We start from the raw sequence: 114,259 nt of genomic DNA, 5'->3' as shown, positions 1-114,259 counted from the left end.
TCGATGAGCACGTGCCTGCCGGCCTGCAGTGCCTGCCGGGCCAGCTCGAAGTGCGTACCGTTGGGCGTGTTCACCACCACCAGCTCGATTTCCGGGTCGGCCAGCAGCTCGGCCACGCTGCCGTAGCTCCGGATAGCAGGATAGAAGTCGGCGGCCTGCTTGCGGCTGCGTTCCACCACGGCCCGCAGCTGAAAATGAGGGCTGGTGGCTAGGAAGGGTGCATGAAAAATACGTCCCGACATGCCGTAGGCGAGCAGGCCGGTCTGGATTGGATGAGACATGGGCAGGTGGTGTAAGAAGCTCGATTGCTAGGGACAATACGCCGTATAGCCGGCGAAGGTGTGCTACCATACGGGCAGTTGCCCGGTGCCGGCCGCCGCCCGGTGCTACAATCCACCCCCGATACCCTGCCCATGCTCGACCGATTCTCTGCCCAGGCCGACCTCTACGCCCGCTACCGCATCGACTACCCACCGGAACTGTATGCCTGGCTGCTGCCCCATGTGCCGGGCCGGGAGCGGGCCTGGGACTGCGCCACCGGCAACGGGCAGGTGGCCGCCGAACTGGCCCGGCACTTTGCCCACGTGGCGGCCACCGACATCAGTGCAGCGCAGCTGGCGCAGGCCCCGCCGCTGCCCAACGTCACGTACCAGAAGTCGGCCGCGGAGCATACGCCGTTTGCGCCGGCTTCCTTTGATCTTGTTACCGTAGGGCAGGCCGTGCACTGGTTTGATCCGGAGGCCTTCAACCAGGAAGTGCGCCGCGTGCTGCGGCCCGGCGGCGTGGTGGCCGAGTGGGGCTACGGCCTTGTGCAGTTGCACCATGATCCACTGGATGCCGTTGTCCGCACCTTCTACGCCGACACTATGCGCCCTTACTGGGACGAAAACCGCTGGCACATCGACGACGAATATGCCCGCCTGCCGTTTCCGTTCGGGGCCGTGGCCCAGGCCCGCTTTCCGGTGCTGCGGCAGTGGTCGGCGGTCTGGTTCCTGAACTACCTACGCACCTGGTCGAGCGTGGTGAAGTATGAAAAGCAGCATGGCCACGACCCGGTGCTCAGCATCGCCGGGGAGCTGACGCGCCTCTGGGGCCCTGGTGAGCGGCAGGTGGTGTTTCCGGTGTTTGCGCGGCTGGGAACCGCATAGCCGCGCATGATGCTCCCAGGTGGCCGGGTGAAAATCACGCGTGCTACCGTGAATTTCAGGCGAGGCCGGTTGATTTTTACTGGCTGTCAGGTAAAAATCATTCGAGGTCGGGTAAATTTTACTGGGCTTCCCATGAATTTCATGCGCGGTCGGATAAAATTCACGCGTGTTCGGATGATTTTTACTCGACCTCCCGTGAATTTTACCCAAGCGCCTGTGCCATAGACAGGCTGGCGCGTGAAACTCACTCGACCACGCATGAAATTCACCCGGCGCCAGGTGCATTTCATGCAATGCCGGGCTTGGCTTGCGGCGCAGAGGCCGGTGCCACTGGTTCGGCGGGTTTGCCTTTCTTGCGCGTCTATGGCTGCTACTTTCTTTGATTTGCCGTTTCAGGGCCTCCGTGTGCTGGAGCTGGCTTCCGTGCTGGCCGGCCCACAGGTGGGGCAGTTTTTTGCCGAGCTGGGGGCCGAAGTTCTCAAAATTGAAGCCCCGGCCGGCGACGTGACCCGCACCTGGCGTACGGCCGCCGAAGCGCCCGATACCACCGTCACGGCGTATTTTTCCTGTGCCAACTGGGGCAAGCAAAGCCGGATGCTGGACCTGACAACCGCCGCGGGCCGCGCCGAACTGCACCGCCTGGCCCTCGAAACCGACATCGTGCTGGCTAGCTACAAGCCCGGCGACGCCGAGAAGCTGGGCGTCGACTACGCAACGCTGTCGGCCCACAATCCGCGGCTGCTCTATGGGCATATCACGGGCTATGGCCCACACACGGCCCGCGCCGGCTATGATGCCGTGCTGCAGGCCCAAACCGGGTTCATGCACCTGAATGCCGCCGGCCCGGCCGCTGAGCCCCAAAAAATGCCGGTGGCTCTCATGGATTTGCTCACCGCGCATCAGCTCAAGGAAGGCCTGCTGACGGCGTTGTACCGGCGCGAGCGAACCGGCCAAGGTGCGCTGGTGGAAGTAAGTTTGCTGGATAGTGCGCTGGCCTCTCTGGCCAACCAGGCCGCTACCTTCCTCGTCACGGGCCACGACCCGCAGCCGCTGGGCTCCGGCCACCCCAGCATTGTGCCCTATGGTACGGTGTATGAGGCTGCCGATGGCGTGCGCCTGCTGTTGGCCGTGGGCGCCGACCGGCAGTTTCAGCACCTGTGCGACGTGCTAGAGCGCCCCACTTGGGCCGCAGATGCCCGCTTCCGGACCAACCCCGCCCGCGTGACACACCGCACCACGCTGGAACAGCTCCTGCGCGAACGGATAGCCGAAATAAGTGGCACCGACCTGCTGGCTGAGCTGGAACGGCGGGCCGTGCCGGCAGGGGCCGTGCGCACTGTTGGGGAGGCCCTGCGGCAGGAGTCGGCGCAAGCCATGTTGCTGCCAGCGCAGCCGGAATTTCCGCATCCGGGGTTGCGTACCGTGGCCTTCCGTAGCTCGGGTTGGCCCGTGGCGGCGGTGGTGGCGGCACCTCCGCTGCTGGCCCGGTAGAGCCTTCTGGCTTCGGTCTTCGGCAGCGGTAAAGTTTTGGCCAATCCCAGACTACCGAAACTCCGCTGCCGTTACCTTGCGTAGATACCAGCACTATCCTGGCCGCTTCCGAGCGGCTATTCACCCGGCGCGCAGCCTGCCTGCCCGCCCCCGTACTTGCCCTCCCGATGGCCGACACCCAGCCTACCTCTGCCGCTTCTGCCGTCACCTCTGCGGCGCATACTGCCCACTCGCGCTCCGCGCCATCGGCTGCCGCGGCCAGTTCGGGGAGCGGGGCGCCCAACACGAAGAACACGGCAACCAACGCACCCGGCACGCCCGGCGCCAACCCCACCGACCGCCTCGACCTGATTTTTGAAGGCCTCAAGCAGAAGTCGTCGGCCAAACAGGCCATCTACCGGAATACCCTGGCTACATTCGATATGCTCCGTAGCGTGTCGCAGGAGCTGGTAGTGGAATTGAGCCGGCGCATCACCCCCGTCGATTCGACCGTAATTATCGAGTACCGGCCCGTAAACGAAATGGAGTTTCACATCCGTTTCTCCGGCGACCTGCTCGTGTTTGTGATGCACTCCAACATCGTCACCTTTCCCGACGACTACGGGCCCATGGACACGAAGTATGTGGAAGAGGACTTTCGTCGTCGCTTCTTCGGCCACATCATGGCCTACAATTTCATGGCCGACAGCATCAAATACCAGCGTCTCAACGACCCCGGCTATCTGGTGGGCCGCCTGCTCATCAACATCGACAACCACTACTTTCTGGAAGGTGTGCAGCAGCTGGAGCTGCCCGATAACGACATGTCGGACAATGCCGTGACACCCGACGGGCTCAAGCTGTTCGTGGAAAGCGCCATGGTGGCCGCCGTCAATAACGACCTGATAGCCCCGCCGCTCAATGACATCCAGAAAATATCGGTGAAGCAGAAGCTGGAAAACCAGCAGGTAAGCCGCGGCAGCAAGGTCGGCTTCAGCTTCTCCAATGAGCAGCGCCACACCAGCGTCGACGGCCTCGTTTACTAACTGCTAAACATTCTAAACGGCTGTCATCCTGCGCAGAGCGAAGGACCCTGGCACGGTGAACGTAGTTGTTCTGGCGTAATAAGGTCCTTCGCTCTGCGCAGGATGACAGTCGTTTGTTGCGTTACGGCTTACCGCCGCAGGTAGCCTACTTTTTCGCGCACGTTATTCAGCACTTCGGAGCCGTAGGCCTGGGCTTTGCGGGCACCTTCGGCCAGCTTGCGGTCTACTTCGGGCAGATTCTGGCTGTAGAAGTTGTACTGTTCCCGCTCCGTGGCGAAACGCTCCCGGATCAGCTCGAAGAGGGCCGTTTTGGCGTGGCCGTAGCCATAGTTGCCGTTCAGGTAGTTCTGGCGCATCTCGGCGGTTTGCGCGGGCGTGGCCAGCAGCGAAAACAGCTTGAAGGTGGTGTCGGTATCGGGGTTTTTGGGCGCCTCCAGCGGCGTGCTGTCCGACACGATGCTGCGGATGGTTTTGAGCAGGGCTTTGTCGTCCTGGAAAATGTCGATGATGTTGCCGTAGCTCTTGCTCATCTTCTGCCCGTCGAGGCCGGGAATGGTCATCAGCTGCTCGTCCACGCGGGCCTGGGGCAGCACGAAGGTTTCGCCGTAGCGGTTGTTGAAGGCCGACGCAATGTCGCGCGTGATTTCCAGGTGCTGAATCTGGTCTTTGCCCACGGGCACGATGTCCGCGTCGTAGAGCAGAATGTCGGCCGCCATCAGCACCGGATACGTGAACAGGCCGGCATTCACGTCGGAAAGCCGGTCACTCTTGTCCTTGAACGAGTGGGCGTTGGCCAGCATTGGGTAGGGCGCAAAGCAGCTCAGGTACCAGGTCAGCTCCGTCACCTGCGGCACGTCCGACTGGCGGTAGAACAGGTTTTTGTCGGTATCGAAGCCGCAGGCCAGCCACGCGGCCGCTACGGCGTAGGTGTTCTGGCGCAGCGTTTCGGCGTCGCGCACGGTGGTGAGAGAGTGTAGGTCGGCAATGAAGTACAACGACTCGTTGGCCGTGTTCTTCGACAGCTCAACGGCCGGAAGGATGGCGCCAAGCAGGTTGCCCAAATGAGGGCGGCCCGTGCTTTGGATGCCGGTCAGGATGCGGGACATGGATTGTTAAGCTATTGGCTATTAGCTGATGGCTGATAGCTTTTGTTGAAAGGAGAGAACGTCAGCCAACAGCTAATAGCCATCAGCTAAAAAACTACACCGCCACATCGGCCGCAGCTTCTTGCTGCAACTCGTTTGTGGCTTCGTCGCCCAGGTACCGGTCGATGAGGAAGTGGGCGAGGTAGAGCACGGGCGTGAGCAGAATAGCGGCCGCGAATTTATACCAGTAGTTGGTATTGGCCACGCTCAGCACCTGGTCCAGGGTCCAGTTGCCGAACAGGTAAAACGCCACGAACAGCACCACAAACGAATCGACGAGCTGCGAAATGAGCGTGGAGCCCGTGGCGCGCAGCCACACATAGCGGCCCCCGGTAGCGCGCCGCAACGCCTGAAACACGGTAGCATCGAGTACCTGTCCAATGCCAAATGCCGTGATGGAGCCTACGATAATGCCCAGGCCCTGCCGGAAAATGCTCTGGTAGGCGAAGTCAATGTTGAAAGGCCGCCCTTCGGCATCGGTCTTGTTAACATCAAGCCAGAAAGCGGCCGGTGGCAGTTTGGTGGTGGCGTATATCACCACAAAGGCAAACAGAATGAGCGCCACCGTGAGGTAGCTGATGCGCAGTACGCCCTGCTTGCCAAAATACTCATTGATAATGTCGGTGGTAACGAACACCACGGGCCAGATGAGCACGCCGGCCGTCAGGTTGCCGGGCAGGCCCATCAGCGCATCCACCGAGAATATCTTCACCCCAATAATCTCTGCCAGCAGCGCATTCACGATGAAAATGCCGCTGAGCACGAGGTAAAGCTGCTGTTTCTTATGAGACATAGCGTCTGTTTAAACCGATACCGATAGGCCTTCCACGGCCAGCTCCGTCCACTCGAACACCTCCTTGGCCTCGGCCAGCAGCGGCTGCAGATCGGGGTAGCGGCTGGAGAAATGTCCGATGAGCAGGCGCTGCACCTGTGCCCGGCGAGCCAGCAGCCCGGCCTGCCGGGCGGTGGAATGGTGGGTGGTGGCGGCCCGTTCGCGCATGTCGTTCAGGAACGTGGCCTCATGATAGAGCAGATCCACGCCGCGCACGAGGTCGGCCAGGCTTTCGGTATAGAGCGTGTCGGAGCAGAAGGCGTAGCTGCGGCTGTGGCGCGGCGCCGTGGTAACGGCCGCGTTGGCGAGCAACAGCTGGCCGTCGTCATCGAGCAGGTCTTCGCCCAGCGTAAGGGCATTGAGCTGCGCGGGCGTGAGGCCAGCTGGCAGCTTCTCCTTTACCAGATGGCGGCGCTTAGGTTTCTCGCGAAACAGGTAGCCACAGCACGGAATGCGGTGGCGCATAGGCAGCGTGTGCACCGTTAGGTACTTGTCCTCAAAAATCTGGGCGTGCTGCGTGGTATCAACAGCCGTGAACTCCAACTCGAAGCTCAGCTGCGTGTAGGAGTGGCGAAACTGCGTGGTCAGCACCTCATCAAGGCCGGGCGGGCCGAACAGCTGCAATGGCTCGGTGCGGCCATTGAGGTGCATGGTGCCCAGCAGCCCAAAGAGCCCGAAAAAATGGTCGCCGTGGAGGTGAGAGATGAACACCGTGCGGATGCGCTGGTGCCGGATCTTGTGCTCCATCAGGCGGCGCTGGGTACCCTCGCCACAATCAATCAGGTATTGCGCGCCGCTCACCGTCAGGACCTGCGCCGTGTGGTGGCGGTCCAGGAAGGGCGTAGCGGAAGCACTACCCAGAATTTTCAGCTCAAACTCCAAGTTGGTGAGTGGTTGGCAGTGGTGGGTTGGCAGGAGAAAACCAGCTGCACGGGCACCGCATAAATGCAAATTGGTTGTCAATTGTCAGCAATTCGCCTCTGACAACTGACAACCAACAACAGGCAACTGAAAAGCTACTCTTTGCTTGTCAGGTCGCGCTCAATGGCGTGCAGAAAAATCCGGTCGATGCCTTCTTCCACCGTGGGCAGAATGTGCAATACCGACTCCAGCTTGCTGATGGTGATAAGCTTCATCACGTGGTCTTGCAGGCCGGTGAGCACCAGCAAACCACCCGTAGAATTGCAGAGACGGTTGGCAATGAGAATAGAGCTCAGCCCCGACGAGTCGGTGTACTTTACGTTGCTGAGGTCGAGGATCAGGTTGTTGATTCCTTCGGCGTTCAGCTTCACGAATTCCGATTTCAGGTCGGGAGCTACGGTAGTATCCAGCTTCTTCTCGTCAATCGTAATTATCGTGTACGTTTCCTTTTTATCAATCGAGTACTTCATACCGTCGGTGGTTCGGGTTGTAAGGGAGTTGCGAAGGTAATAAAAAAAATGTTCGTTGGAAGTGTCCGCAGCCAAGGACACGAATCCCAAAAAAAGTTGCTTTAACGGCCTGAAACAGGGCGAAATCCAAAAGTGAGACTACTCCAGGTGGTTTGCCAATCGGCTTCAGGAAGCCTGGCAGGCACCATGTGCACGGTGCTGAGCAGATACTCGCCCGGTTCCGTTAATCGAAACAGCACCCGCCCGTTTTGGTTACTGTACAACTTAAAAACTCTCCCGGCCTGGCCGGGGCTGCGTTGCCATACCTGCACCAGCTGGCCGGGCCGGGGCTGCCCCTCGGCCAGCACACGCACCGTGAAAGAAGCCCCGGCTTTAAGTGTGTAGGGATTCTGCTCGGGCACCAGCTCCAGCGGCATTCCAGTGGGCCGGCTCCAGGTCCGGGCCGTGTCGGAAGCCGATGGGCTGCCCACTGCCAGCAGCGTTTTCGCGCAGCGTCGGTAAGCCTCGCGGCCCGGCAGCTGCAGGCTGCCCCGGCGTTGCCGTTCCAGCAAAATATAGTCGAGGCCCGCCGCCTTTAGATAGGAGTTGAACCTGTCGGCGTCTAGCGTCAGGAAGGCATTGTTCGTGGTCAGGGCCACTAAGTGCGTGCCCGGCTGCTGCAGGTGTACTACCGGGTGCAGCGTGTCGGGGGCGGTGGCGCCGGGCAAGAGGTTGGTGTAGCCGGCCGGAGCAAAATGAACCAGCTGCGTCACACGACTGCTTTTGCCGGCCCATTGGGTGCCCGCAAAAGCAGTCCCCACCAGTACCCGCAGCGTGAGTGTGGTGCCAGGGGCTGCAAAAAACTGCGAAGGCTGCAGCCAGAACTCACCGGCCAGTGAGGCACCTGCCAGCAGGCAGGCTGCCATAAGCAGACAAACGCGGAAAGGGCCGGGCATACGGCAAAGATGGAAGCCTGTGGGTAGGAATGAGCAGCGCGTGCTTACAAAATTTTGGCTCTCGATAACATCTGGCAGAGATGACGGTACTTATAATGTTGTTTAAGTTTTCACCTTAAAAGGTTCAACAAAATGAATGCATTTTCTCTCCCCAAATCCTGGGCCCTGCTGCGGATGCTGCTGCTAAGCCTGTTTGCTGCTTCCAGCTTTACGCTGGCATCCTGCGATGACGACGACGAAGATGTAACGCCTACTCCGACTTCTCAGAACATTGTGCAGGTAGCGCAGGGCAACGCCTCGTTTAGCACGCTGGTGGCGGCCGTTACGAAAGCTGATCTGGGGGCTACCCTGAGCGGTACCGGGCCTTTCACCGTGTTTGCGCCCACCAATGATGCCTTTGCCAAGCTGTCGGCGCCGTTCAACAACGCCGCCAACATCACGGCCATTACCGACCCCGCCCAGATTGCTACGCTGCGCGGCATCCTGCTTTATCACGTTGTTGCTGCCAACGTGAAGGCCGCTGACATTGCCAACGGCAGCAGCACTGTGGCTACGGCCCGGCCTGCCACCACGGTTGGTGGGGCTACCATCAACGACAACACGCTATACCTGACCAAAAACGCATCGGGCGTTTCCATTAATGGGGGTACCCGCGTCGTGACGGCTGATGTATCGGCCAGCAACGGTACCATTCATGCCATTGATAATGTGCTGATGCCCCCGAGCCAGACCATTGCGGCCATTGTAGTGGCCAGCGCCAGCCGCACCACCAACCCCGAGTTTACGCTGCTGCTGCAGGCCCTGCAGCGCCCGGCTGCCGCCGCCATCCTGACGGCTGCCGGCACGGCCAGTGCCAACGTAACGGTATTTGCGCCTACCGATGCCGCCTTCCGCGCACTGCTGGGCACCGCACCCCTCAGCTCCGTATCCGATGCCGACCTGACGGCTATTCTGTCGCGCCATGTCATCGGTACGGGCCGGGTATTCTCGTCTGATCTGGCGGCTGGCACGGTAACCACGCTGGGTGGCCCCGTCACGGTAGCGGCCGCCAGCAACAGCTTCACGGTACGCGGTGGCACCGGTACCGCCGCCAATATTGCCTCGGCCAACATTCTGGCTACCAACGGTGTCATTCACGTCATCGACCAGGTGCTTCGCCCCTGAGCAGGCCTTGGTTCCTGTCTAACTGCCTGACTCCCGGCTGCATCCTGTGCGGCCGGGAGTTTTTTTTGAGCCGCCCGCCGGTCTGTCCACGCTGCCGCTGCGTGGCTGCTTGCCGTGCTATGGGTGCTGGGGCAAAGGCTGCTGTTTTTTCTGCTGACGTCGCAGATAGCCGCGAACCAGAAAATTGTGCTGCAGCGCTTCCATGGTTTGGCTGAAGTCGGCGGTGCCTTGCTCTACGTGGCGCATACTCTGGCGCAGCTGCTGGCTCAGGGCAGTATCGGCGAGGAGCGTGTGTAGAGGCCCGTTGGGCGTTTGGGTCTGCTTTTGCAGACCGGCCAGCGTGGCCGCCAGCGTATCGGAGGTGGTGGCGAGCTGGCGCGAGGCATGGCGGAGTTGCCCGGCAAATGCCGTATCAGTGAGCAGGTAGCCCGCTGGCCCGCGCCCCGCCCGGATGCCGTGCGTGAGCAGCCGGATATCCGCAGAGGCCTGCCCCAGCTGGCTGGTGGCCGCCTCGGCATGCTGCATGGTGCGGCGGATGCTGGTCGTCAGCTGCGGGTCGTTGAGCAGCTGCCAGAATGCGTCACTGTGGTTGAGCTTGCTCGTTATCTGGCGCAGATCCTGCGTGATGCCCACCAGGTTTCGGTTCGACACGTCGAAGGTGCTGAGCATATCGTTGAGGGCCAGCGGGGTGGTGGTGCGCAGAACGTCGCCGGGCTCTACGGGCGGGGCAGGCGCGGGCGTGCCGGTCAGGTTGACAATGGTGTTGCCCACCAGCCCGTCGGTGCCGATAGAGGCCACTGTGTTTTTTCGCAGGAAGGGTTGCACGTCGCGGTTCAGGTCCATCGTTACACGCACGGTGCTGTCGTTCAGGATGCGGATGCGACGCACCGTTCCCACGTCGATGCCAGCCAGCCGGACGTTGTTGCCGGTGAGTAGTCCCGAGACGTTGCGGAAATCGGCCTGCAACTGCAGCCTGTCGCCGAACATATTCTGCTTGCGCCCGAGTAGGAACAGGGTCACCAGCAGGAACCCCAGACCGGCCAGCACGAACAGGCCCAGGCGAATATGATTACTGGCGGTACGTTCGGCAGGCATGGGGAGGGGGAGTGCAACAGCGGTGAGAGGTGTGGCGGAAGCCGGTGCGGGCCGGAAATGCGTGCGGCTTCAGGAGAAAAACGCGTGAACGATGGGATCGGGGCGGTGGAGCAGGTCGGTGTAGGTGCCCTCGGCGTAGCAGTGACCATCTACCAGCAGGGCCACGCGGTTGGCGGTCAGGCGCACGCAGTTCATGTCGTGCGAGATAATCAGGGATGAGGTGGTGTATTTCTGCTGCACCTCCCGGATCAGCTCGTCTATTTCGCGGGCCGTAATGGGGTCGAGGCCAGTGGTAGGCTCGTCGTAGAGAATGATTTCGGGCCGCAGAATGAGGGTGCGGGCCAGCGCAATGCGTTTGCGCATCCCACCCGACAGCTCGGCCGGCATCTTACTGGCGGTGTCTTCCAGCCCCACATCGGCGAGGGCCTGCCGCACCAGCTCGGCTTCCTCGCTGCGGCGGTGCGCCAGCCAGTGCCGCCGCAGCGGAAACAGCAGATTTTCGCGCACGGTCATCGAGTCGTAAAGCGCATTGCTCTGGAACAGAAAGCCTACACGGGCCCGCAACTGGTCCATAGCCGCGTGGTTGAGGGTCGCCACATCCTGGCCTAGTACTCGGATGCGGCCCGCATCTACCGGCAGCAGCCCGATGATGCACTTGATCAGCACCGACTTGCCGGAGCCGGATTTGCCCAGTACCACCACGTTTTCGCCGCGGTACAGCGTAAGCGAGAAGTCCTGCAGCACGTGGTTGCTGCCGAACGATTTGCTGACGTGCTCCACCGTCAGCACGGCCTCGGCCGGAGCCGGAGTCGCGGCGGCAGCGGCGGGCCGCGGTGCTGGTAGGGGCATGGGGGCAGGCATCAGTTCAGGCCTAGCAGGCCGGTAATCTGCACGGCCAGCAAATCGAGAATGAAAATAACCAGCGACGACACCACGACGGCCGAATTGGCCGCCCGGCCCACGCCCTCGGTGCCTTTGTTGGAATAGTAGCCCTTGTAGCAGCCAATAATGCCGACGACGAACCCGAAAAAGAAGGTTTTCAGGACCGCCGGCAGCACGTCGCCGAAGGTGAGCCGCGAGAGAATGTTGTTGACGAACAACGCCAGTGTCGTGACGCCTTTAATGTTGATGCCGAGGTAGGAGGCGTAGAGGGCAATGGCATCGGCCAGCAGCGTGAGCACCGGCAGCATGAGCGTAGTGGCCAGCACCCGGGTAACCACCAGGTACTTAAATGGGTTGGTGCCCGACACTTCCATAGCGTCAATCTGCTCGGTCACGCGCATGGAGCCCAGTTCGGCCCCGATGCTGGAGCCGATTTTGCCGGCAAAAATCAGGGCCGTGATGATGGGACCCATTTCCCGGATGATGGTCAGGCCCACCATAGTCGGAATCCAGGACTCAGCCCCGAACTGGGCCATGGTGGGCCGGCTCTGCAGCGTCAGGACGATGCCCATGATGAAGCCCGTGATGCCCACCAGCGGCAGCGACTGGTAGCCGATGACGTAGCACTGGTAGAGCAGTTCCTGCACCTCGTAGCGGGGCCGGAACCCTTCCCGGAAAAACCGACCGGCGAAGCCCGCAATGGCTCCGGTTTCGGTGAGTAACGTGCTATCCATCAGAAGAAAATAAGACAGAATACCGCTTCCGGTATACTACGGCAGAAAGGCAAAGCCGGATACCGGGACCGGGCAGGCCGGCGCTATCCCGGTCAGGCGGGTACGGCCAGCACGGCTTCGGCGGTGGGGGCCTGGCGGGCCAGGTCCTGCTCGGCCTGCACCATGTTGTCGAGGCCTTTGAGCAGCGCGTCTGGGGTGAAGGAAATGCTGCTGATGCCCTGCTCCACCAGGAACCGGGCAAAGGCGGGGTAGTCGCTCGGGGCCTGCCCGCACAGCCCGATGGGGCGCCCGCAGGCCCGGGCCGTTCGGATGACCTGGGCCAGCATGCGCAGCACGGCTTCGTTGTTCTCATCGAAGAGGTGGCTGACAATAGCCGAATCCCGGTCGATGCCCAGCGTGAGCTGGGTGAGGTCGTTGGAGCCGATGGAAAACCCGTCGAAGACAGCGGCAAACTCCTCCGCCAGAATCACGTTGCTCGGAATTTCGGCCATCACATACACCTGCAGGCCCTGCTCGCCCCGCTTCAGCCCAAACTCTTCCATCAGAGCCACCACCTGCCGGCCCTCGGCCACGGTGCGGCAGAAAGGCACCATCACCTTCACGTTGGTCAGGCCCATGTTCAGGCGCACGCGCCGCAGGGCCTCGCACTCCAGCCGAAACCCTTCGCGGTACTGGGGGCTGTAGTAGCGCGAGGCACCGCGGAAGCCCAGCATCGGGTTTTCTTCGGTGGGCTCAAACTGCCGGCCGCCCAGCAGGTTGGCGTATTCGTTGGTCTTAAAGTCGCTGAGGCGCACAATCACCTCGCGCGGGTAAAAGGCCGCCGCTACAAAGCCAATGGCCTGGGCCAGCTTGTCCACGAAGTACTCGGGCTTGCTGGGGTAGTGGGCCGTGAGCTGCTCGATTTCCTGCCGGGCCGCCGCGTCCTGCAGCGTGTCAAAAGCCACCAGCGCCATCGGGTGCACCCGAATGGTGTTGTTGATGACAAACTCCATGCGCATCAGGCCCACGCCCTGGCTGGGGTAGCGGGCCAGCTGCAGGGCCCGGTCGGGGTCGGCGAGAATGAGCAGCGGGCTGGTGCGGGGCAGGGCCACCTGCGCCAAGTCGAGGTCGGTTTCCTGCCAGGACAGCTCGCCGGCAAATACCTGGCCCTCGTCGCCCTCGGCGCAGGAAACCGTGATGCGCTGGCCGTCCTGAATCCTGTCGGTGGCATTGAGGGTGCCGACCACGGCCGAGAGGCCCAGCTCGCGCGCCACAATGGCGGCGTGGCTGGTGCGGCCGCCTTTGTTCGTGACGATGACGGCCGCTTTCTTCAGCACGGTGTTCCAGTCGGGGCTGGTGATGTCCGTCACGAGGATGTCGCCGGGCTGCAGGCGGTGGCCTTCGGCCGGTGAGGCAATGAGCCGCGCAATGCCGGCGGCAATCTGGCTGCCCACAGCCTTGCCGGTGGCCAGCGCCGGCCCTTTCTGGGTGAGGTGGTACTCGTGCAGGCGCAGGGCTTTGCTGCCGTGGTGGATGGTTTCGGGGCGGGCCTGCACAATGTACAGGGTGTTGGTAAGGCCATCTTTCGCCCACTCAATGTCCATGGGCATGCCGTAGTGGTCCTCAATCTGCACAAACCAGCGGCCCAGCTGCTCCACTTCGGCGTCGGTGAGTACGAAGGTGGCGCGCTTTTCGGCCGGAGTATCTGTGTTTTCGATGCCGCCCGCTTCTGCGCCGGCCGGTTGGGCATAGACCATGGTTTTGGCCTTGTCGCCGAGCTTGCGGCTGACCAGTGCCTGGTTGCCGCTGCGCACGGCCGGCTTGAACAGGTAAAACTCGTCGGGATTTACGGCACCCTGCACCACGTTTTCGCCCAGGCCCCAGCTGCCGGTCAGGTACATCAGGTTTTCGTGGCCGGTTTCGGGTTCGATAGTAAACGCCACGCCGGCCGACGCCAGGTCGGAGCGTACCATCGTCTGCACGCCCACCGACAGGGCCACCCGCAGATGGTCGAAGCCGTGCTGGAGGCGGTACTTGATGGCCCGGTCGTTGAACAGCGACACGAAGCAGCGCTGGCAGGCTTGCAGCAGCTCCTGCTCGCCCCGCACGTTCAGGAACGAGTCGTGCTGGCCGGCAAAGCTGGCCGTGGGCAGGTCTTCGGCGGTGGCGCTGCTGCGCACCGCCACCTGAATTTCGACAGGGTAGCCGGCCCGTAGCTCCTGGTAGGCCTGGCAGATGGCCGTGGCCACCGGCGCGGGCAGCCGGGCCGCCTGCAGCAGCGCCCGTGCCTGGGCTCCCACCTGCTGCAGGTTGCCAAAGTCTCCGGCTTCTACCTGCGCCAGCAGCGCCGCTAGGGGTTCGCGTAGGTGGTTTTCATCCAGAAACAGCCAGTACGCGGCGGCCGTGGTGGCAAAGCCATTCGGCACCTGGATACCCTGCGGGGTCAGCCGGTTGAACATCTCACTCAGCGAGGCATTCTTGCCCCCTACCAGTGCGACTTTATCGTTGGCCAGGTCCCGAAAAAACAGTGCATACGCTTCGTGTGCCATACCAGTAGCAGAACAAAAGGGAGGAAAAAGAAAACGGGCCGCTGGCGCCCTGTTGGCGCTCGAATGCCTGCTTAAATGTGGCCTTTTGCTCCTCCCGGCCCCATGACCAGCCGCACCTGCCCGGCTGATTTTTGTCATCCCGCCGCTCAGAGTGCCGGGCCACGGCGGCAACAAAAAACCTGGCCTCCGCTCCGGAGGCCAGGTTTGGGTGACAGTAGACGGTGCTGCAGCCGCGTGGCTACTGCCGTTCGAGGGCCAGCGCGTAGGCACGGTCGTAGTAGACGCGCAGGTTTTTCCAGTCGAAGATTTCGGCGTTGCTTTCCACGTTGTTGCGCTGCATGATTCGCTCCCGGCGGTTGAGCAGCACAAACTGCCACAGAATTTCAGTCAGCTCCTCAGCCGACTCGTCGAAGCTTTTCTCCTGACGCTGCACCACATAGATGCCCTTGTCTTCGTGGGCCGGCACATTCTGCATCACATAGTCGCCGAAGCCGGAGAGGTCGGAGGTGATGGCCGGTACGCCGCGCGCCACGCACTCCAGCGGCGTGTAGCCCCAGGGCTCGTAGTAGCTCGGAAAAATGCCCAGGTGGCAGCCCCGCACAAACTGCCCGTACTCCATGCCGAACAGCGGCGAGGTCGGCGACACAAAATCGGGGTGGTACACGATTTTCACCCGGTCGTGCTGGTTGTTGACGAGGTTGGCGCGCCGCACGAAGTTGAGGATGTCGTCGTTGGCGTCGTCGACGAGGTTGTGGGTGATGACCGGGGGCAGGTTGGTGGTCTTCCAGCTTTGCAGCGTTCGGCGGTAGCGCAGCTTCCAGTAGTCGTCCACCATGCTGCTCAGGTCGGGCAGGCGATGGTCGGTGCTGGCGGCGGCGGCATAGAAGAGCCGCTCGCCTACCTGCTGCTCAATGGCTTCGCAGGTGGCATGCACCTCATCGAGCACGGCGCGGCTCTGCAGCACCTGCGGATTGATGCTGTGGAAGGGCCGCTTCGTGATGAAAAACATCACCACGTTGCCTTCCAATCCGCTTTGCTGCAGGCGGTAGTTGAGGCGGGCCAAGGCTTCCAGCGTCAGGTCGAACCCCTTGTTGTGGTACTCATAGCGGCCACTCGTGAACAAGTACAGCGTTTTGTCCAAATCAAACGAGTAGCTCTGGAAGAAGTGCGCCATCACAAACTCGTGGATCTTGCCCTTGTACTGCTGGTGCAGGTTCTGGAACTCGTGCAGCGCCACGAACCGCTCGATGTTGAGGCCATTGGGCAGCACCGCATCCGGAATCCGCTCGAGCAGATAAATACATTCACGCACCGTCAGTTCGCTCACAGTAGTGAATACATGGGCACCGTGGGCGGCAGCGCGCTCAATGCGCACGGCCGTCTCGATGTTGAAGTGCCGCGCTTCGGCCTCCCAGTCCACCAGCATCAGGTGCTCGTAGAAATTGGGGTCGTTCATGGCCAGGTAGCGGCCCAGCAGCGTGGCGTGCGTCGTGAAAACGAGGTGCAGCGGCACCTGCTCGCGGCGCAGGGCCGGAATGGCCACGCCCGTCATCCACTCGTGGAAGTGCGCTACCACCCGCTGCGGAGGCACTACTTCGGCGGCCAGAATCTTCAGAAATTCCTTTACCAGATGCCCGAAAGCCTCTACCTGGTGCAGCAAGTCATCGGCTTCCGGGGTCGGGATACCGTGATGGTGCCACAGGTCGGACTTGATCCGGCCCAGCTGCGGGTAGGCCTGGTAGGGGCTGATGAGTACGGCCCGCGGGCGGCCCGTTACGAGCCAGACGCCCAGATGCACTTCGTAGCCAAGCTTGCGCATTTCGCGCACGGCCCCGGCAAACCGGTCGGAAAGCGTGGAGAGCTGATAGTCGTCGAAGGGCTCAAACTCGCTTTGGGCCTGCTGCGGAAAGTAGGGACCTATCAGGCAGTACCGGTCGTCCCAGGCCTGCACCGTGGCCGGCACCTTGGAGCGGATAACGGTGTAGATGCCGCCCACCTGGTTGCAGACTTCCCAGGCCACTTCCACCAGAAGCGCATCAGGAGCAATGGGGGCAGGAGTAGAAGCGGGAACTTGCATTGTAGAAGGAGAAAGTGGGTGGGAGCGGCAAGATATGGGAAGCCGGGGAGTTTCTGCTGCCGCTGCCGGATGAAAAAAAGAGGTTCGGAGCGAACAACCGTCCGCCCCGAACCTCTTTATAATGCAGCCCGGAACCTGCGCTACGACGGCTCCTGCGAAATAATCAGCACCGAGTACGGGCCCAGCCCGAACGAGGCATGGAAGGGCTGGTCGTCGTAGATGCCGGGCTCGGCCAGCGTGTCGAGGCTCTCGAAGTTGCCGAACTCCTGGTCGTAGCCGGCCCAGTCGGAGTTGAAGCGCACGCGCCAATGGCCGCCGCGCGGCAGCCCAATAATGTAGTTTTCGTGCGAGCGGTCGGCGAAGTTGCAGAGCACCACGGTGGTGTCGCCGGGCCCCGACTGGTCGCGGCGGATGAAGGCCAGCGTTTTGTCGTCGTTGTTGAGGTGGTGCACCTCCGTGTACTGCCCCTGCAGGCCGCGGGTGTGGCCGGCCAGGTTGCGGCGCAGCTTGATCAGGTCGCGGTAGAGGTGCACGAGGCCGGCGTGCTGCTCGGCGTGCTCCCACTGCAGCGGCAAGTCGTCGGAGAAGTAGCCATCGGCCAGCATCTCCTGGCCCTGAAACATCATCGGGATGCCGGGGGCCGTGAACACCAGCGCCGCGCCCAGCGTGGCGCGCTTCTTCGGAAACCACGAGTGCGCGCTACCGGGCATGATTTCCTCGGCCACGCGGCTTTTACCGTTGGCTACTTCGTCGTGGCTTTCGGTGTAGATGATGCGCTGGAAGGCGTCGCCGTTGTACACACCGATGATGGTGTCCGCCACGTGGTTCATGTCGCGGTCAGCATCTTCGGGCGTCACCAGCGCGTCGCGGACGATGTTCACGAAAGCCGCATCCCACTGGCTGGAGAAGCCCTGGCCGCCGTCTTCGGGGCGGCGCGTGATGTACTCATTGCCTTGCAGATCCTCGGCAATCATGATTTTCCAGGGCATGTGCCGCTGCACCTCCTCGTTGATCCACTTCATGAGGCTCCAGCCGTCGGGCAGGTCGCGCGAGGGGTCGGAGGCGCCATCCACGTTGCGGATGTGCGAGATGGAGTCGCAGCGCAAGCCGTCCACGCGGTAGTCTTCCAGCCACATCAGGGCATTGTCGCGGATGTAGGCCCGCACCGGGTCACGGCCGTAATCGGGGCGGTTGTGGCCCCAGGGCGTTTCGGCGCGCCAGTCGTTGTAGAAATAGATGCCGCCGCCATCGTTTTCGTGCCAGCCATCAAACTGCCATAAGTCCAGGTCGCCGGGCCCGAAGTGGTTGTAGACCACGTCCAGAATGACGGCAATACCGTGGCGGTGGGCCTGTTTCACCAGCTCCTTGAACGCCTGCGGCCCGCCGTAGTCGGTTTCCAGCGCAAACGGGTGCGAGGGGTTGTAGCCCCAGCTGCGGCCGCCCGGAAACTCGGTGGGCGGCATGATTTCAATGGCATTGATGCCCAGCTCGCGCAGGTAGTCCAGCTTTTCAATCACATCATGAAAAGTGCCGGGCTGCTCGGGGTCTTTCACATTGAAGGTGCCCACGTGCAGCTCATAGATGACCAGCGAGTTCCAAGCCGGCATCTCAAACTGGTCGTCTTCCCAGTCGAAGCTGTGGTCGGGCACGATGGAGTTGCCGGCCGAGTGCGTGACCTGGCGGGCATAGGGGTCGTTTTTGAGAAGCTTGCCGGTGGGCGTAGTCAGCTCGAACTTGTACTCGGTGCCGGCCGGCAGGTCCGAAAAATCGGCGGCCCAGTAGCCGTCGGCTTCGTGCTGCAGCGGGTGCGTAGTGGCGTTCCAGTCGTTGAAAGGCCCTACCACCGAAACGGCAGTAGCGGCCGGGGCCCACACGCGGAAGGTAGTACCGTGGTCGTGCGGAAGGGCACCCATGCCGGCTTGCAGCGTGGGGGTGGAGGTAGGCGGAGAAGAAATGGGAGGCATGGTAAACGGAAAAGAAATCAGCACTGGCAGGGGAGAGTGCGGGGGTTAAACTCGATAAACCGGTACGGGGTTATATTTTGCGTTATAAATATTTGATCCTGAATATGTAAGCTCTGTTGAACAGGTGGCTGCCAGCCGGGCCAGAGGGCGGGGCGGGCATTGCGCCACCTGCTGCCGGAGACGCCTTCCGCCGCCGATTTTCCGGGACGCAATGCCACCTTTTGCGCGGGAGCGGACTCTGCTAATCCAGCGCAGTAGCTTTAGAGCGCAATCCATCCTCCATTCATTTTTCAATATCCTATGAAACAAACGCTTACTACTCGGTTATCGAGCTGGCCTCGTGTGTGGCTGCTGTGCGGGCTGCTGCTGCCTTTCAGCAGGGTCTGTGCCCAAACCCAGGTGGATGCCAGCTACGGGCCCATGCAGATCTACCAGCCCGCTACGGCGCTCCAGGCGCTGCAGCTCAGCACCGGCGAGCGGCTGGTGCTGGGCAACGACCTGGTGCGGGCCGACGGAGTAAAAACCCTGCAGCCGTTGCTGCGCTACTCGGCAACAGGCACCCCCGACGCGACGTTTGCGCTGAACATCGCCGACTATAGCTGGCTGCCGCAGGGCCTCACCGACGCCGGGGCTGGGCGCGTGCTCGTCACGCTGTTTGGGCCAGCCACGCTGAACGGGCAGGTGCACTACGGACTGGTGCGGCTGCTGCCCTCGGGCCTGCCCGACCCGGCGTTTCGGGTGCAGCCCAGCTCCCTGACCCGCGTATCGTCGGTGCTGGTGCAGCCCGATGGGAAGGTGGTGGTGGCCGGCAACTTCACCAACTACGCCGGGCAGGCCGCCGCCGGTATCCTGCGCCTGAACGAAGACGGTACGCTGGACCAGCCGTTTGTGGCCAATACGGCCGGTGGCCTGATTCTGAGCGGCTTTGGGCCGGTAGTGGTGCGCCAGCCCGCCGATGGCAAGCTGGTGGCAGGCGGCTCGTTCCGGACGGCGGGCGGGCGGGCCCGCAGCGGCCTGGCGCGCTTCAACGCCGACGGTACCCTCGACCTGACCTTTGCCCCCATCACTACCGCTACTGCCCTTGTGGGCTCGGTGGCCGTGCAGCCCGACGGCAGGATTCTGGCGGCTACGTTCAACGGCACCTACCTGGTGCCCGGCGTAACCCAGACGCTGGTGCGCTTTAGCGCCACGGGCGCCTTCGACAACACCTTTACTGGGGTGAACTATGGAGTCCGCCCGGCCTTTTCGGGTGGGCCGGCCACGCTGCTGGTACAGCCCGATGGTAAGATCCTGGCGGCTTTTGGGGATGGAGTGCCGCCGCCCGGCCACGTGCTTCGCTTCACGGCCACTGGCGCCCTCGACCCCACCTGGAGCGTGTCCGCCACGCCCGAGAACAGCACGTCGGTGTATTCGCTGCAGCTGCTGGCCGGGGGGCAGGTGCTGGTTGGAAGTACGCCCCAGGTGCTGGGAGGACCGGTGTCGGCGGTGCCGGCCGGCGTAAACCAGCTGCTCTCCACGGGCGCCCTCGATACCACCTTTCCCATCCCGGCCCTGCAGGCAGCCGGGCAGGTGGAGGACTTTGCGCAGCAGCCCGACGGGAAGCTGCTGGTAGTAGGAGCCTTCTCGGAAATCAATGGGAGTGCCGCGCGCGGCCTGGCCCGGCTGCTGGCCAATGGCAGCGTGGATGCCGCCTATACCGCCGCCAGCACTATCACGCAGGGCTACCCGACGGAGGTGGTGCTTCAGCCCGATGGCAAAGCCCTGGTGGCCGGCCGGTTTACCACTTATAATGGCCTGCCGGTTACGTCGCTGGTACGGGTGGAAAGCTCCGGCATGCGCGACGCCAGCTTTATGCCTGCACTGGTGCGTATTGGCACTCTGAATACCAATTCCATAACCAGCCTGGCGCTGCAGCCCGATGGTGGGGTGCTAGTAGCGGGCAATCTGGTGGTGCCGGGCAGCTCCGGCATTACGTTCCGCTCGTTTCAGCGGCTGCTGCCCACTGGCAGTATCGACAATTCGTTTCAGCCCGCGGCCACCCTCAACCCAACCGCCCTGCTGGTGCAGCCCGATGGCCGTATTGTGGTGGGCTCCTACCAGAACCCGGTAGTGCAGCGGCTGCTTCCCAGTGGCAGCACCGATCCATCTTTTGCGGCCGTGACGTCGGGCAGCCAGTCCTTTTCCATCAATGGCCTGCGCCGCTACTCCGATGGCCGGCTGCTGGTGTTCGGCTATTTCGACCAGATGGGCGGGGTATCAACCAGCTCGGTGGCCCGGTTGTCTGCCACCGGCATGCCTGACCCCACCTTCAGCGCCGCCATTGCGGGCAATGTTGTGGTTCTGAACGCGGCCGCCATTCAGCCGAATAACCGCATTCTGGTCGGGGGAACCATCTTCAGCTCCAGCGCGGCGTCTTCGGGCCTGGTGCGCCTGCTGCCCGATGGCAGCGCCGATGCCTCCTTCAACACGCCAATGAGTCCGGATGATATCGTGTTGGCACTGGCCGTGCAGCCCGATGGCGCCCTGCTCGTCGGCGGACAGATTGCTCCGGTGGGCAGCAACCAGCCCAACTACGCCCTGGCCCGTCTGCTCGATGCCAGCGTGCTGCACGCCAGCGCGGCGCGGCAGGCGCCCCGCACCGAGGCGTGGCCAGTCCCGGCCCACGACCAGCTGCACCTGCGCCTCGACGCCGCCAGCCGCCCCGAGCAGGTAGCACTGCACGACGCCCTGGGCCGCGTGGTGATGAGCCGGTTGGTTTCGGCTAATGAGGCTGTAATGACCCTGGACATAGCCACGCTGCCTGCCGGGGCCTACGTGCTGAAAGTGCGCTACGCCGCCGGCAGCACGTTCGTGCGGCGGGTGGTGAAAAACTAGCCCTGGGCAGTAAGGAGCAGCCGGTAACACAAAGCAGGCGGGCAGAAACCAGGGGCGTGGGGGGATTGTCCGGGAGCCTTTACCTTTGGAAGGTCGTTCATTCCGTACCTAATCAGCCTTTCATTCTCTTCAAGTGCCCCGACCCAAACCCGTTATCTACGGCCTGTATCCCTGGACGCCCGACTACGGCTTCCGCTACATTCATCCTGCCAACCGCCGCTCGTTTGAGTGGCTGGAACCGGTGGGCAAGCTGTTCGAGAAAATTGCCGAAGACGAAGACGGCGAGTGGATTACGCTGCGCTACGACGAGCAGCAGTTTCTGGTGCGGCCCGAACTGTTCCGGGAGCTGCACCTGCACCGGCCGGCCTTCAGCTTCGGCGACGCCGTGGAGGAAGTGCAGCCCGAACCCGGCCGCTACCGCCACTTTGGTGTGGTGAGCGACGTGTTCTGGGATGAGCAGTCGGACACGGCCAGCTACCAGATTGTGGAGCGCAAGCGCAAGCTGCCCCGCATCTTCCGCGCCGACGAGCTGCGCCCGGATTAAGCTGGCCACTGTCATTGCGCGGACGAAGGACGACGCAATCCTTTCGCTCGTGGCAGACACTTTCCTTACAGCAAAGCCCTCCGGCAGTAGTGTGGTACACTAACGCCGGAGGGCTTTCTGCTTAGAGTCGTTTTCTGCAGATAGAGCTATCATTGCTTCGCGCTGCTCGCAATGATAGCTCTGCTGCTACAGCCCCACCGCAATGCCCACAACCACCGCCACGGCGCCCAGGGCCAGCAGCAGCAGATAGAGCGGCAGCACGAACTTCCACCACTGATCAAACCGCACACCGCAGGCCGCCACGATGGCCATGAGCGCGCCGTTGGTGGGCGTTATCAGCTCGCAGAGGCCGGCGCCGTACTGGTAGGCCAGCACCGTCACCTGGCGCGAAAGGCCGATAAGGTCGGAGAGGGGCACCAGCAGCGGCATGGTGAGCACAGCCTGACCGCTCACGCTGGGCACCGGCAGGTGCAGGGCGGTGTGCACCCCAATCATGCCCAATGCGGAAAGCGTAACCGGCAGCCCCGCCAGCGGTGCCGACAGCGCATTGACGATGGTATCGACGATCTGTCCCTGCTCCAGCACCACGAAAATGGCGCGCGCAAACCCGATGAGCAGCGCCGAGAAGGCAATGTCGCGGAAGCCGGCCAGGAAGCCTTCGGCGGTGCCCGTAAGGCCCAGGCCGCCGATGAGGCCGGCTACCACGCCGAGCCCGAAAAACAGGGCTGCCATCTGCTCGAAGTCCCAGCCCAGCTTGAGCACGCCGTAGGCGAAGAAGGCAAAAGCCGCGAACAGCAGCAGCAGTACTAGGCCGTGGTTGCGGCCTTCGGTGAGGGCGGCTGGGTCGGCGGCGGCGCTGGCTTCGGGCGGCACGCGGTGGCGCAGGGCGTAGCGCACGGTGCCCGCAATCCAGATGGCCAGAGCCAGCATCAGAAACGCCAGCCGGAAGCCGCCGCCCGACAGCAGCGGCAGCTGCGCCAGCTTCTGGGCAATGCCCACCTGAAACGGATTCAGGGGGCTGAACGCCGCGCCCACCGCCGCCGAGCCAATGCTGACGGCCGCCGCCGTGAGGGCCGGGTAGCCGATGCGCCGCATCAGAATCAGGAGCACCGGAATCAACGGCACTATCTCCTCCTGCATATTCTCCAGGGCGCCCATGGTGGCAAACAGCACCGAAATGATGGGAATGACGACAGCCTCACGTCCCTGAAACCGCCGCAGCAGCCAGTCGACGCCGCTGCGCAGGGCGCCGGTCTGGTCCACTACCGTGAAAGCGCCGCCGGCCAGAAACACCAGAAAAATGACCGAGGCCGCATCGACCATGCCTTTGGGAATATCAACCAGGGCCTGCAGCGGGCTGACGGGCGTGGCCGGCACGCGGTGGTAGGAGCCGGCTACTACTACGTCGCGGCCGGTGGCGGCGTCGGGGTGGCGGCTGAATACACCGGTGGGCAGCACGTAGCTCAGCAGGCAGGCCAGCAGAATAAACCCTACCAGCAACACCAGCGGATGCGGAAATCGAATTGTCTTCATGCCGCGAAGGTAGGAGGTGATTGGTGGAGTAATATGCCACCCTGCCACTGCTATTTCGGAACCAGACCGGTGTATCTTCGGGTTTGCCTGGCTATCAATGAATCTGCGCGTATTCAAAAAGCTCCCGATGGGCCAGCAGGCCGACTGCCTGCGGCGCTATGGCCACTTCCTGGCCGAGCGGCGCGAAGACAGCTTTACGCTGCGCCTCTATGCGCTCAGCGACTTTTATGCGGAGGAATGGCGCGTGCAGGACGAAGAGCACATTCTGTTTATTCATCTGTTTCAGCACCCCGGCGGCCTGAACGAATATCTGCACAAAATCCGGCTGCCGGAGGAGTTGTGAGCCAACGACGGCCGCCAGAGCTCTGAAAACCGGTGCCGGGTTCTGCATATCCGCAAGCGGCTATATTAGGGCATGAAACCCTCTCGCCTACTGCCACCGTTGTTTGCGCTGCTCAAGTTTGTGTCCGGCTACGTGCTGGCCAGCCGCGCCTACGAGCTGCACCGTGACGAATACCTGTACCTCAACTACGGCCGGCACCTGGCCTGGGGCTACTTGGAAGTGCCACCCCTCACGGCAGTGCAAAGCTGGCTGACCATGGCTCTGGGCGGTAGCTGGTTCTGGGTGAAGTTCTGGCCGATTCTCTGGGGTAGCCTCACGATATGGCTGGTGGGCCGGCTGGTGTTGAAGCTGGGTGGGGGAGGCTGGGCTGTGGCGCTGGCCAGCATCAGTTACCTTATCACGGCCTATGCCCGGCTCAACTTCCTGTTCCAGCCCAACTCGTTTGAAGTGCTGGCCTTTACCGCCAGCAGCTATGCGCTGGTCCGTCATATCGAGACTGGCCGGCCCCGCTACCTCTATGGGCTGGGCGCCATGCTGGGCCTGAGCATGCTGAATAAGTACACCACCATTTTCTATGCCGCCGCCTTGCTGGCTGCCTTGCTGCTTACGCCGCAGCGCCGCCTGCTGGCCAGCCGCCACCTGTGGGGCGCGGCCGGGCTGGCACTGCTGCTCTGGCTCCCAAATTTGGTGTGGCAGCTGGCGCACGGTATTCCGTTCTGGCACCACATGGCTCTGCTTCACGACTCGCAGCTGGTAAACGTGTCGGTGGCAGATTTCTGGAAAGACCAGCTGCTGATGTGCTTTCCGGCGGTGTGGGTTTGGGGGGGCGGGCTGCTGGCGCTGCTGTGGTACCGGCCGCTACGGCCCTACCGCGCCGTGGGCTGGCTCTACATTGCCGGCCTGCTGCTGCTGACGGTGCTGCACGGCAAGAGCTACTATGCGCTGGGCTACTACCCAATACTGTTTTCGTTTGGGGCGCTGTGGCTGGAGCAATGGGTGGCACGCCGCTGGCACCCGCAGGTATGGCGGCCGGCGCTGCTGGTACTGCCGGTGCTCCTTATGCTGCCGTTTCTGCCGTTTCTGTTTACGCTCTATCCACCTGCTTACATGCGCGTGGTGGGCGAGCAGTATCGGGGCGTGGGTATGCTGCGCTGGGAAGACGGGGTAGACCATGTGCTGCCCCAGGATTTTGCCGATATGCTGGGCTGGCAGGAGCTGGCCGACCAGGTGTGGCAGACGTATCGGGCGCTGCCTGCCGCTACGCGTGCCCACACCCTCATCAAGTGCGACAACTACGGCCAGGCGGGTGCCATCAACTACTACAACCGCAACCGCCCGCTGCCCCCGGCCAACAGCTTCAACGGGTCGTATCTGCACTGGTTTCCGGCCCGGCCCACCAAGCCGTTTCAGCAGCTGATACTGGTAGAAGACGATATGCCCGGCGGCGTGGCCGGGCACTGCCGCAGCCTCCGGCAGGTGGGCGAAATCATCAACCCGTTTGCGCGGGAGCGGGGCACCGCCATCTTCCTGGTAACCGGCCCCGACTCCGTGCTGCTGGACCGGATCTACCAGGAGCACCGCGCGGCGCTGGCCCGGTGGGAGGGCCCGGCCCGGTGAGGCCCAGCCAGTGCCTGCTACGGACGCTCTATGTCCATGATTTCGTCTTTCTCAACCATGATCTGCAAGTCGAGAAGCGTGAGCTCCATCGGCTCCCTGGCAAACCTTATGGGCTTGTTCAGCCCTTCCAAGCTCGTCACCTTGCTTGTCTCGTAGTTATTCCTCAGCAGCCGGACTGTATTGCCGCTTACGCCCTGCACTTTCAGCAAAGAGTAATTGCCGTCTTTGGTGCGAATCCGATACACGTCGCCGGCGCGCGGCTGCTGTATGAAGGAGAGGTTTTCCGTATGCTGGTTGCTGCGACCTATCAGGGCCAGCCCGAGGCCCACAGCAAGCAAAGCCAGGCCCGCGAAATGCCACCAGGGAGCCCGTACCTGGCTCTTCAGCTCCTGCAGTTCCTGCTTCAATTGCGGGGAAAGCTGTTTGGCTGGTACTACCTGCTGGCAGTTGCTGCACGCAGACTGGCCACCTTTGCCCAACGGAACCAGGGGTATCCAGTAGATATGCGCATACCGCCCGAATACACTCAGCTGCAGCGCCCCGCAAGTAGCACATACCGGACAGGAACCAGCGGCTGGTTTAGTGACCAGATGAGTGGTTTTGTAACCGTAGATAAGCATCAGATAGCCAGATAGAAGTTTGGTTAGGCGGTACTGCTTTGCTCCATTTTCTGCAGGAGTGCCACAATCTGGTCGGCGTAGCCGTCAATCTGCTCCAGGCCGGTGCGCGACTCCTCCAGCTGCCCCCGCTGGTATTGGCGCACCAATGCCTGCCCGGAATCGAGCATCCGCTGCAGCACCCGCTCAATCTCCCGCACCTCGGGGTAGGCGCCGTACTTCGGTTTTACGATGGTGTTCAGCCACTCGCCCAGCGGGTTCTGCTGCATCGAAAACAGGGCGTCGTCTGCCTCCCGCACCCCGTAGAGCACGGAACGCAGGCGCGACTTGAACAGCACCTGCTTGATGCGGGCCTGCTGGAAATCCAGGTTGGTTATGTCCATAGCACTGCCCCGGATGGTCGCCTGTGGAAAGAATAGGATGCCATCTTACTGCGCGGAAGAACCAGGGTTCTGAAGTTGCTGGCGAGCTAGCACCAGGTCGGTTACATCGAAGGCAAACACCGTAATGCCGGCTTTCTGGCCACCTTCCAGAAACAGCTGGTAAGTGAAGTTGAGGTAGCGGCGCTGCAACTGGCCGTTGCCGTCCTGGTCAAGCATAATGTCAACTTCGTTGCCGATAAATGTTTCGCCGGTGTTGTACACGTTGTCGAGGAGCGGGATAAAGCCCTGCTCCACGACTTCCGGCATTGCTTCGGCCACCGTTTTGCCAACCAGCGTACGGTTTGGGAACAGCTTCTGATACTCCGGGTTCACAAACTCAAAGCGGTGCTCCGCGCCCCGCAGAATGCAGATCATGGCCGGCGTCTGCATGAACAGGTTGAAGAAGGTTTCGCGCTGCTGCACGGCCAGCTGGTAGGCCTCGTAGGCCTGGTCGGAAAGCAACGCCTGCTGCTCGTTGGTTTCCAGCAGCTCCTGCACCATCTGTTTCTGGTCGTGGATGTCGGCACCACCGCCTACCCACATCGTAATGCGGCCTTCGTCGTCGTGGCGGGGCAGGCCGCGCATCAGCATCCAGCGGTACTGCCCGTCGGCTCGGCGCAGGCGGTATTCTACCTGGTAAGGCTGGCCGGTAGCTACTGATTCGCCCCAGGTTTCCAGAACCCGTGCCCGGTCGTCTTCGTGCAGGTTGGCTATCCACCCGTTCTGCAGCTCATCGGCCAGCTCGCGGCCCGTAAACTGCAGCCAGCGCTGGTTGAAATAGTCGCGCGTACCATCTGGCTGCGCGGTCCAGACCAGAATCGGCACCGATTCCAGCACGAACCGCATGCGGTTCTGGGTTTCGTTGAGGGCCCGTTGGGTTTCGGCAGCCTGCAAAGCGGCCCGGTATTTCTCCGTCACGTCCTGCGTGCGCTGCAGAATAAACTGCAGCTGGCCTTGCGCATCCAGAATCGGGTAATGCGTTGCTTCCCAATACAGCTCCTCTAGGCCACCACCCTGCGCTTCGGGGCGCTCCAGGTCGTAGCGGAGCAGCGGCATGGTGTGGGACGTCAGATGCTGGCGCACATGCGCGTGCGACTCCCGGATAATGCCCGCCGATTCTTCATCAGTTGCTGGAAATGCGTCGAAAAACGGCTTTCCTACCACTGATTGGCGGCTTTTCAGGGACACGGCCTCATGGCTGTCCGTGTTGTCGACGATAGTGGCGTCGGCGTCGGGAGCTATGAGCAGAAAGTTTTCGGGCAGCGTCCGAAACAGTTGTTGGTAGTCGACCGGAAAAGCAGAAACCATAGGGAAAGCGCAAACGATGAAGAATCAGGCGGAACAGGCCGTAGCAAAGGTAAGGCAATCAGGCCACCAAATAAGCAGGTGGCGCGGGGCAGGAACCGGACGAACCTGAACAGCCGGTTTTGCCTGTAGCGGCTAGGGCCGCACCATGTGAATATGCGGAATGCCGTCTTCGAGGTAGCCTTCGCCGAGCTGCCGGAACCCGAAGCTTTCATAAAACTCTCTGAGGTAGAGCTGGGCCCCAATCTGGATGGGCTGCGGGCCGAACAGATGCTCAATGGCCGCAATGGACTGCCGCAGCAACTCGCGCCCCAGCCCGTAGCGCCGGAACTTTGGGCTCACCACCACGCGCCCGATGCTGGCCTCGGGGTAGCTGATGCCGGCCGCAAACAGCCGCGTGTAGGCTGCCAGCTCGCCGGTTTCGGTGTGCCCAAGCAGGTGGTAGGCGGCCTGGTCCTGCCCGTCGAGGTCCTGAAACGCGCAGGCTTGCTCTACCACGAATACCTCGGAGCGCAACTGCAGCAGAGTGTATAGTTCGGGTAGCGTGAGGTCCGGGAAGGCTTTGGTGGTCCAGGTGAGGGTCATGACTGGGCAGCTGGGGTAGGAGTAGGCCGCGAAGGTAACCGGTAGCCGGTGCCAGCAAACAAAAAGAGCGGACCCGAACCGAAGTCCGTGTCCGCCCTTTGGGGCCGAAAGGGGTATCGGCCGCCGGTTATTCCTGCCAGGGCCAGCGCCAGCGGTAGGCCCGGGCTTTGGCCTGCCGCTTCAGCGTGTTGGTCTGGCCTGCCACTTGCACATCCCACACCACGCCAAGTCCGCGCAGCCCCCGGATAAGGTGCCACCCCAGATCCAGCTCGTACCATTCGGTGCCCATGCGGGCAGAGCTGGGGTGCGCATGGTGGTTGTTGTGAAATCCTTCGCCGAAGGACAGGGCCCCCAGCACAAAATTGTTGTAGCCATGCTCGGCCGCGCCGTCGATGTCGTAGCGGGCGTAGCCGTATTTATGGGAGATGAAGCCGACAAACCAGTGGCCCAGAATGGTGATGCTGATGCGCAGGCACACGCAGACAATCATGGCCTCGAAGCTGAACACGGCCCAGATGAGGCCGGCCGCTCCCAGCACGTGCCAGTACCAGGTGTTCTGCAGAAACACTAGCCACGGGTCGTGCAGGTCTTCGTCGGGAATGGCGTAGCGGCTTTCGTCGGCGGGCAGCAGGGCCAGGTGCAGGTTCCAGCCGTAGTCCTGCAGCACGGAGTGGTCGTAGCGGAAGTAGGCAGGGCAGTCGGCGCGGTTCTGCCAGTAGTCGCGGAAATAGTGCACCCGCACCCAGGAAAGCGGTCCGCCCAGGCCCGAGTGCACGAAACAGTAGGCCAGCAGCCCGCGCGTGAAGCGGGAGCAGCGGTAGGCGCGGTGAATGATGCCCCGGTGCAGGCCAATGGAATGGCCCAGGCCCACCGAAAAAACCGTCAACAGAACCGATGCCACGCTGCGCTCCACCGACAACGACGACCAGCCCCACAGCAGCGCCGGAACGAGCATCAGATAGAGCCAGCCTGACTTGAGCCAGCTTAGTTGGAGCCGGTCGCCTTCCGCGACGCTGGCTGTAGGATTAAAGAAGGGCATAGACGAAATGAATAACCGCTGAACATATTGCTATTCAGATGCCGAAGATAGGAAGCGGCGCTGTAGCGAGGATACTGCCGGCCATAAAAAAACGGAAGAACCCGGCGCCGCTCGTGCCCCGCTGCCTGGCCTGCGCCATACCATTCGTATTGGCTTCTGCGTACACCCGCTTATCAGGCCGGGCTGCTGCCGCTGGGGCTGACTGCTGCCAGGTTCCCAGGACACCTTTTTACACATTCCAACGCTATGAAACTCTTCCTGCTGCTGCTGGTACTGCTGGCCGGTGCGGCCTGCTCGCCGGTCCGGGTAGAATCCACGACCCAGGCGCCGGGCGTTGATTTCTCGGCGTACAAAACCTACAACTTTCTGGACGTGACGGCCCGCAATGAGGACGCTTTCCGGGGCAGCAGCGCCAACATCGCCAACCTGAAGCAGGCCGTGGCGCGCGAAATGGAGCTACGCGGCTATCAGCGCGCCGACTCGCCCGACTTGTGGGTGAACATTGGCGTAGTAACGGAAGCGAAGGTGCAGACGCGCGAAACCAATATTCAGTGGGACGGGCCCCGCTACATCGGGCAGCGCAACTACCACTGGCAGGTGCAGCAGGTGCCGGCCGGCACCTACCGCGAAGGCACCGCTACCGTGGATATTGTGGATGCCGCCCGCAACGAGCAGATCTGGCAGGGCGTGGCGGCCAGCCCGCTGTCAAAAGACCCCGAAAAGCTCGCCGCCCGCATAGATGAAGGCATAGCCACCATGTTTAGGGAGTATCCGGTGGCTCCCCGGTAAGGCAGAAAGTGCCGCGCAACAGTTACTCCATCACCTGCCGAACCGTACTGCCGGACTACCGGATGCCCGCAGCGGAAACCGAAAATCCTACCCTTGCCTCTTCCCCCTTATGAAAAAGAAAGCAACTGCCCGCGTTATCATTGGCGCTTCTCTGGCCGCCGTGGCCGGGGCCTACTTCAGCTACACCCGGGGCCAGTGGCCGTTCAAGAGCGTGCCCGCCTGCTCCGCCGCCGACATCGAGAGAAAGCGCAAAGCCGCCACGGCTTCCGTGGATGTGGCCCTCACCAACGAAGTAGCCAGCCACACGCAGCACAACCCCAACAACGCCGCCAGCTTCACCGACGACGGCGCTACCGGCAACGCCGACTAAGCAGCTCCGGCTGCCAGCTCAAAAAGCCCCGTTCTGCGAAGAGCGGGGCTTTTGCGTGGGGTACGGAAGAGGCCCGCGTGGCGGGGCCGAAACGCCGGCCGGACTAGGTCCGCAGCCAGCGCTCCATGCGCGGAAAACCAGCGGTGGTGGTCAGCCCCATCCATACCAGCAGCGGCAGCCCGATGTACCGGCCGCCCGTGAAGCTGCTGATCAGCCAGTCGCTCTGGCCCTTGTAGCCATCAGGATGAAACACCACGGCGGGCGGCAGGCCCAGGTGGTGCGCGGCGGCGTAGCTCCAGGCCAGCACCGCCATTTCCTCGCCTTCTTTCTCGGGGTGGTGCTCCGTGACGTTGCCGCCCACGGCGGGCCGTTCGGCGGCGGGCGTCACGGCCAGGTGGCCGGCTTCGTGAAGAATGTCGCCGGGGTAGAGCAGGCGGCTACGGTCCAGCACCAGCGCGCCGCGCTCCAGCAGCAGCCCCGGCAGAAACGTGGGCTGCCGGAGCGTGGCCTCGCGCACCTCCAGCCCGATTTCACGCACGAAAGCCAGCAGTGGGTCGACCTGGGCAGCCGGCGCGGCTTTGGGTTTCGAGGAGAACAGGCGGAACATAGGCACGCAGCAAAAAAACGAGGGTAGAAACAAAGTCCCAAAGTAAGGCCGTCAGCCGGGAAATTACACGCTCGCTGCCACTGCCGATTTTTTTGGAAGACAGGCTTGCATTCGTTGGATTTTCCCGGCATCTTTCTCTCCTGCTATCCTATCCGACTATCCCTGTTTATACACCGAAATGGGGCCTGAGCTGCTTTTCCGCTTTTTCACCCTTTACCCCCATTTCTCATGCTCAACCGCATATCCGTTACCATTCCCGCCGACGTCAAGCAGAAGGTTGACGACGCCATTGCCCTCATTAAAGAAGAGATGACCCCCTACCTGCACCCGCTCACCCCCGACGAGCGGCAGGGCATCGTGAAGATGGGCGACCGGTCGTTGGGCTTCATGACCAAGATTGACGAGTACGGCACGGCCACGCCCGGCTTTGTGCCATCCTTCGTCGATTTCAAGGAAATGAAGCTCGATATCAAGGCCACCAACGACCTGGCCAGCTTCTTCCGCCCCCTGCAGCAGCTCTCCACCGACATAGAAAGCACCATGATGCAGACCGGCGGCGAGGCCTACACCGATGCGCTGGTGGTGTACCGCAACATCCAGAGTGCCGCCAAGGCCAACATGCCCGGCGCCCAGGCCGCCTACGAGGAGTTGAAAGGCCGCTTCGCCAAACAACCCAAAAAGGAAGCTGCGTCCAAGCCCTAGACGGTTTAAACCGCCGCCGCATCACCCCAAACTGCCTCGCCTGGTCCTCCGGGCGGGGCAGTTGTGCTTCCGAACCCCTCCGGTGGTCTTCGGAAGTGGTCCGGTGGTCCGGCGAAGTGCAACGATGATCTTCAGAAGTGCAACGATGGTCCTCGGAGGCCCATCGTTGGTCCGTGGAAGTGGTCGGATGGTCCTCCGGGGACCATCGGAAGGGTTCGGAGGTAGGTTGGTGGGCTTCGGAACCTCTCCGATGGTCCTCGGAGCATACCTAGCGCGATACTATCTCCGCCCTCGCTCGGCTGGGCCGAGTGAGGCCTACGCCCCAGCAGCTGTGTTGCGCGCGTCTGCGGGCACAGGACAAGCGGCTCGGGTGGATTGCGGGGCGTAGCCCCTCAGGCGTAGAACTCACTGGGCCCAGCCGAGCGAGTCCAGGGCAACTTAGTGCCGTCTTAAAATAATGTGGACGATATATACATATATAATTTATTTTGGTTGATAGCCTTCATATGCTATATTCATTGATCAAGAATCAACCCATAATATCATGGCTATTTCAGAAGATAAGTTGAGGATTTACGACCGTGTACTAGCCACTTTCTCATCCCTAGCTCTCCTGATAGGAGGATTTTGGACAGTTTGGGAGGTGATAGAGACTAAAGACAAAGAGAATTACTTAGCTGAACAGAAAGTGAGTATCGAAAAATTTAACGAGAAGAAGTCGATTTATTATGAATTATGTGAGGCGGAGTCTGAAATTGCAGCGTGTAATACATATGATGAAGTTGTTATGGCTCAAAAGCATTTTAGGAAATTATTTTTTGGTAAAGCTCATATGATTTCATATTTGGATGCGGAGGTAAATAATCAAAAAATAGATTTTAGAGATTCATTAGATAATTACTTGTTTAATAAGCCAAAGATTGACCCTATTGATTATTTTGGAGGGTCTGTCCTTGCTCTTTCTGATATATGTAATAAAAAGTTGAACGTTGACTCATTATACAAATCATATGATAGTCGGAAAATAGTGCAATTGACCTTAATAAAGTAGTGCACTGGATACTGGCTAGTTATCATATGATATGTTTGCAAGCAAATGATGAGGCTCAATAAGGCTTGTATAAGCAAGTAGTTAACTCAAGCAGCACAACCGTCTCCACCTCCTACATTTCATCCGCCTAATCTGACGCTTCGGTAACCGCAAGTTTCTACGGCCCCGGCAGCCGCCCACTTTTGGGTATCACCTAGCTGCTACCCCCATGAAACGTCTGCTACTCGTGCTCCTGCTGCTGGCCCCTCTGCTGGGGCTGCGCGCCCAAACTCCCACGCTGCTCCAGGGCACTATCCATGACGGGCAGGGCCAGCCGCTGCCGGGCGCCAACGTATTTCTGCGCGGCACCTTCGATGGCACTGCTACCGATTCGCTGGGCGTGTTTCGGCTGGAAACCACCCAGGCCGGAGCGCAGGTGCTGGTGCTGAGTCTGCTGGGCTACGAACCCCAGAACCTGCCCATCCAGTGTACCGGCCAGCCCCTCAAGCTGCAGTTGAAGATGAAGGCCGACCGCCACCAGCTGGGCGGCGTTACCATCACGGCCGGTGCTTTTGAGGCCAGCGACGAGAAGCGCGGCGCCGTGCTCAAGCCCCTCGACATCGTGACAACGGCCGGCGCGCTGGGTGACGTAGCCGGGGCCTTGAATGCCCTGCCCGGCACCACGCGGGTAGGGGAGGAAGGCAAGCTGTTTGTGCGCGGCGGCGCCGCCCACGAAACCAAAACATACCTCGATGGCCTGGCCGTACAGACGCCCTACAACGGCTCGGTGCCCAGCGTGCCGGCACGGGGGCGGTTTTCGCCTTTCCTGTTTAAAGGCACCGTGTTCAGTACCGGTGGCTACTCGGCCGAGTACGGGCAGGCGCTGAGCGCCGTGGTGCTGCTCAACACCACCGACCTGGCTCCCGAAACCCAGACCGGCGTGAGCGTCATGTCGGTGGGCGGCAGTCTGAGCCGGGTGCAGCGCTGGGAGCGGACGTCGGTGGCCGTTACGGCCGATTACGTGAACCTGCAACCGTATTTCGGGCTGGTGCCGCAGTCGTTTGGCTGGGTGAAGGCTCCGCAGACGCTGGGCAGCTCCGTGAGTCTGCGCCACCGCACCGGCGCGGCCGGCATGCTGAAAGTGTACGGCGTGTGGCAGCAGCAGCGCCTGGGTCTGCGCCAGCCCAACGAGCAGCTCAGCGCCGAGCGGACCGTGGGGCTCTACAACGGCAACGGCTACCTCAACGCCACGTTCCGCAGCCCGCTACGCGGCGGCTGGAGCCTGCAAACCGGGGCCGCCTTCACCCGCGACGACAACACGGTGCGCCCCGACGCAGTCCGGCTGCAGGAGCTGGAGCAAAGCCTCATCGGGCGCGTGGTGCTCACCAACGATTCGGCGGGTGCCAACTGGACCCTGAAAGTGGGGGCGGAAGGCCTGGGCCAGCAGTACCGCCGCACCTACCAGGAAACCAGCGGCGCCCCTACCTGGAATGCCGGCCGCTTCACGGAGCGCCGCGCCGCCGCCTTTGCCGAGGCCGATATCAGCCTTTCGGACCGCTTGATGGCGCGGGCCGGGGCCCGCACCGAATACTCGGGGCTGCTGAACCGGTGGAATGCGGCGCCACGCCTGGCGCTGGCCTGGCAGACCGGAGCCAACAGCTCGGTCTCGGGGGCCTACGGCCTGTTTTATCAGACGCCCACCAACGACCTGCTGCGCGTGAGCAGCGCCCTGCGCTTCGAACGGGCCCGGCACGCCATGCTCACTTACCAGCGCACCCACGACAACAAAACGCTGCGGGCCGAAGCCTACCACAAGACCTACCACCACCTCACCGTCTTCGACCCGGAGCGCCCTACCGATGCCAGCACCTACCGCAGCACCGGCACCGGCTATGCCCGCGGCCTCGACCTGTACTGGCGCGACCGGAAGAGCCTGAAAAACACCGATTACTGGATCAGCTACGGCTTTCTGGACACGCGCCGCCAGTCCCGGCAAGACCCGGTGTCGGCCATGCCCACCTTCGCAGCGCGGCACAACCTGAACCTGGTGGGCAAATACTGGGTGGCAAAGCTGCACACGCAGGTGGGCTTCACGGCCAGCTACGGCAGCCCGCGCCGCTACCACAATCCCAACCAGGAAGGCTACAACCAAGGCCGCCTGCCCAGCTACCAGGACCTGAGCCTGAACGCCAGCTACCTCACCACCATTGGCAAGCAGTTTACCATCCTCTACGTGAGCGTGAGCAACGTGCTGGGCCGCGAGAATGTGTTCGGCTACCGCTTCGCCGACACGGCCGCACCGGATGGTTCCTTCGGCCGCACGGCCGTTACGCCGTCGGCTCCGCGTATGCTGTTCGTAGGCGTATTCGTTTCGATCAACAAGAACCAGAAAGTGGACCTGAACACCGCACCCGATTAGCGCCCCGTGGCCGGGAACAGGTCGGGGTAGTCGGTGATGATGCCGTCCACTCGCAGCTGCACCAGCCGCTCTATGGCGTCGGCGGAATTGACGGTCCAGGGAACAACGCGAATGTGCTGCCGGTGGCACTCGGCCACCAGCTCGGCCGTCACCAGCCGGTAGGCCGGACTGTAGATGGTAGGGCGGAAGCTGAGCCGGGCCAGGTTCGAGGCCAGGTCCGGCTGGTTCTCGACGAGCAGGGCCGTGGCCAGGGCAGGGGAGAGGCGGTGAACTACCTCCAGCGTGCGCGGGTCGAAAGACTGAATGGTAACGCGGCTTTCGATGCCCTTGGCCCGCACCACGGCCAGCAGCAGCTGCACAAATTCCTCGGGGGCCGGATGCAGCACGTCGTCGCCGGCCGGCGTGGTTTTGGTTTCGAGGTTGTAGCGCGGCGCGGGCAGCTTTTTCAGGCGGGCGTAGGCCTCCGCCGAGTCGATGACTTCTGACAGCAGAGGTTTGTAGGTGCGCAGCTTCTGCTGCCTCGGAAACTTGGCGTAGGGCTTGCTGCCCACATCGTAGCGCCTGATTTCGGCATAGGGCAGGGCGTAGAGGCGCAGCTGCTTTTCCTCCGCTTTGGTGATAGGCAGGCCATCGGGCCGCAGCACGAAATCGGCGTTCATAACCGGGTCGTGGGAGAGCAGCACCTGCTTGTCCTGGCTGATGCACAGATCCATTTCCAGCGTCGTTACGCCCAGTTCCTGGGCTTTGCGCATGGCCGGGATAGTGTTTTCGGGCATCAGGCCGCGGCAGCCACGGTGGCCCTGCCGGTCGAAGGAGGCCAGTTGAGCGCTAGCGCCGGAAGCTGATAAAAGAGCAAGTAGCAGGACCAGGAATTTCATATGCAGCGCAACGGACGTGGAGAAAAAAACTCCGTAGTCCAGAGTGGTAGCCCTGCACTACGGAGTGAAAACGGTTCGATGAGCCTACGCCGTCAGCGTATCGGTGTATACCTGCCCGAACCGGTCGGTGACTTCTACGCGAATCTGCCGGGCCTGCGCCGATACGTTGGCCACGAACAGGTGCTCGGTGAGGGTGGGGTCTACCCATTTATGCTTGGCGGGCAGGGCCGGACCGGCGTGCAGCCGCACCGACAGCGGGTCGAGGCCGGTGTATTGCTCCATCTCGCCTTTGCGCACCCCGTCTTCAAACCAGGCTACTTTCCAGGTGGGGTCCCAGTTCCAGACGTTCACGGCCAACGCCTCGGGGCGTTCCGGCAGGCTGCCTTTCGGGTAGATGCGAAACTGGTGGCTGCGCTCCTGCCCGAGGGCTTTGTAGTACCAAGTCAGCTCCGGGCCGCGCACTTCGTATACGCCGTAGCCGCCGGGCGTGCCATCGGTGCAGATGGGGCCCGTCCACCACGCGCCGCACACCGTGCCGTGCACGTGCTCGGTCACGTTGTCGGCGGTTTGCAGCACCTCATTAAAGTGCGTGTGGCCCGACATAATGTGCGCTTTGTAGGGCTGTAGCAGCCGGTACAGCTCCTTGCGGTTGGCTACCACGCCGCCCATCGGCTCCTCCTTTTCCTTGTTGCGGATGTGCTGCCGGGTGTAGGGCGGAATGTGCAGGCTCACCACCACTGTTGTGCCGGCTTTCACGTGCGCCAGGTCCTGCTCCAGCCACGCCAGCTGCCGCTCCGTGAGGTAGCCGATGTACTTCTTGGCGGCCCCGATAAAAAAGACGTCATCCAGCACCACGTAGTGGATTTCGCCGCGGTTGAAGGAGTAGTAGGTGGGGCCGAATAGCTTCTTGAACGTGTCGGCTGAGCCTTCGTCGGTACGGGCCGTGAGGTCCATGTCGTGGTTGCCAATCACCTGGAAGAACGGAATGCCGGTGCTGGCCACGCCCTGCTGGTAATCCTCGAACAGCTCGAAATGGTCCCAGACCAGGTCGCCGCACCCGATGCCGTGAAACAGCGGGCCCGCGCCGTATCCTGCCACCAGCTTCTGCGTGTCGGGTACGGCCGTGGCCTTGAATTCGGCGGCGTCGGCTTTGGAAATCATCTGCGGGTCGGCCCACACGACAAAGTTGTGCCGGGTATCGTCCTGCGTGAGCTTGCGCAGCTCAAAATCTGCCCTGAACCGGCCCCGTACGGGCTCCTTCTTGCGGTAAAAACGCGCCACGCCCTGCTCGTGCGGAAACTCGTAGCCGCGCGGCACCGAGATATAGACGAATTCAGCGGCCCCGCTGCTTTCCAGCTCGTACTGGCCCTTCGCATCGGTGAGCACCACGCTGATGCCGTCCGTCACGGCTACGCCCGCTATGCCCTGCCCACCCGCATGCACTTTGCCGGTGAGCGTAGCTACGGCCGTTTCCCTACCAGTAGCCGTCGGGGACGTTTGGGGCCGGGCCAGGCCCAGGTTCACGTCCAGCGTAACGCCCAGTCCGGCCAGGCCAATGGATTTGAGGAAGGTTCTGCGTTGTTGCGACATGCTATTCCGTAAGAGTAAGATTGTTGAATGAACGTCATGCTGCGCTTGCCGAAGCATCTCTACCGCTTCGTCCTCAAAAACAGGCATGAGGGTAGTGGCAGAGATGCTTCGGCAAGCGCAGCATGATGGTTGAACCAGTAGTTGGGTAGCCTATTTTTCCCACCACACTTTGGTGTTCACGTCGTCGGCGCCCATGGCCTGCACGGCAGCGCGGTAGTTGGTGCCGTTGTTGGTCTGCACCACCAGCGGGTAGCGGAAGCGCACCGGCATACGGCCGCCGTTCTGCAGATCCTGGCCGCGGGGCAGCACCGGCAGGCCCGTGCGGCGGTACTCAAACCATTGCTGGTAGTCGTTGAAATACAGTGCGTAGTACTTCTGCAGCATGATGCGGGCCAGCGACCCGTCGTAAGCCGCGGCCGTGTTCTGGAAATAGGTAGTGGGCAACACCGCGCCCCACTGCTCCACCGCTGCCTTTACGCCCCGCTCGTAGTGGGTGCGGTCGTCGGCGGTCGTCCAGCCTTTCTGCGCGGCCTCAGCCCGGATGAATTCCACCTCGGCGTAGCTCATCAGCACCGACTGCATGGGCGCGGCTACCGTGGCCGTTACCAGCGCTATGTTCTGGTTGGAAGGCTGAAACTGAAACTGCGCGTCGCTGCCCCCATAGGCGCTCGGAATACCCCGGTAGCCGATGGTGGTGCTGCCGGTCTGGGTGCGGGCCTGGGTGTTGAATTTGGGCAGGCGCGGGTCGCTCCAGGCGTTGAGGTTGTCGATGAAGAATTCGGCCGCCGCGCGGAACGTGGTGAAATCGACGGCGCGGCCCCACGGCGACACGTTGGGTGCCACGCCCGTGATTTTCAGGATGGCTGCCTCGCTGTTCTGCGTGAATACCGGGTAGCGGGTCGGGTCGTTGAGCATGGCTGCCAGCCGGGTGGGGGCGTTCATCTCCGGGCGCTTGCTTACGCGCAGCAGCAGGCGCAGGCGCAGCGAGTTACAGAACCGCCGCCAGTTGGCCACGCTGTTGTTGTAGAGCAGGTCGCTGCCGTAGCTCATTGGCTTGGCGGTATCAAACAGGCCGTTGGCGCGGTCCAGGTCGTCGAGCAGCTGGGTGTAGATTTGCTGCTGCGAGTCGAAGGCCGGGTACAGAATGCCTTCCTCGGCGCGGCTGGCCTCGGTCATGGGCACGTCGCCGAAACAGTCGGTGAGGTTGGCGTACACCCAGGCGTTCAGGGTCATGGCCACGGCCTCGTAGTTGGGGTCCTGGGCAGCCACGGCCGCGGCGCGCATCTCCCGGATGTTAGCCAGCCAGCGGTAGTACGTGGTCCAGGTCGAGTTGCCGGCGCTTTCGCTCACCACATAGCGGTGCACCCCACCCGATACGCTCGGAAACGGCAGCGCCACCTGCATGATGTCGAACGTGAAGGCATCGGCGCGCTGCGTATTGAAGGCCGCTACCTCGTACACAATCGGGTTGAGCAGCGTGCCCGGACTGATTTTCTCGATGCGGTTGGGGTCGGTGTTCAGCTCCTCAAATCCATCGGTGCAGGAAGCCAAGCCACTGCTCAGGGCCAGCAGTAGCAGGAGAGTATAGTTTTTCATTGGAAACAGGAAGTCAGGAGAAGGGAAGGTTTTCAGAACGTCATGCTGAGCTTGTCGAAGCATCTCTACCGCTTCGTTGAGAATCGGTAGGCGAAGCGGTAGAGATGCTTCGACAAGCTCAGCATGACTGTTCTGATGATATGCACCTGTTAAAACTGCAGCGTCAGGTTCACGCCCATCGTGCGAGTGGAGGGCAGCTGGCCGATTTCCACGCCGGGCAGGATGGTGCCGCCGTTCAGGGCCGCCGTTTCGGGGTCGAACATGGGGAACTTGGTCCACATGGCCAGGTCGCGGCCGTAGAGGCCGATGGTGGCGCCGGTCAGGGCTTTGGTGCGGGCCAGCAGCGCAGTGGGCAGGTTGAATTCGAGACGAGCTTCGCGCAGCTTGATGTAAGAAGCGTCAAACGAGTTGCTCTCGATGTTGGCGCGGCGGTAGTACTCGGCGTAGTAAGCCGCCGGAATGACCTTGGTCGTGTTCGGCGAGAAGGTGCCGTCGGCGTTTCGCACCACTCCGTCGCCGATGATGAAGCCTTCCTCGCGGCCCGGCAGCGTCGATTTCAGCTTGCCCTGCTCGCTCATTTTGTGGTGAGTCTGCGAGTACACGATGCCGCCATACTGCCCGTCGAAGAGCACGCTCACCCGGAAATTCTTGTAGGAAAACTCGTTCAGCAGGCCGCCTTTCCAGTCGGCGTAGGCGCGCCCGATGTACTTGATGGCGGCCGGCTGCACCGGCAGGCCGTCTTTGTTGTAGATGATCTGGCCGTCGGGCGAGTAGTCGAAGCCGAAGCCGTAGATGTCGCCGGTGGTGCCACCCACGGTGGCCAGAATGGTGGCCGTGCCGCCGGTGCCAATCACCTGCTGATCGGTCAGGCCCTCGGCCAGGCTCAGCACCTTGTTGCGGTTGCGGGCCCAGGTGCCGGTAGTTTTCCACTTGAAGGCGTTGTTGTCGATGGGCCGGGCGTTGAGCACCACTTCCACGCCTCGGTTGCGCACCTCGCCGGCATTGAGCAGGGCGCGGCTGTAGCCGGTGGTGGGGTCGATGGGCACTTCCAAAATCTGGTTGCGCGTGGTGTTCTGGTACACGGTCACATCGGCCCCGATGCGGCCCTGGAACATCAGGTACTCCACGCCGGCCTCGTAGCTGGTCGTAATTTCGGGCTTGAAATCCGTATTGAACAGCGTGGTGGGTACCGAGCCCGCGCCGGGAAAGTCGCTACGGCCGTAGTACTTGCGGGTGTAATACGGGTCGGTGTCGTTGCCGACCTGCGCCGCCGACAGCCGCAGCTTCGCCAGCGAAATAGACGTGGGCATCGGCAGCAGCTCATTCAGAATAAAGCTGGAGCTGATGGACGGGTAGAAGAACGAGTTGTTCTGCACCGGCAGCGTGCTCGACCAGTCGTTGCGCCCGGTCAGATCCACGAAGATCTTGTCGTCGAACGACAGCGAGGTGAGGGCGTAGAGGCTGTGGATGCGGCGGGCCGTGGTGGTGCTGGTCAGTAGCGGGTTGCTGAGGCCGTTGGTGAGCTTGTACACGCCCGGAATTACGAGGCCTTCCACCACGCCGTCGGTGCCCCGGTAGCGGCGGTACATGGCGTTGCCGCCCACCGAAGCCCGCAGGTCGAAGTGCTGGCCCAGCTGCTCGTGGTAGGTCAGCAGGAAGTCGGTGTTGGCCTCGTAGTTGCTGATATCCTGCTGCTTGAAGTAGCCTTTCTGGAAGTTGGCCGTGCTGTAAGGGCGGCGCATTTCGCGGTTTTCCTGGCTCAGGGCAATGCCCGAGCGGGCCAGCAGGCTCAGCTTCGGCGTGAGGTCGTAGGTGGCCGAGAGGTTGCCCACGGTGGTGCGCGTCGTCACGGCGTTGGTCATCTCGTAGGCAATCAGAAACGGATTGTCGATGAACGAGCTGAACGGGTGCACCTGGTCTATTTGGTCGAAGCCTTTTTTCCAGATGGTGCGGTACGCATCGAGCGGCACGTTGGGGTTCTGGAAAATCATAAAGTACGACAACGACTGGTTGTTGTAGCCGGTGGCGGGCAGGTTGTCGCTGGTGCGGTTCGTGAAGTTGACTTTGCCGGCCAGCTTCAGCTTGCTGGCAATGGTCTGGTTCACGCTCAGGGCCGCCGTCAGCCGCTCGTAGCCCGTATTGGGCATGATCCACTCGTTTTTGGAGTGCGTCACGGAGGCCCGCGCCGAGCTGGTTTCGTTGCCGCCTTCCAGTGCCACGCTATTGGTGAGCGTGGAGCCAGTCCGGAAAAAGCCCTTGATATTGTCTTTGTACGGCACCCACGGCAGCCGCTCCGCCGATTGGGCTTGCGTGACGGGGTCGTACTGGTAATACATCTGCCCGTTGAACTTCGGGCCGAAGGCGCTGCTGGTGCCGCCGGTGTTGGCCCCGTCGGCTGAGGCACCGTAGGAGTAGTACATGTCGCCGGCCGCGTTGAAGGCGCGGCCGGTACCCTGGCCGTACTCGTACTGATACTCGGGCCACTGCAGCACGGTGTTCACGCTGTAGTTGCTGTTCACCGTCACACCCAGACCTTTCTTTTTGCGCGAACCAGTTTTGGTGGTGATGATGAGGGCGCCGTTGGCGGCGCGGCTGCCATACAGCGCCGTAGCGCTGGCACCCTTCAGCACCGTGATGCTGGCAATATCGTCGGGGTTGATGTCGGCAATGCCGTTGCCGAAGTCCACGGGCACGTCGTTGCCGGAGCCGGCCCCGTAGGCGCTGCTTACGCCGGAGCTGGTCAGGCCGCTGTTCATGGGCACGCCATCCAGCACAATCAGGGCATTGTTGCCGTTGGGGTTCAGGGAGTTGTCGCCACGCAGCGAAATGCGGGTGGAGTTCACCGGACCCGAGCCTGCCGAAATCAGGCTCAGGCCCGCCACCTTGCCCGACAGCGCCTGCGAGAAGTTGTTCGGGCGGGCTTCCAGCAGGGCGTCGCCGCCAATTGTCTGAGTAGCGTAGCCCAGGGCCTTTTGCTCCCGCTTGATGCCCAGAGCCGTCACGACCACCTCATTCAGCTGCTTGGTATCAGGTGTGAGCCGCAGGTTGAGCTGGGTTTTGCCTTCTACCGGTACTTCGCGCGTCAGGAAGCCGATATAGGTCACGAGCAGCACTGCATCGGAAGGCGCGCTGATGGTGTAGGCCCCCTGCGCATCAGTAGAGGTGCCGTTGGTAGTGCCCTTCACTACCACAGTGGCACCGGGCAGGGCCTGGCCCTGGTCGTCGGTTACGCTACCCGAAACGGATTGGGATTGTGCCAGGGCGCTGGTGCTCAGAAAAAGCACAGGGAGGCCCGTCGCACAGAGCCGGGTGGCTCGAGCTAAGTAACTGTGAGGCATAGTTTTGGGAGGTTATTTCGACCGCAAAACTACCGGCCTCCCATTATCAGAATATTACCGGAAGAATAAGCAATTGTATAGTTCACGGCATTACTGAGCGGCTGTAGAAAAAGCCCGAATCCGGTATGACGACGCTTCATCCGGCGTATCCGACACTTCGGCAACTGCCAGTTTGCTGGCGGCTTAGCGGCGCGCACCTTTGAATCACTCAACCGCCACTAACCTCCTTTACATCATGAAAAAGACGCTCCTCCTGCTCGCCCTCGCCGCCTCCTTCGCCGCGCAAGCCCAGATGCCAACTACCGCTGCTGCTCCCGCTGCCACCGCCGCTGCCCCTGCTGATGCCTACACCACCATGATGGCTGCTACCATCTCGGAACTGATGAAATCGGGGGAAGTGCCCCAACTCATGCAGGCCGATGCCAAGCTGGAACGCGCCGCGGCCGTGGCCCCGCAGGACTGGCTGCCCCGCTACTACCAAGCGTATGCCCGCGTTATTGCCTGCTTCGTGACCAAAGAGGGCGACGAGGCCAAGGACAAATACCTCGACCAGGCCGATGCCGCCCTGGCCCAGGCCCGCAAGCTGCGCGGCGACGAGTCGGAGGTGAGTGCGCTACAGGCCTACATCTACCAGGGCCGTATCATGGTTTCGCCGATGACGCGCTTTATGGCCTACGGCGGCAAGGTAGAAGACGCTCTGACCCAGGCCCAGACGGCCAACCCCCAGAACCCCCGCGTGCTGCTGCTGCGCGGCAACAACCTCTACTTCCGGCCCAAGATGGTAGGCGGTGGCGCTGAGGCCGCCAAACCTTTCTACGACCAGGCCAAGGTGAGCTACGCTGCCTTCAAACCCGCCTCGGTGCTGGCGCCTAACTGGGGCGAGCGGCAGCTGCTGGGCCGCCTGAAGCAGTACGAAACGGCTACCAGCAGTGCCCAGTAGCCGGGTGCCTCTGGCCGCCGCCGAGTTGGCGCTGGCTGACCCGGATGCTGCCGGTTTCTGCTTAGATTCGGGCCCTTCTTCCGCCATGAACGACCAGCATCCTGCGCTTCTGCCCCTGCACCGCCGCCCCCGGGAGCTGTTCCGGCTGCTGGCTATACTGCTGCTGATAGCGGCCGTGATAAGCGTGAGCATGGACCCGGCCGCCTGGGGCAATCTGCCGGAAATGCTGCTCAACTTCATCATCACCTTTGCCTACACGGCCGGGCTGTGGCTGGTGAACGGCTACGCGGTGGAGTGGCTCAACTCCCGCGCCGACTGGACCCGGCAGCCCGCGCGCCGCTTTCTGTTCACGCTGGTAGCCTCCCTGGTGGCCTCGCTGGTGGTTATTCTGCTGGTAAACGGCACGTTTCATGTGCTGTATCTGCACCAGCCGGTCCAGCGGATATTTGCCGCCCGCATGTGGCCGCAGTATGCGTTTCCGCTGATTATAACCGGGGTGGTGTCGCTGTTTCTGCACAGCCGCTCGTTCCTGCAGCACTGGCGCGAGGCCGCCATCCGGGCCGAGCGGGTGGAAAAGGAAAACGCCGTAGCCCGCCTCGATTCGTTGCGCCGCCAGGTAGATCCGCACTTCCTGTTCAACTCCCTGAACGCCCTCACGTCGCTGGTGGAGGAAGACCCCAGCCGCGCCGTGCGCTTCATCCGGCAGCTCAGCCAGGTCTACCGCTACGTGCTCGACAGCCAGGAGCAGGAAGTGGTATCGGTGGCGGAGGAAATGCGCTTCGTGGAGTCGTATCTGTTTCTGCAAAGAACCCGGCTGGGCGAGGGGTTGAGCGTGGAGCTGAAGCTGCCTCCTGCGGCTGCGTTGGAAACACTGCTGGTGCCCCCGCTGGCCGTGCAGTTGCTGCTCGAAAACGCCCTCAAGCACAACGCCACCAGCCAGCGCGACCCGCTGCGCATCACGGTGGAGCTGGATGCTGCCGCGCGCCGGCTCACAGTACGCAACACCTTGCGCTACCGCCGCGTGCCCGAAGGCGAATCGACGGGCCTGGGCCTGCAGAACCTGCAGGCACGCTATGCTTTCCTGACGAGCGAGTTGGTGGTAGTAATCAAAACCGAAACCGAATTCCTTGTAACGCTGCCGCTGCTGGAGTTGGAATAAATGCACAAGCTCCGCAGCGCCGTGCTAAGCTGGCCGCAGCGGCAGTGCTGCCTCGGCCAGCTTACCTGTTAACTTCCTTCTCTGGTAAGCAGTAACCAGTTGCTGCTTACTATACTAACAAGCCTCTGCCTTTTTTATGGCCCTCATTACCACGCAACCGCTCCGCGCCCTCATCATCGAAGACGAACCACTGGCTGCCAACCGCCTGGCGGGGCTCCTGAAAAAGCAGCCGCAGCCGGTAGAAATAGTGGGCATGGCCGAATCGGTGGTGGAGGCGGAGACGCTGCTGCGGGCGTTGCAGCCCGCGCCCGACGTGTTGTTTCTGGATATTCATCTGGCCGATGGGCTGAGCTTCGAGCTGTTTGAGCGGCTCGAAATCCGCAGCCCGGTCATTTTCACTACGGCCTACGACAAGTATGCGCTGCGGGCGTTCAAAGTGAACAGTGTGGACTACCTGCTCAAGCCCATAGCCCCGGAGGAGCTGACGGCGGCGCTGGCCAAGCTGCAGCGCCAGCGCGAAGCGGCCACCCCACAGTTTGATGCGGCGCTGCTGGCACGCGTGCTGCAGCAGGCGCAGCCAGCCAAAGAGTATAAGTCCCGGTTTGTGGTGCGGGTGGGCGAGCATCTGAAGGCCATCCCGGTGGAGCAGATTGCCTACTTCGCCAGCCTGGAAAAAGTGACGCTGCTGCATACCCGTGAGGGCCGCCGCTTTGTGGTGGACTACACGCTGGAGCAGCTGGAGCAGATGCTCGACCCTACGGAGTTCTTCCGCCTCAACCGCGCCTATCTGGCTCATGCCGAGGCCATCCACGACATCATCCACTACACTAATTCGCGCCTGCAAACTGTCCTCAAGCCCGCCGCCCCCGACAACGACACCGTACTGGTCAGCCGCGAGAAAGTAGCCGCCTTCAAGGCCTGGCTGGACCGCTAAACTATGCTCGACTCGTTGATGGTGCGCCGGGTGGCGGCAGCAGTATCCGGGCTGGGGCACCCGTTGATGCTGGTGCCGGCGATGGTGGCTTTTGTGGCCGTGCGGCAGTGGCAGGGCGCGGCTTCCGGGTGGGCTATTGGCAGCGTGCTGCTGGTGGTAGTGCCCATCGGCTTATGGAACCTGCGGCAGACGCGGCGCGGTACCTACACCAACTTCGACGTATCGGAGCGGAAGCAGCGCAACTCCTTTTATCCGGTGCTGCTGGCGTTGCTGGGGCTGGCCACGCTCGTGCTGTTCTGGCAGCAGCAAGCCGACGGCGGGTTCCGGTACGGCCTAGCGGCGGCGTGGGGGCTTCTGCTGGCGTGCTACCTGCTCAATTTCTGGCTGAAAGTGTCGTTGCACGCGGCTATATCCTTTTTCTTGGCTTGCGTGCTGCTACGCCTGGAACCCACCTGGGGCGCAACCGCTCTGGTGCTGGCCACCCTGATTGCCGCTTCGCGGCTTGTGCTGCGCCGGCATACTCTGGCCGAGCTGGTGGTAGGCAGCGTGGTTGGCTGGGCAGCGGGTGGCGGGCTGATGTGGATACTACCCGAAGCCTAGCTGGAGAGGGGAGATAGTGAAAGTGGTTGGATAGGAATCAATGGCTATTGATATGATATTTCAAATGTTACACTAATAAATGCAATAATATAATAGTCTTTTTAATCCCAGTCATAGTCAATACTTTTACTAGATTTTTTAGTCTGATCTAATGGCAAGAACTGTTACGCGAAAACGATTTTACTTCGAAAATTTAGACGGTTTGCGAGGGCTGTTTTTTATACTGGTTTTCATCTCGCATGGCTGCGACTATAAGTCTCCCGAACTGCAGACGCATTGGGTAAACCCGATCGTGCAGTTTGGTACTGTCCACGACACGTCGTTGGTGCTGTCTTTCTTCTTCGTGATGAGCAGCTTCATCATTACGATGTTGCTGCTGCGCGAAAAGCAGTTTGAAGGGCAGGTGCATATCGGTGCCTTCTACTTGCGGCGCTTGTTGCGCATTGCGCCGTTGTATCTGGTTATGCTGGGCATCGGCTTTGGGCTCTACCCCTGGTTACGCAGCTTCGGCAGCCACCCCTATACCGAAGTTGCCAGCTTGTGGCATCACCTGGTGTTCATACAGAATTTCGATTTTGTGGAGCGAATGCCGGAGTTCCTGGGCCTGAGCGTACTTTGGTCGTTGGCGGTGGAAGAGCAGTTCTATCTGGTCTGGCCCTTGCTACTGGCTTTGGTGCCGAGACGGGCATTGTTTGCTACGTTCTTGGGCATTCTGGCCGCTGTGCTGGCCTGGCAGTGCACGCACGACCTCAGCCCATTCCATACCCTCACCTGCGCCTCGGACTTGGCAGTAGGAGGGTTGGCAGCAGTAGCCGTGTTTCATGCTCATCAATACCGCCATCCGCTCGCCCGCCGCTGGCTGCTGGCTGTGCGCCATCAGTCGCCCGTGCTGATTGTGGCCCTGTGGCTGGCGGCCATTTATCTGTACCGGCACGGCTTGCGGGATGCTCCGGCTATGGTGCAGCCCTTCGAGCGGCTTGTGGTTGATATAGTGGCAGTATCGGTGCTGCTGGAACAGAATTACGGTCGGAAGTCACTTTTCAAGCTGGGGTACCTGCCTGGTTTCCGGAAGCTGGGGCAGTTGGCCTATGGCCTGTATCTGCTGCATGCCGTGGCCATTGTAGCAGTAGATGACGTGTTGCACCTCACGGGTCTGCCCAAAACGGTCTGGAATATTGTGTTGCTCAAACCTGTACTGGCTTTTGCTCTGACGGTGCTGGGCGCCATGGTGAGTTTCCGCTATTTCGAACTTCCCTTCCTGCGTCTCTACGGTAAGCTGCTACCGGCGCCACCCAAAGCTTCCGCCACTGCAACAGTCTTCATCGAGCCTGATCTTATTCCGGCGACTGCAGTACCCGCGCCGTTGGCTCTCTATACCAGCACGGCGGTGAGTAGCCGGTAGCTAACACCGTAGTCGCCTAGCCTTCCAGCCACTGCTTCACCAGCGCTGCCTTCTCCCGGCTGACTAGCACTTCCTCGCTGGGAGCGGGGTGCAGGTCCAGCAGCAGCTTGCCGTTGAAGTGCAGGTGCAGGCGCTGCACCGCGGGCAGCTGCGCGAGAAATTGTCGGTTGAGGCGGAAAAAGTGGTGCGGGTCGAGGAGGCTCTCTAACTGTTCCAGCGTGTAGTCTACCACGAAGCGGCGCCCATCCTGAGCAACCAGCGTGGTAGTTTCGTGGCGGCTCTGAAACCAGGCTACCTGCGCGGCGGGCAGTGGTAGCAGCTGCTCGCCGTTGCGCACCAGAAAGCGGGTTTTGTACCGTGTGTCGGGGCGGGGAAGGCTGTCGAGCAGGTGTTCCAGGCGGTGCGCAACGGTATCCTGGGCAGCCGGATCTGAGAGGCTGGTGGGTGCTGGGGCGCGCCATTCCCGCAGCTTGGTGAGGGCTGCCTGCAGCTCGGCCAGCTTCACCGGTTTCAGCAAATAGTCTACGCTGTTGGCTTTGAATGCCCGAATGGCATAAGCGTCGTAAGCCGTGGTGAAAATCACCGGACTGCGCACCACCGTCTGCTCGAATACTTCCAGGCTCAGCCCATCGGCCAGCTGAATGTCGCTCAGAATCAGGTCGGGGGCGGGGCTGTTGTCTAACCATTGCAGTGCTCCGGCCACACTATCCAGCACGGCCAGCACCTGGGCGTCGGGGGCGGCTTGGCGGAGCAGGCGCTGAAGCCGCTCGGCGGCCGGGTATTCATCTTCGAGCAGCAAAACAGTCATGCTTTTCAATTAAAAGTTGAAGCTGGTGTGGGCCACATCAGGCTATTGCCGTTGGGCAGTGTCAGGGCAGGCAGTTTGCCTGCGGGAGGCAACGCTTCATCCTTCCTGTTTCGATTGAATCAAAGGCAGCTTCACCCGGAACCAGCCAGCATCGGTTGATACGTGCACCGGCGCGGCTGCCTTCAGCAGCTCGTAGCGGTGGCGCACGTTGCGCAGGCCGGTACCAGTGCCGGGCGCAAGGCCGGCAGTGCGGGGGCGCAAGCTGTTCTCGACCACCAGAAACTGCTGCCCGGCATCCACGCCGATGCGCAGCTCCAAAGGGTGTTCCCGCGAGGCTACGTTGTGCTTGAGGGCGTTTTCCACGAGCAGTTGTACGCTGAGCGGCGCCACATGAGCCGCCAGCGCACCCGGCGAAATGTCTGTTTTCACCCGTAGGTTGTCGCGGAAGCGGGCTTTGTGCAACGCCAGATAAACGTTCACAAATTCCAGCTCCTCACCCAGCGGCACCGTTGGCTTGTCGCGCGCCAGCAGTACGTAGCGGTACACATCGGCAAGCTGCTCCACGAATTGCTGGGCTGGCTCGTTTTCGGGCTCAATCAGGGCCGACAGCGTGTTGAGCGAGTTGAAGAGAAAGTGCGGGTCAAGCTGACTTTGGAGGGCTTCGAGCTGGCTCTGTACGCCGGCACTTTGCAACTGCTCGGCACGGCGCACGTTCCGGGCCCATTGCTGAAACAGGTGCCAGCTTTCGTAGATAAGCTGCACCACCACCGTGGGTACCATGTTCAGCCCGAACTCCGACAGGTAGCCAGCCGTGGTGAGGTGCCCGCCCTGCGCCCGGGCCGCCAGCAGCCCGATACCCAGCGTTACTACCGCCGTGATGGACGTGTTGATGAACGCCAGCCACCACAGCCGCCGCGTGGTCTGCTCGACGCGTGGAAACCGCCGGAGCAGCAGGCGCCATAGCTGCCGGCCCGCCAGCCAGAATACGGTGGTGATGCCCAAGGACACCACCCAGGCTCCTAACGCTTCCGGCGCGGAGCGCACCTGCAGCAGCCCCCGCGGCAGCAGCACCAGCAAGGCCAGCGCCGGGATGCCGAGCAGCAGAAACCACCGGTCGTTCAGGAAAGCGGCGGGACGTTCGGCGGGCAGCGGCATGCAGCAGGATGTTAGCGCGGGAGTTTCTGCACGAAGCTAACTACCGCCTGCCGGAACGTCGCTGGCTGCTCCAGAAACGAGTTGTGCTTGCCGGGCAGCGTCACGGTCTGCTGCTTCGGAAACCGGAACGTGCCGGGCATAGCACCCGTCGTGCGGTCGTCCTGGCCCACGATGTTCAGTACCGGCATTAGTAACCTGGCCGTAGCCGGCACTAAATCCTGGCCATAGTCGGGCAGCTGGCCGCTGAAAACCTGGGTGCCGAAGTCCGGATTGGCAGCCACCGCGCGACTAACACGGCCGGCGCGGGCAGCCATAGAGTCGGCGGAAAACTGCAGCTGCCAGGCCATCTTTTGCTGTTGCAGCGCGCCCATAACCATGCCCACGCGCTGCATCATCGGCAGGCCGGGGTTGGGCTGCGCGGCGGCAGGCAGCAGGGAATTGCCGTAGTGCAGCATGCTTTCCAGCGAAGCCGGCGGATTCAGCACGGCATTCACCAGTACCAGCGCCTGTACCCGTTGCGGGTACTGAGTGGCATAGGCCGTGGCAATAGTGCCGCCGAACGAATGCGCCATCACCACCCACTTTTCCAGCCCAAGGTGCTGCCGCAACTCTTCCAGGTCCTGCACCATGCGCGCCATGGAGTAGTGCTGGCGGGAAGAACTGGCCGAGCGGCCACTACCGCGCTGGTCGAAGTAGATCAGGCGGAGGTGGTCTTCGAGGCGGTTGCCGCCCAGCTTCTCAAACGAGTAGCTGCCCGCGCCCGGTCCGCCGTGCACGTACACGCAGGGCGTGCCCTGGCCCGCTACCTGCACATATAGTTGCACCGAGTCGGAGGTGAGCAGGGTAGTGGGGCCGTTGGTAAGCTTACCGGTTGCTTGCTGGGCGTGGCTGAGAGAAACAGTAAGCAGGAACAGACTCAGTAGGATTGTGCGGAAGGAGTAGTGAAAGGCAGCCATTCGTAGGGGAGAATGAAGAAAGAAAGAATAGGAGAGGAGCCGGGTGAGGCATACCTGCACGCACCGGGTGCACCGGTTACCTGCAGCATCTGGTTGTAGTGGCAGTGCTTACTCAGCCGTAAGAAAATCAGGCGCTACAGCTGTAGCAGTGGCACGCCACGCATAGCCTGCTGAAACAATGCCACTACTAAGCCAGCATAGGCAGCAGCGCCCAGCCAGGTCAGGAGCACGGCGCGGCGCGGCAGCCGGCGGCTTAGCCACCAGCCCAGCAGCGGCACCACCTGCAGACTATGCAGGCCCAGAAAATGAGCAATGCGCAAGTCGCCGGCGCGGGTGCTCCAGCCGATGCCAGGCAAGCCGGCGCCACCATCCGGCGCGCCCACCGTGTGCTGGTTCAGATGGATCATCATGCCGCCCAGAATACTGCCGGCCAGAAACAGCAGCAGCCCCAGCCGCACGCCCCAGACGTAGCCGGCCGGGCCGTGGGGCCGGTGCCGCCATACCAAATACACGGCCCAGCCGGTCAGCAGCGTGTTCAGCATAATCATCACGCCCATCACCTGAAACAGGGTGGCATCGAAGGTACTGGCGATGTTGAAGTGTGACGTAGTGCCGCGTGCTGCCTGCACGAAAATGCACACTTGCTCGGCCAGCATGCTCAGGGTCACTCCCCAACTCAGCACACGTACCGAGCGTTGCGCTTGCGCCGGCAGGTCGGCCAGCAGCCATCCTAGTGTCCAGACAAAGGCTATAATGGACAGGCAGAACTTGATGGGCTTAATCCAGACGAGGCTGCCGGTTACCAGCCGTGTATCGAGTGGGAGCAGTACCAGCGCTACCGCCAGCAGCCCCACATTCAGCCAGCCGGCCCAGCTAAGCACCGGATTCGCGCGGTGCAGTGTCCGCAGCCAGGCCGCGGCGTTGGAAACCAGGGAAGTAGTGCTGCCAGCCGATGCGGTGGCGGGGGAGGCAGTGGTTTTCAGAGAGAAGGAAGCAGCAGACATGGCGCAGAAAGGCTAAAGGACAGCAGCAGAAACCGAAGCGGCAGACACAGCGGCAGCGCGCGGATAGAAGCGCCGCACCAAGGCGTAGAGCAGTAGCCCCACCGGCCCAAACAGAAACGTAAGCAGCAGGCACGGCACCAGCAGCAGATGGGGCACGCCACGCCGCCGCGCATCCAGGCTTTCCCAGATGCCCATACCCAAATCGAAGCACAGATAATGCACCCAGCCGGCCAGCAAGGCCCACGGGCTGCGGAACAGCGCCGCCACCTGCTGCAGCGAACTGAACCCACCTTCCGACGCGTGCGGCCCCAGGTAGTGGCTCCCAATCAGAAGCGCGTAGGCCGCGGCCAGCACCAATGGTAATGCCCCATTCAGCACCAGCCGCCGCGTGAAGCTCCAGCGTGGGGCCAGCACCAGCAGCGCCCAGCCCAGCATGGCAACCGGGTTGGCCAGCGAAAATAAAAAGTCGGGAGTGAGCGGCATGGTAGTGAGGCTGAATGACGATTCTAAAGTACAATGTGCCCGGCCCAAAGTCAGTGGCAAAAGCGGTGAACCGTCACCAGCGCTAGGGTGAACCGGAAGGTTGGACCAGTGAACCGGATGCCCGTTCGGCGGTTAGTAAAGCCAGCTTCAGTAACTCCGGCCCGATTCGGCCGTACCTTTGCCCCGTGGAAGAGTCAAGTTCGCCTATCCGATGGCCCGTAGTGGGCGCGCTCAGCCTAGTGTTGCTGGCTGGCTCCGCTGCTGCCCACCCCCTCACGGCTCCTTCTTCTTCCGCCGACGACAGCGCCGCGGTGCGCCAGCCGCACCGCCGCCCGGTGTTTCAGCTGGATATCCGCAACTCTATTATCAATCACCGGCTGGTAACCGTGCCGGGCCTGAAGCTGGGCATTGAGTGGCGCGGCCGGCTCCGCACCGGGCTTGGGGTGTACCTGCTCAGCAACGGAATTCCCTCGCGGCAGCCTATTCCGTCGGAGCTGCCGGCTGCCACCACCTCGGAGCTGCGGCTGCGCTACGTGGCCGGCTACGGCGAGTATGTGGTACTAGGTAATCCGCGCTGGGAAATTGCCAGCCAACTCCAAATTGGGGTGGGCAAAACCTACGCCCGCTATGCGCTGCCTGATGGCAGCCTCGTTCGTTCACCCAAACGAATTATCTGGCTGGTTGAGCCTTCCCTAACGGCCCAGATGCGGGTCTACCGTTGGCTGGCGTTGGGTACCGGCGTGGGCTGGCGCCAGCCGGTATTTATCAACCGATTTACCCAGCGCGAACTGAACGGGCCTGTGTTTTACGGCCGCGTCAAGCTTTCCCTCGGCGACGTGTATAAGGTAATGCGAGGCCGGCAGCGCCTGTTCACGCAGCAGGGCCTGCGCCGTGCAGATTGGTAGAAGACAGCATACAAAAGCATCTGTCATCCTGAGCAAAGCGAAGGACCTTGTCACGTCTGAACGATTGATGCCATAGCGGCTCGTTCAAGCGTGACAAGGTCCTTCGCTTTGCTCAGGATGACAGACAATCTTTGCCGTGCCTCCTCGCAATGACAGATGAGGTGTTTACTACTTGCTCACGTTTACACCCTGTGAGGAACGCAGGCGGCGCAGCATAAAGAACTGCTCCTTGTTGCGCAAGTTGCCCTGTGCCACATCGCCGTACACCTGCACTACGTCCCAGCCCAGGGAGCCCATATAGTTAAGGGCGCTGATGTGGGTGGCAAATACCTGCAACTTGCCCGCTTCCAGCTTGGAGAGGGAGCCGCCGCCCAGCTTTTCGGGGCCAAAACCGAAGTCCACGAATACGTCACCGCTTTTCAGGTGCAGCTCGCAGTATTCGTAGCGGGCAGCAGCAGTAGCTGGTGAGGTCTGGGCGTGCAGGGCGGGCGCTGTCAGGAGCAGGGCCAGCAGCAGGAAGCAGGCGGAAAGGTATTTCATGCGGAGGTTGGTTGTGAGGAAGATGAGAAGTATATGTCGTCCTGAGCGTGCGAAGGACCTTATTACGGCAGAGCAATGAGCGTAACAATGATTAGCTCTATCGTAATAAGGTCCTTCGCACGCTCAGGATGACCCGCGACGCATTAGCTAGTTGTAGTTCGGCAGCAGGCGGTATTTGCGGCCGTAATCCAGCATTTGCTTCGCAAAGTCGGTGGGATATTCCACTTTCACGTCCACAATTTTGCCATCCTGCTCCACCGGCACCAAGCGCGGCTGAATGAAGCCAGCATAGGGCGCAATGTTGAGCGTGGCGTAGCGAGCCAGCACTTCCTTATGCAGCACCGGGTCTACTTTTACGCCGTAGGTTTCGATGAGGGCTTTGCCGGCGGCGTAGTCGCCTTCACTCGTGATGCGCTGCAACTCGCGCAGCAACTGCCCAAACAGGCCGCGCAGCTTGGCGTAGTCGTTCACGCGGAAGTAGGTTTTGCCGTCGCGCATCACCTTCTCCACCACTTTTTCCTGCTTGCCTTTCTCAAACACCCATTTGGCCACCATCTGGCGGTTGCGCATGTGGGCTTCCTCCACGGTTTCGCCCAGCTGCAGCCGCACAAGCTGGGTCATCAGGCCATTGCGGATGTAGTTGTCGTACTCGGCTTTGGCTACATCAGCCGAAGGCACCACGCCCAATTGCTGAAGTTTGGCATCGGGTAGGTAGTAAAGGGCCACGAGGTCAGCGCGGGCTTCTTCCAGCGCCGAAGCGTAGCTTTTCAGGGTTTCCTTGGGTGTGCCTACGCCTTTGTTGATCTGGCCCGAAGCATGCCCGATTACTTCGTGCATATCCGTGTGGAGCTTGCCGGCCAGGCCCGCATACTGCCGGGCGCGCTGCTTCTCAGCTTCGTCGTAAGCAAACTCGTCGAGCATGCCACCAGCATCGGCCGCGCCGTAAGCATCCACAATGTTGCCCAGGTTTACCGACTTCGAGCCGTGCTCTTTGCGAATCCAGGTGGCGTTGGGCAGGTTGATGCCGATGGGCGTGCTGGGCGCGGCATCACCGGCTTCCACTACCGTCGTAATCACCTTGGCTGTGATGCCCACCACGTTTTTCTTTTTGTGCTCAGGCTTGATCGGCGAATTGTCCTCGAACCACTGGGCCTCGTCGCCGATGGCACTGATGCGCTTGGTGGCTTCCAGGTCCTTGAACGACACCACCGACTCGTAGGAGGCACGGTAGCCCAGTGGGTCGCCGTACACCTCAATAAAGCCGTTTACCACGTCGGTCAGCGACTTGGTATCGTGCACCCAGGCAATGTTGTACTCGTCCCACTTCTTCAGGTCGCCGGACTGGTAGTACTCCACTAGCTTCTGCAGGGCCAGCTTCTGCTCGGGCGTTTCGGCCACGTCGGCGGCCTTCTTGAGCCAGAACACAATCTGTTTCAGCGAGCGGCTGTACATGCCCTCCACGCGCCACACCCGCTCCTGCACTGCGCCCTGCTTGTCCTTCACCAGCTTCGAGTTGAGGCCGTAGGAAATGGGCTGCGGGTCTTTGGCGTTGATTTTTTTCTTGTAATACGCCTCGGCTTCGGCCTGGCTCACGCCTTCGTAGAAGTTCATGGCCGACGTCTTCAGCAGGTCCTTGCCAGCCTCCTGGTTGACGCGCTTGGCCGCCACGTTCGGGTCGAATAGAATGGGCGTCATCGTGGCCACAAACTGGTTCACCGACTCGCCCTTTTCCAGCGGCAGCAGCTTGGAGTCGGTGGCAAAAATCAGCTCCTTGAAGTAGGCCGGCGTGCACTCGGGCACAAACTTGCGGGTGCTGTAGTGGTGGTGGATGCCATTGCTGAACCACACCCGCTTGGTGTAGGTGGCAAAGCCGTTGGCGTGGGCAATCTGCTGCTGGTTGGTGCTGGCCGTGCGGCGCTCCTCGTTGGCGGCCCACACGGCTTCCAGCGTACGCAGCACGCGCAGGTTGTGCTTGTAGTTCTGGTCGTAGATGATGTCGCGCCCGCTCAGCGCTGCTTCATACAGGTAGTAGAGCAGCTCTTTCTGCTGCGCGCTCAGGGCCTCGAAGCCGGGCACCTGGTAGCGCAGAATGCGCAGATCAGCAAACTGCTCGCTCACTACCTCAAACGGCGGCGTGGCGGGGGTAGACGCTGCTGGTGCCGGCTCTGCCGCTACGGCCGTAGCCAGCTGACTTGCAGCCTCCGTAGTGGCCGTGCTGACGGCAGTGGTGGGGGTAGTAGTGGTGCTGGAAGTGCTGGCACAGCCGCCGCCAAGCTGAGAAGCCAGCAGCAGCGTCGCCACAGAAATACGGGTACGCTTCATGGAAAACAGGCAGAAAAGGAACAGCCGCAAAGCAACGGAATATTTCCCGATGTATAGGCGAAAATTGTACTATAGGTGGGCTTGTGACTTTTGTGGAGTAATACAAATGAGTACACACACTCCAGTAACCAGCCTTCCAACTGACCTGCTGCCTGCTACCGGCCGCCGGTGCTGGGGGCGGCTGTGAGGCTACGCACCGTGTTCAGCCTGTCAAGCTTTCCGGAAGCCGTGGTACGAAACTGGGGCACGTACACAAAGTCACGGGGCACTTCGTATTTGCTGAGCCGCTGGCTGAGCAGGGTGCGCAGGTGTTCCTGCTGGGCGTGGGTCAGCTTGGTGCCTTCTAAAAACGCCGTCACCTGCTCGCCAAGGCGGACATCGGGGCGGCCGGCTACAAAGGCCCGGCGGCCCTGGCCTAGTTCGGTGAGGGCCACTTCCAGCACCTGTTCCACTTTCTCAGCCTGCACCTTCACGCCGCCGCTATTTATCACGAAGTCGGCGCGGCCCAGCCACTCAAACGTGTGCGCATCGAGCAGTTGTATCCGGTCGTTGGTGGTGATAAGCTGGTTGTCGGTCATGTCGGCACGCACCGTCAGGCAGCCGCGGGCGTCCTGTGCTACCTCTATGCCGGGCAGCACGTGGTAGGTAGTCTGCACATCGGGGCCATTGAGGCGGCGCAGGGCAATGTGCGAGGCAGTTTCGGTCATGCCGTAGGTGAGGTACACCGGCACCTTCAGCTTCTGAATTTCTTTCTCCAGGCTTTTCTCCACGGCCGCACCACCTACCAGAATACCTTTCATGCGGTTGAGGCGCGGCGCGTGGCCAGCCTCCAGCACTGCGCGCAGTTGCAGCGGTACAAAAGAGGTGAAATCGAACTCCGCGTCCTGCGGCAATAGCGCCAGCGGATCGGCGTGCGGCTCCACAATAGTCAAGTGCATGTTCCGCTCGAAACCGCGCACCAGCATCATAATGCCGCCTACGTACTCGCAGTTCAGGCACACCAGCATCCGGTCGCCGGAGCCTAAGTCGAAGTAGTCGCCGGTGCGGCGGGCGGAGGCGGCCAGCTGCTGCCGCTTCATCGTCAGCGACTGGGGCTGGCCCGTGGAGCCGGACGTGCGCAGCCCGAACTCCAGGGTGCCGTTGAGCCACTGCCGGCAGAAATCGAGGACGCGCGCCTCGTAGCCGTTGAGGTCCTGGGGTGCCTGCGCGGGGTACTTCTGAATGTCGGCGTAGCGGAATTCGCGGCCGTTGAGCAGCAGGGAGTCGGGCAGGGTAGGAGCGTAGGGAGCAGCAGCCATGGAAAGGAGCGAAAAGCGGAGGCGTAAAGATTTTCAGAAACAACCACATCCGCATACGAAGCTCCCACCCAAATGGCAGAAAAACCAGCTAGGGATTGACATTGAGCGGGTTAAAACCGTATCTTAACTTTGTCCATCACGCCCCAATCGCCATGACTACGCCCGTCGCCAGCCCGTTTGCCCTGGGCCGCACCTTCGTCTTTCGGCGCTACCTCACGCTGCGCCGCCATATTGCTGCGCCCGCCGCTGATCTGGCGGCCAAAGCGGCCCGCCGGGCGCGCAAGCTGCGGAAGAAGGAAGCCAAGGATGAGCGGCTGCGCAACTTCTTCGGCTGGTGTGCCGGCTGCGAGGCCTATGGCTCCATATTCTGAGCGCCGCCCGGCGGGTTTCCCGCGTACTGACCACATTGCGTATGCACCGGCCTGCAAAACAAAAGCGCCACCCGGAAGGGGTGGCGCTTTTGTTTTGCATTGTTGTGGGCCTGATACCATAGCCGTTGTCGGCTATGCGCTCCGGCCGGGGCCGTGCGGGCTACTGCACCAGCAGGCGCAGATACTCTACGTGGGTGCTCAGTTGCACCATCACCAGGTATACCCCCGGTTGCAGGCCGCCGGGCAGCGCATAGCGCACCGGTTGCCCGGTTGCCAGCTTCGTGCGGAATCCGGCGCCCAGGGGCTGGCCCTGGGTGTTGCGCAGCTGAATTTCGGCCGGCCCGTCGTAGCCCGTTACGCTGAGCCAGGCCCGGTCGCCGCTCTGCACCGGATTGGTGATGCTGACCTGGGGCTTCTCGGCGGCCTGGCGGCTGGCAAAGGCCGGCGTTTCGGGGGCGGCCCAGGCCGTGGCCTGCGTGGAAACCCGCAGCGTGTAGGCCGTTGTGTTGCTGGTAGCCCCGTTGTAGCCGTACACGCGCACGTAGTAAGTGGCCGCCGGCGCGCCGTTGTACACAATGGTTTCGGCGGTGGTGCTGGCTGAAGTAGACGAATACAGCAGCGTGCCGCCGGCGGTATAGAGCTGCAGCTCGTAGTCGGCGGGCAGGGTGCTGAGCGTGACTTTGATATTGTTGTTGGTGGAAGAGCTGGTGAACTGATACCAGTCGACATCGGTGGCGGGGCACACGTAGGCCAGGTTGTTCACGTTTACGCCAATGGACTTACCAGCGGCCAGGGTTTCGTTGGCCTCGTAGCTGTCGGTGGGGCAAGAGGCCGTGCCTCCGCCCACCGACGACCAGCTGGCCGCGAAGCCTGCCCGCGTGGTGGCGCAGTCGGAGCGCAGCTCCAGGTACATCTTGCCCGACGAAGCCGTGAGCGTGCCGGGGTTGGTGGTGCCGGAGAACTTGCCCAGCAGCGGGGCCTGGTTGTTGGCCCCGTTGTACACCAGCAGATGGTCGTAGGCATTTTCCAGGTCGAAGCTGCTGAACGTCAGGCGTACGCTGCTGGCTCCGGTGGGGGCAATCAGCTGGCACTGGCGCACGTCGTCGGGGTAGTTGGCGCTGGGGCCGCCCGCATCGTAGAGGGTGCCGGTCGCGGCAGTCAGCGTCGAAACGGTCGGAGCATTGTTGACGAGCGTGTAGAACCGTTCCCAGTCCCAGTTCACGCCGGGGTCGGTGTGGGTCTGGTTCGGGAAGTGCTGGTGGCCCTTGATTTTCACGCAGGCCCCCGTACTGAAGGTGCCCGTGGTGGCGGCCCCGTAGAACGTGCGCAGCCCGCTGATACCGTAGCCGCTGCCCACAATGTCGCGGGCCAGGGCGGCCGAGCTGGTGTACATGGCCGTGGTATACCAGGAGGCATCGTTCACGTAGCCCTCGTGCTCCGTCCCGATGGTGTAGGGGTTTTCGGAGCCGATGTGCCAGGCCTTGTTGGCCTCCGTTACCATCTGCGTCACCTGCCCGTCGCTGGAGCGCACCACGTAGTGCGCCGACACGCTGGAAGAGCAGTTCTTAAACCACGAAATGCAGCCGGCATATGTGCCCTGCACCGTATGAATGGCGTAGTGCGTGATGGCCGTGCCGCTGCGGGAGCTGAAATTGCAGGTCGTCAGGTTGGTGAGGGCCGGGCCATAATCGGTAGAAGATGTGAGCGAGTACGTTGAGCCGCCCGGGTCAAACACCTGCCCCTCGGCCTGCACCTGCCGCTCCGATACCTGCGTCGTGCCCGCGCTTAGCACCCGGTAGTTGGCCCCGAAAATGGCCGGCAGGTCCAGCTTGTAGTCCGGAAACCCATAGCGGCTCTGGTTTTCGGGCCTCGTCAGGAAGGTCAGCACGCTGTACAGGTGCGAGTCGAGGGCGAACGTGCCCAGCGCGTCCCGGTCCAGTGGCAGCTCACTCAGGGCCAGCAGCACGGGCAGGTGCCGGGCCGGCATATTGGCCCGCAACTGACGCTCGTTGGCCAGGCGGGCATAGGCCGCCGCGTAGGCCAGAATATTGCTGCGCGGGTCTGCCTTGATGCGCTCCACGCTCACGTCGGAGAGCTGGGCTACCAGCCGCAGGTTCTCCCGGAAGTGTCCTTTGCCGTCGGCTATCAGCCCCATCACGCCCGCCGGCAGCGGCATGCCCATGCAGCTGGCCTGCTCCTCAGCCCCGATGTGTCGGATGTGGGTCTGGGTGTAGGCCACGGCTTCCAGCATACCGCGCGGAATCACCGGATACAGCCGGTAGGCCTCGGCGAAGTCGGCCGCGTACGGCGTGGCCGTGCTGATGGCCGTGGTGGGGGCCAGCCGGGAGCCGGTTTGGGCCCTAAGCCCCGGCGCCAGCCCTAATAAGGTACACGATACAAGTAAAAACTTCTTCATATAAGACAACCAAAGGGGAATAGTGGAAGAAGACTTTGGTAGGGATAAGGTATCGATAATGCGCAGTCCGACAAACGACTATACTTCAAAAGAGGTGATATGACAAAATTGTGTTACTGCGAAATATTCAAGAAGTGCCTGCAACAGGCGTCAGCGCTCTGTGACCCGGCCGGGGCTGCCGGAAACAAGCAAACTCCCCTGAGGCGCGGCCTGCCAGAGCAGGGGCATCAGGGGAGTTTGCAGTGGTGCTGCCTGGCGTATTGGCTGGGGTGAGCCGTGGCGCGGGCAGGCGAGAAAGGGGCGGGGCCGATGAGCTTTGGCCTGTGATGTAGCTGCCGGGTTCTACCGGCCTTCAGTAGCTTCGGGCAGCAACCGGAAATACATTGCTACAAACCGGTTTGCTACCACCTTGCCCTGCACCTGTGCCTGGCGGATAGCATTGCAGAGCCCGTCGTCGGCGTGGGCGTCGCCGTGCGAGTCGATGGTGGTGCCGTCCACGAAGTAGGCTTTGCCATCCAGCCGTACCGCCAAGTCGCAGCCCTTGCCGGGCAGGCCTAGCCGGCACTGCCCGCAAGCTGCTTCAGCCAGCAGGAGCGGCTTCGCCGGATCGGGGGCAGGCGCGCTGGCGGCTGGTTTGGCAGTCTGAGCCTGTACGGTGGCAACTGACGAAAAGCTCAGCAGCAGCATCCACAAAAGTTTCATGGCCGGAAGAGTTAGACAGGCGTTGATAGGACGAAGATAGCTAGGCGCAGGCAAGCTGGTAAAGAAAACTGCCTGCCCGCAAGCGGGCAGGCAGCATTTTGGGGGCAACGGCAGCCGCGCCGTTACGGGAACTTGGGGTACTTTGAGAAATCGGGTGTGCGCTTCTCGATGAAAGCGTTTTTGCCTTCCTTGGCTTCCTCGGAGAGGTAGTAGAGCAGCGTGGCGTTGCCGGCCAGCTCCTGAATACCAGCCTGTCCGTCCAGCTCGGCGTTGAAGCTCGATTTGAGCATGCGCAGCGCCAGTGGGCTTTTCTCCAGAATCTTGTGGCACCAGGCCACGGTGGTTTCCTCCAGCTTGTCGAGGTGCACTACTTTGTTCACAAGGCCCATGTCGAGGGCTTCCTGGGCGTCGTACTGGTCGCAGAGGAACCAGATTTCGCGGGCCTTTTTCTGGCCTACCACGCGGGCCAGATAGCTCGCACCAAAACCGCCGTCGAACGAGCCCACTTTCGGGCCGGTCTGGCCGAAACGGGCGTTGTCGGCGGCAATAGTCAGGTCGCAGACCACGTGCAGCACGTGGCCACCCCCGATGGCCCAGCCGGCCACCATGGCTATTACCGGCTTCGGAATGGAGCGAATCTGCTTCTGCAGGTCCAGCACATTGAGGCGCGGCACGGTGTCTTCACCGATGTAGCCGCCGTGGCCGCGCACGCTCTGGTCGCCGCCCGAGCAGAAGGCTTTGCCACCTTCGCCGGTGAGAATGATAACGCCGATATCCGTACGGTTGCGGCAGATATCCATGGCTTCAATCATCTCCTGCACCGTGAGCGGGGTGAAGGCATTGTGCACCTGCGGACGGTTGATGCTGATTTTGGCGATGCCGCCAGCCTGTGTGAAAAGGATTTCGCGGAACTCCTTAATCGGGGTCCAGGTAACTTGTTCGGCCATAGGAAATGAGGAAAAGAGAAACAAAAACACCTGTCATCCTGAGCCCGCGAAGGACCTGATTATGTCACGACGAGTCGTTGTTACAATACTCGTTTGAAGTGCATAAGGTCCTTCGCAGGCTCAGGATGACAACGGCATGTATTACGCAAAAGATGACTTCACCGCAGCGCGGTACTGTTCAAAAAACTCGGCGTTGGTCTTGCTGTCGGTGGTAATTTCGAGCAGGCTGGCGCCGGATTCGGGTGCAAAGAAAACCGGTAGCGCCAACTCTAGTTCAGCAAAAGTAGATACTGCGAAGTACTGCAGCCCAAAATCACGGGCTGTGTTGGCGGCCGTAAGGGGCTGGCGCGTCTCGAAAAAATCCTCCAGCTCCGGCTGCTGGCGTGGCCCATCAATCAGGCGGAAAATGCCGCCAGCGTGGTTGTTGAGCAGCACCACGCGCAGGTTGGGCGTGGCGTAGTTGTGCCAGAAGGCGTTCCGGTCGTAGAAAAATGCCACGTCGCCGGTGAACAGCACTACCGGCCGGCCGGGCTGGGCCAGCGCCGTCCCCACGGCCGTGCTCGTGCAGCCATCAATGCCGCTGGTGCCGCGGTTGGCAAACACCTCCACGAAGCGGCCGGCCGGCACCCCCAGAATGTTGGCGTAGCGCACAGCCATGCTGTTGGCCAGGTGCAGCGCCGTGCGGTCGGGGAGCTGCTGCAGGGCGTGGTAGATGGCAGTAAACTCGTTGAAGGGCTGCTGTGGCTGCCGCATGAAGTCCTGCAGAAATCCGGTGGCCCAGTTCTCGGCCGCCAGCCAAGGCTTGAGGTAAGCCGCTTTGGCCAAAGCCTCAGTGTCATTGAGCTGCCCGCCGCTGCCGGGCCATACCAGCCGCAGCGTTCCGGCCGGCGCAGGCGGCCGGGCTACGCGCGTGGCGTCCTGCGCGGCCGTGTGGTTGGGTGTGGTAATGATTGGAATCGAGCCTGTGGGAGCGGTGGCCGCGCCAGAAATCGAACCTAAACCTTCGGAGGCTCCCATACTATCCGCTGTACCAGAAGTATCTGTCAGCGCCGCAAAAAAGTCCATTGGCTCCATGCGCACCACTTTCGTGAGCGACTGGAATGTGTCGGCTACGGGGCCGGCCGGCTGGATATGCCAGTGCTGAGCCGGGCGGGCGCCGCGCAGATACAGCTTGAGGGCTTTGGAAATAAGCGACTGACCGAAAGTAATAAGCAGTTCCGGCTTCAGGGCTTCTTTCAGGCCCGGCTCGGGCACCGCCATAAACACGTCCTGGCGGCCTAACGGGCGCAGGCGTTGGTCGTAGTCGGGCGCGGCGGGCAGGTGCAGGTTGGCAATCAGGTCGCCCACGACCGGCACCTGGAAGGCGGCGGCAAAGCGGTGCAAAGCCAGCAGCAACTCCGTATCGGCCGGGTGCTGACCCGCTACCAGCAGCACGCGGCTAGTACTCCGGATGGCGTCGCGCAGCTCGGCCAGCACGGTGGCTGGTAGCTGCGGCCGACCGGGCAGCTCGCGCGTCACCTTCACAGCCTCAAACCGCAGCTCCTCGCCGGGCTTGGGGTAGAAAGGCTCCCGCAGCGGCACGTTGATTTGTACCGGCCCGGCCGGAAACTGCTCGGCCAGCCCTATAGCCTCCGACACGATGCGCCCGGCATGCCACTGCGCATCTGTATGGGACGTGTCGGCCGGAAACTGGAACGAACCTTTGGCGTGGGCGCCGTACAGGTCGGCCTGCCGGATGGTCTGGCCATCGAGCTGATCAACCCACTCCGGGGGACGGTCGGCGGTGAATATCACCAGCGGAATCTGCTGGAAATAGGCTTCGGCTACGGCCGGCGCGTAGTTCAGGCCCGCCGTGCCGGAAGTGCACACCAGCGCCACGGCCCGCCGCTGCGCCTGCGCCAGTCCCAGCCCAATGAAAGCCGCCGCCCGCTCGTCCGGCACCGTGCGCACCTGTATGCCGGGGTGGCGCGCAAAGGCAATGGTGAGGGGTGCACACCGGGAGCCGGGCGAAAGCACCACGTCCGTAATGCCCAGCTGGGCGCAGATTTTGGGAATGTTGTGGATTGCTTGCAGCGACATAGGAACAGATAACCGGCGGGAGGAAAAAAAGTAACTGCCTGTTCAGCCCATACGGCAGTATTTGGCAGCAGACTCAGCTACTCATGCAGAATGGCCCCGGCCGTGCGCAGCTTCAGCTCGGTTTCCCGCCACTCGCGGGCGGGGTCGGAATCGATGGTGAGGCCGGTGCCGGCGTAGAGAATGGCCTCGGTAGGGCGCAGCTGGAAGCACCGCAGATTCACGAAAAGGTGGGCCGCGCCGGGCTGCGGCAGGTTTACAGGGCCCAGAAAGCCGCTGTAATACGCCCGGTCGTAGCCTTCGTGCTTCTCGATAAAGTCCAGGGCTGCCTGCCGGGGCATACCACCCACGGCGGACGTCGGATGCAGGAGCCGCAGCATATCGGTGCCGAGCGTGGGAAACGGCACCTTGCGCAGGTCCACCATGAAATCGGTGCGCAGGTGCAGCACTTCGCCGGCTGCTACCGTGCGCGGGCCGGTTTCCTGGTAGTCGCGCAGGCGCAGCTGCTTGAAGCAGCTCACCACGTAGCGCGCCACCAGCGCCTGCTCCTCAATTTCCTTCTGCCGCCAGATGGCTTCACTGGGTTTGTGGCCCTGTTGCAGCGGCTGGGTGCCGGCCAGCGCCATCGTGCAGAATTTGCCGTCCTGCGTTACCTGGGCCAGTATTTCGGGGGTAGCGCCCAGCCACGTACCGGCGCCGGGTGCACTCACCAGAGAGCAGAAGGCGGTAGGGTAGCGGCGGGTCAGCTCCAGGAAGGCGTTCAGGGCATCGAAGTGAGGCGGCAGCGGCTGGCTGGCGGCCCGGCTGCTTACCACTTTCAGCACTTCACCGTTTTCTATGGCCTCCACGCTGCGCCGCACCAGCGCCGCGTACTCTTCCGGCGGCGCCATGTGCGGCACCGGCTGCGGACTGACATGCCAGGAAAGGGCCGGGGCGGGCTGCTCAGCGGAAGAGTTGAGCCACTCCAGCAGCGCGTGCGCCAGCGTAGCTGCTCCTTCCGCCGCCTCGTTCACCTGCAGCAGCTCCGGGTGCTCCGTATCAAACACCGCGTCAGCCGGCAGGAAAAGTGCGGGGTTGTGGTCGGTGTCGCGGAAGGGGAAGAAGGCGAAACCGGCCGGCGCAGTAGGCTCCAGGGCCGGCGTCAGGCCGGTAAGCGCGGCTTCCGCCGAAAAGCTTAGGCACAGCTGCACTGCTTCGGTGTTCGGCAGGCGCCACAGGGCCACGGGCAGCTTGTGCTGCAGCGCAAACGCCACCAGCTGCCGCAGCCGCTCCGGCGCAGCGGCCGGGCCGGGCCAGGTCAGGTGGCGTCTCATGCCTGAGGCTGCGCGGCGGGCGGCAAGTCGATAACGGCCATGGTAATGCGGCTCACGCAGACCAGCACGCCCGTTTCCTCGTGCGTAATCCGGATTTCCCACACCTGCGTGCTGCGGCCCACGTGCAGCGCCGTGGCGCGGCCCACCACGTAGCCCGAATGCACGCCTTTAAGATGGTTGGCGTTGATTTCCAGCCCCACACAGGCCTTCTTCCGTACATCCACCTGCAGTTGAGCTCCGATGCTGCCCAGGGTTTCGGCCAAGGCCACTGAGGCGCCGCCGTGCAGCAGGCCCATGGGCTGGTGGGTGCGGTGGTCGACGGGCATGCGGCCGGTCAGGGTCCGGTCACCTACTTCCGTCAGCTCTATGCCCAGGTGCTCGCCCAGCGTGTTGCGGCACCAAGCATTGAGCTGGGCCAGATCAGGAGAAAGGCGTTCCGTATCCATTGGCAGAGAAAAAGATGTCGAATCAGGGATTCTGGGAGTGTAAAACTACTTTTGCCCCCAAACCAGCAAAGCTAGCGGGAAAGTGAACGTCAAAAAAATATACCTTATCCGGCACGGCCAGACCGACTTCAACGTGCGCGGCATCGTGCAGGGCAGCGGCGTCGATTCGAGCCTGAACGAAGCAGGCCGCCGGCAAGCCGCGCGCTTCCATGCCGCCTATGCCCATTTGCCCTTCGATAAAGTCTACACCTCGGCGCTGCGCCGCACCCACGAGTCGGTGCAGGGCTTTCTGGAGATGGGCCTGCCCCACGAGCAGCATACAGCCCTGAACGAAATTAGCTGGGGCGTGCGTGAAGGAACGCGCATCACGCCCGAAGAAGACGCCGAGTACCAGGGCGTGCTGGACCAGTGGGGCGCCGGCCAGACCCACGCCCGCCTTACTGGCGGCGAGAGTCCCGACGAAGTAGCTGCCCGCCAGCGCCCGTTTATTGAGCTGCTGAAAGCGCGGCCCGAAGAAGAAACCGTATTGGTGTGCATGCACGGCCGCGCCATGCGGGTGCTGCTCTGCCAGCTGCTCAACTACCCGCTGCACCACATGGATTCGTTTGAGCACCGCAACCTGTGCCTGTATCGGCTGCATTATTCGGGCGGGATGTTCACGGTGAGCAGTTTTCTGGACGTAGCCCACCTGCAGGAACCGAACCCGTAGCAGGTAGTCTGGCTGCCGGCTGAAAGAGCTTGCCGCGGCTCCAGAACTGGCCCCAACCCGAACCGAAGTAAGCAGGCTTTGCTGGCCGGGCAGCCCGCAGAAAAGCAGTTTGAACCCATAAAGGCGAAAATTCGCTTAGTCAAAGGTCTTTCCGGAACGCAGAGTTTCGTTTGCACCCCCGGATTTTCGGGCTAATTTTGACCCCATTCAATTCAACCGCAGACGCAGATGGCCGAAATCATAAAAATGCCCAAAATGAGCGACACGATGACCGAGGGGGTCATTGCTTCGTGGCTCAAAAAAGTAGGCGACAAAGTGAAGTCCGGGGACATTCTGGCTGAAGTCGAAACCGACAAAGCCACGATGGAACTCGAAAACTACGAGGACGGCACCTTGCTTCATATCGGTCCGAAAGAAGGTGATGCCGTGCCCGTGGATGGCGTACTGGCCATTGTAGGCCAGGAAGGCGAAGATATTTCTGCCCTGCTCAGCGGCGCAGGTGCCGCGCCGGCAGCTGCCCCAGCACCGGCCGCGCCAGCTCCGGAAGCACCTAAAGCTGAAGAATCCAAAGCCGAGGAACCGAAAGCCGAAGAGCCGAAAGCTGAAACTCCGGCTCCGGCCGCTGCGCCTGCCGCACCGGCTGCGCCTGCTGCCGGCAATGGCAAAAAAGCCACCGTCATCCGGATGCCTAAAATGAGCGACACGATGACGGAAGGCACTATTGCCTCCTGGCTCAAGAAAGTAGGCGACAAAGTAAAATCCGGCGACGTGCTGGCTGAAGTCGAAACCGACAAAGCCACGATGGAACTGGAAAATTACGAAGATGGTACGCTGCTCTACATCGGCCCTAAAGACGGGGAGTCGGTGGTGGTAGACGGCATCCTGGCCATTATCGGGGAAGAGGGCGCCGACGTGCAGGCACTTTTGGGTGGCCAGTCGGGCGGCAGCGCCGCACCGGCGGCGGCCGAGGCCCCCGCGCCAGCAGCGGCTCCCGCTGAAGCTGCGCCTTCACCTGCTCCAGCTGCTGCGGCCCCTGCTCCGGCACCTGCGGCAGTGGCTCCTGCCGCCGCGGCTACGGTGGTTGCACCGGCTCCGGCTGGTACCCGCATCCTTGCCTCGCCGCTGGCCAAAAGCATTGCCAAAGACAAAGGCATCGACCTGAGCAACGTGAAAGGCTCCGGCGAAAACGGTCGTATTGTGTCCCGCGACCTGGAAACGGCCCAGCCTGCGGCAGCTCCTGTCGCTCAACCAGCCGCTGCTCCGGTTGCGGCCCCGGCTGCTGCTGCTGAAGCACCCAAGACGGAAGCTGCGCCAGCTCCGGCTGCCGCCCCCGCACCAGCCGCCGCCGAAGGCACCTACACCGACACGCCCGTGTCGCAGATGCGCAAGGTTATTGCCCGTCGTCTGTCGGAAAGCCTCTTTACGGCCCCGCATTTCTATCTGACGATGGAAATCTTCATGGACCGCGCCATGGAGGTTCGCACGCAGCTCAACACCCTGTCGCCGGTGAAGCTCAGCTTCAACGACCTGGTAATTAAGGCAGCGGCCGTGGCGCTGAAGCAGCATCCGGCTGTCAACTCGTCGTGGCTCGGCGACAAAATCCGCCAGAACAAGGTGGTGAACATCGGGGTGGCCGTGGCCGTGGACGAAGGCCTGCTGGTACCCGTAGTGCGCAACGCCGATGGCAAAGGCCTTTCCACTATTGCAACGGAGGTAAAGGAACTGGCCGGCAAGGCCAAGAGCAAGAAGCTGCAGCCCGCCGAGTGGGAGGGAAGCACCTTCACCATCTCCAACCTGGGTATGTTTGGCATTGAGGAATTCACGGCCATCATCAACCCGCCGGATGCCTGCATCCTGGCCGTGGGCGGCATCAAGCAGACGGCCGTGGTAAAGGACGGAGAGCTGGCTATCGGCAACGTGATGAAAGTAACCCTCTCCTGCGACCACCGCGTAGTAGACGGCGCCACCGGCGCGGCCTTCCTCCAGACGCTGAAGAGCCTGCTGGAAGACCCCATGCGCATGCTGATTTGAGTATAAAGTAACGAGAAAGCCCGTCATCCTGAGCGGAGCGAAGGACCTTACCACGCCAGAGCGGTTTGCCGTTCGGCCCGCGCCCCGCGGTAAAGTCCTTCGCTCCGCTCAGGATGACAATTTTTTAATCCCGCCCGATATGAGAATCCGTTCGACTACTGTGCTTGGCGTACGCCACAACGGCGAAATTGCCCTCGGTGCCGATGGCCAGGCTACCATGGACAAGCACGTAGCCAAGAGCAACGTGCGCAAGGTCCGCAAGCTGCAGGACGGCAAGGTCGTAACCGGCTTCGCCGGCTCCACGGCCGATGCCTTCATGCTGCTCGACAAGTTTGAGGAGAAGCTCAATGGCTATGGCGGGCAATTGCGCCGCGCCGCCATTGAGCTGGCCAAGGAGTGGCGCAAAGACCAGTACCTGCGCAAGCTCGAAGCCATGATGGTGGTCTGCGACAAGGATGAGCTGCTCATCATTGCCGGCACCGGCGACGTGCTGGAGCCCGACTCTGACGTGGCTGCCATTGGCTCGGGCGCCATGTACGCCCAAGCTGCCGCGCTGGCCCTCAAGAAGCACGCGCCCCACCTCACGGCCCGCCAGATGGTGGAAGAAGCCCTGCACATTGCCGCCGACATCTGCATCTACACCAATCACAACCTGATGATTGAGCAGCCGGTATAGGTTGTCAGAAGGCAAGAAAAGAACGTCATGCTGAGCTTGCCGAAGCATCTCTACCGCCAAAGTAACTAGATAGCATTGTGGTAGACATGCTTCGGCAAGCTCAGCATGACGGCCAATAGAAACAACATAAACCACCTAACCCATGCAAATCACCAACTTCCTCAAGCACCACTACCGCCACTTCAACGCCGCTGCCCTGATTGATGCCGCCGAAGGCTACAACAAGCACCTCGCCGATGGTGGCAAGATGATGATTACCCTGGCCGGCGCCATGAGCACCGCCGAAATGGGCATCCAGTTGGCCGAGCTGATTCGGCAGGACAAGGTGCAGATCATCAGCTGCACGGGTGCCAACCTGGAGGAGGACATCTTCAACCTGGTGGCCCACGACTTCTACGAGCGGGTGCCCAACTACCGCGACCTGACGCCCGCCGACGAGCAGGCTTTGCTGGAGCGCCACATGAACCGCGTAACGGACACCTGCATTCCCGAGGAAGAAGCCATGCGCCGCCTGGAGCACTCGGTACTGAAGTTCTGGGAAAAGGCCGACAAGGCCGGCGAGCAGTACTTCCCCCACGAGTTCTTCTACCAGATCCTGAAGTCGGGCGAGCTGGAGCAGTACTATCAGATTGACCCCAAGGACAGCTGGATGCTGGCCGCCGCCGAGAAAAACCTGCCCATCATCTGCCCCGGCTGGGAAGACTCCACGCTGGGCAACATCTTCGCCGGCCACGTCATCAGCGGCGACATCAAGAACGTGCACACCGTGCGCACCGGCATCGAGTACATGATTTACCTGGCCGGCTGGTACACCGAGCAGGCCACGGAGGCCAGCAAAGTGGGCTTCTTCCAGATTGGCGGCGGCATTGCCGGCGACTTCCCCATCTGCGTAGTACCCATGCTGCACCAGGACCTGGGCCGCACCAGCGTGCCGCTGTGGGGCTACTTCTGCCAGATTTCGGACTCCACCACCAGCTACGGCAGCTACTCCGGCGCCGTGCCCAACGAGAAAATCACCTGGGGCAAGCTGGGCCAGGACACGCCCAAGTACATCATCGAGTCGGACGCTACCATCGTGGCCCCGCTGATTTTTGCCATGGTGCTGGGGCAGTAATTGCCGAACACTGCTTAACGAAAAGCCCCGTCGCTGAATCAGCGACGGGGCTTTTTGATTTGTGAGGCGAAGCGACAGATTACTGCTGATCAGAAGCCGGTGCTGGCTTGGGTGCTGACTTAACCTGGGGCGGCTGCTCTGCGCCTTGCTTGGCAGTGCTTGACTTCACCACCGTCATGAGTACAATTCCCAGGATGATCGGCACGTAAATGCCGAGCACAAACGGAAAGAAGCCACGAATCAGGCGCCCCGCCAGGCTTAGGCCAGTGTGCACCAGCAGCGTGCTGTAGGCCCAGGTGGCGAAACCAATCGACAGCGCGCTGATGGCGAAGGTAATCATCTGGATGTGGGGAGTACCGGAGTACAGATACACTACAGGCAGCGAGAATAGCGTCAGGGCGTTGCAAATGGCCGTGATGAAGGCCGCAATAACCAGGCACTCGGCGTAGTTGTAGCCGCCACGGCGCAGAAACAGTCGTGCAAACCCGGCAATGGACGGTACCAGCGCTACGTATATCCAGCTCATGTACTTGGCCATAAATTGCACTCCTGATTTCTGCATCTGGTACACCTCCTCCGGCACGGCAGGGTCGCGGGGCGGCATCATGTCGATGTGAAGTATAGAGGAGATAAAGGCAAAAGTACCCGTCACGATTAGCAGCAGTGATAAGGGCCGGAAGTGGTTGACGCGCTGCCCCGCCAGGTAAGCCCGAATGGTAGTACCTGGCCGGCTGATGATGGTGCGCAATGAGTAAATAATGCCCTTATCTACGTGCCATATACTGTGCGGAATGTCGTGTAGCATGTCCGCCATCGTCAGGCGGTGCGTGTGGTGGGCATCCTGTCCGCAGTGGCTGCAGAACCGCTCGGGCACCAGTGTACCGCAGTTCAGGCAGGCCGCCGGGCTGTGCTCTGAAGCAGTACGTGAGTCCGTACCGTGTACCGGGCGGGCCGACCTGGGGCCGAGGGTAGGGGATGAAGTAAGCGGAGCTTCCATATAGGCCAGAGTGAATATTTTTGAAATAAAGGCACTTATTCTAACTATAGCAAGCAAAAAAGCCCGCCGCTGGATTCAGCGGCGGGCTTTTGCGGGGGGGTGATGAAACTTACTTTTTGGTCACGCGCACATCCACGCGGCGGTTCTGGGCGCGGCCTTCGGGCGTGTCGTTGGTGGCAATGGGGTGCTCCTGGCCGTAGCCTTCGGCCGCCACGCGGCCGGCATCGATACCGCTGTCCAGCACCGCCTTGCGGGCGGCGTTGGCGCGGTCGGCGCTGAGGGTCAGGTTCATGTCGGCGGCACCTTTGTTATCGGTGTAGCCGCCCAGCTTCACGGCTGCATTCGGGAAGGCCTTCAGAATAGCGGCCAGGTTCTTCAGCTGGGCCTGCGACTCCGCCGTCAGCGTAGACTTGCCGGTATTGAAATACACCCGGTCGAGGCTCATCCAGCCCTGCGTCTTGTCGTCGCTGACTGTCTGGCTGGCATCGTTCAGGAAGTTGAACAGGCGCGACTCAAACGAGTTGCTGCCCACGTTCAGGACCGTGCCATCGGGCAGCGTGATGTCGGCGTTGACGCCCGTATCGTAGATGTAGTTGCCACTGGCCTCGTCGTAGCGGCCGGTAACGGCAGCCGGAGCTGGCGCAGCAGCCACAGACGTGGTGGTGTCTGTCATGGTGGTTTCGGTGGTTGTTGAGGTAGCAGTTTCCGGCTCCTTGTTGCAGCCACGCATGAAGTAGAAGAGAGCCGCCAATACAGCAAGCAGCAGCAGCAGCCACGGCCACCGGCTCGGGGTAGCCGCCGCCGTTTCCACGTCGCGGGCCGTGTGGCGGACCGCGTCGCCGGTGCGGTTTGCCGCTGCCGAAACGGTGCTACCAACATTGTGGGCGGTAGCACTGGCCGCATTGCTCATCCCCGTGGCTCCCAGGCCCAGGCCGGCAAGCACGGTGCCCAGACCGCCCGGCAGGCTGCTCAGTGCTCCCGTAATGTTGCCCTTCTGACTGTTGAGGTAGCTGCCGAAGCCGTTGGCATCGAGGTGGTTTTCGGCTGTGTGCTTGCCCAGCAGGCCCAGCACTACCGGCACCGCCATATTCATCAGGCTGCTGGTGGTGGAAGTGCGCACCCCGGCCTGCTGGCTTACGCCCTCTACAGCGGTAGTGTAGTGCGAACCAAACACGGACCGCAGCATTTCGGCCCCCTTGTTCAGCAAGCCGCCATCCGTGGCGGGTGCCGAGCTGTTGACGTTCAGGCCGCCCAGCAAACTACTTAGATTGCCCAGGATTCCGTTGCTATGCGCCTGGTTGGCCAGCCCAAACAGCTCAGCTGAGCCACCGGGCTGATGCGAGCGAGCAAGCACTCCACCCAGCACCAGGGGAATGATGCTGCGCAGCGCCGTCCCAATGTTGCTTTCGTTCTCGCCCAGCGCGGTGCTGGTCTGGTGCATGGTGTCGCCGCTGAAATAGTGCTGGACGAGCTCTAATAGGCTCTGGCTCATGGTCTTTGGGAGTAAAAGGATGAGAATACAGCCGCATACGCAAGAGAAATAGCAGAGTCTAAAATATATTGATATTTATATGCTTTGGCTTGAGTTTCCAAGTAGGGGTTCGGGGTAGTTTAAAAAAACAAAATCCCGCCACTGACCTCAGTGGTGGGATTTTGAATGCTGTCAGGATACCTTCAGAAGCGCACTCCGGCACCCGGCTGGCGGGGCCACTGCACGTAAGCCGCTACGCCAGCTCCGCCACGCGTACTTCTTTCGGCATGCCCACGGCCTCAAAGGCCTGGCTGAGGTCCAGCATCAGGTCCTGCGGGTCTTCCACCCCGATGCTCAGGCGAATCATCTGGGCGGTAATACCCATTTCCAGCTGGTCGGCAACGGTAATGTCGGAGTGGGTCATGGTGGCGGGGTGCTCGGCTAGGCTTTCGGTGCCGCCCAGGCTCACGGCCAGCTTGATGAGACGTAGCGCGTTGAGGAAGCGGAATGCTTCGGCCTCGCCACCCCGGATATCGAACGAAATCATGGAGCCGGGCGAGAGGCAGTGGCGGCGGTAAATGTCCTGCTGCACCGGGCAGTGCTCCAGATGCGTGAGGTAGTAGGTGCGCTCCACCAGCGGATGCGCCCGCAGCCAGTCGGCAATAACCTGGGCCGAGGCGGCGGCGCGCTCCATGCGCAGCTTCAGGGTTTCAAGGCTGCGCATCAGCATCCAGCCCGTATTGGGGTCGCACATAGTGCCCATGAAGGTGCGCATGCCCTTGATTTCCTTCATCAGCGCGCGGTTGCTGAGTGCAGCTCCCGCAATCAGGTCGGAGTGGCCGCCCAGAAACTTAGTGGCTGAATACAGCACCACATCGGCGCCGTGCTTGAGCGGGTGCTGAAATACAGGCCCCAGGAAGGTATTATCGACCACAAAGCGCACCGGCTTTTCGGGCGTACCGTACTGGCGGGCTAGGGCGGCGCAGGCTTCCAGATCTACGAGATGGTTGGTGGGGTTGGCGGGTGTTTCCACGAATATCATGGCCAGGCGGCCGGGCGCAATGGCGGCAGCCTGGGCTTCTAGCTCCGCGGGCGTGGCGGTGGGCAGGAAGCCCTGGGCCTCAATGCCAAACTTGCGGAGCACGTTCTTCAGGAAGAAGTCGGAGCCGCCGTACACGGGCTCGGAGTGCAGCACCACGTCGCCGGGTTGCAGCAGGGCCAGCAGGGTGGTGCTGATGGCGGCCATGCCCGAAGCGAAGCTGGCGGCCTCCTCGGCCTCGTCCCAGAGACAGAGGCGGTGCTCCAGAATTTCGAGGCTGGGGTTGTTCAGGCGCGAATAAATCAGGCCCATTTCCTCCTCCGGACCCTGCTGGCGCAGGCCGTAAGCCAGCTCGAAAAACGCTTTGCCTTCCTCCGCATTCTTGAAAACGAAGGTAGACGTCTGAAAAATGGGCGGCTTGATGGCGCCTTCGCTCCAGGCGGGCGTGTAGCCGTAGCTCATCATCAGGCTCTCGGGGTGGAGGCGCTGCCCGTTGATACAGGCATGGTCGTGAGGGGTAGTCATGACGGAATGGGGTGGGTGGGAAGGATGGAATTTGCCCCGAAGGTAGCTTTTCTCCGGGAGGGCCATTCCGCCGCCTTACCTGCCGCGCCCCCGGCTGGGCCACCGACCTGCCGGATGCGTAGTACCTTCGGGCCCCGGACCTCCTTACTTTCTTCGCCATGAGCATCGACACGTACAGCTTTCTGCAGCACACCACGGAGGCCGAAAAGACGACGGTCTATCTGCACACCGACGACGATACAGTGACTTCCTGCGAAGCGCTGCTTATCGCGCAAACCAAATACCAGAAGCTGTTTATTACGCTGGAGCCGAAGCGCCGCTACCTGGCGCACACGCAGGTTCCCGGCGAAGAAGAGCTGGAAATCGACTTTCTGCGGGATTATGAGGAAGTGGAGGCGCTGATGGAAGACGCCGGCCTCGACGGCATCTACGACGGGGAGCAGGGCATACTCTACCACAATCTGCTTTTCCTGCTGATGAATCCGTGAGGAAGTAATGGGGTGAATGGTGATGAGGTGAGGAAGTGACAGGTAGACAAGACCACTTACCTTTCACCTTTCACCTTTCACCCCATTACTCCATCACCTCACTGTATAGTCGGCAATCAGGCCTTCGCAAATCCAGTTGGCCAAAGCCTGGCGGTTATCGGGCACCACAAAACGGCGCTGGTCTTTCTGGTTGCGGATGTTGCCCAGCTCCATGAACACGGCCGGCGCGTGGCTGGTCCGCACCTCATACAGGCTGCTGCGCACCGACACGTTGCCGGAGTAGGGGCGGTTGGGCTGGGCGCGCTTGTAGCGGTTGGTAAACACCTTATGGATGTTTTTGGCCAGCCGCAGGCCAGCCTGGCTATTGGCGTGGTGATAGAAAAACACGTCGATGTTCTGGCCCGCGCTGCGGCTGTCTACGTGCAGGGCCAGCAGCCGCTGGTAGGCACCTTTGTGGCGGGCATGGAGCTTGTTTACCTGCGCAATGCGCTGGCGCAGGCGGCCCAGCTGGCTCAGCGGAATCTTCTGGCGCGGATACGTCACCTCGTCGTAGTCGATGGGCAGCACGGCCAGGTCGCGGATGCCGTCGTTGGGGTCCTGCACCATCACGTATACTGTAGCGCCGTGCTCCATGAGCGCGCGGGCCAGGCGCACGGTTACGTCGTAGGCATATTCGTCTTCGGCCAGCTTATAGGAGCCATACTGCCCAATGGCCCCCGGATCGGGGCCGCCGTGGCCCGCCGAGAGATAATACACTGCCCCCCGCAGCGCCCTGTCGCGGATAGGGACGGGGCTGTACCTGGGGCCGAACAGGTTGGCGGTGAGCAGGGGCGTAGTGCTTTGGCCATGCGACGTAGGATTGGTGGCTTTGAGGCGAGAAGCCGCTGAAACAGCGGGCGGCAGCAGGTAGCTACGGCCCGCCAACAGGCCGCCACCAGGGCCCAGCGCCGCTTTGTTCAGCTCCTTGAATTTCTGCTGTTGCTGGCTGGAATTCAGGCCGTACCGGCGCAGCAGTGTCTGCACTCCGTCGCCGCGCCGGGCCACCACTTTGCGGACTTTGCTCTGGCCGAAAGCGCCCAGACACATCAGGAAAAGCAGAACGAGGAGAGGAGCTGTGCGCAAAAGCAGAAGAGCTAAAAGTGGCGCAGACGAGGCTGCCGCCAATGAAACAGGAAATACCAACAAGGCCCGCACGAGCTGTTGAGGGCCACGTTGCAGTAGCGGCTCCAACTGATACGGAACTGCAAAAAAGGCAGTAAATCTTCGGATTACGAATTGCAGAGACCCACAACCGGGTGGGCAGGGCTTTTCGTTTTTCCAGAAAGCCCCCGTAATTGTGCTGCTGCGCCGGAAAGAGGGCAAAACCAATTTGGGTAACCAAAGTATCTACGGGCTAGCTACCGGCGGTAGTTACCTCGCACTGTTCAGGGCACAAACAAGACGCAGGCCCACTGGATTTAGAAAATCATGGCAACGACACCCATCCCGAAAAAGATTCTGGCGCGCCAGCACGAAATAACGGCTGATTTCACTCGCCTCGTGCATGCCCACGTCGACGACTTGCTGGCCGGCTACGCTACGGAAGCGCTGGAAATCAGAGATTTTGCCGGTCAGCTCTGCATTCATCCTACGCACCTTAGCAACACGCTGAAGCTCACTACCGGCGAGGCGCCCTGCGCCATTTTTGAGCGCAGACTGGTGGCCGCAGCCAAGGAGTTGCTGGCCGACCCGCGCCTGACAGCTGCCGAGGTAGCGGCCCGCCTCACCTACGACCCCTCCAACTTCACGAAGTTCTTCAAACGCTTCGTAGGCGTCACGCCCAAGCAATACCGGGAAAAGCTGTGGGCGGCTTAGCGGGCCGAAGCAGTTTGAGGCTTGTTTACAGAACTGCTGACTCAGCCATTTTTTCTGTTTTGCTCAGCAATGAATCGGTCAATGCTGCCTTTTTCTCTTTTGCTGTTTTGAAGCCATTCTGGTCTCCATTCTGCAACTCTCTCTGACGTGATTTTTACGAACACTCCTTCTTGTGGTTCATCCACATATTCTCTCTGCAAAATCAGCACGTCAGGATCTTTGGCTCCAATTGTCTTTTTCGAGAAGCGCAAGGCGCTTTTATAATTTTCGAAAGGACAAAAATATTCTCCGTCGTCATCTGAGTATACCCATACTCTGTATTCCAACACCTCATCATAAAAATGTCCTCCTCCTGACCATACACCAGCGGGGTAAGTTCCAATCTTGGAGCTATCTATTGCATCAGGAAATTTGGTCATATAAAAGTTGGAAAGTCGTCACAATTTGGATGGGTAAGATATAACAAAGAGAAACACCGGAACCTGTCACCATTTAATCTGAACTACTCACCAGAAAACAGCGGCTCATTCTCTGGAACTTTGCGGTATCACGTAACCTAAGATTTCTTATGAGTACCACCAAAATAGCCCTGGTAACGGGCGGCAGCCGCGGCCTCGGCAAAAACATGGCCCAGCACCTGGCCCAGAAAGGCCTCGATATCATGCTGACCTACCACAGCAAAAAGGATGAAGCCGAAGCGGTAGTGGCCGAATTACAGGCCTTGGGCCGCAAAGCCGCCGCCCTGCAGCTCGATGCTTCCAACGTGAGCAGCTTCGACGGTTTTCTGGAGCAAGTAAAGACTACGCTGAACGACATCTTCGGCACCAGCCGGTTCGATTTTCTCATCAACAACGCCGGTACCGGGCTCTATGCCCCTTATGCCGAAACCACGGAGCAGCAGTTCGATGAAATGCTGAATATTCACTTCAAAGGGCCTTTCTTCCTGACTCAAAAGGCGTTGCCGCTGCTCAACGACGGAGGCCGCATTATTAATATCTCGTCAGGTCTGGCGCGGTTCGCCAACCCTGGCTCCTCGGCTTATGCCAGCATGAAAGGGGCTATGGAGGTACTGACCCGCTACCAGGCGAAGGAGCTAGGAAGCCGTGGTATCGCCGTAAATATTGTAGCGCCGGGCGCCATTGAAACCGACTTCGGGGGTGGCCGGGTCCGCGACGATGAGCAGATCAACGAGCACCTGGCCAGCGTCACGGCGCTGGGCCGCGTGGGCCTGCCCGATGATATTGGGCCGGTGGTAGCCTTCCTCTGCACCGAAGAAGCGCGCTGGATCAACGCTCAGCGTCTGGAGGCTTCGGGCGGCATGTTCCTGTAAGCTACGAGTTAGCCCTAATAAAAAAGCCCCCTGAATGATTTCAGGGGGCTTTTTTATTAGGGCTAACTCGTAGTGCCTAGAGGCGGAACGCAGGGCGCTCCGGATTCCAGATTCCCCACGGAATCATCACCAGCACCAGCAGCAGCGCAATCAGAAACCAGGTGAAGGCTTTTTTGTGCTTGAGGACGGGGTCAATGGTCTTCTTGGACAGCGTGCGGCCGACTTGCGCGGCTACTACGGCCAGCAGCATGCCCACCAGATGCTCGACGCCCCAAAAACGGCCTGTTGGGTCTTTCATCACGGCGCCGCCGGCTGTTTCAAAGGCCTTCATTCCGAACGGGCTCAGGCCGAAATACAGAATCAGACCGAGCAGCAGCTGCAGGTGCATAGAGCCTACGAAAGCAGCGCCCATGCCATTGTCGGCACCCACAAAGGGTTTGCGGCCCTGCCAGCCCGAAAAGGCCCGGAAAATGGCAATCAAACCGAAAACGAGGACGAGCCAGCGCGTCCAGGAGTGTAGCAGCAGTACGGTTGAGTACATAAGCAGAAATCAGTAGGTGAGGTGGAGAGGTGAGCGGTAAAGGTCGGCGGCAACGGCGGAAATGCCGCGCCACCGTGCGAAAAATTGCAGTGCCGGCCGATTAGGCCTCGCAGGAAAGCTCCGGATTTCCCTGCGGCGGTGCGGGCCTCTCAAACAGCGTGGGCACCAAATCGTGCTTGTGTCCTTCAAACGCAAAGCGCTTTTCCTGCACAAACAGCTCGCCTTCCTGCCGCAGAATGGCGATGTTGTTGATGGTCAGCTTCAGGTTGAAGGTATGCTGGTTGAGGTATTGCATCACGGGGCCCAACAGCTCCGGCGTGGTGTCGTGCAGGGCCAGGGAAATATGCGGCAGCCAGCAGTCGGGCCCGCTGAATTTGTCGGTACGCAGGCACAGCGGCACCGTAACCTGCAGAATGCGGTGGTGCAGCTGGTTGAGGTCGTCGGAGCGCAGTACCGGAATGTAGATAACCGGATTGGGCCCTGGAAACACGCCCAGGCCGGTAGTATGCGCCACAAAGGGCCGCGTAGAGTGGGCCACATCGCGCAGCACCTGTTTCAGGGCGGAGAGCTTGCGCACGCCGGCCAGTTGGTAGGTGATGTGCGGATCGGGGGTAGCCTGCACATCGTCGAGCCCAAACTCGGTTTCCAGGCTTTTGATGAGGCGGTTGATACGCTCCGCGCTCTGGGCATTCAGAAGGGAGGTGATGGCGAGCATTGGTTCTCTAACAGGTAACACGCACTATTGGTTGGCTTATGCCCGACAGGCTGCCATGGGAGTTTCGGTAGGGCTGTACGATACGTGCAGGTGTTACCCGGCGCTTTTGCCTCTGCTTTGCCCGGAAAGCAGCCTGTCTGCCGGGCTTCCGTAATGCTGGCACGAGTGGTGAAAAGAGGCCGGCGGTGAGTTGCCTGTATTGGGGAAGAAAAGAGCCATAGTAGGAAAACGAAAAACGGAAGACTTGGCGGCTAAGGTAGAATATCCGACTGTATACGCGGCTGCCAGCACGACGGGGAGCCCACACGCACCAAAAACCGGGCTGACTTAGCCATGATAAGTAGCTTTTCCGTAAGCGGATGACTAGTACCCATCTGTGTCCGCTTCATCAACCGTCTCTTCCGCTGCTCCTGCCACCACTGCGCCGCGCCGCCGGTGGGGCAAAACCGTCCTGTGGCTTCTGCTGGGGCTGGTAGTAGCTGCCGTGGTAGCCGTGGTGTTTTTTCTGGACCCCTGGCTGCGGCGTGCGCTGGAAAGACAGGTGACAAAAGCCAGCAACGGCCGCTACGAGCTGTCCATCAAAGAGCTGGAAACCAGCCTCTGGAAGCGCAGCGCTACCGTTCGGGGAGTACAGCTGCGTACTCGTGCCGGTGCGCCCGCCGATACGGCTGCCCTACCCGAGCTGCGCCTCGACTTAGGGGAGCTGCGGGTGAGCGGCGTGGGGCTGCTGGCTGTGCTGCGGCGGCAAGTAGTGCCTGTTGATAGTGTAGTGGCCGATTCGGCGCAGGTGCGGCTGGCGCGGCTGCCGGCTACATCCGGCTCCGGCAAACCGCTCTATTCCCGTCTGCCGCTTGGGCTGCCGGGGCTGCAGTTGGGCTTTGTAGCGCTTCGGCGCGTGCGGGTGCGCTACGGTACCTTGCACCGCGCCAAAGGACAGATTGAACAAGCTACTCTGCAAGCCCGCGACCTGCTGCTGAGTGCTGCCGGCGCCGCCGATACCAGCCGGCTCGGTTATGCCCGGCAGGTGCAGGTGGAACTGGGGCAGGTGGTAGCACGGCTGCCCGGGCACCTGATGCAGCTGCAGCGCGGTACTTTTTCCTCCGAGTCCCAACAGGTGCTAGTAGGTGGCCTTCGGTTAGTGCCGCTGCAGCCCGTCAGTGCACAGCGCAGCCCCGCTGCCCGCATTGATCTGGATGTTTCCGACGCCAGACTGCTGGGCCTGCGGGCGGCGGCGCTGGCCCGCGGCACTCTCCGCGCCGATTCGCTGGTGCTGTTGGGCGGGCGGCTGGCTGTCACGCTTCCTACCGTAGCGCCGCCGCCGCACAAATTGCTGGCCGCCTATCTGCCGCGCATTCTGGTGGGCGGCGTGCGGGTGGCGGGAGCCGGCGTGCGGGTGGCCGGTACCAAATGGGCCCCGGCCGTCCACGATATTCGCCTGACCGGTAGCGGCCTGCACCTAAGCCCGCAGACCTACAGCGCCCCGGGCTATCTGTATTATGCGCGTGCCTGGACGCTGCAGACCGGCCGCGCTTACGCCGCGCTCAACGCGCCGTATTATCAGTTGGCCTGTGAGGCATTGCGGGCTGATACGCGCCGGGGGCTGCTGGCGCTCCGAATGGTGCGGGTAGCCCCTACCATGACAGTAGCGGAGCTGGCGCGGCGCAAAGGACACCAAACCGCCCACGTTACGGTGCGGCTGCCTGAGCTGAACGTGCAGGCGCTTGACTTTGCGGCGCTGCTGCGCCAGGGCAACCTGCAGGCCCGTCAGCTGGAGCTGAAAGGCGCGCGCATCGTGACCATGAGCGACGGCCGCTTTCCTGTCAACCCCAAAAATTCTATTGCTACCCCCGATGCTGTGGGCCGGCTGCCGTTCCGGGTAGACGTGCGCCAAGTGCGCATTCAGGATGCCGGTATCCGGATGAGCTACCGTTCTCCGCGCAGCGCACAGGCTGGCGTAATGGGCATTCAGCAGTTCACGGGCACCCTCCGCAACTTCAGCAACGACCCCCGCCACATGAGCGCCGCGCGCCCGCTTACGGGCGAGGCTACGGGTGTGCTCCAGAAGCAGAGCCGTGCTCGTATGGTGTTGCGCGCTAATCTGCTCGACCCCAACGGCCGCCACACGGTGCAGGGCAGCTTCACGTCCACACCCCTGGCGGCCCTGAATCCCATGGTGGTACCCACGCGCGGCATCCGGTTTCGGAGTGGCCAGATCCAGCGCATTCGATTCGAAATGCAACTGGGCCGGGCACAGGCCCAAGGGACCATGTGGGCCGAATACCGCGACCTGAAGCTGGAGCTGCTCAATAAAAAGAACAAGCCGGGTGTGCTGCACCGCATAGAAACGTCGCTGGCCAATGGAATCTTCCTGCGCGACAACAACCCCCGGCAACCGGGCCAGGACCTGAAAACCGGACAGATGGCCTCCCGGCGGGAGCTGCGCTATTCCGTATTCTCGCTGTGGCGGCAAGGGCTGGTAAGTGGTCTGCTCAACAGCGCCGGCGTGCCGAAGCCGCTGGCCAAAAAACTCAGCGAATCGGAATAGCGGTATGTGTGCTGCTGAGCGTACGAGATGGTGGAATAAATCAATTGACTGAGTATAAAGATACTGCCCAGCTTACGTGCTGAAAATGACGGAATAATTGAACTCTTTCATAGTTTTATGCCTTGGCAGCAATACGCATATAGCTGTTGGGTTGTGATGAAGATGTACTACCGTTGTTTCCGCCTACCCTCATTTTATGTCTGAAGTCTTATTCGATGTCAACTTGCAGCAGATGCCCGAGGAATACCTCACTGGCGACTGGTGCGTGGCTGACCGGGTACTGAACCGTAACAGCCCCGATACCTCGCTGGCGCGGGCCACGAAGTTTCTGCTGCGCCCCGGTACGGTGCAGGTGCACGCCCCTGAGCTGCAGGATTCGGGCCATTGGAGCATGGAGCGCGACTCCCTGCTGAACCGGCCTTATCTGGAACTGCAGCTACTGCAGGAAGGCACCCGCGCCCTGATTACGCGGCTGCGTCGCTCCACCGACGGCCAGCATAGTCAACTCAACCTCTACTTTCAGTCGGGCATGGAAATTCAGCTCGCCCGGCCCTGTTAAGCTTTCATTGCATGAACGCCGCATCCATTTCCAACGAGGAACAACTGCGCCAGCAGGCTGATGAACAACTGCGCTTTCTGGCCGATTTTATCCCCCAGCTGGTCTGGTTCACGGACCCCACCGGTTCACACACCTATTTCAACCAGCGCTGGACGGATTTCACGGGCTACACCCTCGCCGATAGTGTGGGCCCCGATATGTGGAACAATCTGCTGCACCCCGACGACCGGCAGCGGGCCCGCGACGTGTGGGGCCATTCGCTGGCTACCGGCGAGTTCTACGAAATAGAATATCGGTTTAAATCCAAGGAAGGCGGCTACCGTTGGTTTTTGGGCCAGGCGCAGGCTCAGTTCGACGAAAACGGCCAGATAAAGCAGTGGTACGGTACCTGCACCGACATTCAGGACCAGAAGGAAACGGAGTTTGCGCTGCGCCACCGCGAGCAGGAACTGGAGCGCGCTTATGCTGACCTGGAAGTGAAAGTGACATTCCGCAACCTGGAGTTGGAGCGCGAGGTACACGAATTGCGCCAGCGTCTGGCCGAATAGCCAGACCCGTAAATCATCAAAAAAGGCTGCCCTCACCGGGCAGCCTTTTTTGGGATGGTGCCGCAAGCAGCCGGAAGCAGTTGGAAAACCAGTATGCTGAAGGTGTAGACCGGCCAGATACAGGGGCCGGAAAAAGGTGTAGCGGCCCGAACGGAAACGGTGGATATGTCAGCTACAGGCCAACTATTGCGGATCCGAACGGTTGTGCTGGCTCAATCTGCAGCAAAATGCCCAGCCCGAAAAAGCCCACCAAAGGAAATCTGCCCACCAAAATCTGCCTCACCTGCGGCCGCCCTTTCGAGTACCGCAAGAAGTGGCGCAACAGCTGGGACGAGGTGAAATACTGCGGCGAAAAGTGCCAGCGCAACCGGCCCAAGCCGCTCGAATCATCGGCTTCCTGAGTTACTTGGAAACGGCCCTGTACTGCAGCCGCTTTCCTGCTCTATCTTGCCCGAAAAATTCCCCAATGAACCGAAGAATATTCCTGCGCAACAGCTCCCTGGCGGGCCTGGCACTTTCTACGTTTTCGCTCGATGCCTGCTCGTCGCAGGAAAAGCCCGTTGGAGCGGCGGCGGCTACTGACGCCGCTCCGGCTGAGGCTTTCGAGCTGCATGAAGCCACCATTGCGGAACTGCAGGACATGATGCGCAGCGGCAAGCGGACCGCACGAGCTATTACGGAGCTTTACCTGAAGCGCATTGCGGCCATCGACAAGGCCGGCCCGACGCTGAAAGCAGTGCTGGAAACCAACCCCGATGCCCTGGCCATAGCCGACCAGCTGGACCAGGAGCGCAAAGCCGGCAAGCTGCGCGGCCCGCTCCACGGCATTCCGGTGCTCATCAAAGACAATATTGATACCGCCGACCAGCAGCAAACCACCGCTGGCTCGGTGGCGCTGGCCGGGCACAAGGCCGCGCAGGATGCTTTCATCATCAAAAAGCTGCGCGAGGCGGGCGCTATTGTGCTGGGCAAAACCAACCTGAGCGAGTGGGCCAACTTCCGCTCCACGCGCAGCACCAGCGGCTGGAGCAGCAGGGGCGGGCAGACCAAAAACCCGTACATCCTCGACCGGACGCCCAGCGGGTCCAGCTCGGGCTCGGGCGCGGCGGTGGCCGCCAATCTGTGCGCGGTGGCCATCGGCACCGAAACCGACGGCTCGGTGGTGTCGCCGGCTTCGTGCAGCGGGGTGGTGGGCATCAAGCCCACGGTGGGCCTGCTGAGCCGCTCCGGCATCATCCCTATTTCGGCCACCCAGGATACGGCCGGCCCCATGGCCCGCACCGTCCGCGACGCGGCGCTGCTGCTGGGCGCTCTGGCCGGAGTAGATGCCGCCGACGCCGTAACGCAGGAAAGCGCCGGCAAAGCGCAGCCCGACTACACGAAATTTCTGGATGTCAATGGCCTGAAAGGAAAGCGCCTTGGCGTCGAGAAAAACCATCTGCAAGGCAATTCCGACGCCATTCCGCTGCTGCAGGCGGCCGTGGAGCTGCTCCGGGCCCAAGGCGCTACCGTAGTGGAAGTAGAAGTGGAGAAACTTACTGACCCGCTCGGCGAGGCGGAATATGACGTGCTGCTCTACGAGTTCAAGGATGGTCTGAATAAGTACCTGACCGGGGCTGGTGCATCCGTCAAAACACTGGCCGATGTCATCCGCTTCAACGCTGCCAACAAGGCGAAGGCTATGCCCTTTTTCCAGCAGGAAATTCTGGAAGCTTCCGAGAAAACCGACGGGCTGAAAAGCGCCAAATACCAGGCGGCCCTGCGCAAGTCGCACAACGGGGCGCGGGCTGCTCTGGATGCCGTGCTGCGCGAAAACCGCCTCGATGCCCTAGTAGCCGTCACCAACAGCCCCGCGCCCTGCCTCGACCTTATCAACGGCGACTCCTGGAAAGGCCCCGGCTTTTCCGCGCCCGCGGCCATGGCCGGCTACCCGCACATCACCGTCCCGATGGGGCAGGCGCACGGCCTGCCGGTGGGGCTGTCGTTTGTGGGCGGCGCGTACCAGGAGCCGGTGCTGCTGGCTGTGGCTTATGCCTATGAGCAGGCCTCGAAGCAGCGCAAGGCTCCCGAGTTCCGGGCGCCGTTCGTCGGCTAAGTACCGTCACTTTTTCTGACTGCCACGCAACAAAAACGCCCTCTGAGCATTGGCTCAGAGGGCGTTTTGTTGCGTGGCAGCGAACTTCTGTTTGTCGTCTTCTGATGATTCGCGCGGGGCTCCGCTGGTGGCGGAAGAGGCGCTGCCGGAGCCGCCTTCGTCGCCTTGTTCGTCGTCGAAGTTGAACTTGTAGCTGCCGTAGCTGGGGCGGCCGCTGCTCTGGCCTACTGTATCGCTATCCTGCTGGCCCTTGGCAGCCTAGGCGGTGCGGTCATCATTTTCTTCGGGAGTCTGGGAGGGGGGCGTTGGTTTCCATAGTTGTGGTTTTTCAGGAAAGGATTAGGTGTTCTTCTACACGCACCGTCCGCTCTGAAAGCCAACTTTTCCTGCCGTTCTGTGCCCGTTACGGCACGTATTGCTCTGCCAAGCTGGTTACCACGCCTTGCTTGGTTTCAATGATGAAGGGGGAGAGAGTAAGCACCTTGGGCACATTGGCCTGCACTTTGGCGGCAGTAGCCGGGTAACGTTCCAGCCCGTTTTCGCCGGTGCGCCAGAACGTGAATTTCGCCTCCTCAGCCAGCCGTAGCGTACGCACCTGCGTATTGTCGTTGACGATGTAGTAGTCGTTGAAGACCGAGTACACGGTGTCGCCGTTCACTACGTCCACGGCTGCGTCGCCTTTGCGGCGGGCGGCGGCCACGGCGGCCTCACCGCTCAGAAACTGGATGTAGTCCACGTCCACAAAATACTGCCCGCCCTGCTGGTAGAAGCGCCGGATATAGCCGTGGCTGCGGCCGGTTTCGCCCACGGTTTCCGTCGTCGACTGCTCACTCTTGATATCGGCCGGAATGGTTTCGGCCATGCCCCGGCCCGACGACTCCCGTTCGGTGGAGCTGCAGGCGGCCAGAGTCAGCAGGAGGGAGGCAAGCAGAAACGGTTTCATGGGAAACGGTACGAGAGGAATGGCGGGTAACTTGGAACAAAGATGGGCATGCAATAATCTAATTCGCACAAAAATTACCCCGCATGTTCCGGTCGGATTCCGGCCAGAGGCTTTTATTGCTCCACTATACTGTAATTGTATACCACCCACCCCGCGCTTTGCCTGACGAAGCGCGCCCGACAGAGCACTCCCTCAACTGGATAGGCCAGCGTGTACGTGAGCGTGTCGGCGGTAGCGCGGGCGGGTATCTTCCGAATACTTATGTAGTCTTTCACTGCCTGCTGCTTTGCCTTAGCCGGGGCAAGGAGCAGAACCGGCCGGCCGAATTTCTGTAGGTGCAGCCTCTGCGGCATACCCGGGGTCCGGAGCAGTTTGAGCGGCAGCCGGCCGGGTACTTCTACATGAAAATACGGCTGCAGCTTCGGCAAATCAAGCAATTGCTGCATCAGGTGCTGCTCAGCAACGGCCTGGGCGCAGGCTGCGTTGCCCAGGGCCAGAAGCCCAACAGTGAGTGCCAAGCGCGGGATTCTATTCATGCTGGTTGGAACAAACTAGTAACACAATGCAGAAACAGTAATGCCCTTCTGCTAAACCCGTACCTTTGCGGCTTCATAGCTCGCAAAGTAGGATGATTTCGATTACAAATAATTTATGGGTAGTCAGTGCAATACAGTGGATAGTAAAAAGCTCTTTTAATGGCTTTAAATGCGGTTTTTGAGTGCTTAAGCGAAACAGCGAAATGCATAAAATACATCTATTGACTGACTGCTGACTGACTAAAATTGTTGGGGGTGCGTATATTCGTGCATTCCCCAACCCCAAACGTCTACGGTATGTCTCTCAAAGTTGTGCTTCGTAATGCTACCGATTCAAAGCCGCTGGGCAACGTCTATGTGCAGTATGCTTGGGATGGACAGAGCAAGAGGTTTGCAGTTGGGGCAAGAGGGTTGAAAGTCCATAAGGATGGATTTGAGGCAGGAGAATTGGTTAAGTGCATCGGTGCTGAGTGGAAAGAGCATAATGCCACTGTGAAGGCTGGAAATGCTGAAATAGCCGTAACCGTTGGGGCACTGAGCAAGATTGTGAAGCGGTTTGTAGAAGATAACGGTGTTGCTCCCTCAGGTGAGGTGTTGGAGGAATTGTATCTGTCAAATACCGGTAAGCTTTCCGGAGAGGCAAGAGCAGAGGAAAAGACGTTTTGGAAGCACTTGGAAGCTTACCAGATAGAGTTACTTGCCAAGGTTGAGCGGAAAGAGGCCAGAGCCAACACAGTACGCAGTTTAAACCCCTTGTTTACTCTACTGAGGGAGTATGAAGTTGCCCACGGCGTACGGCTGACTTGGAGCAGCTTCGACTATAAAATGTTGGATAGTCTAAATGAATTTATTGTAGGGCAAGGCAAGCGTAATAGCAGTATCCGCACTCGCTTTGCCAAACTGAAAGCAGTACTTAACCACTTCGTAAAGATTGGGGTGTGTAAGCACGTTGCTTTCCGGGAATACCGAATGAAGCGGGAGCAACTGAGTGCCCCAAAGGGTCAAAGAATTATTGCTTTGTCGGATGCTGAGTTTGATGAATGGATGTCGTTGGACTTGGGGGGTAAAAAGCGGTTGGAGTATGCAAGAGACTTGTTTACCCTATCGTGTGCTACAGGATTGCGCTATAGTGATGTGAAGCGCGTAGGGTGGCAAAACGTGGAAGCAGGCTGCATTGAAATAACCACGGTAAAAACGCGGGAGCAATTGCACATTCCCCTTAACGCTATTTCCCGAGCTATCTTGGATAAGTACCCATCCGGTATGAAGCACATTGACAACAACGATTACAATGAAGATTTGAGAGTGATAGCAGGCCGCTGCAAGTCACTTCAAAAGCAGGTGGCACAGATTACCTATAGCGGTCAAAAGGAAATTGAAGTGATAGCCCCTAAAGCGGAATTTATAACCAGCCACGTAGCCCGCAAAACGTTTGTTACCCGTTGCTTACTCAAAGGCATACCAGAGTTTAAAATTCGTAAATGGACAGGCCATAAGGACTTAAGCAGCTTTGAGAAATACATAGATACTATCGTTGGACAGGCTGAGTTTATGGAAAAGTTTAACTGATTATCTGTTGCTAACTTTTGGAAAGCCCGGGCAATTTGTCTGGGTTTTTTTGTTGGAGCAGTATGAGAGCTTATAAGATGGGTAAAATAGGGGAGTTGTGATATGGTAAATAATTTATATTCAGGGAGATTGACTGATTTATGTAATTTTATCTTGTTGAAATTGGCTATTCACAGTATGTATTAATAAAGCATTTTAAAGCGGTTTAAGAGAGTTTATATAGCAAGTGACACAAGTTGTTGTCTTTGCTATTTGCGTGGTATGGTGGGCTTAAAACAGGGGCAAAACAGAAAGGCCCGGGCCATAGGTCCGGGCTTTTGCTTATACATTGATAATTGATTTTGCTAAGTGAGGTAGGCAGTCAGTAATGCCCGGAATAAACTGCTTTTGTTGGTGCTATTCTCTTTGCAGTGTGTTTCCAAAAGCTGCAATAGGTTATCCGATATATATACTTTCAGTTGGTTGGTTTTGTATTGCTTATGCTGCAATGGCTTCTGCATAGTCAGTGATAGTTTTTGATACAAGGTTATGGATGGTTGGGGTTTTGATTTTCCCCATTAACTCTCTAAGTAATTTTGCGTCGTGGCTGGAATCTGAATTGAAGCTTTGCCAACGTGTAAGAATGTCTTTATACGGTTTTAAGATACGTGCAGCATTCTTATTGCCCTTTAATTCAGCCTGTAAGGGGGCAAGGTTGAAGTCAACGGCTTTCAAGTGATGGAACGTTGCTTTTCTATCAAAATCCAACTCAGAGCAGAAAAGAGCTTCGCGGGCGGTAAGGGGTAAGGTTGGGGTATCTGTCATTGTAGATAGAGTGGGCAATAGGATATCTTTTTCTATTTCTTTAAATACTGTCTGTAATGCGTTTGCAGTTGAATTAAGAGCATCTGCAAGCATAATCGGCCCGGGTAGAAGCTTCAGGTACTTGCGTAGCATTTCGAAGCTTGTAAGCCTCAATTCAGTCCGTAGGGTGTTGGGGTGGTAACCTTCCGTTGGGGCTTCGCTGTGCTTATCGTAAAGCGTAAGGGACCGTTGAAACTTTGCCGTTTTGCTCTTGTGCTGTAGTTGAAGGTTGGGAGTATAATCACGGCATTTTATATAGTTGCTGCCAACATAGTAGCTACTGAGGGTCCGGGTATATTCTTTGACAGGATGCCGCATTACGTTGTCTGTTGTGATGTCGGCTGACAAAAGGTGTGCTTCACGTAATGCAGTAGCAGGATTCAGACGCAAGAGGTTGGATGCGTTAATGCTTTGCAGTGCTTGGAGTATTGTTTCACGCGAAAGCAGAGCAGTACCGTTTATAATCTTACCTGTTACCACTATTGTGCATTCCTGCTGTATATAGTCAATTGCTATGTAGTTGAGGCCCGGACGCACAGAGTGTGTAAGAACGTGCGGACGGTGCCGGGTTTTCCTCTCTTTCAGGCTACCTACTCGTAAGTTGGTAACAGTGTCGAGTGAGCCGGATTGTTTCCATTCCGTTGAAGCGGTGTTGACTTCAACAATGGATAATGGAAGTAGTATTTTGAGTTTATCAAACGTTATCAATGTATAGTAGTGGATAGGTCGGTAGGCACTTGCAACGGGAGCTACTGCGGTCTATCATTTCGCTTCGCTGCATTCTCTCCCTTGTGCCGGGGGCCGCTCCCTTACCGATATCTATTAATCGGGGTTGGGGGCTTTATTATTTCTTCCCCTTTTCTCTCTATTGGAGTTGGGGTATTCTCTTGTGGTATTCCTCACTTTTGAGGCGAAAGCCACTATGATATTAAGCAGTTGCTAAAACAGCTATCGTTTCGGACCGCTTCAATTTGTCTGGGATGGTGAAGGTGTAGTGTGTGCCGTTGTACTCAAAACCGTAGTAGATAGCATCTACCAATATCTTGCGCTTGGCTATGCCTTGCCACGTCTGTTTGTCGCCTACCCGGTTTATAAAAATGGTATTGGGGTTTAACTCTCCTGTGCGGATAGAGTAGATGGGGCTTGTGTTATCTATTGGTTTCAATTCCTGTTTGCGTCTGTTGTAGGTATAGTTGCCTTGTAGCATAAGATAGGTAGGCATTTTTGGGCCTTACTATCTGTAAATAAGTGGAAACTAAAAATGTGTCCGGATACCCGCTAAAAGCTTCAAATCACAACGTACACTGCCTTTTCTACTTTGTAAATAGTCCCTTATTGGGGTAAGTCACTTTCTCGGATTCTGAGCAGTGTTTTACGGCCCCGCTGGGCATTCACGTCTATGGCAGGGAGTTGCCCCGTTTGTATCATTTTGTAGACTTTCTGCTTTGTCAGACTGAGACGGGTTGCTACTTGGGCAACAGATAGCAGGTTTTGGCCCGTTTGTGGGTTGGTGTGTAGTCTAAGTTGCTCCGTTGCTTCTGCTTCTCTTCGTTGCCACTCAGAATCCATTATAAAGCCCGTCACTGATACAGACAGGATGGATAGGGTGTTGGCAAGCTCTTGAAGTTGCTGACGTGCTACAGTGTAGCTATAGCGTGTATACCGCGCTGCAAGTAGTGGGGCCAACTCTTGCGGCTGGATTTTGGTGAGGTAGTATAGGGTTTCCTCTATGCGTTGGTAGGATGGATTTTGAAGCATTGCACTGATACAGGAAACTCTACAGGTTGTTACAATCCGGGCTTAACAGATTCGTACCTTTGCAGCTTCAAAGGTGTTGTCAGCAATGCAAAAAAGTGACGGGTAGTCGCTTTAAACTGACTGCAAACTGACTGACACAGACAAAAACGGCGTTTCTGCGCTGTTTAAGCGGAATATATGATTTCGATTACTGACTTAGATTTTCATTTCGGCTCCCGTACCCTCTACGACAAGGCCAGCCTGCACATCAAGCCCAAGGATAAGATTGGCCTGATCGGGCTCAATGGCCGGGGCAAATCCACGCTGCTGCGCATTCTGGTGGGCGAATACAAGCCCGACGGCGGCAGCATTTCCATGAGCAAGGATGTGAGCCTGGGCTTCCTGAACCAGGATTTGCTCAGCTACGACTCGCACGAATCCATTCTGGTGGTAGCCATGCAGGCCTTTGCCGAAGCGCTGGACCTGCAGAAGAAGATTGACGCCATTCTGGTAGAGTTCGAAACCAACTACACCGATGACCTGGTCGAGAAGCTGGCCGATTTGCAGGAGCGGTTCGAGGCGCTGGGCGGCTACACCATGCAGGCCCGCGCCGAAGAGATTCTGGAAGGTCTGGGCTTCACGACGGAAGAGCTACAGCGCCCGCTGAAGCTGTTTTCGGGTGGCTGGCGCATGCGCGTGATGCTGGCCAAAATCCTGCTGCAGCAACCTTCGCTGCTGCTGCTCGACGAACCGACCAACCACTTGGACTTACCGAGTATCAAGTGGATTGAGAACTACCTGGCCGGTTACGAAGGCGCCGTTATCATCGTCAGCCACGACCGAGAATTTCTGGACCGCACCACCAACACCACCGTGGAAGTGACGGGCGGCAAGCTGGTGCCCTACGCCGGCAACTACTCTTATTATCTGGAAGAGAAGGAAGAGCGCAACGCCATCCAGAAAGGCGCTTTCGAAAACCAGCAGGCCCAGATCAAGCAGGCGGAGCGGTTTATCGAGCGGTTTAAGGCCAAGGCCAGCAAGGCCAAGCAGGCGCAGAGCCGCGTGAAGGCCCTCGACAAGCTGGAGCGCATTGAAAACGTGGCCGGCGACGACGCCAAGGTGAACATCAAGTTCAACTTCACTGTCACGCCCGGCCGCCATATCCTGCGCATGGAGCATGTGGGCAAGAAGTACGGCGAGAAAATCATCTTCCGCGACACGCACGTGCACATTGAGCGGGGCGACAAAATTGCCCTCATCGGAGCCAACGGCAAAGGCAAATCGACGCTGATGCGGCTGGTGGCGGGGCAGGAAGCGCCTACCAACGGCAACCACCAGCTGGGCCACAACGTCATCATGTCGTTCTACGCGCAGCACCAGCTCGAAAGCCTGCGCATCGAGAACGAGATTCTGCAGGAAATGGTGGAAGCCGGCTCGAAACGCTCCGAAATGGAGCTGCGCTCGGTGCTGGGCTCGTTCCTGTTCACCGGCGACGAGGTGTACAAGAAAATCAAGGTGCTGAGCGGCGGCGAGAAAAGCCGCGTGGCGCTGGCCAAAACCTTGATTTCGGAAGCCAACTTCCTGCTCCTCGACGAACCGACCAACCACTTGGACATGCAGTCGGTGAACATCCTGATTCAAGCCCTCGACCAGTACCAGGGTACCTACATCGTGATTAGTCACGACCGGTTCTTCGTGGAGAATGTGGCCAACAAAATCTGGTACATCGAGGACTTCCAGCTCAAGGAGTACCCCGGCACTTATGCCGAGTACGAACAGTGGCAGGAAGACCGGGAAAAGGCGGCCAAAAAAGCAGGCTTGCCTTCGCCTTCGGCCCCCAAGCCGCTGCCCAAGGAGGAGAAGAAAGTAGAAGCCGCACCGGCCAAAACTCCTTCGCCCGACCAGAAGAAAGCCCTGAAAGAGCTGGCCGAGGTGGAGAAGAAGATTGAGGAAAGCGAGAAGGAGCTGGCCCGCTACGAAACCCAGCTCGCCGACCCGCAGATCTACCAGAACGCCGCCCAACTGAAAGACGCCACCCTCAAATTCGAGCAGGTGAAGAAAGAGCTGGCCCAGCTCAACGACCGTTGGGAAATGCTGGCGGAGATATAAGCCAACTGATTTCTTGAAACACTAAGCCCCACCCTGTAGCTGCGTGCTATGGGTGAGGCTTAGTGTTTATATGCAATGTTTAGGCCTTTGCGAAGGAAGGGGGCTCCGTGATACGTTGGCCTAGTCTACCGGCAAATGTTAATTTTTGGGTAAAGCTGAAAATTAGTAATTCAGCCTGGCTTTTGCAAATGCGATGTTAAGCACTTCTGTAGTTGATATTGCTAATTTAATCATTGAAATCACATGCTTCCCCAGGGTTAGTAGGTCCAATATCACCGCTTCTTATCGCTTCTGCCATCTCATTGTTCATTTTATAGATTTGAGTATTTAGTGCATCTGCCAAAGAGTTTATTTCGTCCGATTGATAAATTGGTCTTTGACTTGGCTGCATTTTAATTATCTTTCTTATGGTATCCTGAATGCCATTAAATTGTGGTATTATCTGGCTTTCAAATCTAGAGCCAATTTCTGGCCCAAAAAATCGGCAGATCAATGCTCTATTTTTGTTTAGTGAGAAATTCCATTTGTGAAAAACATGCTGATATGCCGCATATCTTTTTCTGATTGAATCTTCTGAAATTCTATCTTCAATTGCCCACGCAACTTGCCTCCAATGGTAAAGTCGTGTGTCCATAAGTGGGCTGAATTCTTCAAATAGGGAAGTTGCTTGCGCTCTTCTTTGCTCCATTATTTTCACATTTTCAGCTTTTTCTGCTGCCTTATGGTTTTGCTGATTTTGAATTAATTGAAAAAGTAATGTCAGTACGCCACCTACAAGTGTTGTAAGCAAAAAGCCGTATTTAAGTAGCTTTATATCGTGCCGACGATCGTCAGGAGTTTTATCTGCCATGAAAATCTATTTTAAGAGAGTTTTGGAATTTGATTGCGCCTAACGTCTGGATATGCGCTACCCAACGGTGTAGCAAGTAGCGCATATCTGCCTTTGATACGCGTATCTATAGTGTCATTACAGCCAAAAGAGGTAGGATGACGCTACTGCTATGCTCATAATCCCAAATCATCAAGCGGGGAAGCCGGTCAGGTATGTTGGGCTACGTGGGTGTAAATCTGCGTGGTTTTAGTGCTGTTGTGCCCCAGCAAGTCTTGGATGATACGAATATCTGTGCCGGTTTCCAACAGGTACGTAGCCTAGGAGTGACGGTAAGATAACCAGCCTACCGTACATTCGTGGTATGCGCCTTTCCCTAATTATCGCCTCTCTGCTGCTCCTTGTCACGGCCTGCGTGCCGCTTGGTACGCCCATCACCGACCCCAACGCCGCGCGCCGGCCCGCTACGGCCGGGCAGGTGGCCTCCACGGAGTACTACGCCGACAAAACCCTGCGCTACCAGGACTACGTCTATGACCCCAACGTGCGCACCGTGCTGTGCTACGTGCAGTCGGGCACGACCAATGAGATATTTACGCCGCCCGTGGTGCCGCTCAGCCAGGACCAGCCCATCGTGCTGGAATTCGACCTGCTCGGCGACCAGAGCCAACGCCTCACGGCCAAAATCGTGCACTGCGACGCCGACTGGAAGCCGTCTATCCTGACGGATATGCAGTTTCTGAGTGAGATAAACGACATTCTCATCACCAACTACCGCACTTCCGTCAACACCAAAGTGCCTTACTACCACTACAGCATGCGGACGCCGCGCGTGAAGCTGAGCGGCAACTACCTGCTGGTGGTGCAGGGCGCCGGCGGCACGCCGCTGCTCAGCCGCCGCCTGCTCGTGTACGACAACAGCGTGCAGATTTCGATGAAGCAGGGCATTCCGGTAGGCGGGCAGGAGCGCTACACCCTGCAGCAGATTGATTTCGGTATCCGCTACAGTATGCAGCTCGTGAATCCGGCGCAGGAAGTGAAGGTGGTGCTGCGCCAGAATTTCCGCTGGGACAACGCCAAGTACAACCTGCGCCCCACCTTCGTGCGCGACATCGACCGGCAGCTCGACTACCAGTATTTCAACTTCGAAAATGCCTTCCCGGCCCTGAGCGAGTTCCGGTTTTTTGACCTGCGCACGTTCCGCTCCATTGGCATTGGCGTAGCGGCCCTCGATGCCGAAGCCTCGCCCCGGCAGGCGCTGCTGCAGCCGGATGCGTCGCGCAACGGGCAGGGCTATACGCAGTTCGAGGACATCAACGGGCAGCGTGTGATTGAGAGCCGCGAGTACGGCAACGGCGCCACCAACGCCGACTACCTCGACGTGACGTTTCAGCTGCGCGCCCCGCAGCCGGCGGCCGGCCCCGTGTACGTGCTGGGCGCCCTCACCGACTGGCAGCTGAAAGACGAGTTCCGGCTGACCTACGATGCCGAAAAGCAGCTCTACAGCGGCCACGCGCTGCTCAAGCAGGGCTACTACAACTTCATCTACGCCACCCAGACCGCGCAGGGGCCCAACAGCGTGCAGTGGGAGGGGAGCCATCAGGAAGCCGAAAACCAGTACGACCTGCTGGTGTATTACCGCCCGCCCGGCACCCGCGCTGACCTGCTCATCGGCTACCAACTGCTTGATGTAAACAGCCGCCGGCCTTAGGGCACTGGTTGAAGTTTCAGCAAGCTGAAAACGGAATTCCCTCGACTGAGCATCTCTGTACTGCCTGTTTGAGGGAATTTCAACAGACGTTGAGCCAGCTAGCCGGATAGTGCTGGCAGCTAAACAGGGCGTGGCTGCGTAAAGGAGGCAACCGTTTTGCTTATACCTGCCGCTTTATGTCGCTCTACAACCTGATTCTGGTGGTGCTGGGCGTGGCCATTCTGGCCGTTGCCTGGCTTCCGTCGCTGTTGCGCAAATACCCGCTTTCCTATCCCATTATTTTCGTGGGGCTGGGGGCACTGGTGTTTCGGCTGCCCCTGGGGCTGCCCCATCCCGACCCCATCCAGCACTCTTCCTTTATCACGCACCTCACCGAAATCTGCGTGACGGTGGCCCTCACGGGTACCGGCCTCAAGATTGACCGTAAGTTTTCGCTCTGGCGCTGGCGGGCCCCGCTGCAGCTGGTGCTGGTGCTCATGGTCATCACCATTGGGGTGTTTACGGTGGTGGCCTGGAAGCTGGGGGGGCTGCTGCCGGCTTCGGCGGTGCTGCTGGCTGCCACGCTGGCCCCCACCGACCCGGTGCTGGCCGGCGACGTGCAGGTGGGCAAGCCCGGCGAAGGCGGCGAAGACAACGTGCGGTTCTCGCTGACCGGCGAGGCGGGGCTGAATGACGGGTTGGCTTTTCCATTCGTGCATCTGGCCGCGCTGCTGCTTCCCCTGGCAGCGCTGCCGCTTGCCGATGGCCTAGTGCATTGGGTCTGGATGGACGTACTCTACCGCACGGCGGTGGGTGTGGCCGGAGGCTGGCTGGCCGGCAAGGTGCTGTCGTATCTGATTTTTGACCTGCCGCACCGGGTGAAAATCAATCCGGAAGCCTACGGTTTTGTGGCCCTAGCTGTCACGCTGACCGCTTATGGCCTCATTGAACTGCTGCATGGCTACGGTTTTCTGGCGGTGTTTGTGGCAGCCGTTACCCTGCGCGCCCATGAGCGCAGCCACGAGTACCACACCGAAATGCACGAATTCACGGACCAGCTGGAGCGCCTGTTCATTGTTGTTATTCTGATTCTGTTCGGGGGCGCGCTGGTGAATGGCCTGCTGGCTCCCCTGACGTGGTCGGGGGCGGCGCTGGGCCTTTTTTTGCTGCTGATTCTGCGTCCTATGGGTGGTATTCTGACGCTGGGCCGCAGCCGGGTGAGCTGGCCTGAGCGGCTGGTCATTTCGTTTTTCGGAATTCGCGGTATCGGGTCTTTTTTCTATCTGGCTTACGCCCTGAGTAAACACGACTTTCCCCAGGCGCGGGAGCTATGGGCCATCACCGGCTTCACGGTGCTGACTTCAATGGTGCTGCACGGCGCCCTGGCTACGCCGGTCATGAACTGGCTGGACCGCCGGCACGGCCGCCCTACGGCGCAGGAGAAAGAAGAGCAGCAATTGGCGGAGCAGGAAAAACAAGCGGCTTCCTGATTTATTCAAGCCATGGTGGGCGGGTACTACGCCAGCAGAGAATGAAAACTGGCACAGTAGTGGCCTTTCTGCAAAGGCGGCTGTAACCTTTCCACGGCTTAGGTTCGTTGCAGTCCTGTTCCCTTTCCCGCTCTACTCCTCGCTCACTATGCAACCTACTCTCTCATTTTTTCTGCGCGCCGGTGCCCTGATGGCTGTTTTGCTGCCGCTGGGCAGCGCCCGTCCTGCTGTTTCGCACCGCAGTGCCATCCGGCCCGTGCTGCCCGTGCAGGGTGCCCAGCCCGATCCGCAGGTAGTGGCCCAGTTTGGCCTTTTGAACAATACCAAGCTGCAGAACTACATCGACAGCAAAGGCATGCAGATGGGCAAAATCTCCGACCGCCCGGCTGATGTCAAGGGCTTTACCATCGTCGATTCGCCAATCATCAACGCCTTTGCCACGCCTGATGGCCACGTGTACTTTACGCGCGGCATCATGGCCCATTTCAACAATGAGGCGCAATTCAGCGGCGTGCTCGGCCACGAAATCGGGCACATCACGGCCCGCCACGGCCAGAAGCAGCAGACCCGCTCCACTATTGCCAATGGCGCTCTGATTCTGGGTTCCATCCTGTCGAAGCGGGTAGCGTCTATTGCGCAGCCAGCCTCACAGGTGGTGGGCCTGGGCCTGCTCAAGTACGGCCGCGACGACGAAAACGAGTCGGACAAGCTGGGCGTGAAATACTCCAGCGCCATTGGCTACGACCCGGCCTCTATGGCCGATTTTTTCCTGACCCTCGCGCGCACCGAGCAAAGCAGCGGTGCCGCCACGGTGCCCACGTTCCTGTCGTCGCACCCCAACTCCGCCGACCGGTACACCAACGTGAAAAAGCTGGCGCAGCAGGCTGAGCAACAGGCCGGCCGCCAGCTGGCCGTGAACCGCGACCAGTATCTGCGCATGATTGAGGGCCTGCCCTACGGCGACAACCCGCGCGAGGGCTACGTGGAAAGCAGCGTATTCTACCACCCCGACCTGAAGTTCCAGTTTCCAATACCGCAGGGCTGGAAGTCGCAGAACTCACCCAGCCAGTTCCAGATGGCCGAGCCCAACGGCAAGGCGGTTATCGTGCTGCTGCCGGCCGGTAGCAAAGGCCTGGATGAAACCGCGCAGGCGCTGGTGGAGCAGCTGAAAATCCAGAACGCGCAGGCCCAGAAAACGACTATCAACGGCTTCCAGGCCATAGCCATCCAAGGTGACCAGGTGGGGCAGGACCAGCAAACCGGCCAGCAGGCTATTACGGCCCGCACGCTGAGCTTCATCATCCAGGATGGCCAGAACCTGTACGCCTTCGTCGGCCTCACGTCGCCTAACGATTTCAACACTTATGCACCGCAGTTTCAGCGCACGGCCCAGGGCTACAAGCGCCTCACGGATGCCGCTAAACTAAACCGCCAACCCGAGAAGGTGCGCATCAAAACCGCCAAAGCTGGTCAGACGCTGGCCCAGGCCTTAGCGGCCAACGGTATTCCGTCTAAACGCTACGAGGAAATGGCCATCCTCAACGGCATGAAAACTACTGATAAAATGACCAGCGGCATGCTGTTTAAGGTGGTAGGGAAGTAATTTACTATGCATTAAACCACTGCAGGATTCGGGAAACTATTCCTGAATCCTGCAGTGGTTTTTGAGCAAGTCCATTTTCAGGAAATAGTGCTGCTGATAAATCAATTGGAAGTAAGTCTCCGGCTGTGGTGTACAGTAGGATTCTGATTGCTTCTTTGTGTACGCAAGAATAGATACCGCCTAGCGTTTCGATATCAGTGCGGTGGATAGGCGGCTTGACCTTCTTCCGCAGTTGAATAGGCACAATGCCTAACTCTGTGCCCACGCTGCTCCACGCAGCTACTTTTGAGTCAGGAAGCAGGTAGGTTGCAGCTCGGCTAACAGTTTTTTCTGTGTCCTCCTCAGGCAAAAAGCCATAAAAGCTGCATAGTACTTCACTGATTTCGAGTAATAGATAGGGCCACTCATCTTGGTGATGGCAGAATGCTTTGTTCCAGAAGGAATCTAGCCGAAAGACCAGTAGCAGCGAGTTTTCTGCTTGCGAGATGGTCTGGCACCAAAGGGAGTCATGCAGCGTGATGCCATCCAGCAACAGCGAAAATGTGGTGCCGGTAGCTTTGCTCCAGTCAAAAGAACCATTGACTATGCCGTTAGCCAGCCATTCTGGAGAAGTATCATTCAGCATACTGGTGCATAGAACAGAAAACGCCCTGGCCAACTACTGGCTGGGGCGTTTAAGGTACTGAGCAGCTACGGAAGCGGCGCTATGTCGTTCTCAGGACTGCGTGTAAGGCCTACTGTTTAGGAGGCCGCAGTATACGCCGCAGAACCGGCCAGAGCAGCAAAAGGGCCAGTATAATCACCAGGATCAGATTGCCATCCAGTACCCGGCCATTCGCCTCAATTGTAAAGTTTGCTAGGAAAGGGTGAATCCGCATCTGTTGCTGCTTTTAGGTGCCGGCTACCTTCTAAATATCAAGAAAATCCGGCATTTCGGCAGCCTGTATCCTTGTCCATACTTCCGGAGGCCACTTCCTGCAAAAAGGCCGACTAGCCAGAACAGCTGCTTACACGTGCAGATGGCACGGATGCTTTGCCGCCGCTTCACATAGGTGTAAGGACACCGCAGAGTACAGGAGTGTTAGCCAAACAGATACTCCTTTCTTGAGACGCAATCCACTTTCATTGCCTCCTGATTCTGTGATGCTGCGCCGCCTTTCCCTGCTCTGTGTATTGCTACTTCTGTTGGAAGCGGGGCTGGGCGGTGTAGGCGCGCACGCCCAGGTGCTGCGCCGCCCCGTGCCCGACAAGCTGGTGGTACTCACCTTCGATGATGCTGCTCTTAGCCATGCCACCTACGTTGCGCCACTGCTAAGGCAGTACGGGTTTGGCGCCACATTTTTCGTATGCGAATTCCGGGAGCCGGCTTTTGCCGACAAAACGAAGTATATGAGCTGGGCGCAAATTCGGCAGCTGCACCGGCAGGGCTTCGAAGTCGGGAGCCACACGCTCACGCATCGGCACGTCAACCGTCTGACGCAGGAGCAGCTGGGGGCCGAGCTGGATTCGATAGAAGGCCGCTGCCACAGCAACCGGATTCCCCGGCCTGTCACTTTCGCCTATCCAGGCTATGACACCGCGCCCGTCGCTACCACGCTACTGCCGGCGCGCGGCTACCACCTGGCCCGCGCCGGTGGCAGCCGCCCCTACGACCCTGTCACCGATAATCCGCTCCTGATTCCCAGCTTCAGCACCTCCGGCCCCGACACGGCGAAAGTGCTGCCTGCCCTGCGGCAGGCGCAAAACGGCCGCATCGTGGTGCTGACAGTACACGGCGTACCCGATGTGGCCCACGACTGGGTGAGTACGCCGCCCGCACTGTTCGAACTGTACCTACGCTACCTACACGACCATCACTATACGGTGGTGGCGCTGCGCGATTTGGCTCGCTACGTGAACCTGCCCGAAGCCATTCGAACCATTCCGCCCCGCTACGAGAATCTGAAATAACCGCCCTGCCATCCTTTCTGACCTATGAAAACCCACCCGTTTATTACTGTATTGAGCGGCCTGGCGCTGCTAAGTACCGGCGCGCTGGCCCAGGCCAAGCTCGTGACCGGCGCGCAAACGCCCATGCCTGCCGCCGAGTGGATCGACCAGGACACCGGCCACCGCGTGATGCGCCTTACGCCACTGGGCGGCAACAACAACAGCTTCTACTTCCACAACAAGCCCTTTCTGGCGGCTAAAGGCAGTGACGGCGACCAGATGGTGTTCTACCACTCCGATGCCCAGGGCAAGCAGCTGCGCACCATCAACCTGAAAACGCGCGCGGTGCAGCCGCTCACGCGCTACTTCCAGAAGATGAGCGGCGAAATTGTGGCCCCAAAGCGCCGGGAGGTGTTCTACCAAACCGGCGACTCGGTATACGCCACCCACGTCGATACCCGAAAGACACGGCTGGTGTTCGTGTTTCCCCAAGATTTCCGGGCCAGCATCACCACCCTCAACGCCGACGAAACTCAGCTCGGCGGGGCTTGGGCCTCTGATGCGGAAAAGGAGATTTCGCGGCAGTACCCGGAGAAGAAAGATTACTTCCGCCGCATCTACGAGTCGAAGCTGCCGCGCACCTTGTTTACGGTGAGCACCGAGGGCGGCCAGCTCAGCAAGCTGTTCACGGACACGGCCTGGCTGAACCACGTGCAGTTTTCGCCCACTGACCCGAAACTGCTCATGTTCTGCCACGAAGGCCCTTGGGAGTTGGTGGACCGCATCTGGACCATCGACACGAAAACCAAGGCGGTGAAGCTGGTGCACAAGCGCACGATGGACCGCGAAATATTCGGCCACGAGTGGTTTGCGCCCGACGGCAAAACCATCTGGTTCGACCACCAGCTACCGCGCGGTGCCACGTTCTTCGTGACGGGCACCAACCTGAAAACCGGCAAAGAGAAGAAGTACGAGCTTACTCGCGACGAGTGGAGCGTGCACTACACCATTTCGCCCGACCAGAAGACGTTTGCCGGCGACGGTGGCTACCCCAGCTCGGTGGCGCACTCGCCCAACGGCCAGTGGATCTACCTGTTCCGGCCCGATGGCGACAAATTCAAAGCCGAGAAGCTGGTGAACCTAGCCAAGCACAACTACCACTTGGAGCCCAACGTGCATTTCTCCCCCGACGGCAAATGGCTGATCTTTCGGGCCAACTTTGAGGGCGAAAACCAGGTGTACGCCGTGGAAATAGCCAAAGCCGCCTCGTAAAAACCGACATAAAACACCGTCATGCTGAGCTTGTCGAAGCATCTCTACCGCTTCGTTGAAGTGGGACAGACGAAGCGGTAGAGATGCTTCGACAAGCTCAGCATGACGAACTGGGTATCATAACCGACGACCTCAAACCCACCCAATGCTCAAATCCATTCTCACGGCCGGCCTGCTGGCCTTGCTTACGCTGACGACGCAGGCCCAGAAGCTGCCCAAAAAGAAGGCCATCCTTAAGACGATGACCCGCGCCAACGACTACTTCATGCAGAAGTGGCCCGACACCGGCAAGGAAATCACGACCAACAAAACCCGTCCCAGCCACATCTGGACGCGCGCCGTGTACTACGAGGGCCTGCTGGCGCTGCACAGCGTGGACAAGCAGAAGCGCTACTACGACTACGCCGTGGACTGGAGCCAGAAGCACCAGTGGGGCCTGCACCGCGGCATCGAAACCCGCAACGCCGACAACCAGTGCGCCGGCCAGACCTACCTCGCCCTCTACGAAATAGACCCGCAACCCGAGCGCCTGCGCGACATCAAAGCCAGCATCGATTTGATGGTGAAAAGCCCGCAGGTAGACGACTGGTGGTGGATTGACGCCCTGCAAATGGCCATGCCTATCTATGCCAAGCTGGGCGCCATAACTCAGGATACGGCCTACTACGAGAAGATGTACCGCCTCTACAACTACTCGAAAACCCGGCACGGCGGCAGCGGCCTCTACAACCCGCAGGACCAGCTCTGGTGGCGCGACAAAGACTTCGTGCCGCCCTACAAAGAGCCCAACGGCGAGGACTGCTACTGGAGCCGCGGCAATGGCTGGGTGGTAGCGGCCATGGTGCGCGTGCTGGAAATCATGCCCAAAGGGGCCCCGCACCGCGAGGAATATGAGCAGATGTACTTGGCCATGATGAAGGCCCTGCCGCCCCTACAGCGCCCCGACGGCTACTGGAACGTGAGCTTACACGACCCCACCAACTACGGCGGCAAGGAGCTGACCGGTACGGCGCTGTTCACCTATGGCATGGCCTGGGGCATCAACCACGGCCTGCTCGACGCCAAGCAGTACCAGCCCATCATCACGAAAGCCTGGAACGCCATGGCCACCGAATGCGTGCACCCGAACGGCTTTCTGGGCTACGTGCAGGGCACCGGTAAAGAGCCCAAAGATGGCCAGCCCGTGAGCTACACCAGCAAGCCCGACTTCGAGGACTACGGCCTCGGCTGCTTCCTGCTCGCCGGCACGGAGCTGGTGAAGATGAAGTAGAAGTGTAAGAAATGAACGTCATTCCGAGCGAGGCGCAGCCGTAGTCGAGGAATCTCACTAGTGTGGTAATTACCACCACAACGTCAGCACGCGAGATTCCTCGACTTCGCTCAGCGTGACGTTCTGAAATATCCATTGCCACCCCGCCCCATGAAACCCACTCTCGCTTTTTCCCTGCTCGTTGCTGCCACTCTAGCCCAGGTGCCCGCCCGTGCCCAACAGGCGCCGCGCTGGCCGGAAATCACGCAGCAGCACAAGCCCTGGACGCGCTGGTGGTGGCAGGGCAGCGCCGTGAACGAGCAGGACCTCACGCGCCTGCTCACCCAATACCAGCAGGCGGGGCTGGGGGGCGTGGAAATCACGCCGATTTATGGCGTGAAAGGCACCGAAAACCAGTTCATCAGCTTCCTGGCGCCGCGCTGGATGGACATGCTGCAGCACACGCTCACGGAGGCTGGGCGGCTGGGGCTGGGCGTGGATATGGCGCAGGCGTCGGGCTGGCCGTTCGGTGGGCCCTGGGTGACGCCCAACGACGCCTGCAAGTACGTGGCGCATCAGACCTACACCGTGGCCGGCGGCGCCCAGCTGCAGGAGCCCGTACGCTTTATGCAGAAGCCGCTGGTGAAAACCGTCGGCCAGCCTATCGATATCAAGCAGCTGGCTGACCCTATCACCAAGAACCCTAATCTGCAGCTCCACGCCTTCGACCAGGTGCGCTTCGAGAAGCTGCTGCCGCTGCAAGCGTTGGTAGCGTATTCCGATAAGGGCCAGACGCTGGATTTGACCAGCAAAGTAGACGCCGCCGGTAAACTGAACTGGACCGCCCCGACGGGTGCCGCCTGGACGCTCTACGCCGTGTTTGAGGGCTGGCACGGCAAGCAGGTGGAGCGCGCCGGCCCCGGCGGCGAAGGCGACGTAATTGACCACTTCTCCAAAACTGCCACCCAGCACTACCTGGCGCGTTTTGATGAGGCGTTCAAGGGCCGCAACGTGCAGCCCATCCGGGCCTTTTTCAACGATTCGTATGAGGTAGACGACGCGCAGGGTGAGGGCAACTGGACGCCGCAGATGTTCAGTGAATTCCAAAAGCGCCGCGGCTACGATTTGCGCCAGCACCTGCCGGCCCTGTTCAGCAAGGAAGCGGAAGACCAGCAGCACCAGCGCGTACTCAGCGACTACCGCGAAACGGTTTCGGAACTGCTGCTCGAAAACTACACCCAAACCTGGCACGACTGGGCCAAAACGCACGGCGCACTCATCCGCAACCAGGCCCACGGCTCCCCGGCCAACATCCTCGACCTCTACGCCGCCACCGACATTCCGGAAACTGAGGGCGAGGATCTGCTGCGTTTGAAATTCGCCTCATCGGCGGCGCACGTTACCGGCAAGCCGCTTACCTCGTCGGAGTCGGCTACCTGGGAAAATGACCACTTCCTGTCCAAGCTCAGCGACGTGAAGAAGGCCATGGACATGATGCTGCTTGGGGGCGTAAACCACACGTTTTACCACGGCACCAACTACTCGCCGCAGGCTGCGGCGTGGCCGGGCTGGCTGTTCTACGCGGCCGTGCACTTCAACCCCAACAACACGTTTTGGAACGACTTCGGGCAGCTGAACCGCTACGTAGCGCATTGCCAGAGCTTTTTGCAGGCCGGCCAGCCCGCCAACGACGTGCTGGTGTATCTGCCCATCTACGATTCCTACGCCCGCCCCGGCAAGGTGCTGCTCCAGCACTTCGACGGCATCAGCCACGGCTTCAAGGGCATGCCGGTGGGCGCGACCGGGGAGGAGTTGCTCAAGCAGGGCTATGGCTTCGACTTTATTTCTGATAAGCAGCTGCGGCAAACCAAAACTACCGGCCGCACCCTGCAAACCGGCGGCGGCACTGCCTACCAAACCTTGCTGCTGCCCGATGCGCGCCTCGTGCCGCTGGCCACGCTGGAGCACTACCTGCAGCTGGCCCGCAACGGTGCCACGCTGGTGGTGCAAAACCAGTTGCCTACTGACGTGCCCGGCCTGGCCCAGCTCGATAAGCGCCGCGCCGCCTTCCGCAAGCTGCTGGCCGAGCTGAAATTTCAGCCCAGCGGCACGGCCGGCGTTCAGAAAGCCAAACTGGGCAAGGGCGCGGTGCTGGTGGGCAAAGACGTAAGCCAGCTGCTGGCTGCGGCCGGCGTGCAGCGCGAAACCCTAACCGATAGCGGCCTACAGTTCGTGCGCCGCCGCCACGCCACCGGGCACTACTACTTCTTGGCCAACTCCTCCGACAAGCCGCTGGACACTTGGGTGTCGCTGCAAACCGCCGCAAAATCGGTGGCGCTCTACAACCCCATGACCGAACAGCTGGGCCTGGCCAACTGGCGTATGTCAGCTAAGGGCATGCCGGAGGTGCGCCTGCAACTGGCCCCCGGCGAGTCGTGTTTGCTGGAAACCACCGGCGCCGCCCTGACCGGTCCCCTGTATGCCTACCAGCAGGCCGCTGGCCCTGCGCAGCCCATACAAGGCACCTGGAACGTGCGCTTCGTGTCGGGCGGGCCGGCGCTGCCGGCTCCGGTGCAGACGTCGGAGCTGAAATCGTGGACCGATTTCGGTGGCGACGCCGGCCGGAAATTCTCCGGTACGGCGGCGTACACCATCAGCTTCCCGCAACCCACTGGCTCGGGCGAGGGCTGGCTGCTGAACCTGGGCCGCGTGGCCGAAAGCGCCCGCGTGCAGCTGAACGGCCAGGAGCTGGGTACGCTTATTGGCCCCAGCTACCAGGTGTTCATCCCGAAAAACCAGCTGCAGGCCAGCAACACGCTCACCGTCAGCGTCAGCAACGGCATGGCCAACCGCATCATCGATATGGACCGCAACCACGTGCCCTACAAGAATGCCTACAACATCAATATGTCGTCGAAGCTCAAGGAAAACCGGGGCACCGACGGTCTGTTCACCGCCGAGAAATGGGACCCGAAAGAGTCTGGTTTGCTGGGCCCGGTGACGCTCACGCCAGTGGCAACCGGCGCTGGCGGCAAGATGCAGTAGAACGAATGTAGAGACGCGAATACGCGTCTTCCGCCAAAACGACCAGCCCTGCGCCGTTCGCCCAAACAACGTCAGCACCGACGAGACGCGAATACGCATCTATACAGCCACTCCTCATGCCTACCCGCCGCCACTTTCTTGCAACCCTTGCACTGGCTCCATTTGCCCGGGCGGCGGTGGGCTTTGCGGCCGGGCGGCTGATTGACTTCCCAAAGGCGGACTTTGCTAGGTTCAGCAAGCACCTGCAGCCTGTTGGGCGGGCCTTGGAAATGGAGGGTTACTACGTGTGGTGCAACAGCCCGATTTACGGGCCCGATGGCCGGGTGCACGTGTTTTTTTCGCGCTGGGATGCCCGAAAGGGGATGGGTGGCTGGCTCAACGGCTGCGAAATAGCCCGCGCCGTGGCCGACACGCCCGCCGGGCCGTTTGTGTACCAGGAAACCGTGCTGGCCCCGCGCGGCCCTGGCTTCTGGGACGCCACCACCTGCCACAACCCCAGCATTCAGCTCATGGACGGCCAGTACTGCCTGTTTTTTATGGGCACCAGCAACGGCAAAACCGACAGCAAGCGCATCGGGCTGGCTACCGCGCCCACTCTCGAAGGCCCCTGGACCCGCCCCGACGCACCGCTGCTGCTGCCTGGCCCCACCGGCGCCTGGGACGACCATTGCACTACTAATCCAGCTTTTGTAAAACACGAAGGCAAGTACTGGCTGTATTACAAGTCGTGGAATACGCAGGAGTACGTCACGTCGAAAGACCCCACGATTCGGGGCAACCGCAAGTACGGGCTGGCTGTGGCCGACCAACTGGCAGGTCCCTACGTGAAGTACGCCGGCAACCCCGTAATCGACTTCTCCCGGCAGGGCCACAACAAGCAGTTCGAGGACGCTTTCGTGTGGCGGCAAAACGGCCGTTTCTGTCTGCTGGCCCGCGACATGGGTGTGTACAACCACGAAGTCGGCCTCTACCTGGAATCCCGCGACGGCAAGGAGTGGAGCTACCCCAAAATTGCCTTCCGCGCCCTGCGCGACTACGGCGTGCAGGAGCCGCCCGCCCCGCCCAAGCTTAAGCGCTACGGCCGCCTAGAGCGCCCCCAACTCCTGCTCCGCGACGGCAAACCCGAATACCTGTTCTGCGCCTCGCAAGGCGGCAAATACATGACTGCCTCCTCGTTCGTGTTCCGGATTACGTGAGTGAGAATTTCAATTCGCAGTGGCCGTCATGCTGAGCTTGTCGAAGCATCTCTACCGCTGGCTAATCAATGCTATTGCAACGAGGCGGTAGAGATGCTTCGACAAGCTCAGCATGACGGCCACTGCCTTAATTAACATACGCTCCGCTCAGCCTTAGACAACCCTCATCCTACACTCCCCGCCAAAAACCACCTCACATGTATCATCCTTCCCGACACACCAGCTTCCTCTCCGTTCTGCTGCTAGCAGGCGCCCGCGTTGCCCTGGCCGACGTTACGCTGCCAGCGCTCATCACCGACAACATGGTGCTGCAGCAAAAATCGGAGGTAGCGCTGTGGGGCTGGGCCGCGCCTGGTGAGGCCGTAACGGTGACGGCCAGTTGGGCGAAAAAGCCCATGCAGGCTACGGCCGATGCGCAGGGCAACTGGCTGGTGCGCATGCCCACCACCAAGGCCGGCGGCCCCTATACGCTCACGGTTCAGGGCAATAACAAGCTCACTGTCAGTAATGTGCTGCTGGGGGAAGTGTGGCTGTGCTCGGGGCAGTCGAATATGGCGTTTCCGCTGGCCAAGGGCGCTTCCAAGTGGATGACGGGCGTGCTCAATGAGGCCGAAGTGGTGCCGAAAGCCACCAGGCCCACCCTCCGTATGTTCACGGTAGCGCAGCGCGTGTCCGATGAGCCCCAGCGAGACGTGCAGGGTAGCTGGGTGGTGTGCAGCCCCCAAACGGTGGGCAACTTCTCAGCGGTGGCGTACTTTTTCGGGCAGGAAATTCAGGACAAAACCGGCGTGCCGGTGGGGTTGATTCACTCGTCGTGGGGCGGCACGCCGGCCGAGTCGTGGACGCGGCGTGAGGTGCTGGAGCAGAACCCTACGCTGCGCCCGATTCTGACCCGCTACGCCGACGGCCTCACCCAACGCCCCGCCTATGAAACCGCGCTGGCCGCCTGGAAACTGGAGAAGGAGCGCAATCCGCAAACCAAGCAGCCCAAGCCCAGCGAGCCGCTGAGCGCCACCAGCAACAAGTCGCCGGCCAAGCTCTACAACGGCATGATCCGGGGCCTGGAGCCGTACACGTTGCGCGGCACCATCTGGTACCAGGGCGAGAGCAATGCCGAGCGCGCCTACCAATACCGCACGCTGTTTCCGGCCCTGATTGCCAGCTGGCGCCAGGCGTGGCAGCAGCCCGACATGCCGTTCTACTTCGTGCAGATCACGCCCCACAAAGGCCAGAACCCCGAAATCCGCGAAGCCCAGCTGTTGTCCTGGCAAACCGTGCCGCGCACCGGCATGGTCGTCACGACCGACGTGGGCGACTCGCTGGACATTCATCCGCGCAACAAGCAGGCCGTGGGGCACCGGCTGGCGCTGTGGGCGCTGCGCAACGAGTACGGCGAGAAAAAGCTCGTCACCTCGGGCCCGATCTACAAAGCCCTGAAAATCTACAAGAATACCGCCCGCCTCAGCTTCGACTATGCCGAGGGCCTGAAAGCGGAAGGCGGGGCGCTGCGCGAGTTCACTGTGGCGGGCGCCGACGGCGTGTTTCATCCCGCGCAGGCCGTTATTGAAGGCAATACGGTGGTGGTGAGCAGCGCCCAGGTGCCGCAACCGGTGGCCGTGCGCTTCGGCTGGCGCAAGTCGCCGATGCCCAACCTGTTCAACGCCGCCGGGCTGCCCGCCTCGCCGTTCCGCACCGACATCTGGCCCACACCGACGGAGGGCAAGAATTGAGGCCGCGTCAACAAAATTTCTGCAAAAAGAGAATTGCAGGTGAGTGCGGGAGGGTGCCCAGAACGGAAAATGGCAGCTTTGGATGAGTGAAATAAGAGAGCAATAACCTGATGTGTAGCTGGGCATCGGAGCTGCGGCCGTGGGAATCCGTTGTTCCACCGCCCGGCTACCATCAGGTTCTTTGCTTTATATGCCTCTCCCGATCTGCCAACCCACCTGCCTGCCGATATGAACCTGATCCTTTCGCTGCTACTGCCGCTGCTGGCCTGGCTGAATTCCTTCGGGACGCCGCCTACTGCCGCCCCCGCCGACCCGGCCTGGGTGAAAGAAGTGGGCGCGAAATCCATGCCCGCCACCCAAAACACTTTCCTAGTCGCCAAATACGGCGCGGTGGCCGACGGCAAAACCCTCAACACTCAAGCCATCCAGAAAGCCATTGATGCGGCGGCCAAAAAGGGTGGCATCGTGACGTTTGCGCCGGGCCAGTACCTCACGGGCTCCATCTTTTTGAAGAAGGGCGTGACGCTCCATATTCCGCAGGGCGTAACGCTGCTCGGTAGCCAGGAGTTGAAGGACTACCCCGAAATTCCGTCGCGCATTGCGGGCGTGGAAATGGTGTGGCCCGCGGCCCTCATCAATATCCTCGATCAGGAAAACGTGGCCATCACCGGCCAGGGGACCGTCGATGGCCAGGGCAAGCCGTTCTGGGAGAAATACTGGGCCATGCGCAAAGAGTACGACGCCAAAGGCCTGCGCTGGATTGTGGACTACGATGCCAAACGTCCCCGTACGCTGCTGGTTTCCAACTCCAGCAACGTCACGCTTGAAGGCATCACGCTGCAGCGCGCCGGCTTCTGGACGGTGCACATTCTGTACTCCAAGCACGTAACGGCCGACGGCTTAGTGGTGCGCAACAACATCGGCGGCCACGGCCCCAGCACCGACGGCATCGACATCGACTCCAGCTCCTACGTGCTGGTGCAGAACTGCGACATCGACTGCAACGACGACAACTTCTGCCTGAAAGCCGGCCGCGACTGGGATGGCCTGCGCGTGAACCGCCCCACCGAGTACATCCTCATCCAGAACTGCGTGGCCGGCGCCGGCGACGGACTGTTCACCTGTGGCTCCGAAACGTCGGGCGGCATCCGCCACGTCATTGCCCGCGGCCTCAAGGCGAAGGGCACCAAGTACGGCATCCGGTTGAAATCGGCCACCAACCGCGGCGGCGTGGTCGAGGACATTGTGGTGGAAGACATTCAGATGGATGGCGTGCGTGTGCCCATCATCATGACCATGAACTGGAACCCGGCCTATAGCTACTCCACGCTGCCGGCCGGCTACACCGAAGCTACGCTGCCCGAGCACTGGAAGAAAATGCTGGCCAAAGTGGAGCCTGTGGAGCGCGGCACGCCGCATTTCCGCAACGTGCGCATCAGCAACCTGCGCGCCACCGGGGCTGGCGAAGCCATTTCGGCCGAGGGCTTGGCCGTGTCATTGCTGGAAAACTTCACGCTGGAAGACATCAGCATCACGGGTAAGAAAGCCGGCAAAATCGACTTCGCCCAGGGCTGGAGCGTCAAGGGCCTCGACATTAAAGCCGAAAACCAGGAGCCGGTGGCCGTGCAGAACAGCGCGGGCATGAAGTTCTAAAACTGTCTGCTGTTCGCCTGTCATCCTGAGCCCCGCGAAGGACCTTATCACACCAGAACGGCAACCGTTCAACGCTAACCCAGCCGTGACAAGATCCTTCGCGGGGCTCAGGATGACAGTTACCTAGCTGCTGCTGCTCATTCTGCCACCGATGAAGAAAAACCAGAACCTGTTTGCGGTAGCCCTGATTACCTCGCTGTTTTTTCTGTGGGGCTTCGCCGTGAACTTGAACCCGGTGCTGATTCCGCACCTCAAAAAGGCCTGCCAGCTTACCGATACCCAGTCGGCGCTGATTGACTCGGCGTTCTTTGCGGCCTACTTTCTGGTGGCGCTGCCGGCCGGGCAGTTCATGAAGCGTTTCGGCTACAAAGGCGGTATTCTGGTGGGGTTGGGCCTGTTTGCTACGGGCGCCTTCCTGTTTTATCCGGCCGCTGAAACCCGGGCCTACGGCTTCTTTCTGGTGGCGCTGTTCATCATTGCCAGCGGCCTCACGTTCCTGGAAACGGCCGCCAACCCCTACATCACCGTGCTCGGCGACCCGGCCGGCGCCACCCAGCGGCTGAACTTCGCGCAGTCGTTCAACGGGCTGGCGGCCACGCTGGCGCCGCTGCTGGGCGGCAAGCTGATTCTGTCGGGCCAGAGCCTAACGGCCGGGCAGCAGGCGGCCATGGCCCCGGCGCAGCTCGATGCCTACCTGAGCCAAGAGGCTTCGGCAGTGCAGCTGCCGTATCTGGTGATTGGGGCCGTGGTGCTGCTGGTAGCCGTGGTGCTTTATTTCACCCGCCTACCCGATATTATCGAGGCTGCGGCCACTGACGATGCTAGCGCGCAGGGTTCGTTGTGGCAGGAAAAAAACCTGCTGCTGGGCGTGCTGACGCAGTTTTTCTACGTGGGCGCGCAGGTGTGCATCAGTAGCTTTTTCATTCGGTTTGCGGGCAGCGTGGCCGGCATTCCGGAGCAGACGGCCACGCTGTATCTGTCGGGGGCACTGCTCAGCTTTATGGCGGGCCGCTTCATCGGGACGGCGCTAATGCGGGTGGTGGCCCCGGCAAAACTGCTGGCCGTGTGCAGCTTGCTGAATGTGCTGCTGGTGGGTTTGGCCGTGACGCTGGAAGGCCAGCTGCCGGTGTATGCGCTGATGGGCGTGGAGTTTTTCATGTCCATCATATTTCCCACTATCTTTTCGCTCAGCATTCGCGGGCTGGGGCCCAGAACCAAGGACGGCTCCTCGCTGCTGATTATGGCCATTGTGGGCGGCGCGGTGTTTCCGGTGCTCATGGGCCGCGTATCCGATGCCAGCTCCATCCAAACGGCCTACGTGGTGCCGGGTTTGTGCTTTTTGGTGGTGCTGTACTTCGCCCTCCGCAACGCGCGGGTGCCGTTGGGGCCACCTGCTCCGGCCCTGGCGGGCGGCCACTGAGCCCGCGGCTACTTTTTCTAAAACCAGACCTTCATGTTCAGTTTACAAGGCAAAAGCGCCGTCGTGACGGGCGGCGGCAGCGGAATCGGGCAGGCCATTGCGCAGCTGTTTGCGCAGCAGGGCGCCCATGTGCACATCATCGAGTTCAACCAAGAAGCCGCAACTCAAACCGTAGCGGCCATCCAACAAGCCGGCGGCGCGGCGCAGGCGCACCTGCTCGATATCAGCCAGCAGGCCGACGTGGTACGCGTGTTTCAGGCCATCGGCCAGGTGGATATTCTGGTCAATAATGCCGGTATTGCCCACGTCGGCAATGTGGCGCAAACCGCCGAGGCCGACTTCGACAGGGTGTATCAGGTGAACGTGAAGGGCGCCTACAACTGCCTGTTTGCGGCCGTGCCCCTGATGCAGCAGCACGGCGGCGGCGCCATCCTCAACATGGCCTCCATTGCCGCCCACGTCGGCATCACCGACCGGTTTGCCTACTCCATGAGCAAGGGTGCCATCCATGCCATGACGCTGTCGGTGGCGCGCGACTACCTGGCGGCGGGCATCCGCTGCAACAGCATTTCGCCGGCCCGCGTGCACACGCCGTTCGTGGATGGCTTCATTGCCAAAAACTACGCCGGCCGCGAAGCAGAGCTATTCGACAAGCTCTCCAAAAGCCAGCCCATCGGCCGCATGGGCACACCTGCCGAAGTGGCTGCCCTGGCTCTGTACCTGTGCTCCACTGAAGCCGGCTTCGTCACCGGCTGCGACTATCCGCTGGATGGCGGTTTCATCACGCTGAATAATTGATTGGTGGGAGTTGATTGGTGGTTGTTGGAGGCCGATTGTTTTGTGCTTTGCAACGTCCGACTCATCTGCCCGACCTTCCCAGCAATCAACTCCCAACAATCATCAATTAACAATCAGCCTTCACCAATCACTTAGCATCATATGAAGCTAATCCGCCACGGCCGGCCTGAGCAGGAGCATCCCGGCATCATCCTCAACGACCGGAAGTACGACGTTTCAGCTTTCGGCGAAGACTACAACGAAGCGTTTTTTGCCAGTAATGGCCTGGCGCGGTTGGCGGAGTTTGTGCAAGCCAACGAAAGCCAGTTGCCGGAGCTGTCCGACGATGTACGACTAGGCAGCCCGGTGGCGCGACCCAGCAAAATCGTGTGCGTGGGCCTCAACTACGCCGACCACGCCCGCGAAACCGGGGCCACGCCGCCGCCCGAGCCGGTGCTGTTCTTCAAGTCCACCACGGCGCTGGTGGGCCCGAACGACGCCATTATCATCCCGAAAAATTCGGTGAAAACCGACTGGGAAGTGGAGCTGGCTGTGGTGATTGGCCGGCGCGCCTCCTACGTGGACGAAGCCGAAGCGCACGAGTACATTGCCGGCTACGCGCTGCACAACGACGTGTCGGAGCGCGAGTTTCAGTTGGAACGCAGCGGCACCTGGGACAAAGGCAAGGGCTGCGACACCTTCGCGCCCATTGGTCCCTGGCTGGCCACGCCCGACGAAATTCCGGACGTAGATAACCTGCGTTTGTGGCTGAGCGTGAACGGGCAGATGATGCAGGACGGCACTACCGCCAACCTGATTTTCCGGATTCCGTTTCTGGTCAGCTACATCAGCCAGTTCATGACGCTGCTGCCCGGCGACATCATTTCCACGGGCACCCCGGCCGGCGTGGGGCTGGGCTTCAACCCGCCCGTGTACCTCAAGCCCGGCGACGTGGTGGAGCTGGGCATCGACGGGCTGGGCGCGTCTCGGCAGCAACTGCGGGCCTATGCCAAGGATTGACGCGCACCAGCACTTCTGGCACTTCGACGCCCGGCGCGACACCTGGATAACGCCCGATATGGCCGCCATCCAGCGCGACTTTCTGCCGCCGGATTTGGAGCCGCTGTTGCACCGCCACGGCTTCGACGGTTGCGTGGCCGTGCAGGCCAGCCAAAGCACGGCTGAAACCGAGTTTCTGCTGGAGCTAGCCGCCCGCCACGACTTCATCCGGGGCGTGGTAGGCTGGGTTGATCTGCAGGCAGAAAACGTGGCCGAGCAGTTGGTACACTACGCGCAGTTCGATAAGCTGAAAGGCTTCCGGCATATCCTGCAGGGCGAAACCGACCACGCCCTCATGCTCCGGCCGGAATTCCGGCGCGGTATTGCGGCGCTGTATCAGCACGGCTTCACCTATGACCTGCTCATCCAACCCGACCAGCTGGACTACGCAGCCGAGTTGGCAGACGTGTTTTCCACGCAGCCCTTTGTGCTCGACCACCTCGCCAAGCCGCTCATTAAAGCTGGCGAGATGGAGCCTTGGCGGCGCAAAATGCAGGCTTTGGCCGCGCACGAAAACGTTCTGTGCAAGGTGTCGGGCCTGGTGACGGAAGCCGACTGGCAGCACTGGACGCCGCAGGATTTCCGGCCGTATCTGGATGTTGTGTTCGACGCCTTTGGGCCCGCCCGCCTCCTGTTTGGCTCCGACTGGCCGGTGTGCAACGTGGCCGGGGGCTACGGCCGTGTGGTGGAACTGGTGCAGGACTACGTAGCGCGTTTTTCGGCAACGGAGCAGGCCGGTTTCTGGGGCGAAAACGCCGCGCGGGTGTACCACTTATAAGTCAGTTTTAGCCATGGATTTACAGCTTCAGGACAAAGTGATTCTCGTAAGCGGCGGCGCCAAAGGCATCGGCGAAGGTATTGTGCAGGTGCTGGCGCGGGAAGGTGCCGTGCCGGTTATCATCGGCCGCAACGAAGCCGATAATCAGGCTGCCGTAGCGGCTGTGGTAGCGGCGGGTG

The 114,259-nt window shown here is 60.5% G+C and carries 100 protein-coding genes and 1 pseudogene (2 of these 101 only partly in view); 49 read left to right on the top strand and 52 right to left on the bottom strand.

Translation table 11 applies throughout. The features are described from left to right. A protein-coding gene (locus tag IC231_RS15920; RefSeq protein WP_190785478.1) for a Gfo/Idh/MocA family oxidoreductase crosses the window boundary here: on the bottom strand, positions 1-281 show its 5' portion. Its footprint begins 736 nt before the window's first position; the window shows 281 of its 1,017 coding nt (coding positions 1-281); it begins with the start codon at positions 279-281; its stop codon lies beyond the left edge, outside the window. Positions 282-341: 60 nt separating this feature from the next. On the opposite strand from IC231_RS15920, the gene IC231_RS15915 reads away from it, so the two are divergent. The 3 genes from IC231_RS15915 to IC231_RS15905 all read left to right on the top strand — a co-directional run bounded on the left by IC231_RS15915 (position 342) and on the right by IC231_RS15905 (position 3,664). Further along, entirely contained in the window at positions 342-1,148 is an 807-nt protein-coding gene (locus IC231_RS15915) for a class I SAM-dependent methyltransferase (protein WP_211539113.1), read from the top strand. Positions 1,149-1,511: 363 nt separating this feature from the next. Beyond that, entirely contained in the window at positions 1,512-2,639 is a 1,128-nt protein-coding gene (locus IC231_RS15910) for a CaiB/BaiF CoA transferase family protein (protein WP_190785477.1), read from the top strand. Between the two features lie 167 nt (positions 2,640-2,806). Beyond that, positions 2,807-3,664, top strand: a complete 858-nt coding sequence (locus IC231_RS15905) for a hypothetical protein (RefSeq protein ID WP_211539112.1) — start codon at positions 2,807-2,809, stop codon at positions 3,662-3,664. Positions 3,665-3,792: 128 nt separating this feature from the next. On the opposite strand, the gene trpS is transcribed toward IC231_RS15905, so the two are convergent. From trpS to IC231_RS15880, 5 genes are all read right to left on the bottom strand, one after another. After that, entirely contained in the window at positions 3,793-4,770 is a 978-nt protein-coding gene (gene trpS, locus IC231_RS15900) for a tryptophan--tRNA ligase (protein WP_190785476.1), read from the bottom strand. A gap of 94 nt (positions 4,771-4,864) precedes the next feature. Then, positions 4,865-5,602, bottom strand: a complete 738-nt coding sequence (locus tag IC231_RS15895) for a queuosine precursor transporter (RefSeq protein ID WP_190785475.1) — start codon at positions 5,600-5,602, stop codon at positions 4,865-4,867. Between the two features lie 9 nt (positions 5,603-5,611). Next, entirely contained in the window at positions 5,612-6,523 is a 912-nt protein-coding gene (locus tag IC231_RS15890; protein ID WP_190785474.1) for a ribonuclease Z, read from the bottom strand. Positions 6,524-6,657: 134 nt separating this feature from the next. Further along, positions 6,658-7,032 (bottom strand): STAS domain-containing protein, encoded by a 375-nt coding sequence (locus IC231_RS15885; protein ID WP_044002696.1) that lies wholly within the window; start codon positions 7,030-7,032, stop codon positions 6,658-6,660. A gap of 101 nt (positions 7,033-7,133) precedes the next feature. Beyond that, the gene (locus tag IC231_RS15880) at positions 7,134-7,937 is read right to left on the bottom strand and encodes a DUF4198 domain-containing protein (protein WP_190785473.1); all 804 of its coding nucleotides are present in this window, start codon (positions 7,935-7,937) and stop codon (positions 7,134-7,136) included. Between the two features lie 162 nt (positions 7,938-8,099). Between IC231_RS15880 and IC231_RS15875 the strand changes: the two genes are divergently transcribed. Beyond that, positions 8,100-9,131 (top strand): fasciclin domain-containing protein, encoded by a 1,032-nt coding sequence (locus tag IC231_RS15875; RefSeq protein WP_211539111.1) that lies wholly within the window; start codon positions 8,100-8,102, stop codon positions 9,129-9,131. A gap of 117 nt (positions 9,132-9,248) precedes the next feature. Here IC231_RS15875 and IC231_RS15870 read toward each other — a convergent pair whose 3' ends face one another. From IC231_RS15870 to IC231_RS15845, 6 genes are all read right to left on the bottom strand, one after another. Continuing rightward, entirely contained in the window at positions 9,249-10,226 is a 978-nt protein-coding gene (locus IC231_RS15870; RefSeq protein ID WP_190785472.1) for an MlaD family protein, read from the bottom strand. Between the two features lie 69 nt (positions 10,227-10,295). Further along, entirely contained in the window at positions 10,296-11,075 is a 780-nt protein-coding gene (locus IC231_RS15865) for an ABC transporter ATP-binding protein (protein ID WP_190785471.1), read from the bottom strand. Positions 11,076-11,086: 11 nt separating this feature from the next. Beyond that, complete coding sequence (locus IC231_RS15860) at positions 11,087-11,842, bottom strand: MlaE family ABC transporter permease (RefSeq protein WP_190785470.1); 756 nt, start codon at positions 11,840-11,842, stop codon at positions 11,087-11,089. A 92-nt stretch (positions 11,843-11,934) separates the two neighbouring features. Continuing rightward, positions 11,935-14,370: a phosphoenolpyruvate synthase gene (gene ppsA, locus IC231_RS15855; protein ID WP_190785469.1), complete on the bottom strand. Its 2,436-nt coding sequence runs from the start codon at positions 14,368-14,370 to the stop codon at positions 11,935-11,937. 238 nt (positions 14,371-14,608) lie between these two features. Continuing rightward, complete coding sequence (locus IC231_RS15850; RefSeq protein WP_190785468.1) at positions 14,609-16,447, bottom strand: glycosyltransferase; 1,839 nt, start codon at positions 16,445-16,447, stop codon at positions 14,609-14,611. Positions 16,448-16,587: 140 nt separating this feature from the next. Next, complete coding sequence (locus tag IC231_RS15845) at positions 16,588-18,411, bottom strand: alpha-amylase family glycosyl hydrolase (protein ID WP_211539109.1); 1,824 nt, start codon at positions 18,409-18,411, stop codon at positions 16,588-16,590. A gap of 300 nt (positions 18,412-18,711) precedes the next feature. On the opposite strand from IC231_RS15845, the gene IC231_RS15840 reads away from it, so the two are divergent. Both IC231_RS15840 and IC231_RS15835 read left to right on the top strand, forming a co-directional pair. Continuing rightward, entirely contained in the window at positions 18,712-21,285 is a 2,574-nt protein-coding gene (locus IC231_RS15840) for a T9SS type A sorting domain-containing protein (protein ID WP_190785467.1), read from the top strand. 133 nt (positions 21,286-21,418) lie between these two features. Continuing rightward, complete coding sequence (locus tag IC231_RS15835; RefSeq protein ID WP_190785466.1) at positions 21,419-21,829, top strand: DUF6960 family protein; 411 nt, start codon at positions 21,419-21,421, stop codon at positions 21,827-21,829. A gap of 186 nt (positions 21,830-22,015) precedes the next feature. On the opposite strand, the gene IC231_RS15830 is transcribed toward IC231_RS15835, so the two are convergent. Then, positions 22,016-23,362 carry a YfcC family protein gene (locus IC231_RS15830; protein WP_190785465.1) on the bottom strand — a complete coding sequence of 449 codons (1,347 nt, stop codon included), beginning with the start codon at positions 23,360-23,362 and terminating at the stop codon, positions 22,016-22,018. Positions 23,363-23,459: 97 nt separating this feature from the next. Between IC231_RS15830 and IC231_RS15825 the strand changes: the two genes are divergently transcribed. Together IC231_RS15825 and IC231_RS15820 are read left to right on the top strand one after the other, a co-directional pair. After that, on the top strand, positions 23,460-23,705 hold the full coding sequence (locus tag IC231_RS15825) for a hypothetical protein (protein WP_185889325.1): 246 nt from the start codon (positions 23,460-23,462) through the stop codon (positions 23,703-23,705). Between the two features lie 72 nt (positions 23,706-23,777). After that, a complete protein-coding gene (locus IC231_RS15820; RefSeq protein ID WP_190785464.1) occupies positions 23,778-25,322 on the top strand; it encodes a glycosyltransferase family 39 protein in 1,545 nt (514 codons plus the stop codon). 17 nt (positions 25,323-25,339) lie between these two features. On the opposite strand, the gene IC231_RS15815 is transcribed toward IC231_RS15820, so the two are convergent. The 5 genes from IC231_RS15815 to IC231_RS15795 all read right to left on the bottom strand — a co-directional run bounded on the left by IC231_RS15815 (position 25,340) and on the right by IC231_RS15795 (position 29,290). After that, positions 25,340-25,942 carry a hypothetical protein gene (locus IC231_RS15815; RefSeq protein ID WP_190785463.1) on the bottom strand — a complete coding sequence of 201 codons (603 nt, stop codon included), beginning with the start codon at positions 25,940-25,942 and terminating at the stop codon, positions 25,340-25,342. Positions 25,943-25,965: 23 nt separating this feature from the next. After that, a complete protein-coding gene (locus IC231_RS15810) occupies positions 25,966-26,322 on the bottom strand; it encodes a hypothetical protein (RefSeq protein ID WP_190785462.1) in 357 nt (118 codons plus the stop codon). Positions 26,323-26,367: 45 nt separating this feature from the next. Then, the gene (locus IC231_RS15805) at positions 26,368-27,669 is read right to left on the bottom strand and encodes a PAS domain-containing protein (RefSeq protein ID WP_190785461.1); all 1,302 of its coding nucleotides are present in this window, start codon (positions 27,667-27,669) and stop codon (positions 26,368-26,370) included. A 132-nt stretch (positions 27,670-27,801) separates the two neighbouring features. Continuing rightward, entirely contained in the window at positions 27,802-28,251 is a 450-nt protein-coding gene (locus IC231_RS15800) for a GNAT family N-acetyltransferase (protein WP_190785460.1), read from the bottom strand. A gap of 127 nt (positions 28,252-28,378) precedes the next feature. Further along, on the bottom strand, positions 28,379-29,290 hold the full coding sequence (locus IC231_RS15795) for a fatty acid desaturase (protein WP_190785459.1): 912 nt from the start codon (positions 29,288-29,290) through the stop codon (positions 28,379-28,381). Positions 29,291-29,536: 246 nt separating this feature from the next. On the opposite strand from IC231_RS15795, the gene IC231_RS15790 reads away from it, so the two are divergent. Next, positions 29,537-30,079 carry a DUF4136 domain-containing protein gene (locus tag IC231_RS15790; protein ID WP_190785458.1) on the top strand — a complete coding sequence of 181 codons (543 nt, stop codon included), beginning with the start codon at positions 29,537-29,539 and terminating at the stop codon, positions 30,077-30,079. Between the two features lie 109 nt (positions 30,080-30,188). Further along, a complete protein-coding gene (locus IC231_RS15785) occupies positions 30,189-30,449 on the top strand; it encodes a hypothetical protein (protein ID WP_190785457.1) in 261 nt (86 codons plus the stop codon). Positions 30,450-30,552: 103 nt separating this feature from the next. On the opposite strand, the gene IC231_RS15780 is transcribed toward IC231_RS15785, so the two are convergent. Next, the gene (locus IC231_RS15780) at positions 30,553-31,056 is read right to left on the bottom strand and encodes a hypothetical protein (RefSeq protein ID WP_190785456.1); all 504 of its coding nucleotides are present in this window, start codon (positions 31,054-31,056) and stop codon (positions 30,553-30,555) included. A 228-nt stretch (positions 31,057-31,284) separates the two neighbouring features. Here IC231_RS15780 and IC231_RS15775 point away from each other — a divergent pair, with 228 nt between their 5' ends. The 3 genes from IC231_RS15775 to IC231_RS15765 all read left to right on the top strand — a co-directional run bounded on the left by IC231_RS15775 (position 31,285) and on the right by IC231_RS15765 (position 35,207). Further along, positions 31,285-31,758, top strand: a complete 474-nt coding sequence (locus IC231_RS15775; protein WP_190785455.1) for a hypothetical protein — start codon at positions 31,285-31,287, stop codon at positions 31,756-31,758. 544 nt (positions 31,759-32,302) lie between these two features. Next, the gene (locus IC231_RS15770; RefSeq protein WP_190785454.1) at positions 32,303-32,809 is read left to right on the top strand and encodes a hypothetical protein; all 507 of its coding nucleotides are present in this window, start codon (positions 32,303-32,305) and stop codon (positions 32,807-32,809) included. A 208-nt stretch (positions 32,810-33,017) separates the two neighbouring features. Next, positions 33,018-35,207, top strand: coding sequence for a TonB-dependent receptor (locus IC231_RS15765; protein WP_190785453.1), 2,190 nt, complete (start codon positions 33,018-33,020; stop codon positions 35,205-35,207). On the opposite strand, the gene IC231_RS15760 is transcribed toward IC231_RS15765, so the two are convergent. The 4 genes from IC231_RS15760 to IC231_RS15745 all read right to left on the bottom strand — a co-directional run bounded on the left by IC231_RS15760 (position 35,204) and on the right by IC231_RS15745 (position 42,555). Then, positions 35,204-36,085: a glycerophosphodiester phosphodiesterase family protein gene (locus IC231_RS15760; protein ID WP_190785452.1), complete on the bottom strand. Its 882-nt coding sequence runs from the start codon at positions 36,083-36,085 to the stop codon at positions 35,204-35,206. The two genes, IC231_RS15765 and IC231_RS15760, sit on opposite strands and share 4 nt — an antisense overlap. An 84-nt stretch (positions 36,086-36,169) precedes the next feature. After that, entirely contained in the window at positions 36,170-37,675 is a 1,506-nt protein-coding gene (locus IC231_RS15755) for a calcineurin-like phosphoesterase C-terminal domain-containing protein (protein ID WP_190785451.1), read from the bottom strand. A gap of 150 nt (positions 37,676-37,825) precedes the next feature. After that, positions 37,826-39,271: a SusD/RagB family nutrient-binding outer membrane lipoprotein gene (locus tag IC231_RS15750; RefSeq protein ID WP_190785450.1), complete on the bottom strand. Its 1,446-nt coding sequence runs from the start codon at positions 39,269-39,271 to the stop codon at positions 37,826-37,828. 149 nt (positions 39,272-39,420) lie between these two features. Then, positions 39,421-42,555, bottom strand: coding sequence for a SusC/RagA family TonB-linked outer membrane protein (locus IC231_RS15745; protein ID WP_211539107.1), 3,135 nt, complete (start codon positions 42,553-42,555; stop codon positions 39,421-39,423). A gap of 289 nt (positions 42,556-42,844) precedes the next feature. On the opposite strand from IC231_RS15745, the gene IC231_RS15740 reads away from it, so the two are divergent. From IC231_RS15740 to IC231_RS15720, 5 genes are all read left to right on the top strand, one after another. Beyond that, the gene (locus IC231_RS15740) at positions 42,845-43,549 is read left to right on the top strand and encodes a hypothetical protein (RefSeq protein WP_190785448.1); all 705 of its coding nucleotides are present in this window, start codon (positions 42,845-42,847) and stop codon (positions 43,547-43,549) included. A gap of 85 nt (positions 43,550-43,634) precedes the next feature. Then, complete coding sequence (locus IC231_RS15735; RefSeq protein WP_211539105.1) at positions 43,635-44,708, top strand: sensor histidine kinase; 1,074 nt, start codon at positions 43,635-43,637, stop codon at positions 44,706-44,708. Positions 44,709-44,844: 136 nt separating this feature from the next. Then, complete coding sequence (locus tag IC231_RS15730; RefSeq protein WP_190785446.1) at positions 44,845-45,642, top strand: LytR/AlgR family response regulator transcription factor; 798 nt, start codon at positions 44,845-44,847, stop codon at positions 45,640-45,642. A gap of 3 nt (positions 45,643-45,645) precedes the next feature. Then, the gene (locus IC231_RS15725; protein WP_190785445.1) at positions 45,646-46,242 is read left to right on the top strand and encodes a phosphatase PAP2 family protein; all 597 of its coding nucleotides are present in this window, start codon (positions 45,646-45,648) and stop codon (positions 46,240-46,242) included. 151 nt (positions 46,243-46,393) lie between these two features. Continuing rightward, positions 46,394-47,644, top strand: coding sequence for an acyltransferase family protein (locus IC231_RS15720; protein WP_223831450.1), 1,251 nt, complete (start codon positions 46,394-46,396; stop codon positions 47,642-47,644). Positions 47,645-47,660: 16 nt separating this feature from the next. Here the strand turns inward: IC231_RS15720 and IC231_RS15715 are convergent, their stop codons facing one another. From IC231_RS15715 to IC231_RS15695, 5 genes are all read right to left on the bottom strand, one after another. Beyond that, positions 47,661-48,452, bottom strand: a complete 792-nt coding sequence (locus IC231_RS15715) for a LytR/AlgR family response regulator transcription factor (RefSeq protein WP_190785443.1) — start codon at positions 48,450-48,452, stop codon at positions 47,661-47,663. 96 nt (positions 48,453-48,548) lie between these two features. Then, positions 48,549-49,607 (bottom strand): sensor histidine kinase, encoded by a 1,059-nt coding sequence (locus IC231_RS15710; protein ID WP_190785442.1) that lies wholly within the window; start codon positions 49,605-49,607, stop codon positions 48,549-48,551. A gap of 11 nt (positions 49,608-49,618) precedes the next feature. Further along, positions 49,619-50,563, bottom strand: a complete 945-nt coding sequence (locus IC231_RS15705; protein ID WP_190785441.1) for an alpha/beta fold hydrolase — start codon at positions 50,561-50,563, stop codon at positions 49,619-49,621. 134 nt (positions 50,564-50,697) lie between these two features. Continuing rightward, positions 50,698-51,567, bottom strand: coding sequence for a hypothetical protein (locus tag IC231_RS15700; protein WP_190785440.1), 870 nt, complete (start codon positions 51,565-51,567; stop codon positions 50,698-50,700). A 12-nt stretch (positions 51,568-51,579) separates the two neighbouring features. Then, positions 51,580-52,050 carry an ABA4-like family protein gene (locus tag IC231_RS15695; RefSeq protein WP_190785439.1) on the bottom strand — a complete coding sequence of 157 codons (471 nt, stop codon included), beginning with the start codon at positions 52,048-52,050 and terminating at the stop codon, positions 51,580-51,582. A 185-nt stretch (positions 52,051-52,235) separates the two neighbouring features. Here IC231_RS15695 and IC231_RS15690 point away from each other — a divergent pair, with 185 nt between their 5' ends. Further along, positions 52,236-52,955: a hypothetical protein gene (locus IC231_RS15690; RefSeq protein WP_190785438.1), complete on the top strand. Its 720-nt coding sequence runs from the start codon at positions 52,236-52,238 to the stop codon at positions 52,953-52,955. Positions 52,956-53,123: 168 nt separating this feature from the next. Here IC231_RS15690 and IC231_RS15685 read toward each other — a convergent pair whose 3' ends face one another. From IC231_RS15685 to IC231_RS15675, 3 genes are all read right to left on the bottom strand, one after another. After that, a complete protein-coding gene (locus IC231_RS15685; protein WP_190785437.1) occupies positions 53,124-53,495 on the bottom strand; it encodes a hypothetical protein in 372 nt (123 codons plus the stop codon). A gap of 147 nt (positions 53,496-53,642) precedes the next feature. Beyond that, positions 53,643-55,817 carry a dipeptidyl-peptidase 3 family protein gene (locus tag IC231_RS15680; RefSeq protein WP_190785436.1) on the bottom strand — a complete coding sequence of 725 codons (2,175 nt, stop codon included), beginning with the start codon at positions 55,815-55,817 and terminating at the stop codon, positions 53,643-53,645. Positions 55,818-55,972: 155 nt separating this feature from the next. Continuing rightward, on the bottom strand, positions 55,973-57,115 hold the full coding sequence (locus IC231_RS15675; protein ID WP_190785435.1) for an AMP-binding protein: 1,143 nt from the start codon (positions 57,113-57,115) through the stop codon (positions 55,973-55,975). A gap of 152 nt (positions 57,116-57,267) precedes the next feature. Here IC231_RS15675 and IC231_RS15670 point away from each other — a divergent pair, with 152 nt between their 5' ends. After that, the gene (locus tag IC231_RS15670) at positions 57,268-57,486 is read left to right on the top strand and encodes a hypothetical protein (protein WP_190785434.1); all 219 of its coding nucleotides are present in this window, start codon (positions 57,268-57,270) and stop codon (positions 57,484-57,486) included. A 160-nt stretch (positions 57,487-57,646) separates the two neighbouring features. Here the strand turns inward: IC231_RS15670 and IC231_RS15665 are convergent, their stop codons facing one another. The 6 genes from IC231_RS15665 to IC231_RS15640 form a co-directional block, all read right to left on the bottom strand. After that, the gene (locus IC231_RS15665; RefSeq protein WP_190785433.1) at positions 57,647-59,902 is read right to left on the bottom strand and encodes an N-acetylmuramoyl-L-alanine amidase; all 2,256 of its coding nucleotides are present in this window, start codon (positions 59,900-59,902) and stop codon (positions 57,647-57,649) included. 342 nt (positions 59,903-60,244) lie between these two features. Next, complete coding sequence (locus IC231_RS15660; RefSeq protein ID WP_190785432.1) at positions 60,245-60,604, bottom strand: DUF6370 family protein; 360 nt, start codon at positions 60,602-60,604, stop codon at positions 60,245-60,247. Positions 60,605-60,726: 122 nt separating this feature from the next. Continuing rightward, complete coding sequence (menB, locus tag IC231_RS15655) at positions 60,727-61,551, bottom strand: 1,4-dihydroxy-2-naphthoyl-CoA synthase (RefSeq protein ID WP_190785431.1); 825 nt, start codon at positions 61,549-61,551, stop codon at positions 60,727-60,729. Positions 61,552-61,692: 141 nt separating this feature from the next. Next, positions 61,693-63,630: a 2-succinyl-5-enolpyruvyl-6-hydroxy-3-cyclohexene-1-carboxylic-acid synthase gene (gene menD / locus IC231_RS15650; RefSeq protein WP_190785430.1), complete on the bottom strand. Its 1,938-nt coding sequence runs from the start codon at positions 63,628-63,630 to the stop codon at positions 61,693-61,695. A 77-nt stretch (positions 63,631-63,707) separates the two neighbouring features. Beyond that, on the bottom strand, positions 63,708-64,940 hold the full coding sequence (locus IC231_RS15645; protein WP_190785429.1) for a chorismate-binding protein: 1,233 nt from the start codon (positions 64,938-64,940) through the stop codon (positions 63,708-63,710). After that, on the bottom strand, positions 64,937-65,386 hold the full coding sequence (locus IC231_RS15640; protein ID WP_190785428.1) for a hotdog fold thioesterase: 450 nt from the start codon (positions 65,384-65,386) through the stop codon (positions 64,937-64,939). The genes IC231_RS15645 and IC231_RS15640 overlap by 4 nt, the downstream gene beginning before the upstream one ends. Positions 65,387-65,468: 82 nt before the next feature. Here IC231_RS15640 and IC231_RS15635 point away from each other — a divergent pair, with 82 nt between their 5' ends. The 4 genes from IC231_RS15635 (at position 65,469) to IC231_RS15620 (ending at position 69,916) form a co-directional block, all read left to right on the top strand. Further along, positions 65,469-66,095, top strand: a complete 627-nt coding sequence (locus IC231_RS15635) for a histidine phosphatase family protein (RefSeq protein WP_190785427.1) — start codon at positions 65,469-65,471, stop codon at positions 66,093-66,095. A 228-nt stretch (positions 66,096-66,323) separates the two neighbouring features. Continuing rightward, entirely contained in the window at positions 66,324-68,126 is a 1,803-nt protein-coding gene (locus tag IC231_RS15630) for a pyruvate dehydrogenase complex dihydrolipoamide acetyltransferase (protein WP_190785426.1), read from the top strand. Between the two features lie 139 nt (positions 68,127-68,265). Next, positions 68,266-68,802 carry an ATP-dependent protease subunit HslV gene (gene hslV / locus IC231_RS15625; protein ID WP_190785425.1) on the top strand — a complete coding sequence of 179 codons (537 nt, stop codon included), beginning with the start codon at positions 68,266-68,268 and terminating at the stop codon, positions 68,800-68,802. Between the two features lie 142 nt (positions 68,803-68,944). Continuing rightward, positions 68,945-69,916, top strand: a complete 972-nt coding sequence (locus IC231_RS15620) for a deoxyhypusine synthase family protein (protein ID WP_190785424.1) — start codon at positions 68,945-68,947, stop codon at positions 69,914-69,916. Between the two features lie 79 nt (positions 69,917-69,995). Here IC231_RS15620 and IC231_RS15615 read toward each other — a convergent pair whose 3' ends face one another. From IC231_RS15615 to IC231_RS15605, 3 genes are all read right to left on the bottom strand, one after another. Continuing rightward, the gene (locus IC231_RS15615; protein WP_190785423.1) at positions 69,996-70,913 is read right to left on the bottom strand and encodes a DUF3667 domain-containing protein; all 918 of its coding nucleotides are present in this window, start codon (positions 70,911-70,913) and stop codon (positions 69,996-69,998) included. 109 nt (positions 70,914-71,022) lie between these two features. Beyond that, positions 71,023-72,405, bottom strand: a complete 1,383-nt coding sequence (locus IC231_RS15610) for an OmpA family protein (RefSeq protein WP_190785422.1) — start codon at positions 72,403-72,405, stop codon at positions 71,023-71,025. Between the two features lie 232 nt (positions 72,406-72,637). Next, positions 72,638-73,948 (bottom strand): cystathionine gamma-synthase family protein, encoded by a 1,311-nt coding sequence (locus IC231_RS15605; protein WP_190785421.1) that lies wholly within the window; start codon positions 73,946-73,948, stop codon positions 72,638-72,640. A gap of 158 nt (positions 73,949-74,106) precedes the next feature. On the opposite strand from IC231_RS15605, the gene IC231_RS15600 reads away from it, so the two are divergent. Further along, the gene (locus tag IC231_RS15600; RefSeq protein ID WP_190785420.1) at positions 74,107-74,436 is read left to right on the top strand and encodes a hypothetical protein; all 330 of its coding nucleotides are present in this window, start codon (positions 74,107-74,109) and stop codon (positions 74,434-74,436) included. Between the two features lie 93 nt (positions 74,437-74,529). On the opposite strand, the gene IC231_RS15595 is transcribed toward IC231_RS15600, so the two are convergent. Further along, positions 74,530-75,558 (bottom strand): N-acetylmuramoyl-L-alanine amidase family protein, encoded by a 1,029-nt coding sequence (locus IC231_RS15595; RefSeq protein WP_211539103.1) that lies wholly within the window; start codon positions 75,556-75,558, stop codon positions 74,530-74,532. 345 nt (positions 75,559-75,903) lie between these two features. Here IC231_RS15595 and IC231_RS15590 point away from each other — a divergent pair, with 345 nt between their 5' ends. Continuing rightward, entirely contained in the window at positions 75,904-76,290 is a 387-nt protein-coding gene (locus IC231_RS15590; RefSeq protein ID WP_190785419.1) for a helix-turn-helix domain-containing protein, read from the top strand. 41 nt (positions 76,291-76,331) lie between these two features. Here the strand turns inward: IC231_RS15590 and IC231_RS15585 are convergent, their stop codons facing one another. Next, positions 76,332-76,709 carry a GCN5 family acetyltransferase gene (locus IC231_RS15585; protein ID WP_190785418.1) on the bottom strand — a complete coding sequence of 126 codons (378 nt, stop codon included), beginning with the start codon at positions 76,707-76,709 and terminating at the stop codon, positions 76,332-76,334. Positions 76,710-76,858: 149 nt separating this feature from the next. Here IC231_RS15585 and IC231_RS15580 point away from each other — a divergent pair, with 149 nt between their 5' ends. After that, positions 76,859-77,620: an SDR family NAD(P)-dependent oxidoreductase gene (locus IC231_RS15580; RefSeq protein WP_190785417.1), complete on the top strand. Its 762-nt coding sequence runs from the start codon at positions 76,859-76,861 to the stop codon at positions 77,618-77,620. Between the two features lie 76 nt (positions 77,621-77,696). On the opposite strand, the gene IC231_RS15575 is transcribed toward IC231_RS15580, so the two are convergent. Together IC231_RS15575 and IC231_RS15570 are read right to left on the bottom strand one after the other, a co-directional pair. Beyond that, complete coding sequence (locus tag IC231_RS15575) at positions 77,697-78,161, bottom strand: hypothetical protein (protein ID WP_190785416.1); 465 nt, start codon at positions 78,159-78,161, stop codon at positions 77,697-77,699. 100 nt (positions 78,162-78,261) lie between these two features. Beyond that, positions 78,262-78,876, bottom strand: coding sequence for a 2'-5' RNA ligase family protein (locus IC231_RS15570; RefSeq protein WP_190785415.1), 615 nt, complete (start codon positions 78,874-78,876; stop codon positions 78,262-78,264). 376 nt (positions 78,877-79,252) lie between these two features. On the opposite strand from IC231_RS15570, the gene IC231_RS15565 reads away from it, so the two are divergent. The 5 genes from IC231_RS15565 (at position 79,253) to IC231_RS15545 (ending at position 84,623) form a co-directional block, all read left to right on the top strand. Continuing rightward, positions 79,253-81,421, top strand: coding sequence for a hypothetical protein (locus tag IC231_RS15565; RefSeq protein WP_190785414.1), 2,169 nt, complete (start codon positions 79,253-79,255; stop codon positions 81,419-81,421). A gap of 196 nt (positions 81,422-81,617) precedes the next feature. Beyond that, positions 81,618-81,980: a hypothetical protein gene (locus IC231_RS15560; RefSeq protein ID WP_190785413.1), complete on the top strand. Its 363-nt coding sequence runs from the start codon at positions 81,618-81,620 to the stop codon at positions 81,978-81,980. 11 nt (positions 81,981-81,991) lie between these two features. Next, complete coding sequence (locus IC231_RS15555; protein WP_190785412.1) at positions 81,992-82,528, top strand: PAS domain-containing protein; 537 nt, start codon at positions 81,992-81,994, stop codon at positions 82,526-82,528. Positions 82,529-82,755: 227 nt separating this feature from the next. Beyond that, positions 82,756-82,929 (top strand): DUF2256 domain-containing protein, encoded by a 174-nt coding sequence (locus IC231_RS15550; RefSeq protein ID WP_190785411.1) that lies wholly within the window; start codon positions 82,756-82,758, stop codon positions 82,927-82,929. Between the two features lie 65 nt (positions 82,930-82,994). Next, complete coding sequence (locus IC231_RS15545) at positions 82,995-84,623, top strand: amidase (RefSeq protein WP_190785410.1); 1,629 nt, start codon at positions 82,995-82,997, stop codon at positions 84,621-84,623. Positions 84,624-85,026: 403 nt separating this feature from the next. Here IC231_RS15545 and IC231_RS15540 read toward each other — a convergent pair whose 3' ends face one another. Beyond that, on the bottom strand, positions 85,027-85,566 hold the full coding sequence (locus tag IC231_RS15540) for a hypothetical protein (RefSeq protein WP_190785409.1): 540 nt from the start codon (positions 85,564-85,566) through the stop codon (positions 85,027-85,029). A 113-nt stretch (positions 85,567-85,679) separates the two neighbouring features. Next, a complete protein-coding gene (locus tag IC231_RS15535; RefSeq protein WP_190785408.1) occupies positions 85,680-86,102 on the bottom strand; it encodes a hypothetical protein in 423 nt (140 codons plus the stop codon). Positions 86,103-86,399: 297 nt separating this feature from the next. Here IC231_RS15535 and IC231_RS15530 point away from each other — a divergent pair, with 297 nt between their 5' ends. Then, the gene (locus IC231_RS15530) at positions 86,400-87,671 is read left to right on the top strand and encodes a site-specific integrase (RefSeq protein WP_190785407.1); all 1,272 of its coding nucleotides are present in this window, start codon (positions 86,400-86,402) and stop codon (positions 87,669-87,671) included. Between the two features lie 477 nt (positions 87,672-88,148). Here IC231_RS15530 and IC231_RS15525 read toward each other — a convergent pair whose 3' ends face one another. The 3 genes from IC231_RS15525 to IC231_RS20455 all read right to left on the bottom strand — a co-directional run bounded on the left by IC231_RS15525 (position 88,149) and on the right by IC231_RS20455 (position 90,083). After that, on the bottom strand, positions 88,149-89,222 hold the full coding sequence (locus IC231_RS15525; protein WP_190785406.1) for a hypothetical protein: 1,074 nt from the start codon (positions 89,220-89,222) through the stop codon (positions 88,149-88,151). A gap of 220 nt (positions 89,223-89,442) precedes the next feature. Continuing rightward, complete coding sequence (locus IC231_RS15520) at positions 89,443-89,721, bottom strand: hypothetical protein (RefSeq protein WP_190785405.1); 279 nt, start codon at positions 89,719-89,721, stop codon at positions 89,443-89,445. A 125-nt stretch (positions 89,722-89,846) separates the two neighbouring features. After that, positions 89,847-90,083 (bottom strand): helix-turn-helix domain-containing protein, encoded by a 237-nt coding sequence (locus IC231_RS20455; protein ID WP_223831462.1) that lies wholly within the window; start codon positions 90,081-90,083, stop codon positions 89,847-89,849. Between the two features lie 366 nt (positions 90,084-90,449). On the opposite strand from IC231_RS20455, the gene IC231_RS15510 reads away from it, so the two are divergent. Next, complete coding sequence (locus IC231_RS15510; RefSeq protein WP_190785403.1) at positions 90,450-92,360, top strand: ABC-F family ATP-binding cassette domain-containing protein; 1,911 nt, start codon at positions 90,450-90,452, stop codon at positions 92,358-92,360. Positions 92,361-92,586: 226 nt separating this feature from the next. Here the strand turns inward: IC231_RS15510 and IC231_RS15505 are convergent, their stop codons facing one another. Together IC231_RS15505 and IC231_RS15500 are read right to left on the bottom strand one after the other, a co-directional pair. Further along, the gene (locus IC231_RS15505; protein WP_190785402.1) at positions 92,587-93,210 is read right to left on the bottom strand and encodes a hypothetical protein; all 624 of its coding nucleotides are present in this window, start codon (positions 93,208-93,210) and stop codon (positions 92,587-92,589) included. Positions 93,211-93,398: 188 nt separating this feature from the next. After that, a pseudogene (locus tag IC231_RS15500) lies at positions 93,399-93,509 on the bottom strand (tyrosine-type recombinase/integrase); the annotation flags it as partial. Positions 93,510-93,553: 44 nt separating this feature from the next. On the opposite strand from IC231_RS15500, the gene IC231_RS15495 reads away from it, so the two are divergent. From IC231_RS15495 to IC231_RS15485, 3 genes are all read left to right on the top strand, one after another. Then, a complete protein-coding gene (locus tag IC231_RS15495) occupies positions 93,554-94,900 on the top strand; it encodes a type IX secretion system plug protein (protein WP_190785401.1) in 1,347 nt (448 codons plus the stop codon). A 176-nt stretch (positions 94,901-95,076) separates the two neighbouring features. Next, positions 95,077-96,369, top strand: a complete 1,293-nt coding sequence (locus IC231_RS15490) for a cation:proton antiporter (protein WP_190785400.1) — start codon at positions 95,077-95,079, stop codon at positions 96,367-96,369. 148 nt (positions 96,370-96,517) lie between these two features. Continuing rightward, positions 96,518-97,972 carry a M48 family metalloprotease gene (locus IC231_RS15485; RefSeq protein ID WP_190785399.1) on the top strand — a complete coding sequence of 485 codons (1,455 nt, stop codon included), beginning with the start codon at positions 96,518-96,520 and terminating at the stop codon, positions 97,970-97,972. Between the two features lie 4 nt (positions 97,973-97,976). Here the strand turns inward: IC231_RS15485 and IC231_RS15480 are convergent, their stop codons facing one another. Continuing rightward, on the bottom strand, positions 97,977-98,597 hold the full coding sequence (locus tag IC231_RS15480; RefSeq protein WP_190785398.1) for a hypothetical protein: 621 nt from the start codon (positions 98,595-98,597) through the stop codon (positions 97,977-97,979). A 548-nt stretch (positions 98,598-99,145) separates the two neighbouring features. Here IC231_RS15480 and IC231_RS15475 point away from each other — a divergent pair. The 12 genes from IC231_RS15475 to IC231_RS15420 form a co-directional block, all read left to right on the top strand. Further along, positions 99,146-99,922, top strand: a complete 777-nt coding sequence (locus IC231_RS15475; RefSeq protein WP_211539101.1) for a polysaccharide deacetylase family protein — start codon at positions 99,146-99,148, stop codon at positions 99,920-99,922. Positions 99,923-99,946: 24 nt separating this feature from the next. After that, a complete protein-coding gene (locus IC231_RS15470) occupies positions 99,947-101,173 on the top strand; it encodes an oligogalacturonate lyase family protein (protein WP_190785397.1) in 1,227 nt (408 codons plus the stop codon). A gap of 145 nt (positions 101,174-101,318) precedes the next feature. Further along, positions 101,319-102,443: a glycoside hydrolase family 88/105 protein gene (locus IC231_RS15465; protein WP_190785396.1), complete on the top strand. Its 1,125-nt coding sequence runs from the start codon at positions 101,319-101,321 to the stop codon at positions 102,441-102,443. Between the two features lie 150 nt (positions 102,444-102,593). Beyond that, positions 102,594-105,467 (top strand): glycosyl hydrolase, encoded by a 2,874-nt coding sequence (locus IC231_RS15460; RefSeq protein ID WP_190785395.1) that lies wholly within the window; start codon positions 102,594-102,596, stop codon positions 105,465-105,467. A gap of 116 nt (positions 105,468-105,583) precedes the next feature. Further along, a complete protein-coding gene (locus IC231_RS15455) occupies positions 105,584-106,663 on the top strand; it encodes a glycoside hydrolase family protein (RefSeq protein ID WP_190785394.1) in 1,080 nt (359 codons plus the stop codon). A gap of 197 nt (positions 106,664-106,860) precedes the next feature. Next, on the top strand, positions 106,861-108,393 hold the full coding sequence (locus IC231_RS15450; protein ID WP_190785393.1) for a sialate O-acetylesterase: 1,533 nt from the start codon (positions 106,861-106,863) through the stop codon (positions 108,391-108,393). 228 nt (positions 108,394-108,621) lie between these two features. After that, a complete protein-coding gene (locus tag IC231_RS15445) occupies positions 108,622-110,046 on the top strand; it encodes a glycoside hydrolase family 28 protein (RefSeq protein WP_190785392.1) in 1,425 nt (474 codons plus the stop codon). 151 nt (positions 110,047-110,197) lie between these two features. Beyond that, complete coding sequence (fucP, locus tag IC231_RS15440) at positions 110,198-111,466, top strand: L-fucose:H+ symporter permease (protein ID WP_190785391.1); 1,269 nt, start codon at positions 110,198-110,200, stop codon at positions 111,464-111,466. Positions 111,467-111,499: 33 nt separating this feature from the next. Beyond that, positions 111,500-112,264, top strand: a complete 765-nt coding sequence (locus IC231_RS15435; RefSeq protein WP_190785390.1) for an SDR family NAD(P)-dependent oxidoreductase — start codon at positions 111,500-111,502, stop codon at positions 112,262-112,264. A gap of 141 nt (positions 112,265-112,405) precedes the next feature. Then, entirely contained in the window at positions 112,406-113,263 is an 858-nt protein-coding gene (locus IC231_RS15430; protein ID WP_190785389.1) for a fumarylacetoacetate hydrolase family protein, read from the top strand. Next, entirely contained in the window at positions 113,250-114,080 is an 831-nt protein-coding gene (locus tag IC231_RS15425) for an amidohydrolase family protein (protein ID WP_190785388.1), read from the top strand. Before IC231_RS15430 ends, IC231_RS15425 begins: the two co-directional genes overlap by 14 nt. Positions 114,081-114,093: 13 nt before the next feature. Beyond that, positions 114,094-114,259: the start of an L-fucose dehydrogenase gene (locus IC231_RS15420; RefSeq protein WP_190785387.1), read on the top strand. 623 nt of this gene lie beyond the right edge of the window; only the first 166 of its 789 coding nucleotides appear in the window; it begins with the start codon at positions 114,094-114,096; the stop codon falls past the right edge of the window.

The sequence above is a fragment of the Hymenobacter duratus genome, assembly GCF_014698995.1.
GTDB lineage: Bacteria > Bacteroidota > Bacteroidia > Cytophagales > Hymenobacteraceae > Hymenobacter > Hymenobacter duratus.
This window is presented reverse-complemented; position numbering and strand designations above follow the sequence as displayed.

Excerpts from the sequence above, each read along its gene's own strand:
- IC231_RS15710 (WP_190785442.1), bottom strand. The coding sequence starts at position 49,607 with ATGCCGCTGCCCGCCGAACGTCCCGCCGCTTTCCTGAACGACCGGTGG.
- IC231_RS15850 (WP_190785468.1), bottom strand. The coding sequence starts at position 16,447 with ATGCAAGTTCCCGCTTCTACTCCTGCCCCCATTGCTCCTGATGCGCTT.
- IC231_RS15795 (WP_190785459.1), bottom strand. The coding sequence starts at position 29,290 with ATGCCCTTCTTTAATCCTACAGCCAGCGTCGCGGAAGGCGACCGGCTC.
- IC231_RS15825 (WP_185889325.1), top strand. The coding sequence starts at position 23,460 with ATGAATCTGCGCGTATTCAAAAAGCTCCCGATGGGCCAGCAGGCCGAC.
- IC231_RS15490 (WP_190785400.1), top strand. The coding sequence starts at position 95,077 with ATGTCGCTCTACAACCTGATTCTGGTGGTGCTGGGCGTGGCCATTCTG.
- trpS (WP_190785476.1), bottom strand. The coding sequence starts at position 4,770 with ATGTCCCGCATCCTGACCGGCATCCAAAGCACGGGCCGCCCTCATTTG.
- IC231_RS15765 (WP_190785453.1), top strand. The coding sequence starts at position 33,018 with ATGAAACGTCTGCTACTCGTGCTCCTGCTGCTGGCCCCTCTGCTGGGG.
- IC231_RS15880 (WP_190785473.1), bottom strand. The coding sequence starts at position 7,937 with ATGGCAGCCTGCCTGCTGGCAGGTGCCTCACTGGCCGGTGAGTTCTGG.
- IC231_RS15750 (WP_190785450.1), bottom strand. The coding sequence starts at position 39,271 with ATGAAAAACTATACTCTCCTGCTACTGCTGGCCCTGAGCAGTGGCTTG.
- IC231_RS15720 (WP_223831450.1), top strand. The coding sequence starts at position 46,394 with ATGGCAAGAACTGTTACGCGAAAACGATTTTACTTCGAAAATTTAGAC.
- IC231_RS15620 (WP_190785424.1), top strand. The coding sequence starts at position 68,945 with ATGCAAATCACCAACTTCCTCAAGCACCACTACCGCCACTTCAACGCC.
- IC231_RS15815 (WP_190785463.1), bottom strand. The coding sequence starts at position 25,942 with ATGCTTATCTACGGTTACAAAACCACTCATCTGGTCACTAAACCAGCC.
- IC231_RS15555 (WP_190785412.1), top strand. The coding sequence starts at position 81,992 with ATGAACGCCGCATCCATTTCCAACGAGGAACAACTGCGCCAGCAGGCT.
- IC231_RS15535 (WP_190785408.1), bottom strand. The coding sequence starts at position 86,102 with ATGAATAGAATCCCGCGCTTGGCACTCACTGTTGGGCTTCTGGCCCTG.
- IC231_RS15860 (WP_190785470.1), bottom strand. The coding sequence starts at position 11,842 with ATGGATAGCACGTTACTCACCGAAACCGGAGCCATTGCGGGCTTCGCC.
- IC231_RS15780 (WP_190785456.1), bottom strand. The coding sequence starts at position 31,056 with ATGTTCCGCCTGTTCTCCTCGAAACCCAAAGCCGCGCCGGCTGCCCAG.
- IC231_RS15630 (WP_190785426.1), top strand. The coding sequence starts at position 66,324 with ATGGCCGAAATCATAAAAATGCCCAAAATGAGCGACACGATGACCGAG.
- IC231_RS15820 (WP_190785464.1), top strand. The coding sequence starts at position 23,778 with ATGAAACCCTCTCGCCTACTGCCACCGTTGTTTGCGCTGCTCAAGTTT.
- IC231_RS15465 (WP_190785396.1), top strand. The coding sequence starts at position 101,319 with ATGCTCAAATCCATTCTCACGGCCGGCCTGCTGGCCTTGCTTACGCTG.
- IC231_RS15770 (WP_190785454.1), top strand. The coding sequence starts at position 32,303 with ATGGCTATTTCAGAAGATAAGTTGAGGATTTACGACCGTGTACTAGCC.
- IC231_RS15545 (WP_190785410.1), top strand. The coding sequence starts at position 82,995 with ATGAACCGAAGAATATTCCTGCGCAACAGCTCCCTGGCGGGCCTGGCA.
- hslV (WP_190785425.1), top strand. The coding sequence starts at position 68,266 with ATGAGAATCCGTTCGACTACTGTGCTTGGCGTACGCCACAACGGCGAA.
- IC231_RS15885 (WP_044002696.1), bottom strand. The coding sequence starts at position 7,032 with ATGAAGTACTCGATTGATAAAAAGGAAACGTACACGATAATTACGATT.
- IC231_RS15585 (WP_190785418.1), bottom strand. The coding sequence starts at position 76,709 with ATGACCAAATTTCCTGATGCAATAGATAGCTCCAAGATTGGAACTTAC.
- IC231_RS20455 (WP_223831462.1), bottom strand. The coding sequence starts at position 90,083 with ATGGATTCTGAGTGGCAACGAAGAGAAGCAGAAGCAACGGAGCAACTT.
- IC231_RS15905 (WP_211539112.1), top strand. The coding sequence starts at position 2,807 with ATGGCCGACACCCAGCCTACCTCTGCCGCTTCTGCCGTCACCTCTGCG.
- ppsA (WP_190785469.1), bottom strand. The coding sequence starts at position 14,370 with ATGGCACACGAAGCGTATGCACTGTTTTTTCGGGACCTGGCCAACGAT.
- IC231_RS15730 (WP_190785446.1), top strand. The coding sequence starts at position 44,845 with ATGGCCCTCATTACCACGCAACCGCTCCGCGCCCTCATCATCGAAGAC.
- menD (WP_190785430.1), bottom strand. The coding sequence starts at position 63,630 with ATGTCGCTGCAAGCAATCCACAACATTCCCAAAATCTGCGCCCAGCTG.
- IC231_RS15845 (WP_211539109.1), bottom strand. The coding sequence starts at position 18,411 with ATGCCTCCCATTTCTTCTCCGCCTACCTCCACCCCCACGCTGCAAGCC.
- IC231_RS15485 (WP_190785399.1), top strand. The coding sequence starts at position 96,518 with ATGCAACCTACTCTCTCATTTTTTCTGCGCGCCGGTGCCCTGATGGCT.
- IC231_RS15800 (WP_190785460.1), bottom strand. The coding sequence starts at position 28,251 with ATGACCCTCACCTGGACCACCAAAGCCTTCCCGGACCTCACGCTACCC.
- IC231_RS15785 (WP_190785457.1), top strand. The coding sequence starts at position 30,189 with ATGAAAAAGAAAGCAACTGCCCGCGTTATCATTGGCGCTTCTCTGGCC.
- IC231_RS15610 (WP_190785422.1), bottom strand. The coding sequence starts at position 72,405 with ATGAGCCAGAGCCTATTAGAGCTCGTCCAGCACTATTTCAGCGGCGAC.
- IC231_RS15705 (WP_190785441.1), bottom strand. The coding sequence starts at position 50,563 with ATGGCTGCCTTTCACTACTCCTTCCGCACAATCCTACTGAGTCTGTTC.
- IC231_RS15875 (WP_211539111.1), top strand. The coding sequence starts at position 8,100 with ATGAATGCATTTTCTCTCCCCAAATCCTGGGCCCTGCTGCGGATGCTG.
- IC231_RS15910 (WP_190785477.1), top strand. The coding sequence starts at position 1,512 with ATGGCTGCTACTTTCTTTGATTTGCCGTTTCAGGGCCTCCGTGTGCTG.
- IC231_RS15840 (WP_190785467.1), top strand. The coding sequence starts at position 18,712 with ATGAAACAAACGCTTACTACTCGGTTATCGAGCTGGCCTCGTGTGTGG.
- IC231_RS15600 (WP_190785420.1), top strand. The coding sequence starts at position 74,107 with ATGAGCATCGACACGTACAGCTTTCTGCAGCACACCACGGAGGCCGAA.
- IC231_RS15685 (WP_190785437.1), bottom strand. The coding sequence starts at position 53,495 with ATGAAATACCTTTCCGCCTGCTTCCTGCTGCTGGCCCTGCTCCTGACA.
- IC231_RS15700 (WP_190785440.1), bottom strand. The coding sequence starts at position 51,567 with ATGTCTGCTGCTTCCTTCTCTCTGAAAACCACTGCCTCCCCCGCCACC.
- IC231_RS15680 (WP_190785436.1), bottom strand. The coding sequence starts at position 55,817 with ATGAAGCGTACCCGTATTTCTGTGGCGACGCTGCTGCTGGCTTCTCAG.
- IC231_RS15640 (WP_190785428.1), bottom strand. The coding sequence starts at position 65,386 with ATGGATACGGAACGCCTTTCTCCTGATCTGGCCCAGCTCAATGCTTGG.
- IC231_RS15505 (WP_190785402.1), bottom strand. The coding sequence starts at position 93,210 with ATGGCAGATAAAACTCCTGACGATCGTCGGCACGATATAAAGCTACTT.
- IC231_RS15435 (WP_190785390.1), top strand. The coding sequence starts at position 111,500 with ATGTTCAGTTTACAAGGCAAAAGCGCCGTCGTGACGGGCGGCGGCAGC.
- IC231_RS15695 (WP_190785439.1), bottom strand. The coding sequence starts at position 52,050 with ATGCCGCTCACTCCCGACTTTTTATTTTCGCTGGCCAACCCGGTTGCC.
- IC231_RS15790 (WP_190785458.1), top strand. The coding sequence starts at position 29,537 with ATGAAACTCTTCCTGCTGCTGCTGGTACTGCTGGCCGGTGCGGCCTGC.
- IC231_RS15510 (WP_190785403.1), top strand. The coding sequence starts at position 90,450 with ATGATTTCGATTACTGACTTAGATTTTCATTTCGGCTCCCGTACCCTC.
- IC231_RS15550 (WP_190785411.1), top strand. The coding sequence starts at position 82,756 with ATGCCCAGCCCGAAAAAGCCCACCAAAGGAAATCTGCCCACCAAAATC.
- fucP (WP_190785391.1), top strand. The coding sequence starts at position 110,198 with ATGAAGAAAAACCAGAACCTGTTTGCGGTAGCCCTGATTACCTCGCTG.
- IC231_RS15715 (WP_190785443.1), bottom strand. The coding sequence starts at position 48,452 with ATGACTGTTTTGCTGCTCGAAGATGAATACCCGGCCGCCGAGCGGCTT.
- IC231_RS15570 (WP_190785415.1), bottom strand. The coding sequence starts at position 78,876 with ATGCTCGCCATCACCTCCCTTCTGAATGCCCAGAGCGCGGAGCGTATC.
- menB (WP_190785431.1), bottom strand. The coding sequence starts at position 61,551 with ATGGCCGAACAAGTTACCTGGACCCCGATTAAGGAGTTCCGCGAAATC.
- IC231_RS15605 (WP_190785421.1), bottom strand. The coding sequence starts at position 73,948 with ATGACTACCCCTCACGACCATGCCTGTATCAACGGGCAGCGCCTCCAC.
- IC231_RS15530 (WP_190785407.1), top strand. The coding sequence starts at position 86,400 with ATGTCTCTCAAAGTTGTGCTTCGTAATGCTACCGATTCAAAGCCGCTG.
- IC231_RS15495 (WP_190785401.1), top strand. The coding sequence starts at position 93,554 with ATGCGCCTTTCCCTAATTATCGCCTCTCTGCTGCTCCTTGTCACGGCC.
- IC231_RS15830 (WP_190785465.1), bottom strand. The coding sequence starts at position 23,362 with ATGAAGACAATTCGATTTCCGCATCCGCTGGTGTTGCTGGTAGGGTTT.
- IC231_RS15560 (WP_190785413.1), top strand. The coding sequence starts at position 81,618 with ATGTCTGAAGTCTTATTCGATGTCAACTTGCAGCAGATGCCCGAGGAA.
- IC231_RS15870 (WP_190785472.1), bottom strand. The coding sequence starts at position 10,226 with ATGCCTGCCGAACGTACCGCCAGTAATCATATTCGCCTGGGCCTGTTC.
- IC231_RS15735 (WP_211539105.1), top strand. The coding sequence starts at position 43,635 with ATGAACGACCAGCATCCTGCGCTTCTGCCCCTGCACCGCCGCCCCCGG.
- IC231_RS15455 (WP_190785394.1), top strand. The coding sequence starts at position 105,584 with ATGCCTACCCGCCGCCACTTTCTTGCAACCCTTGCACTGGCTCCATTT.
- IC231_RS15590 (WP_190785419.1), top strand. The coding sequence starts at position 75,904 with ATGGCAACGACACCCATCCCGAAAAAGATTCTGGCGCGCCAGCACGAA.
- IC231_RS15540 (WP_190785409.1), bottom strand. The coding sequence starts at position 85,566 with ATGAAACCGTTTCTGCTTGCCTCCCTCCTGCTGACTCTGGCCGCCTGC.
- IC231_RS15865 (WP_190785471.1), bottom strand. The coding sequence starts at position 11,075 with ATGCCCCTACCAGCACCGCGGCCCGCCGCTGCCGCCGCGACTCCGGCT.
- IC231_RS15775 (WP_190785455.1), top strand. The coding sequence starts at position 31,285 with ATGCTCAACCGCATATCCGTTACCATTCCCGCCGACGTCAAGCAGAAG.
- IC231_RS15805 (WP_190785461.1), bottom strand. The coding sequence starts at position 27,669 with ATGGTTTCTGCTTTTCCGGTCGACTACCAACAACTGTTTCGGACGCTG.
- IC231_RS15665 (WP_190785433.1), bottom strand. The coding sequence starts at position 59,902 with ATGAAGAAGTTTTTACTTGTATCGTGTACCTTATTAGGGCTGGCGCCG.
- IC231_RS15660 (WP_190785432.1), bottom strand. The coding sequence starts at position 60,604 with ATGAAACTTTTGTGGATGCTGCTGCTGAGCTTTTCGTCAGTTGCCACC.
- IC231_RS15675 (WP_190785435.1), bottom strand. The coding sequence starts at position 57,115 with ATGGCTGCTGCTCCCTACGCTCCTACCCTGCCCGACTCCCTGCTGCTC.
- IC231_RS15470 (WP_190785397.1), top strand. The coding sequence starts at position 99,947 with ATGAAAACCCACCCGTTTATTACTGTATTGAGCGGCCTGGCGCTGCTA.
- IC231_RS15520 (WP_190785405.1), bottom strand. The coding sequence starts at position 89,721 with ATGCTACAAGGCAACTATACCTACAACAGACGCAAACAGGAATTGAAA.
- IC231_RS15425 (WP_190785388.1), top strand. The coding sequence starts at position 113,250 with ATGCCAAGGATTGACGCGCACCAGCACTTCTGGCACTTCGACGCCCGG.
- IC231_RS15580 (WP_190785417.1), top strand. The coding sequence starts at position 76,859 with ATGAGTACCACCAAAATAGCCCTGGTAACGGGCGGCAGCCGCGGCCTC.
- IC231_RS15615 (WP_190785423.1), bottom strand. The coding sequence starts at position 70,913 with ATGGAAGCTCCGCTTACTTCATCCCCTACCCTCGGCCCCAGGTCGGCC.
- IC231_RS15740 (WP_190785448.1), top strand. The coding sequence starts at position 42,845 with ATGAAAAAGACGCTCCTCCTGCTCGCCCTCGCCGCCTCCTTCGCCGCG.
- IC231_RS15445 (WP_190785392.1), top strand. The coding sequence starts at position 108,622 with ATGAACCTGATCCTTTCGCTGCTACTGCCGCTGCTGGCCTGGCTGAAT.
- IC231_RS15450 (WP_190785393.1), top strand. The coding sequence starts at position 106,861 with ATGTATCATCCTTCCCGACACACCAGCTTCCTCTCCGTTCTGCTGCTA.
- IC231_RS15895 (WP_190785475.1), bottom strand. The coding sequence starts at position 5,602 with ATGTCTCATAAGAAACAGCAGCTTTACCTCGTGCTCAGCGGCATTTTC.
- IC231_RS15725 (WP_190785445.1), top strand. The coding sequence starts at position 45,646 with ATGCTCGACTCGTTGATGGTGCGCCGGGTGGCGGCAGCAGTATCCGGG.
- IC231_RS15810 (WP_190785462.1), bottom strand. The coding sequence starts at position 26,322 with ATGGACATAACCAACCTGGATTTCCAGCAGGCCCGCATCAAGCAGGTG.
- IC231_RS15645 (WP_190785429.1), bottom strand. The coding sequence starts at position 64,940 with ATGAGACGCCACCTGACCTGGCCCGGCCCGGCCGCTGCGCCGGAGCGG.
- IC231_RS15480 (WP_190785398.1), bottom strand. The coding sequence starts at position 98,597 with ATGCTGAATGATACTTCTCCAGAATGGCTGGCTAACGGCATAGTCAAT.
- IC231_RS15575 (WP_190785416.1), bottom strand. The coding sequence starts at position 78,161 with ATGTACTCAACCGTACTGCTGCTACACTCCTGGACGCGCTGGCTCGTC.
- IC231_RS15430 (WP_190785389.1), top strand. The coding sequence starts at position 112,406 with ATGAAGCTAATCCGCCACGGCCGGCCTGAGCAGGAGCATCCCGGCATC.
- IC231_RS15460 (WP_190785395.1), top strand. The coding sequence starts at position 102,594 with ATGAAACCCACTCTCGCTTTTTCCCTGCTCGTTGCTGCCACTCTAGCC.
- IC231_RS15760 (WP_190785452.1), bottom strand. The coding sequence starts at position 36,085 with ATGAAATTCCTGGTCCTGCTACTTGCTCTTTTATCAGCTTCCGGCGCT.
- IC231_RS15670 (WP_190785434.1), top strand. The coding sequence starts at position 57,268 with ATGACTACGCCCGTCGCCAGCCCGTTTGCCCTGGGCCGCACCTTCGTC.
- IC231_RS15755 (WP_190785451.1), bottom strand. The coding sequence starts at position 37,675 with ATGTCGCAACAACGCAGAACCTTCCTCAAATCCATTGGCCTGGCCGGA.